The 101,560-nt window shown below is 70.6% G+C and carries 108 protein-coding genes; 43 read left to right on the forward strand and 65 right to left on the reverse strand.

Translation table 11 applies throughout. The annotated features are described in order from the left end of the window. Positions 1-170: 170 nt before the first annotated feature. The 3 genes from ALI22I_RS54615 to ALI22I_RS12015 are packed head-to-tail and all read right to left on the reverse strand — an operon-like array spanning position 171 to position 2,565. Positions 171-1,799 (reverse strand): WXG100 family type VII secretion target, encoded by a 1,629-nt coding sequence (locus tag ALI22I_RS54615; RefSeq protein WP_077005546.1) that lies wholly within the window; start codon positions 1,797-1,799, stop codon positions 171-173. Then, positions 1,796-2,110: a type VII secretion target gene (locus tag ALI22I_RS12010; protein WP_077005547.1), complete on the reverse strand. Its 315-nt coding sequence runs from the start codon at positions 2,108-2,110 to the stop codon at positions 1,796-1,798. Before ALI22I_RS12010 ends, ALI22I_RS54615 begins: the two co-directional genes overlap by 4 nt. An 11-nt stretch (positions 2,111-2,121) precedes the next feature. Beyond that, entirely contained in the window at positions 2,122-2,565 is a 444-nt protein-coding gene (locus ALI22I_RS12015; protein WP_077005644.1) for a YbaB/EbfC family nucleoid-associated protein, read from the reverse strand. 194 nt (positions 2,566-2,759) lie between these two features. Here ALI22I_RS12015 and ALI22I_RS12020 point away from each other — a divergent pair, with 194 nt between their 5' ends. Genes ALI22I_RS12020 through ALI22I_RS12030 form a run of 3 tightly spaced genes read left to right on the forward strand, consistent with a single transcriptional unit; the run spans position 2,760 to position 5,152 of the window. Further along, positions 2,760-3,023 (forward strand): helix-turn-helix transcriptional regulator, encoded by a 264-nt coding sequence (locus ALI22I_RS12020; protein WP_077005548.1) that lies wholly within the window; start codon positions 2,760-2,762, stop codon positions 3,021-3,023. Positions 3,024-3,056: 33 nt separating this feature from the next. Further along, the gene (locus tag ALI22I_RS12025; protein WP_077005549.1) at positions 3,057-3,968 is read left to right on the forward strand and encodes an ABC transporter ATP-binding protein; all 912 of its coding nucleotides are present in this window, start codon (positions 3,057-3,059) and stop codon (positions 3,966-3,968) included. Further along, positions 3,965-5,152, forward strand: a complete 1,188-nt coding sequence (locus ALI22I_RS12030; protein WP_077005550.1) for an ABC transporter permease — start codon at positions 3,965-3,967, stop codon at positions 5,150-5,152. Before ALI22I_RS12025 ends, ALI22I_RS12030 begins: the two co-directional genes overlap by 4 nt. 157 nt (positions 5,153-5,309) lie before the next feature. On the opposite strand, the gene ALI22I_RS12035 is transcribed toward ALI22I_RS12030, so the two are convergent. From ALI22I_RS12035 to ALI22I_RS12045, 3 genes are all read right to left on the reverse strand, one after another. Then, positions 5,310-6,623: a citrate synthase gene (locus tag ALI22I_RS12035; protein WP_077005551.1), complete on the reverse strand. Its 1,314-nt coding sequence runs from the start codon at positions 6,621-6,623 to the stop codon at positions 5,310-5,312. Positions 6,624-6,892: 269 nt separating this feature from the next. Further along, positions 6,893-7,831, reverse strand: a complete 939-nt coding sequence (locus ALI22I_RS12040) for a carbohydrate kinase family protein (RefSeq protein ID WP_077005552.1) — start codon at positions 7,829-7,831, stop codon at positions 6,893-6,895. Further along, entirely contained in the window at positions 7,828-8,424 is a 597-nt protein-coding gene (locus ALI22I_RS12045; protein WP_077005553.1) for a TetR/AcrR family transcriptional regulator, read from the reverse strand. The genes ALI22I_RS12040 and ALI22I_RS12045 overlap by 4 nt, the downstream gene beginning before the upstream one ends. Before the next feature lie 108 nt (positions 8,425-8,532). On the opposite strand from ALI22I_RS12045, the gene ALI22I_RS12050 reads away from it, so the two are divergent. After that, positions 8,533-9,675: an acyl-CoA dehydrogenase family protein gene (locus tag ALI22I_RS12050; protein WP_077005554.1), complete on the forward strand. Its 1,143-nt coding sequence runs from the start codon at positions 8,533-8,535 to the stop codon at positions 9,673-9,675. Between the two features lie 236 nt (positions 9,676-9,911). Here ALI22I_RS12050 and ALI22I_RS12055 read toward each other — a convergent pair whose 3' ends face one another. Continuing rightward, positions 9,912-11,105: an amidohydrolase gene (locus ALI22I_RS12055; protein WP_077005555.1), complete on the reverse strand. Its 1,194-nt coding sequence runs from the start codon at positions 11,103-11,105 to the stop codon at positions 9,912-9,914. Between the two features lie 20 nt (positions 11,106-11,125). Beyond that, positions 11,126-11,998: an aldose 1-epimerase family protein gene (locus ALI22I_RS12060; RefSeq protein WP_077005556.1), complete on the reverse strand. Its 873-nt coding sequence runs from the start codon at positions 11,996-11,998 to the stop codon at positions 11,126-11,128. A gap of 56 nt (positions 11,999-12,054) precedes the next feature. On the opposite strand from ALI22I_RS12060, the gene ALI22I_RS12065 reads away from it, so the two are divergent. From ALI22I_RS12065 to ALI22I_RS12075, 3 genes are all read left to right on the forward strand, one after another. Beyond that, positions 12,055-12,609 (forward strand): TetR/AcrR family transcriptional regulator, encoded by a 555-nt coding sequence (locus ALI22I_RS12065; protein WP_077005557.1) that lies wholly within the window; start codon positions 12,055-12,057, stop codon positions 12,607-12,609. Next, positions 12,606-13,442, forward strand: a complete 837-nt coding sequence (locus ALI22I_RS12070; RefSeq protein ID WP_077005558.1) for an MBL fold metallo-hydrolase — start codon at positions 12,606-12,608, stop codon at positions 13,440-13,442. The genes ALI22I_RS12065 and ALI22I_RS12070 overlap by 4 nt, the downstream gene beginning before the upstream one ends. Before the next feature lie 128 nt (positions 13,443-13,570). Continuing rightward, the gene (locus ALI22I_RS12075) at positions 13,571-14,617 is read left to right on the forward strand and encodes a trypsin-like serine peptidase (RefSeq protein ID WP_077005559.1); all 1,047 of its coding nucleotides are present in this window, start codon (positions 13,571-13,573) and stop codon (positions 14,615-14,617) included. A 111-nt stretch (positions 14,618-14,728) separates the two neighbouring features. On the opposite strand, the gene ALI22I_RS12080 is transcribed toward ALI22I_RS12075, so the two are convergent. The 3 genes from ALI22I_RS12080 to ALI22I_RS12090 all read right to left on the reverse strand — a co-directional run bounded on the left by ALI22I_RS12080 (position 14,729) and on the right by ALI22I_RS12090 (position 17,773). Next, positions 14,729-16,111: an APC family permease gene (locus tag ALI22I_RS12080; RefSeq protein ID WP_077005560.1), complete on the reverse strand. Its 1,383-nt coding sequence runs from the start codon at positions 16,109-16,111 to the stop codon at positions 14,729-14,731. Positions 16,112-16,182: 71 nt separating this feature from the next. Next, positions 16,183-16,413, reverse strand: coding sequence for a hypothetical protein (locus ALI22I_RS12085; RefSeq protein WP_077005561.1), 231 nt, complete (start codon positions 16,411-16,413; stop codon positions 16,183-16,185). 94 nt (positions 16,414-16,507) lie between these two features. After that, on the reverse strand, positions 16,508-17,773 hold the full coding sequence (locus ALI22I_RS12090) for an MFS transporter (RefSeq protein WP_077005562.1): 1,266 nt from the start codon (positions 17,771-17,773) through the stop codon (positions 16,508-16,510). A 69-nt stretch (positions 17,774-17,842) separates the two neighbouring features. On the opposite strand from ALI22I_RS12090, the gene ALI22I_RS12095 reads away from it, so the two are divergent. From ALI22I_RS12095 to ALI22I_RS12105, 3 genes are read left to right on the forward strand one after another with little or no spacing between them, the layout of a single operon-like run. Beyond that, the gene (locus tag ALI22I_RS12095; RefSeq protein ID WP_077005563.1) at positions 17,843-18,502 is read left to right on the forward strand and encodes a response regulator transcription factor; all 660 of its coding nucleotides are present in this window, start codon (positions 17,843-17,845) and stop codon (positions 18,500-18,502) included. Continuing rightward, a complete protein-coding gene (locus ALI22I_RS47660) occupies positions 18,495-19,724 on the forward strand; it encodes a sensor histidine kinase (RefSeq protein ID WP_077005564.1) in 1,230 nt (409 codons plus the stop codon). The genes ALI22I_RS12095 and ALI22I_RS47660 overlap by 8 nt, the downstream gene beginning before the upstream one ends. 56 nt (positions 19,725-19,780) lie before the next feature. After that, positions 19,781-21,052, forward strand: coding sequence for a DUF2079 domain-containing protein (locus ALI22I_RS12105; protein ID WP_179118205.1), 1,272 nt, complete (start codon positions 19,781-19,783; stop codon positions 21,050-21,052). Between the two features lie 78 nt (positions 21,053-21,130). Here ALI22I_RS12105 and pdxH read toward each other — a convergent pair whose 3' ends face one another. Both pdxH and ALI22I_RS12115 read right to left on the reverse strand, forming a co-directional pair. After that, positions 21,131-21,787 (reverse strand): pyridoxamine 5'-phosphate oxidase, encoded by a 657-nt coding sequence (gene pdxH, locus ALI22I_RS12110; protein ID WP_077005565.1) that lies wholly within the window; start codon positions 21,785-21,787, stop codon positions 21,131-21,133. Between the two features lie 48 nt (positions 21,788-21,835). After that, the gene (locus ALI22I_RS12115) at positions 21,836-22,720 is read right to left on the reverse strand and encodes an urease accessory protein UreD (RefSeq protein WP_083751665.1); all 885 of its coding nucleotides are present in this window, start codon (positions 22,718-22,720) and stop codon (positions 21,836-21,838) included. Positions 22,721-22,797: 77 nt separating this feature from the next. On the opposite strand from ALI22I_RS12115, the gene ALI22I_RS12120 reads away from it, so the two are divergent. Beyond that, positions 22,798-23,307, forward strand: coding sequence for a DUF4232 domain-containing protein (locus ALI22I_RS12120; protein WP_077005567.1), 510 nt, complete (start codon positions 22,798-22,800; stop codon positions 23,305-23,307). Here ALI22I_RS12120 and ureG read toward each other — a convergent pair. From ureG to ALI22I_RS12145, 5 genes are read right to left on the reverse strand one after another with little or no spacing between them, the layout of a single operon-like run. Beyond that, positions 23,277-23,957, reverse strand: a complete 681-nt coding sequence (gene ureG, locus ALI22I_RS12125) for an urease accessory protein UreG (RefSeq protein ID WP_077005568.1) — start codon at positions 23,955-23,957, stop codon at positions 23,277-23,279. The genes ALI22I_RS12120 and ureG overlap by 31 nt on opposite strands. A gap of 4 nt (positions 23,958-23,961) precedes the next feature. After that, positions 23,962-24,612: an urease accessory protein UreF gene (locus tag ALI22I_RS12130; protein ID WP_077005569.1), complete on the reverse strand. Its 651-nt coding sequence runs from the start codon at positions 24,610-24,612 to the stop codon at positions 23,962-23,964. Then, the gene (locus tag ALI22I_RS12135; protein ID WP_077005570.1) at positions 24,612-26,309 is read right to left on the reverse strand and encodes an urease subunit alpha; all 1,698 of its coding nucleotides are present in this window, start codon (positions 26,307-26,309) and stop codon (positions 24,612-24,614) included. Before ALI22I_RS12135 ends, ALI22I_RS12130 begins: the two co-directional genes overlap by 1 nt. Then, the gene (locus ALI22I_RS12140) at positions 26,306-26,617 is read right to left on the reverse strand and encodes an urease subunit beta (RefSeq protein WP_077005571.1); all 312 of its coding nucleotides are present in this window, start codon (positions 26,615-26,617) and stop codon (positions 26,306-26,308) included. Before ALI22I_RS12140 ends, ALI22I_RS12135 begins: the two co-directional genes overlap by 4 nt. 11 nt (positions 26,618-26,628) lie before the next feature. Next, positions 26,629-26,931 carry an urease subunit gamma gene (locus ALI22I_RS12145; RefSeq protein WP_077005572.1) on the reverse strand — a complete coding sequence of 101 codons (303 nt, stop codon included), beginning with the start codon at positions 26,929-26,931 and terminating at the stop codon, positions 26,629-26,631. Between the two features lie 184 nt (positions 26,932-27,115). On the opposite strand from ALI22I_RS12145, the gene ALI22I_RS12150 reads away from it, so the two are divergent. Continuing rightward, positions 27,116-28,228 (forward strand): citrate synthase 2, encoded by a 1,113-nt coding sequence (locus ALI22I_RS12150; protein ID WP_077005573.1) that lies wholly within the window; start codon positions 27,116-27,118, stop codon positions 28,226-28,228. Positions 28,229-28,367: 139 nt separating this feature from the next. Next, positions 28,368-29,501 (forward strand): phosphoserine transaminase, encoded by a 1,134-nt coding sequence (serC, locus tag ALI22I_RS12155; protein ID WP_077005574.1) that lies wholly within the window; start codon positions 28,368-28,370, stop codon positions 29,499-29,501. Positions 29,502-29,564: 63 nt separating this feature from the next. Here the strand turns inward: serC and ALI22I_RS12160 are convergent, their stop codons facing one another. The 4 genes from ALI22I_RS12160 to ALI22I_RS12175 all read right to left on the reverse strand — a co-directional run bounded on the left by ALI22I_RS12160 (position 29,565) and on the right by ALI22I_RS12175 (position 33,066). Then, positions 29,565-30,677 (reverse strand): ABC transporter permease, encoded by a 1,113-nt coding sequence (locus ALI22I_RS12160; RefSeq protein WP_083751667.1) that lies wholly within the window; start codon positions 30,675-30,677, stop codon positions 29,565-29,567. A gap of 181 nt (positions 30,678-30,858) precedes the next feature. Continuing rightward, positions 30,859-31,509, reverse strand: a complete 651-nt coding sequence (locus ALI22I_RS49115; protein WP_077005576.1) for an ABC transporter ATP-binding protein — start codon at positions 31,507-31,509, stop codon at positions 30,859-30,861. Further along, on the reverse strand, positions 31,506-32,555 hold the full coding sequence (locus ALI22I_RS12170; protein WP_077005577.1) for a peptidoglycan-binding domain-containing protein: 1,050 nt from the start codon (positions 32,553-32,555) through the stop codon (positions 31,506-31,508). Before ALI22I_RS12170 ends, ALI22I_RS49115 begins: the two co-directional genes overlap by 4 nt. After that, complete coding sequence (locus ALI22I_RS12175; RefSeq protein ID WP_077005646.1) at positions 32,548-33,066, reverse strand: hypothetical protein; 519 nt, start codon at positions 33,064-33,066, stop codon at positions 32,548-32,550. Before ALI22I_RS12175 ends, ALI22I_RS12170 begins: the two co-directional genes overlap by 8 nt. 88 nt (positions 33,067-33,154) lie before the next feature. Here ALI22I_RS12175 and ALI22I_RS12180 point away from each other — a divergent pair, with 88 nt between their 5' ends. The 5 genes from ALI22I_RS12180 to ALI22I_RS12200 all read left to right on the forward strand — a co-directional run bounded on the left by ALI22I_RS12180 (position 33,155) and on the right by ALI22I_RS12200 (position 36,999). Next, positions 33,155-33,811 (forward strand): response regulator transcription factor, encoded by a 657-nt coding sequence (locus tag ALI22I_RS12180; protein ID WP_077005578.1) that lies wholly within the window; start codon positions 33,155-33,157, stop codon positions 33,809-33,811. After that, on the forward strand, positions 33,808-34,956 hold the full coding sequence (locus ALI22I_RS12185) for a sensor histidine kinase (RefSeq protein WP_077005579.1): 1,149 nt from the start codon (positions 33,808-33,810) through the stop codon (positions 34,954-34,956). Before ALI22I_RS12180 ends, ALI22I_RS12185 begins: the two co-directional genes overlap by 4 nt. 92 nt (positions 34,957-35,048) lie before the next feature. Then, complete coding sequence (gene sepH / locus ALI22I_RS12190; RefSeq protein ID WP_077005647.1) at positions 35,049-35,966, forward strand: septation protein SepH; 918 nt, start codon at positions 35,049-35,051, stop codon at positions 35,964-35,966. Positions 35,967-36,200: 234 nt separating this feature from the next. After that, a complete protein-coding gene (locus tag ALI22I_RS12195) occupies positions 36,201-36,575 on the forward strand; it encodes a hypothetical protein (protein ID WP_077005580.1) in 375 nt (124 codons plus the stop codon). After that, positions 36,568-36,999, forward strand: coding sequence for a hypothetical protein (locus ALI22I_RS12200; protein ID WP_077005581.1), 432 nt, complete (start codon positions 36,568-36,570; stop codon positions 36,997-36,999). Before ALI22I_RS12195 ends, ALI22I_RS12200 begins: the two co-directional genes overlap by 8 nt. On the opposite strand, the gene ALI22I_RS12205 is transcribed toward ALI22I_RS12200, so the two are convergent. Beyond that, positions 37,000-37,227, reverse strand: a complete 228-nt coding sequence (locus tag ALI22I_RS12205; RefSeq protein ID WP_077005648.1) for a hypothetical protein — start codon at positions 37,225-37,227, stop codon at positions 37,000-37,002. A gap of 166 nt (positions 37,228-37,393) precedes the next feature. Here ALI22I_RS12205 and ALI22I_RS12210 point away from each other — a divergent pair, with 166 nt between their 5' ends. Together ALI22I_RS12210 and ALI22I_RS54620 are read left to right on the forward strand one after the other, a co-directional pair. Continuing rightward, a complete protein-coding gene (locus ALI22I_RS12210; protein ID WP_238598317.1) occupies positions 37,394-39,094 on the forward strand; it encodes an ABC transporter ATP-binding protein in 1,701 nt (566 codons plus the stop codon). Continuing rightward, positions 39,091-40,965 (forward strand): ABC transporter ATP-binding protein, encoded by a 1,875-nt coding sequence (locus ALI22I_RS54620; RefSeq protein ID WP_077005583.1) that lies wholly within the window; start codon positions 39,091-39,093, stop codon positions 40,963-40,965. The genes ALI22I_RS12210 and ALI22I_RS54620 overlap by 4 nt, the downstream gene beginning before the upstream one ends. Before the next feature lie 16 nt (positions 40,966-40,981). On the opposite strand, the gene ALI22I_RS12220 is transcribed toward ALI22I_RS54620, so the two are convergent. Both ALI22I_RS12220 and ALI22I_RS12225 read right to left on the reverse strand, forming a co-directional pair. After that, the gene (locus ALI22I_RS12220; protein ID WP_077005584.1) at positions 40,982-41,638 is read right to left on the reverse strand and encodes a DUF2537 domain-containing protein; all 657 of its coding nucleotides are present in this window, start codon (positions 41,636-41,638) and stop codon (positions 40,982-40,984) included. 36 nt (positions 41,639-41,674) lie between these two features. After that, positions 41,675-42,442, reverse strand: a complete 768-nt coding sequence (locus tag ALI22I_RS12225; protein ID WP_083751668.1) for a TrmH family RNA methyltransferase — start codon at positions 42,440-42,442, stop codon at positions 41,675-41,677. Between the two features lie 218 nt (positions 42,443-42,660). Between ALI22I_RS12225 and ALI22I_RS12230 the strand changes: the two genes are divergently transcribed. Next, positions 42,661-44,160, forward strand: coding sequence for a glutamate-cysteine ligase family protein (locus ALI22I_RS12230; RefSeq protein WP_077005586.1), 1,500 nt, complete (start codon positions 42,661-42,663; stop codon positions 44,158-44,160). A 156-nt stretch (positions 44,161-44,316) separates the two neighbouring features. Here ALI22I_RS12230 and ALI22I_RS12235 read toward each other — a convergent pair whose 3' ends face one another. Further along, on the reverse strand, positions 44,317-44,730 hold the full coding sequence (locus ALI22I_RS12235; RefSeq protein ID WP_077005649.1) for a nuclear transport factor 2 family protein: 414 nt from the start codon (positions 44,728-44,730) through the stop codon (positions 44,317-44,319). Between the two features lie 105 nt (positions 44,731-44,835). On the opposite strand from ALI22I_RS12235, the gene ALI22I_RS12240 reads away from it, so the two are divergent. Further along, positions 44,836-45,276, forward strand: a complete 441-nt coding sequence (locus ALI22I_RS12240) for a MarR family winged helix-turn-helix transcriptional regulator (protein ID WP_077005587.1) — start codon at positions 44,836-44,838, stop codon at positions 45,274-45,276. 317 nt (positions 45,277-45,593) lie between these two features. On the opposite strand, the gene ALI22I_RS12245 is transcribed toward ALI22I_RS12240, so the two are convergent. From ALI22I_RS12245 to ALI22I_RS12275, 6 genes are all read right to left on the reverse strand, one after another. After that, positions 45,594-46,004, reverse strand: a complete 411-nt coding sequence (locus ALI22I_RS12245) for a hypothetical protein (protein WP_077005588.1) — start codon at positions 46,002-46,004, stop codon at positions 45,594-45,596. A 4-nt stretch (positions 46,005-46,008) separates the two neighbouring features. After that, entirely contained in the window at positions 46,009-47,619 is a 1,611-nt protein-coding gene (locus ALI22I_RS12250; protein ID WP_077005589.1) for an ABC-F family ATP-binding cassette domain-containing protein, read from the reverse strand. 311 nt (positions 47,620-47,930) lie between these two features. After that, positions 47,931-48,695, reverse strand: coding sequence for an ABC transporter permease (locus tag ALI22I_RS12260; protein WP_083751659.1), 765 nt, complete (start codon positions 48,693-48,695; stop codon positions 47,931-47,933). A 24-nt stretch (positions 48,696-48,719) separates the two neighbouring features. Further along, positions 48,720-50,042, reverse strand: coding sequence for an MFS transporter (locus ALI22I_RS12265; protein ID WP_077005591.1), 1,323 nt, complete (start codon positions 50,040-50,042; stop codon positions 48,720-48,722). A gap of 4 nt (positions 50,043-50,046) precedes the next feature. Beyond that, a complete protein-coding gene (locus ALI22I_RS12270; protein WP_077005592.1) occupies positions 50,047-50,511 on the reverse strand; it encodes a MarR family winged helix-turn-helix transcriptional regulator in 465 nt (154 codons plus the stop codon). Positions 50,512-50,550: 39 nt separating this feature from the next. Next, positions 50,551-52,059 carry an NCS2 family permease gene (locus ALI22I_RS12275; RefSeq protein ID WP_238598318.1) on the reverse strand — a complete coding sequence of 503 codons (1,509 nt, stop codon included), beginning with the start codon at positions 52,057-52,059 and terminating at the stop codon, positions 50,551-50,553. 74 nt (positions 52,060-52,133) lie between these two features. On the opposite strand from ALI22I_RS12275, the gene ALI22I_RS12280 reads away from it, so the two are divergent. Next, positions 52,134-52,406, forward strand: coding sequence for a DUF2530 domain-containing protein (locus ALI22I_RS12280; RefSeq protein ID WP_077005593.1), 273 nt, complete (start codon positions 52,134-52,136; stop codon positions 52,404-52,406). Between the two features lie 290 nt (positions 52,407-52,696). Here ALI22I_RS12280 and ALI22I_RS12285 read toward each other — a convergent pair whose 3' ends face one another. Next, positions 52,697-55,561 (reverse strand): sacsin N-terminal ATP-binding-like domain-containing protein, encoded by a 2,865-nt coding sequence (locus ALI22I_RS12285; protein ID WP_238598319.1) that lies wholly within the window; start codon positions 55,559-55,561, stop codon positions 52,697-52,699. Next, positions 55,558-56,358 carry a DUF3027 domain-containing protein gene (locus tag ALI22I_RS12290; RefSeq protein ID WP_077005594.1) on the reverse strand — a complete coding sequence of 267 codons (801 nt, stop codon included), beginning with the start codon at positions 56,356-56,358 and terminating at the stop codon, positions 55,558-55,560. Before ALI22I_RS12290 ends, ALI22I_RS12285 begins: the two co-directional genes overlap by 4 nt. Before the next feature lie 125 nt (positions 56,359-56,483). On the opposite strand from ALI22I_RS12290, the gene ALI22I_RS12295 reads away from it, so the two are divergent. The 3 genes from ALI22I_RS12295 (at position 56,484) to ALI22I_RS12305 (ending at position 59,436) form a co-directional block, all read left to right on the forward strand. Next, positions 56,484-57,245 carry a glutaminyl-peptide cyclotransferase gene (locus ALI22I_RS12295; RefSeq protein WP_077005653.1) on the forward strand — a complete coding sequence of 254 codons (762 nt, stop codon included), beginning with the start codon at positions 56,484-56,486 and terminating at the stop codon, positions 57,243-57,245. A gap of 61 nt (positions 57,246-57,306) precedes the next feature. Beyond that, on the forward strand, positions 57,307-58,878 hold the full coding sequence (locus ALI22I_RS12300; RefSeq protein WP_077005595.1) for an MFS transporter: 1,572 nt from the start codon (positions 57,307-57,309) through the stop codon (positions 58,876-58,878). A gap of 84 nt (positions 58,879-58,962) precedes the next feature. Beyond that, positions 58,963-59,436: a DUF2771 family protein gene (locus tag ALI22I_RS12305; protein WP_077005596.1), complete on the forward strand. Its 474-nt coding sequence runs from the start codon at positions 58,963-58,965 to the stop codon at positions 59,434-59,436. A gap of 40 nt (positions 59,437-59,476) precedes the next feature. Here the strand turns inward: ALI22I_RS12305 and ALI22I_RS12310 are convergent, their stop codons facing one another. Further along, positions 59,477-59,863, reverse strand: a complete 387-nt coding sequence (locus ALI22I_RS12310; protein WP_077005654.1) for a cold-shock protein — start codon at positions 59,861-59,863, stop codon at positions 59,477-59,479. A gap of 126 nt (positions 59,864-59,989) precedes the next feature. Between ALI22I_RS12310 and ALI22I_RS12315 the strand changes: the two genes are divergently transcribed. Next, positions 59,990-60,181, forward strand: coding sequence for a hypothetical protein (locus tag ALI22I_RS12315; protein WP_077005597.1), 192 nt, complete (start codon positions 59,990-59,992; stop codon positions 60,179-60,181). Here the strand turns inward: ALI22I_RS12315 and ALI22I_RS12320 are convergent. Next, positions 60,147-60,791: an HAD family hydrolase gene (locus ALI22I_RS12320; protein WP_077005655.1), complete on the reverse strand. Its 645-nt coding sequence runs from the start codon at positions 60,789-60,791 to the stop codon at positions 60,147-60,149. The genes ALI22I_RS12315 and ALI22I_RS12320 overlap by 35 nt on opposite strands. 36 nt (positions 60,792-60,827) lie before the next feature. Between ALI22I_RS12320 and ALI22I_RS12325 the strand changes: the two genes are divergently transcribed. After that, complete coding sequence (locus ALI22I_RS12325) at positions 60,828-61,388, forward strand: TetR family transcriptional regulator (protein ID WP_077005598.1); 561 nt, start codon at positions 60,828-60,830, stop codon at positions 61,386-61,388. Between the two features lie 203 nt (positions 61,389-61,591). Here ALI22I_RS12325 and ALI22I_RS12330 read toward each other — a convergent pair whose 3' ends face one another. Further along, positions 61,592-62,563: a Gfo/Idh/MocA family protein gene (locus ALI22I_RS12330; RefSeq protein WP_077005599.1), complete on the reverse strand. Its 972-nt coding sequence runs from the start codon at positions 62,561-62,563 to the stop codon at positions 61,592-61,594. Positions 62,564-62,604: 41 nt separating this feature from the next. On the opposite strand from ALI22I_RS12330, the gene ALI22I_RS12335 reads away from it, so the two are divergent. Further along, a complete protein-coding gene (locus tag ALI22I_RS12335) occupies positions 62,605-62,979 on the forward strand; it encodes a YccF domain-containing protein (RefSeq protein WP_077005600.1) in 375 nt (124 codons plus the stop codon). Between the two features lie 8 nt (positions 62,980-62,987). On the opposite strand, the gene ALI22I_RS12340 is transcribed toward ALI22I_RS12335, so the two are convergent. The 4 genes from ALI22I_RS12340 to ALI22I_RS12355 form a co-directional block, all read right to left on the reverse strand. After that, a complete protein-coding gene (locus ALI22I_RS12340; RefSeq protein ID WP_077005601.1) occupies positions 62,988-63,368 on the reverse strand; it encodes a VOC family protein in 381 nt (126 codons plus the stop codon). Positions 63,369-63,402: 34 nt separating this feature from the next. After that, positions 63,403-64,206, reverse strand: a complete 804-nt coding sequence (locus tag ALI22I_RS12345) for a metallophosphoesterase (protein ID WP_077005602.1) — start codon at positions 64,204-64,206, stop codon at positions 63,403-63,405. Positions 64,207-64,523: 317 nt separating this feature from the next. After that, positions 64,524-65,312 (reverse strand): HAD-IIA family hydrolase, encoded by a 789-nt coding sequence (locus ALI22I_RS12350; RefSeq protein ID WP_077005656.1) that lies wholly within the window; start codon positions 65,310-65,312, stop codon positions 64,524-64,526. 18 nt (positions 65,313-65,330) lie between these two features. After that, positions 65,331-65,795: a MarR family winged helix-turn-helix transcriptional regulator gene (locus ALI22I_RS12355; RefSeq protein WP_077005657.1), complete on the reverse strand. Its 465-nt coding sequence runs from the start codon at positions 65,793-65,795 to the stop codon at positions 65,331-65,333. Between the two features lie 116 nt (positions 65,796-65,911). Here ALI22I_RS12355 and moaA point away from each other — a divergent pair, with 116 nt between their 5' ends. The 3 genes from moaA to ALI22I_RS12370 all read left to right on the forward strand — a co-directional run bounded on the left by moaA (position 65,912) and on the right by ALI22I_RS12370 (position 68,263). After that, positions 65,912-66,970, forward strand: coding sequence for a GTP 3',8-cyclase MoaA (moaA, locus tag ALI22I_RS12360; RefSeq protein WP_077005603.1), 1,059 nt, complete (start codon positions 65,912-65,914; stop codon positions 66,968-66,970). Between the two features lies 1 nt (position 66,971). Further along, positions 66,972-67,229 carry a MoaD/ThiS family protein gene (locus ALI22I_RS12365; protein WP_077005604.1) on the forward strand — a complete coding sequence of 86 codons (258 nt, stop codon included), beginning with the start codon at positions 66,972-66,974 and terminating at the stop codon, positions 67,227-67,229. Between the two features lie 383 nt (positions 67,230-67,612). After that, on the forward strand, positions 67,613-68,263 hold the full coding sequence (locus ALI22I_RS12370; protein ID WP_077005605.1) for a transglycosylase family protein: 651 nt from the start codon (positions 67,613-67,615) through the stop codon (positions 68,261-68,263). 82 nt (positions 68,264-68,345) lie between these two features. Here ALI22I_RS12370 and ALI22I_RS12375 read toward each other — a convergent pair whose 3' ends face one another. The 5 genes from ALI22I_RS12375 to ALI22I_RS12395 all read right to left on the reverse strand — a co-directional run bounded on the left by ALI22I_RS12375 (position 68,346) and on the right by ALI22I_RS12395 (position 71,448). Beyond that, positions 68,346-68,771 (reverse strand): molybdenum cofactor biosynthesis protein MoaE, encoded by a 426-nt coding sequence (locus ALI22I_RS12375; protein WP_077005606.1) that lies wholly within the window; start codon positions 68,769-68,771, stop codon positions 68,346-68,348. Continuing rightward, positions 68,768-69,241: a MogA/MoaB family molybdenum cofactor biosynthesis protein gene (locus ALI22I_RS12380; protein WP_238598321.1), complete on the reverse strand. Its 474-nt coding sequence runs from the start codon at positions 69,239-69,241 to the stop codon at positions 68,768-68,770. Before ALI22I_RS12380 ends, ALI22I_RS12375 begins: the two co-directional genes overlap by 4 nt. After that, positions 69,238-69,708: a cyclic pyranopterin monophosphate synthase MoaC gene (gene moaC, locus ALI22I_RS12385; RefSeq protein WP_077005608.1), complete on the reverse strand. Its 471-nt coding sequence runs from the start codon at positions 69,706-69,708 to the stop codon at positions 69,238-69,240. Before moaC ends, ALI22I_RS12380 begins: the two co-directional genes overlap by 4 nt. A 75-nt stretch (positions 69,709-69,783) precedes the next feature. Beyond that, positions 69,784-71,166 (reverse strand): NAD-dependent malic enzyme, encoded by a 1,383-nt coding sequence (locus ALI22I_RS12390; protein WP_077005609.1) that lies wholly within the window; start codon positions 71,164-71,166, stop codon positions 69,784-69,786. Between the two features lie 96 nt (positions 71,167-71,262). Continuing rightward, on the reverse strand, positions 71,263-71,448 hold the full coding sequence (locus ALI22I_RS12395; RefSeq protein WP_077005610.1) for a hypothetical protein: 186 nt from the start codon (positions 71,446-71,448) through the stop codon (positions 71,263-71,265). Positions 71,449-71,570: 122 nt separating this feature from the next. Between ALI22I_RS12395 and ALI22I_RS12400 the strand changes: the two genes are divergently transcribed. The 3 genes from ALI22I_RS12400 to ALI22I_RS12410 all read left to right on the forward strand — a co-directional run bounded on the left by ALI22I_RS12400 (position 71,571) and on the right by ALI22I_RS12410 (position 75,204). Then, complete coding sequence (locus ALI22I_RS12400) at positions 71,571-72,161, forward strand: 3'-5' exonuclease (RefSeq protein ID WP_179118206.1); 591 nt, start codon at positions 71,571-71,573, stop codon at positions 72,159-72,161. 352 nt (positions 72,162-72,513) lie between these two features. After that, positions 72,514-74,760, forward strand: coding sequence for a helicase-associated domain-containing protein (locus ALI22I_RS12405; RefSeq protein ID WP_077005611.1), 2,247 nt, complete (start codon positions 72,514-72,516; stop codon positions 74,758-74,760). A 102-nt stretch (positions 74,761-74,862) separates the two neighbouring features. Continuing rightward, complete coding sequence (locus ALI22I_RS12410; RefSeq protein ID WP_077005612.1) at positions 74,863-75,204, forward strand: hypothetical protein; 342 nt, start codon at positions 74,863-74,865, stop codon at positions 75,202-75,204. Between the two features lie 120 nt (positions 75,205-75,324). Here ALI22I_RS12410 and ALI22I_RS12415 read toward each other — a convergent pair whose 3' ends face one another. From ALI22I_RS12415 to ALI22I_RS12430, 4 genes are read right to left on the reverse strand one after another with little or no spacing between them, the layout of a single operon-like run. Beyond that, a complete protein-coding gene (locus ALI22I_RS12415; protein ID WP_077005613.1) occupies positions 75,325-75,933 on the reverse strand; it encodes a GTP-binding protein in 609 nt (202 codons plus the stop codon). Further along, positions 75,914-76,672: a DUF742 domain-containing protein gene (locus tag ALI22I_RS12420; protein WP_077005614.1), complete on the reverse strand. Its 759-nt coding sequence runs from the start codon at positions 76,670-76,672 to the stop codon at positions 75,914-75,916. The genes ALI22I_RS12415 and ALI22I_RS12420 overlap by 20 nt, the downstream gene beginning before the upstream one ends. A gap of 30 nt (positions 76,673-76,702) precedes the next feature. After that, entirely contained in the window at positions 76,703-77,122 is a 420-nt protein-coding gene (locus tag ALI22I_RS12425) for a roadblock/LC7 domain-containing protein (protein WP_033442969.1), read from the reverse strand. After that, entirely contained in the window at positions 77,119-80,424 is a 3,306-nt protein-coding gene (locus tag ALI22I_RS12430; RefSeq protein WP_238598322.1) for a sensor histidine kinase, read from the reverse strand. The genes ALI22I_RS12425 and ALI22I_RS12430 overlap by 4 nt, the downstream gene beginning before the upstream one ends. 441 nt (positions 80,425-80,865) lie before the next feature. Between ALI22I_RS12430 and ALI22I_RS12435 the strand changes: the two genes are divergently transcribed. Continuing rightward, entirely contained in the window at positions 80,866-81,843 is a 978-nt protein-coding gene (locus ALI22I_RS12435; RefSeq protein WP_077005616.1) for an ABC transporter substrate-binding protein, read from the forward strand. A gap of 159 nt (positions 81,844-82,002) precedes the next feature. On the opposite strand, the gene ALI22I_RS12440 is transcribed toward ALI22I_RS12435, so the two are convergent. The 3 genes from ALI22I_RS12440 to ALI22I_RS12450 form a co-directional block, all read right to left on the reverse strand. Beyond that, a complete protein-coding gene (locus ALI22I_RS12440; protein WP_077005617.1) occupies positions 82,003-82,881 on the reverse strand; it encodes an LppU/SCO3897 family protein in 879 nt (292 codons plus the stop codon). A 78-nt stretch (positions 82,882-82,959) separates the two neighbouring features. Then, a complete protein-coding gene (locus ALI22I_RS12445; RefSeq protein WP_077005618.1) occupies positions 82,960-83,424 on the reverse strand; it encodes an LppU/SCO3897 family protein in 465 nt (154 codons plus the stop codon). 75 nt (positions 83,425-83,499) lie between these two features. Next, the gene (locus ALI22I_RS12450) at positions 83,500-84,291 is read right to left on the reverse strand and encodes an LppU/SCO3897 family protein (protein ID WP_077005619.1); all 792 of its coding nucleotides are present in this window, start codon (positions 84,289-84,291) and stop codon (positions 83,500-83,502) included. A gap of 246 nt (positions 84,292-84,537) precedes the next feature. Between ALI22I_RS12450 and ALI22I_RS12455 the strand changes: the two genes are divergently transcribed. Next, positions 84,538-86,199, forward strand: a complete 1,662-nt coding sequence (locus tag ALI22I_RS12455; RefSeq protein ID WP_077005620.1) for a DNA repair helicase XPB — start codon at positions 84,538-84,540, stop codon at positions 86,197-86,199. On the opposite strand, the gene ALI22I_RS12460 is transcribed toward ALI22I_RS12455, so the two are convergent. Continuing rightward, positions 86,167-86,415, reverse strand: coding sequence for a hypothetical protein (locus ALI22I_RS12460; protein WP_077005621.1), 249 nt, complete (start codon positions 86,413-86,415; stop codon positions 86,167-86,169). The genes ALI22I_RS12455 and ALI22I_RS12460 overlap by 33 nt on opposite strands. A 128-nt stretch (positions 86,416-86,543) precedes the next feature. On the opposite strand from ALI22I_RS12460, the gene ALI22I_RS12465 reads away from it, so the two are divergent. The 4 genes from ALI22I_RS12465 to ALI22I_RS12480 all read left to right on the forward strand — a co-directional run bounded on the left by ALI22I_RS12465 (position 86,544) and on the right by ALI22I_RS12480 (position 89,237). Further along, positions 86,544-87,410, forward strand: coding sequence for a helix-turn-helix domain-containing protein (locus tag ALI22I_RS12465; RefSeq protein WP_238598323.1), 867 nt, complete (start codon positions 86,544-86,546; stop codon positions 87,408-87,410). A gap of 5 nt (positions 87,411-87,415) precedes the next feature. Further along, positions 87,416-87,583 (forward strand): DUF397 domain-containing protein, encoded by a 168-nt coding sequence (locus ALI22I_RS12470; protein ID WP_077005659.1) that lies wholly within the window; start codon positions 87,416-87,418, stop codon positions 87,581-87,583. 81 nt (positions 87,584-87,664) lie between these two features. Continuing rightward, positions 87,665-88,276 (forward strand): hypothetical protein, encoded by a 612-nt coding sequence (locus tag ALI22I_RS12475; protein ID WP_143532155.1) that lies wholly within the window; start codon positions 87,665-87,667, stop codon positions 88,274-88,276. 25 nt (positions 88,277-88,301) lie between these two features. Beyond that, positions 88,302-89,237 carry an o-succinylbenzoate synthase gene (locus tag ALI22I_RS12480; RefSeq protein WP_077005624.1) on the forward strand — a complete coding sequence of 312 codons (936 nt, stop codon included), beginning with the start codon at positions 88,302-88,304 and terminating at the stop codon, positions 89,235-89,237. A gap of 213 nt (positions 89,238-89,450) precedes the next feature. Here ALI22I_RS12480 and ALI22I_RS12485 read toward each other — a convergent pair whose 3' ends face one another. The 9 genes from ALI22I_RS12485 to ALI22I_RS12525 all read right to left on the reverse strand — a co-directional run bounded on the left by ALI22I_RS12485 (position 89,451) and on the right by ALI22I_RS12525 (position 98,896). Next, the gene (locus tag ALI22I_RS12485) at positions 89,451-90,476 is read right to left on the reverse strand and encodes a CapA family protein (protein ID WP_238598324.1); all 1,026 of its coding nucleotides are present in this window, start codon (positions 90,474-90,476) and stop codon (positions 89,451-89,453) included. Positions 90,477-90,550: 74 nt separating this feature from the next. Continuing rightward, positions 90,551-91,174 (reverse strand): SRPBCC family protein, encoded by a 624-nt coding sequence (locus ALI22I_RS12490; RefSeq protein ID WP_077005626.1) that lies wholly within the window; start codon positions 91,172-91,174, stop codon positions 90,551-90,553. After that, positions 91,171-92,025 (reverse strand): FAD binding domain-containing protein, encoded by an 855-nt coding sequence (locus ALI22I_RS12495; RefSeq protein WP_077005627.1) that lies wholly within the window; start codon positions 92,023-92,025, stop codon positions 91,171-91,173. The genes ALI22I_RS12490 and ALI22I_RS12495 overlap by 4 nt, the downstream gene beginning before the upstream one ends. Beyond that, entirely contained in the window at positions 92,022-94,472 is a 2,451-nt protein-coding gene (locus ALI22I_RS12500) for a xanthine dehydrogenase family protein molybdopterin-binding subunit (protein ID WP_077005628.1), read from the reverse strand. The genes ALI22I_RS12495 and ALI22I_RS12500 overlap by 4 nt, the downstream gene beginning before the upstream one ends. Continuing rightward, on the reverse strand, positions 94,469-95,011 hold the full coding sequence (locus ALI22I_RS12505; protein WP_077005629.1) for a (2Fe-2S)-binding protein: 543 nt from the start codon (positions 95,009-95,011) through the stop codon (positions 94,469-94,471). The genes ALI22I_RS12500 and ALI22I_RS12505 overlap by 4 nt, the downstream gene beginning before the upstream one ends. A gap of 70 nt (positions 95,012-95,081) precedes the next feature. After that, positions 95,082-96,188, reverse strand: a complete 1,107-nt coding sequence (locus ALI22I_RS12510; RefSeq protein ID WP_077005630.1) for an XdhC family protein — start codon at positions 96,186-96,188, stop codon at positions 95,082-95,084. Beyond that, complete coding sequence (locus ALI22I_RS12515) at positions 96,181-97,266, reverse strand: vWA domain-containing protein (RefSeq protein WP_077005631.1); 1,086 nt, start codon at positions 97,264-97,266, stop codon at positions 96,181-96,183. The genes ALI22I_RS12510 and ALI22I_RS12515 overlap by 8 nt, the downstream gene beginning before the upstream one ends. Then, complete coding sequence (locus ALI22I_RS12520) at positions 97,263-98,141, reverse strand: AAA family ATPase (RefSeq protein ID WP_077005632.1); 879 nt, start codon at positions 98,139-98,141, stop codon at positions 97,263-97,265. The genes ALI22I_RS12515 and ALI22I_RS12520 overlap by 4 nt, the downstream gene beginning before the upstream one ends. Beyond that, positions 98,138-98,896 carry an AraC family transcriptional regulator gene (locus ALI22I_RS12525; RefSeq protein ID WP_274522786.1) on the reverse strand — a complete coding sequence of 253 codons (759 nt, stop codon included), beginning with the start codon at positions 98,894-98,896 and terminating at the stop codon, positions 98,138-98,140. Before ALI22I_RS12525 ends, ALI22I_RS12520 begins: the two co-directional genes overlap by 4 nt. Here ALI22I_RS12525 and ALI22I_RS53530 point away from each other — a divergent pair. Together ALI22I_RS53530 and ALI22I_RS12535 are read left to right on the forward strand one after the other, a co-directional pair. Then, positions 98,832-99,059, forward strand: coding sequence for a zinc-binding dehydrogenase (locus ALI22I_RS53530; protein WP_083751669.1), 228 nt, complete (start codon positions 98,832-98,834; stop codon positions 99,057-99,059). The two genes, ALI22I_RS12525 and ALI22I_RS53530, sit on opposite strands and share 65 nt — an antisense overlap. A 71-nt stretch (positions 99,060-99,130) precedes the next feature. After that, positions 99,131-99,364, forward strand: coding sequence for a PspC domain-containing protein (locus ALI22I_RS12535; protein WP_077005634.1), 234 nt, complete (start codon positions 99,131-99,133; stop codon positions 99,362-99,364). Here ALI22I_RS12535 and ALI22I_RS12540 read toward each other — a convergent pair. Next, the gene (locus ALI22I_RS12540; protein ID WP_083751663.1) at positions 99,361-100,710 is read right to left on the reverse strand and encodes a beta-N-acetylhexosaminidase; all 1,350 of its coding nucleotides are present in this window, start codon (positions 100,708-100,710) and stop codon (positions 99,361-99,363) included. The two genes, ALI22I_RS12535 and ALI22I_RS12540, sit on opposite strands and share 4 nt — an antisense overlap. Next, a complete protein-coding gene (locus tag ALI22I_RS12545; RefSeq protein ID WP_077005635.1) occupies positions 100,707-101,552 on the reverse strand; it encodes a carbohydrate ABC transporter permease in 846 nt (281 codons plus the stop codon). Before ALI22I_RS12545 ends, ALI22I_RS12540 begins: the two co-directional genes overlap by 4 nt. Between the last annotated feature and the right edge of the window lie 8 nt (positions 101,553-101,560).

Genomic DNA, 101,560 nt, shown 5'->3' on the forward strand with positions numbered 1-101,560 from the left:
CGACGCGAACGTACGACTCACGCGACCTGAAGGTTCGACTCACGCGCGTGTCCAACGTTCAGAACGCGCGTGTCCAACGTTCAGAACGGGTGAGTTGAACGTTCGGGATGGGCGGGGTTGGGGTATGAGAAAGGGGGACCTCCGGGTGGAGGTCCCCCTTGGGGTTCAGGTCACTCGCCGATGATCGGCTTTGCGGCCTTCGGCGGCTCCTCGATCAGGGGTTCGCCTTCGAGTCGGACCTTGCGCTGGTGGTCCTTGCCGTCGCCGCCCTGGCCGGGGGCGCCCATCATCGGCGCGCCCATCATGCCCATGCCGCCACCGGCGCCACCGGGACGTCCACCGGCGGCACCTGGCGCGGCGCCGGGTGCACCAGCGGTCGGGCCGCCCGCGGTACCGAGCACGCCGGACGAGCCACCGGCCTGGAGGGTCGAGCCGCCGCCACCGGCACCGCCGGAGCCACCGCCGCCCGCGAAGCCGCCACCGCCACCACCGGCGAAGCCGCCACCACCGCCGCCCGAACCACCGCCGGTCGGCATGGTGGGCAGGTCGGCCGACACCGGACGCACCGGCGGCACCGTGGGCACGCCCGGCGTGCCGGACCCGCCCGTCGCGTGAGTCGTGCCGCCCGTGGTGCCGCCCAACGTCGGCGGCGTGGGCACCCGGCCACCGGTCGAGCTGCCGCCCGGCACCCAGCGACCCGGCTCCCAGTGGCCACCGGCGGCACCACCGGAACCGCTACCGCCACCGGTGCCGACCGTCGGCGGACGGCTGACCACCGGCCCGCTCGGACCACCGGCGTAGAAGCGCCCGTCGGAGTCCGTGCCCGGCCCGTAGCCCACGCCCACCGTCGGCGGACGGCTCACCACGGGACCACCCGTGCCGCCACCGCCCGAGCCGGACGGGTTGGTCGTGCCGCCCGGCGGGGCCGTGAAGCGCTGGCCCGTGTCGCGGTCCATGTCGGCCAGCTGCCGGTCGTTCAGCCCGACACCGCCCTGCGTCAACCGCGGCCCCGAGCCGCCACCGCCGCTGCCGCCCTTGTTGGACGACGTCATCGCGGTGATCGCCTGGAGGATCTGCTTGGCGGTCTGGGCGATCTGCGCGACCGACTTGATCAGGTCGATCAGCTTCTTGAGCGAGTTGCCGAGCTTCTGCAGGAAGTCGGCGAGCTTCTTGGCGTAGTTGCACGCCATCTGCACGATGTCCGCGATCGCCGCGCCGATGGCCGCCCCGAAGGTCAGGAACGACGCCGCGAGCCACTGGATGATCTTCATGACCATGTCCGACACGGCCTGGCTGATCAGGTCCATGATGGTCTTGCGCACGGTGGCGACGAGCTCGCCCGCGCCCTTGGCCGCGCCGGAGATGCCCTTGGTGGCCTTGGCCAGCGTCTCCAGCCCGGCGGCGTGCTTCTTGCTCGCCGCGCGGTAGCCGTCGGCGGAACGACCGCGCCAGCCCTGGGTCTCCTGCTCGGAGGTGCGCCGGTAGTCGGCGACGATGCCCTCGATCTGCTTGGCCGCGGACGACCAGCTGTCGGACATCTTCTGGATCGCCTGCGGGTTGCCCAGCAGCGCGTCGAACGGCTCGCGCAGGAAGTCGACGTGCTGCATGGCCCAGCTGAACCCGGCGGACAGGAAGCCGGACAGCGGGTTGCTCGCCATGCCGACGATGCCCATGGCGGTGTTCGCCATGCCGAGACCGGCCTGCACCCAGTCGCCGCGCTCGACCGCCGCGACGGTGCCCTGCACGTCGCTGATCAGGTGCGAGGGGTCGCGGCCCTGGGTAGTGGCTTGCGCGTTCATCCCCGTGCCCTTCCGGTGAAGCCGAACGCGTTGTCGAGGTCGACGTTCTCGTAGAGGTCGGCGACCTCCTTGAGGCCCTGGCACATGTCGGCGATGGTCTCCGTGGCCTGGCCGAGGATGTCCTGGGAGGAACCCGCCGTCTTGAGCAGGAACCCGGCCAGGAACTCGCCGAACACACCGAAGGCGTCGGTCGACAGCGACGGGTCAGCGGTCTTCGTGGCCGAGAGCATCCGCTGCGTCAACTGGTCGACCGTGCCAGCGTGCGCCCGGATCTGGTCCGGGTCGACGATGAACGAGTCGAACATGGTCATCTACCCCCTGCTCAGGCCATGACATCGGGTGGGTTGGTGAAGTAGTCGTCATCGGGCCTGACGTCTCGACGCTGGATCTCGGGTGCCGGTTCCACGGCATCCGTGCCGTCACCCGAATAGCCGTTCGGCATCTTCGCCTTCACGAACTCCAGCGCCGGGCTGTCACCGACGAACTCGGTCATGATCTCGACGACCTTGCCCGCGGCGGCACGTTGCGCCTGCGCGACGGCGGTCATGATCGCGCCGGAGATCCGCTCCGGGTCCTCACCCCGCAGTTGCGGGCGCAGGATCAGGCCCGTCAACGCGCCCGAAGCGTTGACACTGACCGTGATCAGGCCGTCCGGCGACGTCGCGCTGCCGCCGACACCCCCGAGCTGCGTCTCGACCTGGGCGGCGTTCCGCTTGGCCTGGTCGATCTTCTCTCCGTACTGCGCGAGCCACTGGTCCGGCTCCATGTTCACCCCTCACGGCAACGGGGCTTGCGGCCCTACTTGCGCATTCGACCCGTCGACAGTCCATTCGGTTCCCGGCGACGTATCGTTTCACTGAAACGTGATTTACGGGCGCGTGACCTGCCGATACCACCGTTCGGCCTATTCTGTGAATTGTTTACTTGCCGATCTGTTGGGTTTTCGCAACACTTTGTAGCATGAGTCCGGTGCGTCGAGGCCCCGGGCAACCCATCCACAACCGGATCGGGGTGCTCAGGGTCGAACGGGGTTTGACGAGGGTGGAGCTGGCCAAGGCGGTGGAGGTCAACCCGCAGACGATCGGCGCGTTGGAGCGGGGCGACCACTACCCCAGCCTCGACCTGGCGATGAGGATCTGCGACGTGTTCGGTCTGCCCGTGGAGGCCGTGTTCAGCCGCAGTCCGTTCGAACCGCTGTCCAGCCAGGTCTACGGCTCGGCCTAGGTCTACGGCCAGTCACAACAGGAGGGGAGCACCGTGGCAGAGGGGGTGCTGGAGATCGACCGGGTCTCCAAGCGCTACGGGGAGGTCGTCGCGCTCGACGGGATGACCTTCGACGTGCGGGCGGGCGAGCTGTTCGGGTTCGTCGGCAGCAACGGGGCCGGCAAGACCACCACGATGCGCATCGCGCTGGGCGTGCTCGCCGCCGACTCGGGCCAGGTGCGGTGGAACGGCGAGCCGATCACCTTCCAGACCCGCCGCCGGATCGGCTACATGCCCGAGGAGCGCGGCCTCTACCCGAAGATGAAGGTGCACGACCAGCTCGTGTACCTGGCCGAGCTGCACGGCATGTCCACCAACGCCGCCCACCGGTCCGCGGACAACTGGATCGCCCGCCTCGGCCTGCGCGACCGCAGGCACGACGAGGTGCAGAAGCTCAGCCTCGGCAACCAGCAACGCGTGCAGCTGGCGGCGGCGCTGGTGCACGAGCCGGACGTGCTGGTGCTGGACGAGCCGTTCTCCGGCCTGGACCCGGTCGCGGTGGACGTGATGAGCCAGGTGCTGCGCGAGAAGGCCGCCGCCGGCGTGCCCGTGGTGTTCTCCAGCCACCAGCTGGACCTGGTGGAGCGGTTGTGCGACCGGGTCGGCATCGTGCGCAGCGGCACGCTCGTCGCGTGCGGCCCGGTGGACGAACTGCGCGCAGGCGGCGAGTCGCGGCTGGTCGTGGACGCCCCGCAGGCACCAGCAGGCTGGGCCGACCACCTGCCCGGCGTGCGGTCGGCGCACACGTCGGCCGGTCGCACGGTGGTGGAGCTGGCCCCGGACGGCGACGATCAGGTGGTGTTGCGCGCCGCCCTGGACACGGGCCCCGTGCACGAGTTCTCCCGGCAGCGCCCGTCGCTGACCGAGTTGTTCCGCAGCGTGGTGACCGAGGAGTCCGCGGCATGAACAGCCTCACCCCCGGCCGGGCGGTGTTCCTGGTCGCGCGCCGGGAGTTCCTGGGCAAGGTGCGCACGAAGTCGTTCCTGTGGGGCACCTTGGTGATCGTCGCCCTGATGGCGGGGTACGTGCTGCTGCAGGCCGTGCTGTTCGACGACGCGGGCCGCGACCGGGTCGCGTTGAGCGGTCAGGCGACGGTGCTGGCGGAGCCGTTGAAGCAGACCGCCGCGTCGTTCGGCCGCGAGGTGGAGACGGTCGACGTCACCGATCCGGTGGCGGCCGAGGAACAGGTCCGGTCGGGTGAGGTGGACGCACTGGTCACCGGCGCGGCGGACGACCTGCGCGTGGTGGTGAAGGAGTCGTTGAGCGACGAGCTGCGCAACTCGATCGACCTGATCGTCAAGCAACAGGTCCTCAACGCGCAGCTGGCCGAGGCGGGGCTGAACCCGGACGTGGTGGCGCGGAACGTGGAGCGCGCGGGCGTCGACGTGGTGACGCTGGAGCCGGAGGACACCCAGAAGGGCCAACGGCTGGCGATCGGCCTGGTGATCGCGGCGCTGCTGTACTACTCGCTGCTGGTCTACGGGACGATGGTCGCGCAGGGCGTGGTGGAGGAGAAGTCCAGCCGGGTGGTGGAGATCCTGCTGGCAACGCTGCGGCCGTGGCAGCTGCTGTCGGGCAAGGTCGTCGGACTGGGCGCGGTGGGGTTGCTGCAACTGGCGCTGATCGGCGGCATCGGGCTGGTGCTGTCGTCGGTGTCCGGGGTGATCGACGTCGCGGACGTGGCCGGCGCGGCGTTGGCCACCGGTCTGCTGTGGTACGTGCTCGGGTTCTTCTTGTACGCCACCATTTTCGCGGCGGCGGCGTCCCTGGTGTCGCGGCAGGAGGAGTTGCAGTCGGTGCTGACGCCGATCAGCATGGCGATCGTGGTGGCGTTCGTGGTCGGCATCAACCTGATGATCAGCGACCCGACCGGGTCCGCGGTGGTGGTGCTGTCGCTGCTGCCGCCGTTCGCGCCGATCCTGATGCCGGGCCGGATGGCGATGGGTGTCGCGCCGACGTGGCAGGTGCTGGTGGCGATCGCGCTCGCGCTCGTCGCGGTCGCGGCGATCACCTGGCTGGGCGGCAAGGTCTACTCGAACGCCGTCCTGCGCACGGGTGCCCGCGTCCGTTTGCGGGATGTGTTGAGGTAATCCCCTTGGCGGGCAGGCTCATACCCCCTTAGTTGCCCACAGGCCCGGACCGCACGAAGGACAGGACCTTCCTTCCACACCGACGAAAAGGCCCGCACCGGACGAACGGTGCGGGCCTTCGGTGTACCGGTTGTCAGCGTTGAAACGCTAAACGGAGTCAGCGCTGGTCGAGCGGCACGAAGTTGCGCTCCGGGGAGCCGACGTAGACCTGCCGCGGGCGGCCGATCTTGGTGGCCGGGTCCTGGATCATCTCGCGCCAGTGGGCGATCCAGCCGGGCAGCCGGCCCAGCGCGAACAGCACGGTGAAGAACTTCGTCGGGAAGCCCATGGCCCGGTAGATCAGGCCGGTGTAGAAGTCGACGTTCGGGTACAGCTTGCGCTCGACGAAGTAGTCGTCGGCGAGCGCCGTCTCTTCGAGCTTCTTCGCGATGTCGAGCAGCTCGTCGGAAGCGCCGAGCTTGCCCAGGATCTCGTCGGCGGTCTTCTTGATGATCGCGGCACGCGGGTCGTAGTTCTTGTAGACCCGGTGGCCGAAGCCCATCAGGCGGACGCCGTCCTCCTTGTTCTTGACCTTGTTCACGAACGCGGAGACGTCACCGCCCTCGCGCCGGATCTTCTCCAGCATCTCCAGCACCGCGGAGTTCGCGCCGCCGTGCAGCGGGCCGAACAGCGCGTTGATGCCGGCCGAGATGGACGCGAACAGGTTCGCCTCCGACGACCCGACCAGCCGCACCGTCGAGGTGGAGCAGTTCTGCTCGTGGTCGGCGTGCAGCACGAACAGCAAGTCGAGCGCCCGCACCAGATCGGGGTCGACGTCGTACGGCTCGGCCGGGAAGCCGAACGTCATGCGCAGGAAGTTGTCCACCAGACCCAGGGAGTTGTCCGGGTACAGGAACGGCTGGCCCACGGACTTCTTGTAGGCGTAGGCCGCGATGGTGGGAACCTTGGCCAGCAGGCGGATCGTGGAGATCTCCACCTGGTTGGCGTCGAACGGGCTGAGGCTGTCCTGGTAGAACGTCGACAGCGCGGACACCGCCGAGGACAGCACGGGCATGGGGTGGGCGTCACGCGGGAAGCCGTCGAAGAACCGTTTCAGGTCTTCGTGCAGCAGCGTGTGCCGGCTGATCTTGGAGGAGAACTCCTCCTGCTGGGCCTGGGTCGGCAGCTCGCCGTAGATCAGCAGGTAGCTGACCTCCAAGAAGTTGGACTTCTCGGCGAGCTGCTCGATCGGGTAGCCGCGGTAGCGCAGGATGCCCGCGTCACCGTCGATGTAGGTGATCTCGGAGGAGCAGGACGCGGTGTTGACGAACCCGCTGTCCAGGGTGACCAAGCCGGTGGTGGCCAACAGCTTGCCGAGATCGATACCGGGCGCACCTTCGGTGGCCGGTACTACCTTCATCTCGTGCTCTCCGCCCGGATGGCGCAGCGCGACGGTACGGGTATCAGTCGGCGCAGTCGTCGCGTCGGGCATGCAGAGTCCCTCTCACGCTAGGGCGGGGTGGCTCATGCGGGTCTCGCACGCCTGCGCGCGGGCGTGGGATCGCCCCGCACCGCAGCACCACCCCGTTGGGGTCCTGTCAGTTCTCCCACGCTAGTCAGCGGACGACCCACCACACAGGCGCGGTATGAACCGATTCTGCGAGATGGGACCGGCATCACATCCGGATGCATGGGTGGCTAGCGTGCGTTCAACCACCGTAGCCCTTTCGGGCTGTTCCTCCACCTCACACGGGGTGAGAGCTAGGTCATCTCCAGCTCGCGTTTGAAGGGTGGCTCCGCGCCCGCCCGGGAGCACGTGATGGCCGCCGCGGCGCCCGCGTAGGCCAGCGCCTCGGCCCACTTCCCGGCGTCCAGACCTCGGACTGCCTCTACGGACAGCGCGTCGTGGTCGTGCAGCCAGGCGAGCAGAGCGCCCTGCACGGTGTCGCCCGCGCCGATGGTGTCGACGACGTCCACGGGGGTCGGTGGGACGCGAATCACGTCACCGGCGGACGTCAGCACGGCCAGCCCGTCGCCGCCGCGCGTCAGCACGACCGCGGCCGGCCCGGCGCCCTGCCAGTCGCGCGCGACCTCCAGCACCTCGTCCTCGGGCGCGTCGGCGGGGAGCTCGGCCAGCCACCGCGCGTCTTCCACGGAAACCTTCAGCAGGCCCACGTGCGGCAGCCACGAGTCGTAACGGTCCCGATACGCCATGGGGTCGTGGATCAGGCCCACCCGGATGTTCGGGTCCAGCACGGTGAGCGCGCCGCGTTCGGCCTCGCGCCACAGCACCCGCTCGTAGGTGCTCGCGCCCGGCTCCAGGACCATCGACAGCGTCCCGAAGGACACCGCCTTGGTCCCGGCGGGCAGCGGCCCCGGATCGGTCACCTGGCGGTCCGCGGTGCCCTCGACGTAGAACGAGTAGCGCGCGGACCCGTCGTCGGCCAGACCGACCACGGCCAACGTCGTGGGCTGGTCGCTGCGCTGCACGAGGTCGGTCCGCACGCCGGACGCGTGCAGCCGCTCGATCAGCCGGTCGCCGAACAGGTCGGACGACACCCGGGACAGGAAGCTCACCGGCGCTTCGAGCCGCCCGGCGGCCACGGCCACGTTGTACGGCCCGCCGCCCAGCCTCGGCGCCAGGTTCCCCTCGGGCGTGGGCACCAGGTCGACCAGCGCCTCACCAGCAACGACGATCACGACTGGCTCCGTTCTCTCCGCAACCCGTCCAGCAGTAGTTCACCCAGCGCGGTGAACGCCTCGGCGTCCGACACACCCGCGCGCCGGGGCAGCACACCGGTCTGGATGCCCTCGATGAGCAGACCGGCCATTTCCGCGATCAGGGTCGCATGCACGTCCCGGAACACCCCGTCGCTGACACCCTCCTGGATGAACTCGCGAATCCGCTCGGCCGCCGCACGCGCGTTGCGCTCGTAGGTGGTGCGCGTGGGGGCGAACGCGGACACGTCGTTGATGAACTGCGCCGACGCCCGCCGCAGCTCCTCCGCCGCGCCCGCGAGGTACGTGCCGACGCGGGCGCGCACGTCCTTGACGTCGGCGATGCGCTGCTCGATCCGCTCGGCCGCGCCCTTGAAGTACCGGCCGACGACGCGCACGGCCAGCTGTTCCTTGCTCGCGGCCAGCGCGTAGAGCGTGGACTTGGAGCAGTGCAGGCGTGCGGCGAGGTCGTCCAACGTGAAGTGCGCGAACCCCTCGGCGAGCACGAGCGCCTCAAGCCGGCCCAGCAGCTCCACCTGCCTGGGCGTCGGCGGTCTGCGCACGATCGAGGTCATAGGCGGCAACTCTGTCACAGTGACTGGCAACAGTACTGGAGTACGTCCTACAGTACTGTGAACAGTACTCTACGAACAGACGGCCACAAGCCGTACCGGAGGTCGACGATGCCCGCCGAGCGCCTGCTGCCCACCACCGAGGCCGAGGACCTGCTCGCGCTGGTCCGCGAGATCGCCCGCGACGAACTCGCGCCGCACGCGGCCGAGGCCGAGGAGCACGAGCGGTTCCCGCGCGACAAGTTCCGGCTGCTGGGCAAGATCGGCCTGCTGGGCCTGCCGTACCCGGAGCGGTTCGGCGGCGGCGAGCAGCCGTACGAGGTGTACTTGCAGGCGTTGGAGGAAGTCGCGTCGGCGTGGATGTCGGTCGGCGTCGGGCTCTCGGTGCACATCATGTCGAGCTACGCGCTGGCGACGTTCGGCAGCGAGGCGCAGCAGGAACGCTGGCTGCCGGACGTCGTCGGGGGCGACTACCTGGGCGGGTACGCGCTGTCCGAGACGCACGCCGGTTCGGACGCGGGCGCGCTGTCCACCCGTGCCGTGCGGTCGGACGACGACTACTCCGTCACCGGCACCAAGGCGTGGATCACACATGCCGGCGTGGCCGACTTCTACACGTTGATGGCCCGCACGTCCGACGACGGCGGCAAGGGCATCAGCTGCTTCTTCGCCCCCGGCCAGGCCGACGGCCTCACCGCGGCGAAGCCCGAGCGCAAGATGGGCCTCACCGGTTCGATCACCGCGCAACTGCTGTTCGACAACGTCCGCCTCTCCCCCGACCGCTTGATCGGCGAGGAGGGCGACGGCCTGAAGATCGCACTGTCCGCTTTGGACTCCGGCCGTCTCGGCATCGCCGCGTGCGGCGTCGGTCTGGCGCAGGCGGCGATGGACGAAGCCGTCGCGTACGCCAAGCAGCGCACCCAGTTCGGCCGTCCGATCATCGACTTCCAGGGCCTGGAATTCCTGCTCGCCGACATGGCCGCCGCCGTCGAATCCGCCCGCGCCACCTACCTGGAAGCCGCCCGCCGCCGCGACCGCGGCCTCCCGTTCCGCCGCCAGGCCGCGATCGCGAAACTGATCTGCACCGACACCGCGATGAAGGTCACCACCGACGCCGTCCAAGTCCTGGGTGGCGCCGGCTACACCCGCGACTTCCCCGTGGAGCGCTACATGCGCGAGGCCAAGGTCCTCCAGATCTTCGAAGGCACCAACCAAATCCAACGCCTCGTCATCGGCCGCGACCTCCGCCACTGACCCCGGGAGTCGAACCCCCAAGTCGCGCGTGTCCAACATTCAGAACGCGCGTGTCCTACGTTCAGAACACGCGTGTCCTACGTCCAGAACGCGCGTGTCCTACGTTCAGAACACCCGAATTCAACGCTCAGAACGTCGGCGACTGTCCTGAGTGTTCAACTCGGGGTACCTGGACGTTGGACACGCGCGTTCCGAACGTTGGACACGCGCGGTCTGGGGGTTTGGCTCTTGGGTGGTCAGGGCTCGGAGTAGAAGGGGTTGGCGACGATCTCCTCGCCGTTCTCGAAGCGGTAGACCTCGCGGCCTTCTACGAAGACCTTCAGTGCTCGGCTCATCACGTCGAGGGGGTCGCCGGACCAGATGACCACGTCGCCGTCGAGGCCGGGCTGGAGGGAGCCGACGCGGTCGTCCAGGCTCATGATGCGGGCCGGGTTGGTGGTGATGGATTCCAGGCCGGTCTTCGGGTCCAGGCCTTCCTTCACGGCCAGGGTCACCTGGTGCACCAGGAAGTGGATCGGGACCACCGGGTGGTCGGTGGTGATCGCGATCTGCACGCCCGCGCGCGCCAGGATGCCGGGGTTGCGCAACGACCGCTGCCGCACCTCGACCTTCGACCGGCTGGTGAACAGCGGGCCGATGATCACCGGGATCTCACGCTCCGCCAACAGGTCCGCGATCAGGTGACCCTCGGTGCCGTGGTTGACGATGAGCTTGTAGCCGAACTCGTCGGCCAGCCGCAGCGCGGTCGCGATGTCGTCCGCACGGTGGCAGTGCTGGCACCACGGCAGCTCGCCGGAGAGCACGCGGGCCAGCACCTCGGACGTGGGGTTGCGCTCGAACGCCCCCTCCGCCTCGTCCCGCTTGGCCACGTAGTCCTGGGCCTTGGTGAACGCGTCCCGGATCACCGCGGCCACACCCTGACGGGTGGACGGCAGCTTCTTCTGGTCCCCGTACACCCGCTTCGGGTTCTCGCCCAACGCGCTCTTCACGCTGACGGGGTTGCGCACGAGCATCTCGTCGGCCGTACGGCCCCAGCACTTCACCGCGACGGTCTGGCCGCCGATCACGTTGCCCGACCCCGGCTTGATCACCGCGGTCGTGACGCCGCCGGACAGGGCGTCGGCGAAGCCCTGGTCGGCGGCGTTGATCGCGTCCAACGCACGCAGGCGGGCGCCGTTGGGGTCGGTCATCTCGTTGGTGTCCTGCCCGGCCCAGCCCTCGCCCTCCTCGTGCACGCCGAGGTGGCCGTGGGCCTCCACGAATCCGGGCAGCACCCAGCCGCCCGCCGCGTCCACGACCGGGACGCCGTCCGGCACCTCGACGTCCACGCCGACCGCGACGATCTTCCCGTCCTGGATCAGGACCGTGCCGCCCTCGATCGGCTCCCCGGCCACCGGAACGACGTACCCACCCGTGATTGCGACGTTCATAGTTAGCGACGCTAACGGGCTTACGACAGCGGGCGCAAACCCCACCGCCCGGCCCACGACTCGCCCGGCTCCAGCCACAGCAGGTCGATCCCGCTGTTCAACGCGTCCGGCGGGCACGTCATGGGCTCGATCGCCACCGCGCGACCCCGTCCGGGGAAGTTGTCCGGCGTGTAGACCTGCACCCACTTGAAGTCCGGGTCCGCCCACAGCTCGACGCCGCCGCCCGGACCGCGCAGCACGTGCCGCACCAGCCCGTCCACCGGCTCACAGCCGCCGAACGCGGTGTCCAGCTTCACGCCCGCCAGCAGGCGTGCCACGCGGAAGTCGTAGTCGCCGGACACCGGTTCGGCCGGACCGTTCGGGATCATGGTCTCGGGGTCGACCGGCAGCACGGTGGCGGCGGCCAGGGACAGGGACGTCTCGTCGGTCAGCGACGCGCCGGCCCGCGGGTACGGGTGGGTGCCGACGCCGAACGGCGTGTGGGTGTCACCGACGTTCGTGACGCCGTGCGAGACGCTCAGCCCGTTCTCGTCCAGGGCGTAGGTGATGGTCGTGCGCAGCGGCACGGGCCAGCCGAAGCCCGCCACCGCCGCCTCCAGCGACAGCTGGCTGCCGGTGTGCTCGACGACGTCCCACACCACCCGGCGCACCAGGCCGTGGATGGCGTTGCCGCGGGCCGGCTCGCTGATTTCGAGCTGTTGCTCCACGCCGTCGAGCGTCCACTTGCCGCCCGCCGTGCGGTTGGGCCACGGCACCAGCACCGCGCCACTGCCCATGGGCGGTTCGTCGTCGTACGTCTCCACGTACGGCACGCCGCCGACCTCGTAGGACTTCAGTCCCGCACCCTCGGGTGCGATGACGGCGCGCGCCGCGCCGTGGGCGATCTCCAGCATGGATGAAGAGGGTATCTGCTTGACCAAGTAACTAGACCGGTCTCTATAGTAAAACCATGCCAAAACGGACAGACACCCGACAACGCATGGTGCGCACCGCCGCCGAGCTGTTCCGGACGCAGGGCTACCACGCGACGGGCCTGAACCAGGTGCTCACCGAGGGCGGAGCACCCAAGGGGTCGCTCTACTTCCACTTCCCGGGCGGAAAGGAGCAGCTGGCGGTGGAGGCGGTGGCGTTGGCGGGCAGCGACCTGCGCGACGCGCTGACCGCTGCGCTCGCCGCCGAACCCGACCCGGCGAAAGCGCTGCCCCAAGCCCTGGAAGTGCTCGGCCAACAGCTGCTCGCTTCGGACTTCCGCAGCGGGTGCCCGATCGCCACGGTGGCGCTGGACGCGGCGGCGGACAGTGAGCCGATCCGGGTGGCGTGCGAGGAGGTCTACACGTCGTGGCAGGCGGTCATCGCCGCGCACGTCGGTGACGAAGACCTGGCGACGGTCGCGCTGGCCGCCATCGAGGGCGCGCTCCTGCTCGCCCGCACCAGCCGTTCGCTGGAACCCCTGCACGCCGTCGGCGCCCGCCTGGGTGCCCTACTGGGAAGGCCCACGACATGAAGGTGCACCACCTGAACTGCGGCACCATGCGCCCGTTCGGCGGGAAGCTGGTGTCCGGCAAGGGTTCGTACTTCGGCACGGCCGAGCTGGTCTGCCACGTGCTGCTGTTGGAGACCGACGACGGCTTGGTGCTCGTCGACACCGGCATGGGCCTGGACGACGTGCGCACGCCCGACGAGACGTTGGCGCGGACGTGGCGGGTGATGTCCCGTCCCGTGTTGGAAGAGGCGGAAACGGCGCTGCGACAGGTGGAGGCGCTCGGGTTCGCGGCGTCGGACGTGCGGGACGTCGTGCTGACCCACCTGGACCTCGACCACGGCGGCGGTCTGCGCGACTTCCCGCAGGCGCGCGTGCACCTGTCGGCGGAGGAGTTGGCGGCGGCGACGCGGCCGGGCAAGTCCGGCAACGACCGGGTGCGGTACCCGGACAACCAGTGGCGGCACGGGCCGGACTGGGTCGCGCACGAGACGACCGGTGAGACGTGGTTCGGCTTCTCCGGGGTGCGCGAGGTGCGGCCGGACGTGCTGCTGGTGCCGTTGTTCGGCCACACCCACGGGCACACGGGCGTGGCGGTGCGGGACGGCGACCGGTGGCTGCTGCACGCGGGCGATTCGTACTTCTTCCACGGCGAGATGGCCTCGGACCCGTTTTGCCCGCCGGCGTTGACCTTCATGCAGAAGCGGATGGCGGTCCTGTCCGAACTGCGCCTGGCCAATCAAGATCGGTTGCGGGAACTGGTGCGCGATCACGGTGATTCCGTGGACGTCTTCAGCGCCCACGACGCCACGGACCTGAACCGGATGAGGCAGCCCGCCACGCCTGGGCGGAAATAATTTTCGACTCCGTTGAGTAATCAAATCCGCTCCGCTCGGCAATTCACCCGATCAGGGGGCCTACCAGGGCTAACCACGCCCTGAGTCGCGGCGATCCTTGTGGTTATCGAGGAGTAGGAGGCTCAGCGATGACCGCGATCAAATACACCCAGGCCGAGACGTGGTCTCTCGATCGACTTTACGAGACCCCCGACGAGCCGGCGAGGGAAACCATCCCACCCCGGGACGACGAACACAGCTATGTGCTCGAAGGTTCCGTCGGCAAGGTGCCGGAGGCACGGTCCGACAACGGCCACGTCGTGGTCCGCACGGTCGGTGACCTGGTGCTTCGCGAACCGCCCGCGGCCGGTGGTCAGCGGTTGACGCTGGAGGAGTTGACGGAGGTCGGCGAGCGGGTCGATCAGCGCGACTCGTACCGGCCGCCCTGGTTGGAAATCCAGTTCCAGCCACGCGTCCGGCCGCACCTCCTGGACGCCTACGCGCTGGCCGACGGCCACCTCTCACGCCCGACCATTTCGGAGTCCATCGGCACCGCTTGGCCGTGGACGACGTGCGGGAAATTGTTCATCACCCGCCCCGGCGGCGGGACGGTGGTCGGCAGCGGTGTTCTCATCGGCCCGCGACTGCTGCTCACCGCCAGCCACGCCATGCCGTGGGGCACCACGAACTCGTCGATCCGTTTTGTCCCCGCGTACCGGAATGGCAGCGACCCGCGTTTCGGGCACGCGTTCGTGCAGGAATGGCGCGGGGTGCGCAACATCAACGACGTGACCGGACTGGACTACGTCATCTGCAAGCTGGACTGGCGCATCGGCGACCGCACCGGGTGGCTCGGCTCCTGGTGGAGCAGCGCCGAGAGCTTCTACTACGGGGGCAGCTGGCTGAGCGTAGGCTACCCGACCTCGTTCCTGGGCGGTGAACGCCCGGCCCTCGAAATGCCGCTGCCCGTCCGGGACATCGACAACGACGGCGACGGGCTGGAGATCGAAACGCACAAGTTCGCCCTGGGCGGGTGGTCCGGGGGCCCGATGTGGGGCTGGGTGCAGAACCAGCCCCGGGTCGTCGGCATCGAAAGCGGCTACGAAACGAACTTCCTCGACCCCACCCGGACCGTGTTCGCCGGCGGTCAGCACATGGTCAACCTGGTCAACTACGGGTGGGCGAACTGGGGTTAGCCCCCCGGCGGTCGTCACCGCCGCGCCGGCCAAGAGGTCTGCGGCAGTGCGGGTTTCCGGGCGTCAACCCGAGGAAACCCGCAATACCGCAGACCTCGCCTGGCGCAGGGGTTACTTGGACAGCTTCTCCGCGTCGAACACGACCTTGCCGTGCACGATCCGGTTGATCAGCCACAGCACCACGCCGGCGCCCAGCAGGTAGAGCGCGATCTCGTAGTCCGCCGACGCCCGGCCCGACAACGGGCTGGCCAGGTACGCGCACGCGAGCGCGCCCAGCACCGGCACCCACGTCGGCGCGCGGAAGTGCTTGTGGTCCGCCTTCTCCTTGCGCAGCACCAACACCGCGACGTTGACGATGGTGAAGACGATCAGCAGCAGGAGCGCGGTCGTGCCGCCGAGCTTCGCGATGTCCGTGGTGGACACCAGGATGATCGCGACGCCCGAGGTGAACACGATCGAGATCCACGGCGTGCGGCGGAACGGGTGCACGGTGCCGAAGACCTTCGGGATGATCCGCTCGTTCGACATGCCGTAGATCAGCCGGCTGGCCATCAGCATGTTGATCAGCGCCGAGTTGATGACCGCGAACAGGCCGATCAGCGAGAAGATCCACAGCGGGAAGCCCGGCGCGCCCACCTGCACGACCCTCAGCAGTGCCCCCGGCCCGGCCTTGGCCAGCTCGTCGGCCGGGATGAGCAGCGATGACGTGATCGCGACCAACACGTAGATCACTCCCGCGACGACCATGCCCCACAGCATGGCGCGCGGGAAGATGCGGACCGGCTCCCGGCACTCCTCGGCCATGTTCACCGAGTCCTCGAACCCGACCATCGCGAAGAACGCCAACGCGGTCGCGGCGGTGACGGCCACGAGCGGGCTCTGGTCGGGTGCCGGGTCGATCTGCGTGAGGCGGCTCGGATCGCCGTCGCCGGCCAGCACCGCGTAGACGCCGATCGCGATGATGATCAGCAGGCCGGACAGCTCGATGCAGGTCAGGACGACGTTCGCCTTGACCGACTCGGACACGCCCCGGAAGTTGATCAGGGCGATGCCGATGATGAACAGGATCGCGACCAGGGTCGCGGTCACGGTGAACGTGTCGGAGAAGAACTCCCTGATGAGGGACTGGAGGTAGCCACGCCCGAACGTGAGCGCGGCGGACGACGCCGAGGTGATGCCCGAGCTCATCACCGCGAACGCCACCATGAAGGTGAGGAACTGGATCTTGAAGGCGCGGTTGGTGTAGAGCGCGGCGCCCGCTGCTCTGGGGTACTTGCCGACGAGTTCGAGGTAGCTGAACGCGGTCATGAAGGCCACCGCGAACGCGATCAGGAAGGGCAACCACAGCGCGCCGCCGATCAGACCCGCGACGTTGCCCGAAAGACCGTAGATGCCGACACCGAGGATGTCACCGATCACGAAGAACAGCAGCAGCTTCGGGCCGATGGCCCGCTTCAGTTCCGGTTGCGCCGGTGCGCTCGTCGCTTCCGCCATACCCAGTGAGTGTGCCGGATCACAAAGGGGTCGGATAGTAGATTCCGCGCACCTTGGGCAAGTCTTGATATTCAGGTAACAGCCCGCACCCGGCGATCAGTCCGGAGATCGGCTTCGGCCTGCGCGATGGCCTCGTCCAGCGCCTCCCGGAACGCCGCGATCTGCGACCGTTCGAGGAGGACGCTCTCCGCGCCGGAGGGCATGAACAGCGCCCTGTGGTGGCTGGGCACGCTCTCGAAGTCCAGCGTGAGGCCGAACAGCTCCTGCAACCCGTTCAGCACCCGCTGCCGGTGCTCGCGCAAGACGGCGTTGTAGGCATTGCTGTTTCGTAGCCCTGCTTGGCTTTGGGGTGTACGTCGAGGTACGCCTGGGCCAACGCCCGACGGTCGTAGGTGATCACCCGGCTAGTTCAGCAGGCTTCGCCTTGAAGCGGTAACGCTTAATCGCGGGGATCGCGAGTACGGCCAGCCCAGTGGCCACCACCACCAGGACACCGCCCAACGCGGTCGCGAGGCCGGGTCCGATCAGGGCGCCTGTGGTGCCGTGCAACAGATCCGCCAACCGGGGGCCGCCGGCCACGACGACGATGAACACGCCCTGCATCCGGCCGCGCATCTCGTCCGTCGCCGCCGCCTGGAGGATCGCGCCGCGGAACACCATGCTGATCATGTCCGCCGCACCGCCGATGGCCAGGAACACCACGGCCAGCCACAAGGCGTGCGACAGACCGAACCCGATCATCGCCACACCCCACGCCACAACCGCGCAGACCACACCCACGCCATGACGGCGCACCCGTGACGTCCAGCCCGACATCAGGCCGCACAGCATCGCGCCCAACGGAACGGCGGCGAACAGGAGTCCCAGCGCCAGCCCACCACCGGGCGGGTCGCCAAAGGTGTTCTCGGCCATCTCCGGGAACAGCGCCCGCGGCATCCCGAACACCATCGCGATGATGTCCAGCAGGAAGCTCGCCAACAGGATTCGTTGCAGGGCCAGGTACTTGAAGCCGTCGACGACGTCCCGCAGACCGGCGCGCCGCGACGTGCCGCTCAACGGCGGCAGCGGCGGGAGTTTCCAGACCGCCCAGATGGTGAGGGTCAACGCGATGGCGTCGGCCAGGTACAACGTCGACAGGCCGACCACCGGCATCAGCGCACCGGCCAGCATGGGGCCGAAGACGCCGCCGAACATCATCACCGTGGAACCGAGGGCGGCGGCGGCCGGGATCTGCTCGGTGGGCACCAGCCGCGCGATCGACGCCGTCCGGGCCGGGGCGTTCGCGGCGAAGAAGACCTGTTGCAGACCGAGCAGGGCGATCACCAGCCACACCGAGTCCGCGTGCAGCGCGGCCTGCAACCACAGCAGCACCGACGTGACCGCGATACCGCTGTTGGTGACGAGGAGCAGTTTGCGCCGGTCCACGACGTCCGCGATCGCGCCGCCGTACAACCCGAAGACCAGCAGCGGCACCAACGCCACACCCGCCGACACGCCCACCCAGCCCGACGACCCGGTCAGGTCGTACACCTGCTTGGGCACCGCCACCGCGGTCAACTGGCTGCCGATGGCCGTGACGAGCGTCGACAGCCACAGCCTCCGGAACGCGACGACCTTCAGCGGTCGGGTGTCGATGGCGATCTTCCCCAGCACTCTCCGCACGGTCGTTAGCGTACGGCAACTAACAAAACCTTTACCGAGACGTGGGACACCGTCCGTAAGGTGCACGGTGTGCGGCTGCTCGTGGTCGAGGACGAAGTGCGGTTGGCGGAATCCCTGAAAGCGGGGCTGGAAGCCGAGGGTTACGCGGTGGACCTGGCGTTCACCGGGCCGGACGGGCTGTGGATGGCCTCGGAACACTCCTACGCGGCGATCGTGCTGGACATCCTGTTACCCGGCCTGAACGGCTTCCGGGTCTGCCGGCGATTACGGGTGGCGGGGAACTCCACGCCGATCCTGATGCTCACCGCCAAGGACGGCGAGCTGGACGAGGCCGAGGCGTTGGACACCGGCGCCGACGACTTCCTGTCCAAGCCGTTCTCCTACGTCGTCTTCCTGGCCCGATTACGGGCCTTGATCCGGCGCGGTGGCTCGACCCGGCCGGGCGTGTTGCGGGTCGGCAAAGTCGAACTGGACCTGGCCACGCGGCAGTGCCGGTCCGACGGCGCGCTGGTCGGGTTGTCGGTCAAGGAGTTCAGCGTGCTGTCCTTCCTGCTGTCCCGGCCGGGTGAGGTGGTCAGCAAGGCCGATGTCCTGGCCGGGCTGTGGGACTTCGCCGCCACACCCGATCCGAACCTGGTCGAGGTCTACGTCAGCTCGCTGCGGCGCAAGCTGGGCCGTGACGTCATCCGCACGGTGCGCGGCGCGGGGTACGTGGTGGCCCGTGGATAGGGTCCGGATCGCCTTCGCCGCCGTCGTGGTCTTCGGCGCGTTGCTGGCGGCGGGCGCGTCGTGGCTGGTCGAGCAGATGGAACTCCAGGTGGAGCGGCAGATCGTCGCCAACGCCGACGCGCGCGCCGCCGACGGCGCACGCCGGCTCGCCCGGCTGATCGACACCACCGGGGACCCGGCGGCGTTGCGGTCGGTCGGCGTTCTGATCGGGCCGTTCGAAGTGGTCGAGGCGGTCGATGCGTACAAGGTTGTCGCGAGCTGTCCCGCGATGGAATACCCCGGCAAGCTCAGCAACCCGACAACCAGCTTGTCGCAGGTACTGGCCAAGGCCGGCGAAACCGTGTCCGTGCTCTACCTGTTCGACGACGAAAGTGCCGCGGAGTGCGTGCCGCCCGACCCGTCGCGCAACAACGACCTGCTGGAGGTCCGCGTCGGGAGAGCCGACACGAGCGACGGGCGGCACATCGTCTACGTGGCCGCGCCGATCGACGCCGGCGACAAGACCGCCGTGGACGGCGTGCGGGAGGTGCTCCAGACGGTGGTTCCGGCCGCCGCGCTGCTGATCGGCGTGCTGGCGTGGCTCGCGGTGACCACGAGCGACACGCTTGTCCGGCTGGGCGCGACCCTTGATCGGCAACGGCGGTTCACGTCGGACGCCTCGCACGAGCTGCGCACGCCACTCGCCTCGGCACGCACCCAACTGGAAGTGCTGCTCGCCCACCCCGACCGGGTCGACTGGCGGCGGACCGCCGAGAACACCGTGCTGGACCTGGACCGGATGCAGGCCGTCGTCACCGACCTGCTGTTCCTCGCCCGGCTGGAAGGTCCGGCGGCCACCGAGCGGGTCGATCTGGCCGCCCTGGTCGGCGTGCCCGGACCGGTCGAGGTGATGGGCGACCGTTCCCACCTGGAACGGGTGGTGCGCAACCTGCTCGACAACGCCGAGCGGCACGCGTCGTCGCACGTCGAGGTGACCGTGGTGGTCGAGGGCGGCACGGCGGTGCTCCGGGTCGCGGACGACGGGCCGGGCATCCCGGAGGCGGACCGGGAACGGGTCTTCGAGCGGTTCGTCCGGCTCGACGAGGGCCGGGCCAGGGACGAGGGCGGCGCCGGGCTCGGGTTGGCGATCGTGCGCGAGGGCGTGCTGGCGCACGGCGGCACGGTCGGCATCGAGGACAGCGACCGGGGCACGGTGGTGGCGGTCCGGCTGCCTCTTGCCTGAAGGGTTCTTCAGGCGGTTTCAGGTGTGGTTCAGCGTGGTCCACCGAGGCTGCGGTCGTGCTCACGCAGACCCGGATCACGGTTCGTTCGGCGTACGTCGTCGCGCTCGGCTTGTCCGCGCTCTACACCTCGTACGCGCTGTGGCGGCACCACTCGTTCCAGAGCACCGGGTTCGACCTGGGGATCTTCGAGCAGGCCGTCCGCTCCTACGCGGCCGGGCGGTGGCCGACGGCCGATCTGAAAGGCCCCGGTTTCCCGCTGCTGGGCGACCACTTCCACCCGGTGCTCGCCCTGCTCGCGCCGCTGTACCTGGTGGTGCCGCGCGCGGAGACGTTGTTGGTGGCGCAGGCCTTGCTGCTCGCCGCGTCGGCCATCCCGGTGACCAGGTTCGCGGTGGACCGGCTCGGGGCGCGCGGTGTGGTGGTCGGGGTGGCGTACGGGTTCTCGTGGGGTTTGCACAACGCCGTCGCGTTCGACTTCCACGAGGTGGCGTTCGCGGTGCCCCTGCTGGCGTTCTCGCTGGAGGCCCTGGCGCGGGAGCAGTGGGGCCGGGCGGTGGCGTGGGCGTTGCCGCTCGTCCTGGTGAAGGAGGACCTGGGGCTGACCGTTGCGGTGATCGGCCTGTACCTGGTGTGGCGCGGGGTCGGGCGCGGTTGGGCGGTGGCGGTGTTCGGGGTGACGGCGTTCGCCGTGGTCGTGTTCGCGGTGTTGCCGGCGGTCAACCCGGCCGGCGGCTACTCGTACTGGGGTGAACTGTCCGCGACGAACGGGTTGGGGTGGCTTCGCGCGCTCACCGTGTTCGCCTTGCTCGCGCCCACCGGGTTCCTGGCCGCACGGTCGCCGTTGATCGTCATCGCGATGCCCACGCTGGCCTGGCGGTTCGCCTCCGGCAACCCGGCGCACTGGGGCATCGAGCACCATTACAGCGCGGTGCTCATGCCGGTGGTGTTCATCGCGTTCATCGCGGTGGGGCCGCGCAAGGTGTGGCTGAGCGCGGCGGTCACGGCGGTGTTCACCCTGGTCCTACTGCTGCGGCCCGCACCTCAGCCGGTGTGGGACGCGGCGCAGCAGAAAGCCACGGCGAGGGTGTTGGCGATGATCCCGGACGACGCCGACGTGGCCGCGTCGAACCGGCTCGCGCCGCACCTCACCGGACGGTGCCGGGTGTCGCTGTTCCCCCGCCTGCTCGACGCCGAGTGGCTGGTCGTGGCGCGGCCGTCGCCGGGCTGGCCGGTGCCGGCCGACGAAGAAGCGCGACTGGTGGAAACTGCCTCCGCCACGCATCGAGTGGTGGCCGAGGCCGGTCACGTCGTGCTGCTGCGCATCTGAGGCTTGAAGTCCAAGACACGAAACGGCCTCCGCCCCACCGTGAGTGGTGGGGCGGAGGCCGATCGGGTCGTGCGGCGCCTAGGGCGCGATCCGCTGGACTTCCCAGCCGTCGCGGCCGAGGCGGAAGCGGAGGCGGTCGTGCATGCGGTCGCGGCGGCCCTGCCAGAACTCGACCTCTTCGGGCCGGATGCGCCAGCCGCCCCAGTGCGGGGGTACCGGTACTCGGTCGGCATCGGCGAACTGCCGCTCGACCTTGTTGAGCGCGCTCTCCAAAGTGGTGCGTCCGCTGACCACGCGGGACTGCGGCGACGCCCAGGCGCCCAGCTGCGAACCACGCGGCCGGCTCTCCCAGTACCGCGCGGTCTCGGCCGGGCCGACCTTCTCGACCGTGCCGCGCACGTGGGCCTGCCGCTGCATGGCGAACCACGGGAACGTGGCGGAGGCGTACCGCGTGGCCATCAGGTCGTGGCTCTTGGCGGAGGTGTAGTTGGTGAAGAACACCAGACCCCGCTCGTCGAGCCCCTTGGCGAGCACGGTGCGGGACGACGGGCGGCCCTCGGGATCGGCCGTCGCGAGGACCATCGCGTTCGGCTCGGGCAGACCCGCGCCGGCGGCCTGGTCCAGCCACAGCTGCAACTGTTCGTGCCAGCTGGCGGCCAGGTCGCTCTCTGTGAGCGAGCCCTGCTCGTAGGACACGCGCATAGACGGCAACGCAATGTTCGTCGTCTCCGACATCCCGACCTCCCGGAGCGTAATTCGGCCTGGCCAAGGCACTCGTGGCGCCTAGCGATCCAGCGACGGTACGGGTTTACCGCCCGACGCGAAACCGCCCGCACGGTGATGACCGCCACCCGATCCGTGACTTTCGGTGTGATCCGGGGCTCGGAATCGAGTACGGGATCGAGTCAGAAGCGCGGCCGACCCGGGATGTTTACTGCGCGCAACATTCAGAGCGCGCTCCACCGTCACCGCGTCGTCGGCCACGGCGGTCGTCAAGCTGCCGCCGCGCGCCAGCGGAACCAGGGACCACCAGTCCTCTGAAACCGCTCCCGGAAGGTCTTCGCCCCAACACAGCAGTTCGGTGCCGAGCACTCTGCGCCCGACCAGACCGGCCGGGCTTCGGTCCACTTCGGGCGTTCCCAGATGAGATGTCTGCTTGATTACCGGGCCGTTTCTCCGCACGTCGAGCGTCGTGCTGAGCAACCCGGCCCGCTCGTTCAAACGCCCCAACACGAGAATTTCCCGCGTACGCAGTCGCGCGTCTTCCGCTATCCGCGCGCGGAACACCGCTTCGTGGCACGCTCGGGACGTGATGACGGTGGGCTCCGGCAGGTATTCCAACGACGCGCCCTCGGCCAATTCCACTTCGACGAGCGCACGGCTGCCGCCGGGGTGTTGGCCGGGCAACGCCAGCGTCGCGGCCACTCCGCGCAGCTCCAGCGCCGCGCCGGGCCCGACCCGGATGTGCAACTCCAGGTCGTCACCGCCCAGCGGAGCGGTGATCGAGCTCACCAGGTGCACGAGCGCGGCTTCGTCAGGTCCGCCGGCCGACTGCCGGCTCCGGCCGCGGTGAGGCACGAGGCGAAGCGGCGCCATCGAACGCATCTCGCGCACCACGGTTCGCCCATTCGGGTCGCATTCCACGGTGAGATGAGCCCGCGCCCTCACGAACGCAACCCCTGTGACCCCCGACACGTCCCCCCAAAGGGCGGGATTTCCGCCCACGAATCTCGGGAGAGATCGTGATGAGGAGATTTGTCGCCACCGCCGTGGCGGTGGCAGCCGTACTCGCGGGGACCGGTGGCGTCGCCGTGGCGCAGCCGGGCGAGGTCACCACGTGCCAGTCGGTGGACCTCGACATCAGGTTCGGCCGTGTCGAGGGCGCGGCGGGCACGGTGTACCGGGAGGTCGTGCTCACCAACCGGGGACTGCGCACGTGCGTGCTGCGCGGCTACCCCGGTGTGTCCTATGTGGACGCCGACGGCAACCAGGTGGGCGCCGCCGCCGTACGTGCCGGCGAACGGGGAACGCTGCTCACCCTGCCGCACGGCGCCGCGGCCGTCTCGGACGTCGGGTTCGCCCAGATCGACAACTTCGACCCGGACGTGTGCGACAAGACGCCCGTGTGGGGTGTCCGCGTGTTCCCGCCGGACGCGACCGAGCCGCTGTACCTGGCCATGGCGGACCAGTACGGCTGCGCCGGCGACGTCAGCCCGTTCGGCGATCAACTGACCGCCGCGAGCGTGCGGAGCTGAGCGCGCACCCAGTCGGCCACCGCGGGTGCGTCCGGTGTGTCCACAAGGGACTGGCTGATCACCGGTAGCTCACCGCGCATCCGGTGGGCGTCGGCCGTCATGACACCGAGGTCGGCGCCCACCATCGGCGCGAGGTCGGTCTTGTTGATCACCAGCAGGTCAGCCGTGGTCACGCCGGGGCCGCCCTTGCGCGGCACCTTGTCGCCGCCGGCCACGTCCACCACGAAGATCTGCCGGTCCACCAGGCCGCGGCTGAACACCGCGGTCAGGTTGTCGCCGCCGCTCTCGATGATCACCAGCTCCAGACCGGGGAACCGGTGTTCCAGCAGCTCCACCGCGTCCAGGTTGGCGGTGATGTCGTCGCGGATCGCGGTGTGCGGGCAGGCGCCGGTCTGCACCGCCTCGATCCGGTCGACGTCGAGCACGCCCGCGGCACGCAGGAAGTCGGCGTCCTCGGTCGTGTAGATGTCGTTGGTGACGACGGCGAGGTTCACGCTGCCGCCCAACGCCCGGCACAGCGCGGCGGTCAACGCGGTCTTGCCGCTGCCCACCGGGCCGCCGATGCCGAGGCGGACCGCGCGGTGCTCGTGGTCGCTGTGGTCGTGGGGGTCGTGCCCGGGATCGGCGGGGTCGAAGTTCACCGGGTGCACGTGGTCAGCTGACAAAGAGACGCACCTCTTCGGAGTGGTGTCGGTCGTGCGCCTCGGCCAGCAGGTCCAGGCCGGGCGCGCTGGGCGCGGGGAGGTCTTCGGGCGCGGTGTCGGCGTGGTCGGCCGCCGTCGCGGCCACCGCGTCGATCTCCGGCGCGAGGTGGGCCAGGATCGCGTTCACCCCGAACGGGTCCAGGCCGAGCAGCCGGATCGCGCCGGTCGCCGGTCCGGTCACCGCGTGGTAGGCCACGGTCTGCGCGGCCTCGAACGGATCACCCACGAGTGCGCCGACGATCACCGGGTGGTGTGGCCGTGGCGTGACGCGGAGCAACTCGGTCAACACGGGCGACGGCCAGGCGCGCTTGGCCGCCCGCGCGATCCCGCGCCCCTGCACCCGTGAGGCGTTGCGCTGTGCGGGCGACGGCGTCCGGGCGTCGAACTCGGCGTCCAGTTCCGCGTACCGGCCGCGGGTGGCGGCGGACGCGAACACCGCGCTCAACGCCCCCGCCGTGCGCAGCCTGCCGACCAGGAACGACCGCAACGACCGTTCGTCGGTGACGAGCTTGCGGGCGACGGCCTCCTCCAGCCCGCCCGAGTGGACGTGACCACCGCCGGGGAAGCGGGAGTCCGCGATCATCAACGCCGCGAGGTTCATCAGAACAGGAAGTATCGCTGGGCCATCGGCAGCTCCGACACCGGCTGCGGCTCGACCAGCTCACCGTCGATGCGCACGGCGAAGCTGTCCGGGTCCACCTTGACCTGCGGCATCGCGTCGTTGAGCACCATGTCGGACTTGCTCACACCACGCGTGTCGCCGACCGGCATGAGCGGCCGGGCCAGCCGGAGCATGTCCGCCAGGTCCGCGTCGATGGCCTGCTGCGACACGAAGTGCACGCTGCTGCGGGCGGCCGAGTAGGCGCCGAACATCGGCCGGGCGAAGATCGGCTGCGGGGTCGGGATGGACGCGTTCGCGTCACCCATCGCGGCGTGCGCGATGAACCCGCCCTTGAGCACGAGCGCCGGCCGCACGCCGAAGAACTTCGGCTCCCACAGCACCAGGTCGGCCAGCTTGCCGACCTCCACCGAGCCGACCTCGTGGTCGATGCCGTGCGCGATGGCCGGGTTGATCGTGTACTTGGCCACGTAACGGCGGGCGCGCAGGTTGTCCGGCATGTCGCCGCGCCGCTTCTGCATCACGTGCGCGGTCTGCCACGTCCGGATGATGACCTCGCCGACCCGGCCCATGGCCTGCGCGTCCGAGCTGATCATGGAGATCGCGCCCATGTCGTGCAGGATGTCCTCGGCCGCGATCGTGGTCGGCCGGATGCGGCTCTCCGCGAACGCCAGGTCCTCGGCGATCGACGGGTTGAGGTGGTGGCACACCATCAGCATGTCGAGGTGCTCTTCGAGCGTGTTGATCGTGTGCGGGCGGGTCGGGTTGGTCGACGACGGCAGGATGTTCGGCTCGGACACCACCTGGATGATGTCCGGCGCGTGCCCGCCGCCCGCGCCCTCGGAGTGGTAGGCGTTGATCGACCGGCCGCCGATGGCGTCCAGGGTCGATTCGAGGAACCCGGCCTCGTTCAGCGTGTCGGTGTGGATGGCCACCTGCACGCCCGACTCGTCGGCGATCCGCAGGCACGCGTCGATCGCGGCGGGCGTGGTGCCCCAGTCCTCGTGCAGCTTGAACCCGCCCGCGCCGCCGACGAGCTGTTCGCGCAGCCCGTCCTCGCTGGTGGTGTTGCCCTTGCCGAGCAGCATCACGTTCACCGGCATGTGGTCCATCGAGGCCAGCATCCGGCCCAGGTTCCACGCGCCGGGCGTGACCGTGGTGGCCTTCGTGCCGTCGGTCGGTCCGGTGCCCCCGCCGATCAGCGTGGTCAGGCCGGACGCGATCGCGGTGTCCACGATCTGCGGGCAGATGAAGTGCACGTGGCAGTCGATGCCGCCGGCGGTGAGGATCTTGCCGTTGCCGCTCACGACGTCGGTGGACGGGCCGATGACCAGCGCCGGGTCCACGCCGTCCATGGTGTCCGGGTTGCCGGCCTTGCCGATGCCGACGATCCGGCCGTCCCGCACGCCGATGTCGGCCTTCACCACGCCCCAGTGGTCGAGCACGACCGCACCCGTGATGACCAGGTCCGGCGCGCCCTCGGCGCGGGTGGCGACACCCTGGCCCATCGATTCGCGGATCACCTTGCCGCCGCCGAAGATCACCTCGTCGCCGGAGCCCGCGCCGCGGCTGCGGTCCTCGGTCACCTCGATGAGGATGTCGGTGTCGGCGAGCCGGATCTTGTCGCCGGCCGTCGGGCCGAGCAACTCCGCGTAGCGGCGGCGACTGATGTCGGTCACTTGTCCAGCTCTCCCGCCCACTCGGGCCGCAGACCGGGCACGCGCCGCGCGCCGGCCAGCGGGACCAGGGTCACCTCGCGTTCGACGCCCGGCTCGAACCGCACCGCCGTGCCCGCCGGGATGTCCAGCCGCTTGCCCCACGCGGCCTCCCGGTCGAACTCCAGCCCGGGGTTGACCGCGGCGAAGTGGTAGTGCGAACCGACCTGCACCGGGCGGTCCGCGGCGTTGACCACGACGAGCGTGGTGCGCGGCCGTCCGGGGTTCAACTCGACCGGCTCGTCGCCGGTGATGATCTCGCCAGGTCGCATGCGGCCCCTCCTCACACGATCGGGTCGTGCACGGTCACCAGCTTGGTCCCGTCCGGGAAGGTCGCCTCCACCTGCACGGACTCGATCATCTCCGGCACGCCGTCGAGGACCTGGGCGCGGGTGAGGACGTGCCGCCCGCTGTCCATCAGCTCGCTGACCGAGCGACCGTCCCGGGCGCCTTCGAGCACGTGGTCGGTGATGAGGGCGACCGCCTCCGGGTAGTTCAGGACCACGCCGCGCTCCAGCCGCCTGCGTGCGACGTCGGCCGCGACGTGGACCAGCAGCTTGTCCCGCTCGTGCGGCGTCAGGTGCATGACGGTGGTCTATCACGTGAAACGCCACCACCGCCGCACGGAAACAAGGGCTTAACGATCATCTTTCGTCTGAATCGTTTCCTTGATCGTGACCGACGACACGCGCACCCCCGATTGCCAGCGGGTCTTCCGGGGAGCAAGGTTTCTCCAACTCTTTGCTTTTCGCCGAGAAGGAGCGCACAGCGTGGTGCAGACCGAGGACGACGGTTTCCGGCCAGGTCTGGAGGGCGTGGTCGCCTTCCACACCGAGATCGCCGAACCGGATCGCGACGGTGGCGCCCTGCGCTACCGCGGCGTGGACATCGAGGACCTGGCCGGCCAGGTGAGTTTCGGCAACGTGTGGGCGCTGCTGGTGGACGGCCGGTTCGGGCCGGGTCTGCCGCCCGCCGAGCCGTTCCCCATCCCGGTGCACACCGGTGACGTGCGGGTGGACGTGCAGGCCGCGTTGGCCATGGTGGCACCGATCTGGGGCTACCAGCCGCTGCTGGACATCACCGACGAGCAGGCGCGCGAGCAGCTGGCGCGGGCGTCGGTCATGGCGCTGTCGTACGCGGCGCAGTCCGCGCGGGGCATCGGGCGGCCCGCCGTGCCGCAGCAGCGGATCGACGAGTGCACCACCGTCACCGAGCGGTTCCTCACCCGGTGGCGTGGCGAGCCGGACCCGGCGCACGTGAAGGCGCTGGACTCCTACTGGGTGTCGGCCGCCGAGCACGGGCTGAACGCCTCCACGTTCACCGCGCGGGTGATCGCCTCCACCGGTGCGGACGTCGCGGCGGCCATGTCGGGCGCGATCGGCGCCATGTCCGGCCCGCTGCACGGCGGCGCGCCGGCCCGGGTGCTGCCGATGATCGAGGAGGTCGAGCGGACCGGTGACGCGCGGTCGTTCGTGAAGGGCATCCTCGACCGGGGCGAGCGGCTGATGGGCTTCGGCCACCGGGTGTACCGGGCCGAGGACCCGCGGGCGCGGGTGCTGCGGCGGACGTGCCGGGAGCTGGGCGCGACCCGGTACGAGGCGGCGGACGCGCTGGAGCAGGCGGCGCTGGCCGAGCTGCGCGAGCGGCGGCCGGACCGGGCGATCGAGACCAACGTCGAGTTCTGGGCCGCGGTGATCCTGGACTTCGCCCAGGTGCCGCCGCACATGATGCCCGCGATGTTCACCTGCGCCCGGACCGCCGGGTGGTCGGCGCACATCCTGGAGCAGAAGCGCACCGGCCGGCTGGTGCGGCCGTCGGCGAAGTACGTCGGGCCGGGTCCGCGCAAGCCGTCCGAGGTGGAGGGCTGGGCCGAGATCGCATGACCGTGCGTAGTCGAGGCGTTCGGCCGTTCGTGACGGGAGACACCCGGTTGTCATCGTTCGGCCACTCGGCTGCAACACTGGAGCCCCCGGCAACGGCGCCGGTCGTGCCGACCCCCTCCCCGTAACCGGAGGCTTCGCGATGACCCAGACCGCCGACCCGACCACGTTGGTCCTGCCCTCCGACCTGCTGCCGTCCGACGGCCGGTTCGGCTGCGGGCCCTCCAAGGTCCGTCCCGAGGCGCTGGCGGCCCTCGCGGCCGAGGGCGCCGCGCTCATGGGCACCTCCCACCGGCAGAAGCCGGTGAAGTCACTGGTCGGCTCGGTGCGCGCCGGTCTGCGGGAGCTGTTCTCGCTGCCCGAGGGCTACGAGGTCGTCCTGGGCAACGGCGGCACCACCGCGTTCTGGGACGCCGCCGCGTTCGGCCTGGTGCGCGAGCGCGCCCAGCACTTCACCTACGGCGAGTTCTCGTCGAAGTTCGCCAAGGTGACGTCCGACGCGCCGTTCCTGGGTGACTCGATCGTGGTCAAGGCCGACCCGGGCAGCGCGCCGGAGATCGCCTACGCCGAGGGCGCCGACCTGGTCGGCTGGGCGCACAACGAGACGTCCACCGGTGTCGCGGTGCCCGTGACACGGCCCGCCGGCTCCGACGGCGCGCTGGTCGCCATCGACGCCACCTCGGCCGCGGGCGGCCTGCCGGTCGAGGCGTCGGACTACGACGTCTACTACTTCGCGCCGCAGAAGAACTTCGCCTCCGACGGCGGGCTGTGGATCGCGCTGATGTCGCCGGCCGCGCTGGAGCGCGTCGCGGAGATCGGCGCGTCGGGCCGCTGGGTGCCGGAGTTCCTGTCGCTGACCACGGCGCTGGACAACTCCACCAAGGACCAGACGTACAACACGCCGTCGCTGGCCACGTTGTTCCTGCTGAACAACCAGATCGAGTGGATCCTGGGCAACGGTGGCCTGTCGTGGGCCGTCGAGCGCACCGCCGACTCGTCGTCGCGGCTGTACTCGTGGGCGGAGTCCACGTCGTACACGACGCCGTACGTGGCCGACCCGGCGTACCGCTCGCAGGTCGTCGGCACCGTCGACTTCGACGACTCGGTGGACGCGGCCGCGGTGGCGAAGGTGCTGCGCGCCAACGGCATCGTGGACGTCGAGCCGTACCGCAAGCTGGGCCGCAACCAGCTGCGGGTGGCCATGTTCCCGGCGGTCGAGCCGACCGACGTGAGCACGCTGACCAAGGCCGTCGACTGGGTCGTCTCCCAGCTCTGACTCCGCTTTCGTCCACCGGTGTGGGGGGTCGTCCCGTTTGTCGGGGCGGCCCCCACACCGGTTTCACGCGAGCGCTTCCGTCGGTGACAGCCGCGCCGCCCGCATGGCGGGGTAGGCGCCGGCGACGGCCCCGACGACCATCGCCACCCCCACCCCGCCGAGCAGCGCGGGCAGCGGGACCACGGCAGGCCAGGACTGGCTCGCCGCGTACCCGGCCGTGACCGCGACCCCCACCAGCACGCCGACCAGGCCCCCCGAGCCCGACAGCAGCACCGATTCCGCGAGGAACTGCCCGCGCACCTGCCGACGGGTCGCCCCGAGCGCCCGTCGGAGTCCGATCTCCCGGCGCCGTTCCAGCACCGAGATGACCATCGTGTTGGCCACGCCCACGCCGCCGACCAGCAGCGCGACCCCGCCCAGGCCGAGGAACAGCGCGCTGAACGAGTTCTCCGCCAGGCGTTTCGCGGCCAGCGCGTCGGACGGGCGGTCCACCTTGACCTCGTTCGGCTGCCGGGGGTTGAGGGTGCTGCCGAGCACCTGCCGCACCTCTACGACCGACGCGTCCTCGGCGCGGACGTAGATCGTGCCCGGATGGCCGTCGAAGCCGAGTCGGCGTTCCGCCGTGGTCCAGCCGACCAGCACGGATCGTTCGATCTCCGTGCTGAGCGGCATCGGCCGGAGGATGCCGACGACGGTGAACCACTGGCCGTCGATCCACACCTGGAGGCCGGGGCGGTCGATGCCGAGGCGGGTCGCCGCTACCGAGCCGAGCACCACGCCCGGTGTGTCCGCGTCGAGGAACCGGCCCTGCTCCAGCTCCCCTTGGAGGACGTCGAGCAGGTCTGGTTCGGCGGCGAGCACGGCGAGGCCGGACGTCTCCTCCTCCGGCACGCGGTCGTTGCGGCGAACCGTGTGCCCGGTCTTGCCGGTGCCGCCGGCCGCCAGGACCGGGCCGATGCGCTTGGCCATCGGCACGGCCGTCTTCGGCAGCTTCGCCTCCGCGCCGAGGAACGTCTGGCCGGGTTCGGCGTGCAGGAGGTTCGTGCCGAGCCGGTTCAGCTCGTCCTGGAGGGCCCGCTGGCCGGACGCGGGGATGCCGACGACCGCGACGACGGCCGCGATGCCGATGGCGATGCCCAACGCGGACAACACGGCTCTCAGCGGGCGGGTGCGCATGCCGTGGAAACCGAGCGCGGCGATGTCCCTGGCCCCGAGCCGGGTGGGCGCGGGCGTCGGCTCCGGCGCGACCGCGAGCGGGGGCGCGGAGGTGGTCACGCGATCACCCCATCCCGAACCCCGAACCGGAGCCGCGCAGACCCCGACCCCGACACAACACCGACCAACAGCGCGGAAGCGCTCACACGATCACCCCGTCGCGGACTTCGACCTGGCGCGGGGCGCGGGCCGCGATCTCCCGGTCGTGGGTGATGATCACGACGGTGGTGCCGGCCGCGTTCAGCTCGCCGAGCACGTCGAGCACTCCTTGGCCGTTGCGGCTGTCGAGGTTGCCGGTCGGCTCGTCGGCTAGCAGGACCGCGGGCCGGTTCACCACGGCGCGGGCGATCGCGACCCGCTGACGCTCACCGCCGGACAGCTCGTTCGGCCGGTGCGTGGCCCGGTGGGCGAGTCCGACCCGTTCGAGGGCCACCGCGGCGAGTTCCCGTCTCCTGCCGCGCGGCACGCCCGCGTAGAGCAGGCCGGAGGCGACGTTGTCGACCGCCGGCAGCCCGTCGGACAGGTAGAACTGCTGGAAGACGAACCCGATCCACCGCGAGCGCAACGCGGACAGCCGCCGGTCCGGCAGCCGGGCCACGTCGTGCCCGCGGATCTCCACCCGGCCGGTGGTGGGCCGGTCGAGCGTGCCCATGAGCTGGAGCAGGGTGGACTTGCCGGAGCCCGAGGGCCCGACGATCGCCACCAACTCCCCCGCCGCCACGGTGAGCGAGACGTTCCGCAGCGCCTCCACCCCGCCCGGGTAGGTCCGGCCGACCTGGTCCACGACGATCACGACGTCGTCACCACCCGGGTGCCCTCGGTCAGGCCGGCGCCGGTGACCTCGACCCTGCCCTTGGCGAACAGGCCCGTCTCCACCGGGATCAGGGTGTGGTCGTCCGCCTTCTCCACCGCGTACCCGCCCTCGGCCAGGGCCAGCAGCGCGCCCACCGGGACGATCAGCACTCCCTCCCGCTTGCCGACGGTGAACAGGACGGTGGTGGACACGGCGTCCTGGTTGCCGGCGGCTGCCTGGTCGTCCAGGGCAATGGTCACGGTGATCTTCGCCTTCTCGCCCGGGTTGGTCGGCTCCGGGCCCGGCGTCACCGCGGTGACGGTGCCGGTGGTGGCCCCGCCGTCGGTGATGTTCAACTCGACCTTCTCGCCGACCTTGGCGAACCGCTGCTTCGCCTTCTCGATCTCCGCCGAGACGACCCGGTCGGTGCCGGTGACCTTCATCAGGTCGCCGGCGCCGGGAGCGCCCAGCGGCGCCGTCACCGAGGCCACCCGGATGGCCGACGGTTCGATCACCACGTCGCCCGGCGCGATCCGACCGGTCTGCTCCAGGCCGTTCGCCTTCTGCCACTGCTTGACCGCCGTCGCGGTCACGTTCGTGTACTTCTCGTCCGGCGTGCCGAAACCGGTGTGCCCGAGTGCGGCCAGGTTCTCCTCGATCAGCTTCACGTCCGGGCCGTTGGCCACGCCCGCCGACAGGTCGCGGTAGAGCGGAAGCCCGCCGTAGAACAGCGGCACCGGCTTGGCGTCCACCCAGTACACCGGCTTGCCCCGGTCCAGGACCGTGCCTGCGGCGGGCAGCGCGGTGACGGTTCCGGGTCTGCGGCCGGTCAGCGCGCGTTCCGCGCCGTACGCCAACGACCCCGTCACCGACTGCTGGTCGGCTATGTCGCCCTTGACCACCTCGGTGGTCTCGGGTGGCTCCGCCTTCGCCACCCCACCGCCCTTCTCCCCGGCGTTGACCCTGGTCATGGCCACCGCGGCGGCGGTGCCCAGCAGGGCGACCGCGACCACGCCGACGACCAGCCACCTGCTCCGCTCAGCCACCGGCCACCGCCCCGGTGCCGAAGCCGCACTCCTCCATCGCCTTGCGGGACTCCTCCGAATCGTCGAACGGCAGCCCGATGGCGGCGCCGTTGTCGAAGTCCGGCTCCTCGACCTCGAAACCCTTGTCCCGCAGGCACTTGATCTGCTCCCGCATCTTGTCCATCTCCTCCGGCGACGGCTCCCGCATCTCACCGCCGCTGGGCATGAACTCCTTGCACGCCTCCTCCGCCTTCTTCATCGCCTCCTGGTCGATGGCGCCGCCGGCCCTGGCGGCCACACCGCCCTTGCCGTCGAACTCCGGGTCGGGCATGTCGACGCCGTTCTCGCGCATGCACTTGGCGAACGCGCGCATCTTGTCCTCGTCCAGCTCGCCGTCGCCCGCGACGGGCACGGGCGAGCTGGTCGACGCGCCGCCCGAGACCGAGGCGACCTTGTCGCCTTCCGGCGGAGTGCCGCACGCGGTCAGCGCCAGCAGCGCGGCGGCCAGGACGATCCATGTCGGTTTTCGCATGGCCACAGGTCTACGGACCGGGTGATTCGGAGCCGATAAGCGAATCCGCTTATCCGCCGCTTATGCCCCTTCCCGCCACACTGTCGCCATGCGGGTCCTGGTGGTCGAAGACGAACGGCTCATGGCGGACTCGATCGCCGAGGGCCTGCGCAGGCTCGCGATGGCGGTCGACGTCTGCTACGACGGCGGCGCGGCGTTGGAACGGGTGGGTGTGCACGACTACGACGTGGTCGTGCTCGACCGCGACCTGCCGGTCGCGCACGGCGACGACGTGTGCGCGGCGGTGCTGGAGGCGGGCGGCGAGACGCGGGTGCTGATGCTGACCGCCGCCGCCGAGGTGGAGGACCGGGTTATGGGCCTGGGCCTCGGCGCGGACGACTACCTGACCAAGCCGTTCGCGTTCGCCGAGCTGGTCGCGCGGGTGCAGGCGCTGGCCAGGCGGGCTCGGCCGGCGTTGCCGCCGGTGCTGCGCCGGGCGGGCGTGGTGCTCGACCTGCCGCGCCACCAGGTCGCCCGCGACGGGCGGTTCGTGCAGCTGTCCCGCAAGGAGTTCGCCGTGCTGGAGGTGCTGATGAAAGCGGAGGGGACGGTGGTGACCGCCGAAGACCTGCTGGAGAAGGCGTGGGACGAGCACGCGGACCCGTTCACGAACGCGGTCCGGGTGGCCGTGATGACGCTGCGGCGCAAGCTGGGCGAGCCGGGGCTGATCGAGACCGTGCCCGGCGCCGGGTACCGGTTCGCGTGAACGGGCTGCGGCTGTCGGTCCGGGCCAGGCTCACCGCCTGGTACGGCGGGTTCTTCCTGCTCGCCGGCGTGGTCCTGGTGACGCTGAACTACCTGCTGGTCAGCTCTCAGTTGCCGGACGTCGCCACGTACGCGGTCGCGCAGCACGTCGACGGGACGGTGATGCCGGGCGTGGCGTCGGAAGCGGCGGTGGCCGCGACGCTGCAGGACTACAAGTCCTCGGCGCTCAGCACGCTGCTCGTGCAGTCCGGTGTCGGCCTGCTGCTCGCCACGGCGTTCGCCGGGATCGTCGGGTGGCTGATGGCCAGCCGGGTGCTCCAGCCGCTGCACGAGATCACCGCGACCGCGCTCCGGCTGGAGGCCGGGGACCTGGACCGGCGGATCAACCTGGACGGGCCGGACGACGAGCTCAAGGAGCTGGCCGACACCTTCGACGGCATGCTCGACCGGCTGGCCACCTCGTTCGACAGCCAGAAGCGGTTCGTCGCGAACGCCTCGCACGAGCTGCGCACCCCGCTGGCCGTCCAGCGGACCCTGGTGGAGGTCGCGCTCGACGACCCGTACGCGTCCGCGGACGTGAAACGGCTCGGCGAGCACCTGCTCGCCACCAACGCGCGCTCCGAACGGCTGATCGACGGCCTGCTGCTGCTCGCCCGCAGCGACCGCGGCCTGGACCGGCGCGACTCGGTGCGCTTCGACCTGCTGGTCGACCAGGTGCTTCGGGAAGCCGCACGCGGCGAGGGCCTGTACTTCGGCAGCGACCTGGAGCCGCTGGAGGTGCCCGGCGACCACGTGCTGCTCATGCACATGGTGGTCAACCTGGTGCGCAACGCGGTCCTGCACAACCACCCCGGTGGCAACGTGTCGGTGCAAGTCAAGGCTCACGGACGGCCCGCGCTCGTGGTCGCCAACACCGGGCGGGTGCTGCCCGACGACGTGGTGCCCGGCCTGTTCGAGCCGTTCCGGCGGATGCCCGGCGCCACCACGCCCGGCGCGGGACTGGGCCTGTCCATCGTCCGCTCGATCGCGCATGCTCATCAGGGCACGGTCACCGCGGAGGCCATCCCGGACGGCGGGCTGGTCGTCGAGGTGAACCTTCCGGTAACGGACGTGCGGACACCGCCGACATACGGCAAGATCACATGAAGATATCGGTGAACACGGCGAGTCTCCAACGTCAAGGCGGCACGCCGCATTAACGTCAGTACCTGGCGAGGTGAGTCATTCGGGAGGCCATGATGCGAGCGTTGCGAGTCATCGGGCTCGAAGACGACGGCAAGTCCGTCATCCTAGAGGACCCGGATCGCGGCGAGCGCTTTGTGCTCCCCGCTGACGAACGGCTGCGCGCGGCGGCGCGAGGCGACCTCACCCGACTCGGCCAGATCGAGATCGAGGTGGAGAGCCAGATGCGGCCCCGGGAGATCCAGGCGCGCATCCGCGCCGGTGAATCCGTGGCCCAGGTCGCGGCGGCGGCGGGCCTGCCGACCCACCGGGTCGAGCGGTACGCCTACCCCGTGCTGCTGGAGCGGTCCCGCACGGCTGACCTGGCCCAACGCGCCCACCCCGTCCGCGAGGACGGGCCGGACGTGCAGACGCTCGGCGAGGTCGTGGCGCACTCCTTCGGCCTGCGCGGCCAGGAGTACGCGGACGTGAGCTGGGACTCCTGGCGCGGCGAGGACGGCCGATGGGTCGTCCAACTGCACTGGACCGCGGGCAGATCGGACAACCTCGCGCACTGGGCGTTCCACCCCGGCGCGCAGGGCGGCACGGTGACCGCGTTGGACGACGGCGCCATGGAACTCATGGACCCCAACCCCAACCGGACACTGCGCACCGTCCGGCCGGTGACCCAACTGGCCCGCCAGGCACTGGAGCTGGAGAAGCAGCAGGAACCGGAAATCCTCGCTCGCGAGGAGCCGACCCCACCGCCGCCTCCCCCGCCCCCGGTGCAGGAACCGCTACCCGTAGCGGAGCCCGCGCCGGTAGCCGAAGAGCCACCCGCACCCACCCCGGCAGCGACCCCGCAACAGCCCGCCGCCGGCGCAAAGCCGCAACCGGCCCGCAAGGACCCGCCACCCAAGCGCGGCAAGAAGAACCACCCGATCGTGCCGTCGTGGGAAGACGTCCTCCTGGGCGTCCGCTCCACCCGCGGCTAGCACCCGGGTCGAACCACCGGAAGGGCCTCCGCCAAAGCGGAGGCCCTTTTCGCGTACTGGCCCGCAAGCCCAAGCGCCCCCACCAGCCCACAACGGACCCGCAGGTGGCCGACGAGGCTCGATTTGACATGGGTTCGGGTGCCTTAGGCTGGTCGTAAGGGCCCCATGTCAAATCGAGCCGGACCCAACCCCGAACCGGTTTACCACGAGTGATCAAGCGGGTAACCGGGCGCCATGCTGGGACGACTGGTCGTCGGGGCCGCGCTGGGCGCCGGGTTGGGTGCGGCCTGGTGGGGGCTGCGCGAGTTGATCGCGTCCGGGGCCGTCTGCTCGACCGACGACTGGGACTGCCTGGCGTTGGGCCTGATCGCGATGCCGATCAGCCTGGTGGTGGGCGTGCTGCTGGCGTGGATCGTGCTGAAGGCCGCCCGCCAGGATCGCCCGCTCGGGTTCGCGGCGGTCGGCGTGACGTTCACCGCCGCCCTCACCCTGCTGACCGTGTGGGTGTCGGTCCCGGCAGGGTCACTCGCGGCCGGGGTGATCGGATTCGTGCTGGCCGCACCGGTGACAGCACGGCACCCGGTCAGCCACACTGCTGCCCGTGACTGACACCCCACGCCCCACGGCGGGCGGCTTCGCGTTCAAGGTGCTCCTGCGCGTCGTGGTGTCGGCCGTCGTCGGTGCCGCGCTGCTCATCGCGTGGATCTGGGCCTACCGCGCCGGGACCCTCGAACGGGTGGTCAACCAGACCGACCTGGGCCAGTTCATCCTGTTGGTCGTGATCGGCCTGCCGATCGCGCTGCTGGTCAGCGCGTTGCTGGCCGGGCCGTTGCTGTGGCTGCTGCGGGTCCGGCCGGTGTGGCCGATCGTGTTGACCGGGCCGATCCTGCTGGGCCTGGCGCACTACTTCAAACTGCCCGAGCAGTTCGCCACCCTCGGCGACAAGTGGACCGTTCTCACCCTGCTGGCCGGCGCCAGCTACGGCCTCGCCGGCCTGCTCACCGCGCCCACCATCCTGCGCAAAAAGAAGTAATTACTCCGGCACGGGCACAGCGTCGAGCACCGCGTCGTCGAACCCCTCGAACCGGCACCAGTCGGCGGCTTCACCACGGCTGATCGGCCTGGCACCCTCGGGACGGGGACCGCTCACCACGTCCCAGCCGTCCGGTGCGAGCACGTGCAACCGCCCGCCCCGCACCGCCAGCAACCTCCCGCGGGGGAACGCCATGGTCGGCTCCGCGCGCATGAACCGCACGTCCATCTTGACCTCCACCTAGCTCGAACTTGCAGGGTCGAACGAGGGAAAACCGGATGCCGATTGTCGGTGCACCTTCGTACCGTCAGGGTGGACCGGAGGGGGACTCGTGTCGGAAGAACGTACTTCCACAGCCGCCGCAGTGCGCAGGTTGTGGCCGTACCTGAAGCCAGTGCGCACACCAGTGGCACTGGCGATGACGGCCACCATGCTGGCGATGATGTGCGGTCTGGGCATCCCGCTGATCACCCAACAAATCGTGGACGGCCCGATCGCCGGCCGCGACTTGGGCGCGTTGCCGCTGCTCATCGGCCTCATCGTGCTGCTCGGCTGCGCGGAGGCCGCGTTGTTCTACGCCCGGCGCAAGCTGATCGCCGGACCGGCGTCGGACGTCGAGGCGCGGATGCGGGCCGAGCTGTACCACCACCTACAAGACCTGCAGGTGGCCTTCCACGACCGGTGGCAGTCGGGGCAATTGCTGTCCCGCGCCACCACCGACCTGACCCAGGTGCGGCGGTTCGTCGGCTTCGCCGTCATCTTCCTGGTGGTCAACAGCCTGATCGTGCTGACCGGGCTGGGCGTGCTGTTCTGGCTCTCGCCGGTGCTCGGCCTGATCGTGCTGGTGACCACGCTGCCGCTGGTGGCGCTGTCGTACTTGTTCGAGACGAAGTTCAAGGTCGTCGCGCGGCGGGCGCAGGACCAGTCCGGCGACCTGACCACCGTGGTCGAGGAGTCGGTGCTGGGCATCCGGGTGCTCAAGGCGTTCGGCCGCGGACCGCACCTGACCAGGCGGTTCATGCGGCAGGCCCGGGAGCTGCGGGACACGGAAGTGGCGAAGGTGCGGATCTTCGCCATGCTGTGGGCCGTGCTGATCGTGCTGCCCGAACTGGGTATCGCCGGTCAGCTGGCGTTCGGCTCGATCGGCATCGCGAACGGCACGATGACCATCGGCACACTCGTCGCGGCCGTCACGGTAAGCGCCTACCTGCGCTGGCCGGTCGACTCGATCGGGTGGTTGTTGGCGGAGACGAACTCGACCGCGTCGGCGCTGGAGCGGTACTTCGAGGTGATCGACGCACGGGTGACGGTGACCAGCCCGGCAGACCCGAAACCGGCCGCCACGCCGGTGCGCGGGCACGTCCGGTTCGAGGGCGTGCGCTACCGGCACCCCGGCGCGGAGCACGAGGTGCTGCGCGGGATCGACCTGGACATCCGGCCGGGTGAGACGGTGGCGCTGGTCGGCGCGACCGGCTCGGGCAAGACGACGGTCACCGCGCTGGTGCCGCGGCTGGCGGACGTCACGGACGGCCGGGTCACGCTCGACGGCGTCGACGTGCGCGAACTGGACCTGGCGGAGCTGCGCCGGGTCGTCGGCACGGCGTTCGAGGAGCCGATCCTGTTCTCCGCGAGCGTCACCGAGAACGTGGCGCTGGGCGCGAAGGACGTGAGCGAGGAACGGGTCCGCGAGGCGTTGAAGGTGGCGCGGGCCGAGGAGTTCGTGGACGCGCTGCCGTGGGGCCTGGACACCCGGATCGGCGAGCAGGGCCTGTCCCTGTCCGGTGGCCAGCGGCAGCGGCTGGCGTTGGCGCGGGCGGTCGTCGGACACCCGGCGGTGCTGGTGCTGGACGACCCGCTGTCCGCGTTGGACGTCCACACCGAGGCCGAGGTGGAGGCCGCGCTGCGCCGCGTGCTCAAGGGCGTGACGGCGCTGGTCGTCGCGCACCGGCCGAGCACGGTGCAGCTGGCCGACCGGGTGGCGATGCTGGTTGACGGCCGGATCGCGGCCACCGGCACGCACACGGAACTGTTGGCGGACAACGAGGAGTACCGGAACCTCTTGTCCACTATGGAGGACGAGGAGGTGGCGGCGTGACCCCCGCTGAGCAGGACACCACCGAGCAGGACACCACTGAGCAGGAACCGGCACAGGGCGAGGAGGCGTGGCGCGGCGTCGCCGCCGAGGACGTCGAGGAGGTCGACTACGCGACCGGGGTGAAGTTGCAGGCCCGGTCACGGCGGCTGCTCGGCGAACTGCTGCGCCCGCACACCAGGGCGGCGATCCTCGCGCTGGTCATCGTGGTGGCGGAGAACGTGGTCAACCTGGCCGGTCCGCTGCTGATCGCGGCGGCCATCGACGCCGGGGTGCCCGCCGCGCTGGACGGCCGGCCGGACGTCCTGGCGTGGTGCGTCGGCGGGTACGTGGTGGCGGCGATCTCCGCGACGCTGCTGCGCTGGTCGTTCGTCCGGCTCACCGGCCGGATCGGCCAGGACGTGCTGCTGGTGCTGCGGGAACGCATCTTCCGGCACGCGCAGCGGCTGTCCATCTCGTTCCACGAGAAGTACACCTCGGGCAAGGTCATCTCGCGTCTGACCAGCGACGTCGACTCGTTGCAGGACCTCGTGGAGGAGGGCTTGGACGGGTTCTTCACCTCGATGCTGTCGCTGCTGGGCATCTCGGTGGTGCTGCTGTACCTGGACGTGCCGCTGGCGTTGGTGGTGCTGTCCGGGTTCCTGCCGCTGATCCTGCTCACCCGCTGGTTCCGCCGCCGTTCCGGCCGCGCGTACCGGCACACGCGCGGTGCCATCGCGAAGATCATCGTGCAGTTCGTGGAAACCATGAACGGCATCCGCGCGGTGCAGGCGTTCCGCCGCGAGTCGCGCAACGAGAAGATCATGGGCGAGCTGAACGGCCGGTTCCGCGACGCCAACACCGAGGCGATGGGCGTGATGGCGGCGTTCACCTCGTCGGTGCGGATGATCGGCAACCTGTCGCTGGCGGTGATCCTCGCGTGGGGCGCGCTGCGGGTGGCGAACGGGCAGCTGGAGCTGGGTGTGCTGGCCGCGTTCACGCTGTACGTGCGGCGGTTCTACGACCCGTTCGACCAGCTGGCGATGTTCGCCAACGCCTACGCGTCGGCGACGGCGGCGCTGGAGAAGATCTCCGGCCTGCTGGAGGAGCGGCCGCAGGTGCGGGAGCCGGAGGAGCCGACGCCGCTGGGTGACGTGCGGGGCGCGGTGCGGTTCGACCGGGTCGAGTTCCGGTACTCGGACACGACACCGGTGGTGCTGCCGCCGTTCGACCTGACCGTCCCCGCCGGGCAGACCGTGGCGCTGGTCGGCGCGACCGGCGCGGGCAAGTCCACGCTGGCCAAGCTGGTGGCCCGGTTCTACGACCCGAGCGCGGGCTCGGTGCGGCTGGACGGGGTGGACCTGCGGTCGGTGGCCGACGCCGAGCTGCGGCGCGCGGTCGTGATGGTGACGCAGGAGAACTTCCTGTTCGACGGGTCGGTGCTGGACAACATCGCGCTGGGCCGCCCGTCGGCGACGCGGGACGAGGTCGAGGCGGCGGCACGCGCGGTCGGCGCGGACACGTTCATCCAGGCGCTGCCCGAGGGCTACGACACCGACGTGCGCAAGCGCGGCGGGCGACTCTCGGCCGGGCAGCGGCAGATGGTGGCGTTCGCGCGGGCGTTCCTGGCCGCGCCCGCGGTGCTGGTGCTCGACGAGGCCACGTCCAGCCTGGACGTGCCGACCGAGCGGCTGGTGCAGGGCGCGCTGGAGACCGTGCTGGCGGACCGGACGGCGTTCATCATCGCCCACCGGTTGTCCACCGTGCTGATCGCCGACCGGGTGCTGGTGCTCGACGGCGGCCGGGTGGTGGAGGACGGCACGCCGGAGGAGCTGATCGGCGAGAGCGGCCGGTTCGCCGCGCTGCACACCGCGTGGCGCGACTCCCTGGCCTAGGGCCTGGCCTAGGGGGTCAGAGCAGGGTCAGCAGAAGGGAGAGCCAGGCGGCGAGGACGCCCGCGACCACGCCGTAGGCGACCCAACGCCACACCGGCGTGTTCCGGGCCAACCACACCGACGGGGCGATGCCGCCGACCACCAGGACGTTCGCCAGCAGCGCGAGCCACTCGCTGGTCTCGCCCAGGCCCACCGACAGGGTGAACACGGTGAACGTGACCACGGCGGCGGTGATCAGGCTGACCGTCAGGCCGGTGCCCCAGGGGGTTTCCTCCTGGGGCACCTGCTGTTCGACCGCCGGCTCGTCGGTCAAGTCGTCGGTCAAGTCGTCGGTCAAGTCGTCGGTCGGCTCGGCGGTCTCGGCTTCGGTGGGCGCGCTGGGGACGTCCACGACGACCAGTTCACCGGTCACCGGGTCGGCGTAGGCGACGGGCGTGCCCATGTCGGCTGCCAGGCGGCCGGCCAACTGGTGTCCGCGCCTGGTCACCAGGGCGATCGCCGCGCCGTCCGAGGGCGTGTCGGTGCGCAGCACCGCGTCGGCCACCTTCGCCCACTCGTGCAGCGCGTCGGCGAGCCCGGCGCCGAGCGGGAGGGTGTGGGGGTCGACTTCCCGCTCGCCCGCGTCGTCGCGGCCGGCGAGCACGGCCCGGCCGTCCTGCACCCGCAGTTCCACCTGCGTCCTCCTCTGCTCGATGTGAACGTAGCGTGTTCAGGCGATCGCGTAGAAGGCGATCGCGGCGGCGGTGGCCACGTTCAGCGAGTCGACGCCGTCCGCCATGGGGATGCGCACGGCGAGGTCGGCCGCCGCGATGGCCTCGTCGGTGAGGCCCGGCCCTTCGGATCCAAGCAGGACAGCGACCTTGCGGCCACGCAGACCGGCGTCGGCCAGGTTCTTCGAGTCGGCACGGGGCGTGAGCGCGGCGACGGTGAAACCGTTGTGCCGCAGGGTCTCGAAGCCTTCGGTGAGGTTCGGCATCGAGGCGAACGGCACGCGCAGCACGTGCCCCATCGAGACGCGGACGCTGCGCCGGTACAACGGGTCGCTGCACCCCGGGCCGAGCAGCACGCCGTCGATGCCGAGCGCGGCGGCGTTGCGGAACAGCGAGCCGAGGTTCTCGTGGTCGCCGACGCCTTCGAGCACGGCGAGGCGGCGTGACGACGCGATGAGGTCGGCCGGATCGGGTTGCGGTGCGCGGTCGGCGGCGGCGAGCACGCCCCGGTTGAGGTGGAAGCCGACCACCTCCGCCATGACGTCGGCGGACGTGACGTACGCGGGCGCCGGGAGTTCACCCAGCGCCTCCACGCGGCGGCGCACGCCGAGCAGCGCACGGACCGGGTAGGGCGACTGGAGGAGGCGTTCGACGACCACCACGCCCTCGGCGATCACCAGGCCACGGCCGCCGGGGCGGTCCGGGCGGCGGTCGGCCGTCGACAGGTCCCGGAAGTCGTCCAGCCGGGGGTCCGCCGGGTCGTCGATCTCGATCACGGCAGCAGTGTCCCACCTTCGTTTATGTGAACAACGCTCGCAGACGTCGGCTGCGCAAACACGGGCCCACAACCAGCAAGTTCTTGCTTATTGTTACTGGCATGTGACAGAGAGCACCGATTTGGGCGTTGGCGGGCAGGTGGTTGCTGTGTCACGGTTGGCCTCCGCTGAAGCCCCGCCGGAGCAGCCCTACCGACTTGGGAGGCGGCATGGGTACGGATGTGTCCAGTCGGACGTTCACCAGAGAGGACCGCCAGCGCTACCGCGAGCGCATGCAGCGGTGCATGGACGCGCTGGGGACCATGCTGGTGGAGGAGAGCTTTTCCTTCCCGCGCCAGCAGATGGGGCTGGAGATCGAGCTGAACCTGGTCGACGGGGCGTGCCGGCCCGCGATGGCCAACTCCGAGGTGCTGGAGAAGATCGACGACCCGTCGTTCACGCTGGAACTGGGGCAGCACAACCTGGAGGTCAACGTCCCGCCGCGCGAGCTGGCCGGGAACGAGACGCTGGAGCTGGAGCGGGAGCTGGTCTCCACGCTGGCGTCGGCCGACTGCAAGGCGCACGACGCCGGGACGTCGATCGTGATGATCGGGGTGCTGCCGACGTTGCGGCACGAGCACTTCGACCGGCGGTGGCTGTCGACCCAGGCGCGGTACACGACGTTGAACGACCAGATCCTGGCGGCCCGCGGCGAGGAGGTCGTGCTGTCGATGGAGGGCTCGCCGCTGCCGGGGCAGGCGGGCGAGAAGCTGTCCAGCTATGCCGAGTCGATCATGCCGGAGGCGGCTTGCACGTCGGTGCAACTGCACTTGCAGGTCGCGCCGGACGATTTCGCGGCGCACTGGAACGCGGCGCAGGCGTTGGCCGGGGTGCAGGTGGCGATCGCGGCGAACTCGCCGTTCCTGCTCGGGCGGGCGCTGTGGCACGAGACCCGGATACCGCTGTTCCTGCAGGCCACGGACACGCGCACGCAGGAACTGAAGAACCAGGGCGTGCGGCCGCGGGTGTGGTTCGGCGAGCGGTGGATCACGTCGATCTTCGACTTGTTCGAGGAGAACGTGCGGTATTTCCCGGCGTTGCTGCCGGAGACGGGTGACGAGGACCCGTTGGACGTGCTGGGTTCGGGCGGCACGCCGTCGTTGACCGAGCTGCGCTTGCACAACGGCACCGTCTGGCGCTGGAACCGCCCGGTCTACGACGTGGTGGACGGCGTGCCGCACCTCCGCGTCGAAAACCGGGTCCTACCGGCCGGCCCCACGGTGTTGGACACGATGGCCAACGCGGCGTTCTTCTACGGCGCCCAACGCGCCCTGACCACCCTCGAACGTCCTTTGTGGACCCAGATGTCATTCCACGCGGCCGAGGAGAACCTCTACGCCGGGTCCCGACACGGCATGGGCGCGCAGCTGTACTGGCCAGGCATCGGCTGGGTCCCACCGGACGAACTGGTCCTCCGCCGCCTGCTACCCCTCGCCCACGACGGCCTGCGCGCGTGCGGCGTGTCCGACGAGGCCCGCGAACGCTACCTCGGCGTGATCGAGGCACGGTGCCTGGCGCGACGCACGGGGTCGCAGTGGCAGCGCGAGACGGTGTCACTGCTGGAGGAGCGAGGCGCCGACCGGGACACCGCGCTCAGCGCCATGCTCAAGCGCTACGTCGAACTGTCACACGCGGGCGAGCCCGTGCACACCTGGCCCGTAGCCCTGTAGACACGCCCGCACCGGCCCTGCCGCAGGGCTGCGGCAAACCGGCCCGGCCGCGCCGTGCGTGTCGGCCGACGCCTTCCGGCAGGTCCGCCGTCAGGCGAGGGGAGTCGCGTCAGCCTGCCGCCCGGTCGGGCTGAGGTCCGGGCCTGACCGACCGCGTCACTTCTCGTGCATCCAGACGAGCGTGATGTGCATTTCGCTGAATCGCCAGCCCTCGGGAGTCCGCACGGCGGTACAGGCCACTCGCAGACCGCTTGTCCGGTGAGGTGCTTCGCCGACGCGGTAGAAGTACGTGAGCTGGTTCGCCGTGGCCTTCGCACGATCGCCGTCACCATGCACCAGCACGTCACCGTGCACGTGCTGGGTGTGCTCCCCCTCAACCTGGCTCCGCTTCAGGTAGGCGGTCACCTCGTCGAGACCGTGCAGCTCACCGCCGCGCGGCGAACGCACCACGACGTCGGCGTGGTAGACGCTGTGGGCGTCGTCGTGGCGGCCTTCGTCCAGCATGTTGGCCAGGCGGGCGAACAGTTCGGCGATCTCGACGCGGTCGGCAGTCTGGGTGGCAGTGGACACGACGCCCCCTTCGATGGTCACTCCAACATTGGCGATTCCAACATTGGTGAGACCAACACTACCGGCAGAGTGTTGGTCTGGCCAACACCGATAGAGTGGCCGAGCATGGACGAGATCCCCGAGCGCCTGACGGTGAAGCCGAGCTGGCTGATCACCCAGCTCGCCGTGCACGCCCGCCGGCTGGTGTCCGACGGTTTCACCGCCGCGGGGGCGCGCGGGTACCACTACCGCATCCTGGCCGCACTGCACGAGTTCGGGCCCGCGAGCCAGGCCCAGCTCAGCCGCCGGTGCCGCATCGACCGCAGCGACGTCGTGGCGGCCGTCAACGAACTGGTCGACCAGGGCTTCGTCGACCGGACGCCGGACCCGGACCACGGACGGCGCAACAAGGTGACCCTCACCAGGAGCGGTGTCCAGCAGCTACGGCGCATGGACGGACTGCTCGACCAGGTGCAGGACGATCTACTCAAACCGCTGTCCGCCGAGGACCGGCAGACCCTGACCCGCCTGCTCCGCCAAGTTCTCGCCCAGCACGAACCGGGATGACCGCCAGCCTCGCTCGACCTGGGTCCGGTGCCTGGGTCCCGTCCGGGTCTGCGGGTCCCGTCCGGGTCCTGTGCGGGTTCGGTGCCTGGTCCCGTCCGGGTGCGGTGGGGCCTTGGTGCGGTGGTGCGATGGGGCCTGGGTGCGGTGGGCCTTGGTGTTACCGCCTCGGGTGTTGGCGCCTCGGGTGCTACCGGGGGCGGGGCGCCGCGCCTCCTTCTCTACCGGCAACGTCAATGGTGTGCTGAAAGTTGCCCATTGACGCTTTGTTCGCTCGTCCGGGTGATCTTGGCGCAGCGATTCACGCCCTTACGCCCAGGTCAGCGGCGGCGGCCGGATTTCAGGGGGGCTACGTCCGCGCCGTCGTGGGAGCTGCGGCACTCGTCGGGGGTCACTGCTTCCACCGCGAGGGTCAGCATGCCCTTCACGCCTGTGTAGATGCTCTCGCCCGCCGACGCCAGTGACGTGTGCACACGGTTGGAATCGGAGAAGTCGCGTTCGTCCTTCGTGCGCTTCTTCCCCGCCTCCTCCGGCTTCGTCGCACTCCGCAGGTTGACCTCCAGCCACGCGGCGACCTCGGTCGGCGTGGTCAGGACCTCTTCCGGCGTGCGCTCCAAGCGCTCCTGGCGCGGGGAGGCGTGGTCGAGTGACGTGTGCTCCACGTAGGCGTGCCAGTGCGTGTTGCGCAGTGACCACGTCTGCTCGACCGGCCAGTCCTCCTCAGTGCCCATGCACCTATCTTGCCAGGCTCCGGACGTCCAAGGTGCGGTCAACCCCCACCGCCGACGCGAGCCTCCGGTCGTGGGTCACCAGCAGTAGCGTTCCCTCATAACTCTCCAACGCCTGTTCGAGTTGTTCGATCGCCGCCACGTCGAGGTGGTTGGTCGGCTCGTCCAACACCAGGCACGTGGTCCCCCTGGCCTGCAGCACCGCCAGCCCGGCCCTGGTCCGCTCCCCCGGCGACAGCGAACGGGCCGGCCGCAGCACCGCGTCCGCACCCACCCGGAACTTCGCCAGGAGGGTCCGGGCTTCCACGTCCGGCAGCCCGGTCGAGGCCGTGACCACCTCCAGCACGGGCGAAGACGTGGCGAAGGACGCACGCACCTGGTCGACCTCGCCCACCACCACGGCCGGCCCCTGACTGCGCTCGCCCGAGTCGAGCGGCAGCCGGCCCAGCAACGCGCCCAGCAGCGTCGACTTGCCCGACCCGTTGGGCCCGGTGATCCGCCACCGCTCCCCCGCGCCGATGGTCAGGTCGATCGGACCGAGCGTCACGTCACCGCGACTGACGGTGGCACCACGAAGCGTGAACGCGACTCGGCTCCCCGGACCCGCGCTCGGCAACGTCAACCGCAGCTCCCACGGCGAGCGCGGCTCCTCGACCTCCTCCAGCCGTTCCAGCGCACGATCCACAGTGGACGCCCGAGCGCCCAGGTTCTCCGCGCCTTCCTTGCGGAAGAACTTGATGAACTTGTCGCTCTCGTCGGACTTGGCATTGCGCCGAACGCCCGCACGAGACCACTCCCGGGTCTGCCGGGCACGCTGCGTCAACGCGTCGCGCCGAGACGCGTACGCCTCGTACTCCTCCCGCGCCCGCCGCTGGGCGTGAGCCTGCTCCTGCACGTACGCGTCCCACCCGCCGCCGAACACGGTGACGCCGTGGCTGAACTCGTCCAGTTCGGCGATCGCGGTCGTGGTGCGGGCCAGGAACTCGCGGTCGTGGCTGACCAGGACCATGCCGGCCGGGCTGCGCAGCACGTGCGTTTCCAGCAGTTCCAGGCCGGCCAGGTCGAGGTCGTTGGTCGGCTCGTCCAACAGCAACACGTCGGCCGTGGTCAGCAGCACGGCGGCCAGTCGCAGCCGAGCCGCCTGCCCGCCGGACAGCTCCGACGAGCCCCGCTCGTCGAGCAGTGTCGCGGTCAGCCCGAGCCGTTCGCACACCTCGTCGGCGCGTTCGGCGAAGTCGGCGGCACCGGACGCGGTCCACACGTCGAACGCCCGCGCGTACGAGTCCTCGGCCCCCGGCGCGCCCGAAGCCAACGCCTCCGTGGCGGCCTCGAACTCCCGCACCGCCGACGCCACGCCGGTGCGGCGGGCCAGGTGGTCCCGCAGCGACTCGCCGGGCCGGATGTCGGTCTCCTGGGTCAGGTGCGCGACCACCCCGCGAACGGTGACGGTGCCCGATTCCGGCGCCAGCTCACCGGCCAGCACGCGCAGCAGGGTGGACTTGCCGACCCCGTTCGGCGCGATCAGGCCTACCCGTTCACCTGCGGGAACATCGAGATCCACCTCCGAGAGCACGATCCGCGGACCGAACGACAGCGTGACGTTCCTGGCTGTCAACACCCCCCGATCGTGACAGGAACGCCCGCTGCGGGCACCTCAGTTTTCGGGCCACCCCGTTCCACCGAGCACCTATTGCAAGTACTACGTCTCCGCGCTGTGGGACGTGGTGAACTGGGATGACGTGAACGCCCGTTTCGAGGCGGCGCGCGCCGGCCGCAACGGCCTTCAACTGCCCTGGCAAGAGCTCGGCGGGTGCTCCGACAAGCGCCACCGCCGATACGACGAGGCCCCGCCACCCGGCGGTACGACCGGGAGGCGGGGCCTCGTCTGTTCCCGAACTGACTGCCGCTCCCACCACGAAGCAACGAGGGTTAGGTTAGCCTAACTTCGCCCACCGCACCAGCCCGTCTCACGAGTCCGCGCGCGACGAGTTCGACCACCACCGCGATCGCCGTGGCCTCGACCGCCAACAGCCCCAGCAGCACGACGAGCTGCAACGCGCCCGCCTGCCACACCGGCGCGCCGCCGAGGAGCATCCCGACGAACGCGCCGGGCAACGTGACCAGGCCGACCGTCCGGGTCTGGTCCAGCGCCGGGATCAGGGCTTCGGCGGCGGGCCGGCGCACCAGCTCCCGCACGGCGACCGGCTCGGTGAACCCGAGCGCCAGCGCGGCCTCGTACTCGCCGTGCCGGTCCCGCAGCGTGTCGAGGGCACGTCGGACGGACAACGTCGTCGCCGTCATCGCACCGCCGATGAGGATGCCGCCGACCGGCACCAGCGCGATGCCCCGCAACGGCACCAGACCGCTGATCACCAGCCCCGCGATGGCCGGCACCGTCCCGGCGAGAATGGCAGCGGCGACCCAGGTCCCCCGCATGCCGGTCTTCGTGCGCGCGGCGGACGTACCGGTGGCCACGCCCGCCATCAACACCAGGAACGCCGCCGTCAGCGGTAGTGACGCCAGCACCCCCGTGATGACCGCCGACACCGCCGCCAACTGCGCGCCGGCCCGCAAGGCCGCCCGGACCACCGGTCGGGGTGACGCCAACCCGGCCCACCAGACCACCGCGCCCGCGACGGCGGTGAAGATCAGACAGACGACGAGCAGCCGGACCCAGTCCGTTGCGATGACCACTCGGTCATTGTGGGACGCGGGCGATCATCGTGTGACGCGAGCGCGGCGGCGCAGGCGGTAGCCGGTCAGCGTGATCCCGCCGCGCCGGGCCAGCACCAGCCCGCCGACCACGGCCGCCACGATCGACACCACACCACCGACGACCATCGGCGCGCGTGCGGTGAAGTGCTCCGCGAGCCAGCCCATCACGGGCCCGCCCAGCGGGTTGCCGCCCAGGAAGACCAGCATGTACAGGCCCATCACCCGGCCGCGCATGGCGGGCGACACGGCCAGCTGCACGGTCGCGTTGGCGGTCGTCGTGAACGTCATCATCGCGATGCCGACGGGGATCAGCGCCAGCCCCGACAGCCACATCGTGGGCATCAGACCGGCCACGATCTCCAGCGCGCCGAACGCCAGCGCACCCACGATCAGCAGCTTCAGCCGGGGCTTGCCGCGGGCGCTGCGCCGGGCGGCCAACGTCGCGCCGGCCAGCGTGCCGACCGCCAGCAACGTGGACAGCAGGCCGTAGGCGGAGGCGTCGCCGCCGAACGTGTTGCGCGCCAGCACGGCCAGCGTGACGTAGAAGTTCAGCCCGAACGTGCTGATGAAGAACACCAGGGACAGCAGGATCACCAGGTCCGGGCGCTTGCGCACGTACCGCAGCCCTTCCCGCAGCTGCCCCTTCTCCCGCGGCACGGGATCGCCGCGGTGCAGTTCACCGGCCCGCATCAGCAGCAGGCCCGTGATCACGCCGATGAAGCTGACCGCGTTGAGCAGGAACACCCAGCCGGTGCCGACGAAGATGATCAGGCCACCGGCGACGGCCGGGCCGACCATCCGGGCCAGGTTGAACGTCATCGAGTTCAACGCGACCGCGTTGGTGAGCTGGTCGCGGCCGACCATCTCGACCACGAAGCTCTGCCGCACCGGCGTCTCCACCGCCGACACCGCGCCGAGCAGCAGGCACAGCAGGTAGACGTGCCACAGCTGCACCACGCCGGTGACGTCGAGCAGGCCGAGGGTCAGCGCGCAGAGCCCGAGCCCGGTCTCCAGCACGAGCAGCAGCTTGCGCTTGTCCATCCGGTCGGCGAGCACACCGGCCCAGAGCGACAGGAACAACGTCGGCGCGAACTGCAACGCGGCGGCGATGCCGAGGGCGATCGGCGAGCCGTTCGACAGCTCCAGGACCAGCCAGTCCTGGGCGACGCGCTGCATCCACAGCCCGACCAGGGAAACGACCTGGCCGGAGGCGTAGAGGCGGTAGTTGCGGACCCGGAGTGAACCGAACATGCGCCGGCGGGGCGGGGGTGCGGCTGTGTTGCGATCGAGTTGATCGGTCTCTGCCCCACCCGCGTACGCCGGCACGTCGTTACTGCCCCGCCATCCTGTCGATTATCTCGGCGGCGCGCGACAGCGCGCCCCGTTCCTCCGGTGTCAGCTCGGCCAACCGCTTGTCCAGCCAGGCTTCCCGGGCGGACACCTCTTCGTTGATGTAGCTCAGCCCCGCCTCGCTCAGCTCCACGATGGCCTGCCGGCCGTCGGTGGGGTGAGGGCGGCGCGTGGCGAACCCGTACTCCTCCAGGGCGGCGATCACCCTGGTCATGGACGGTGGCTGGACGCCTTCCTTGGCGGCCAGCTCGCCCGGCGTCAGGGGCCCGCACTTGTGCAACGTCGACAGTGCGGACACCTGGGTGAGCGAGATCGCGGAGTTCACCCGCTGCGCGCGGAGCCGACGGTTCAGCCGGACCACGGCCAGCCGCAACCGGCTCGCCAGTCCCGCTTCCGACTCGGTCTCCGCCACGTAGTTAGCATACCTCACGATCTCTGCGCCCATCGTGTGAACTTGGTCAACCAGTCCGTGAGAACAGCCCGCTCAGCCCGTGAGAGCGGCCTGGATGGGGCCCATCGCGAAGTAGACGACGAACGCCGCCGCCACGATCCACATGAGCGGGTGCACGCTGCGCGCCCGCCCGGTGAGCGCGCGCAGGATGACGTAGCTGACGAAACCCGCGCCGATGCCGTTCGCGATGGAGTAGGTGAACGGCATGACCACGATGGTGAGGAACGCGGGCAGGCCGATGGAGAAGTCGGTGAAGTCGATCTCCTTGATCTGCATGATCATCAGCGCGCCGACGATGACCAGCGCGGGCGCCGCCGCCTCGATCGGCACCACCGCGTACAGCGGGGTGAGGAACATGGCGCCGATGAACAGCAGGCCGGTGACGATGTTCGCCAACCCGGTCCGCGCGCCCTCCGCGATACCGGACGCCGATTCGATGTAGACGGTGTTGGACGACGAGGACGCCGCCCCGCCCGCGACCGCGCCGACACCGTCCACGAACAGCGCCTTCGACACGCCCGGCAGCTGGCCGTCCTTGCCGATGAGCCCGGCTTCCTTGCCCAGGCCGGTCATCGTGCCGACGGTGTCGAAGAAGTCCGTGAGCACCAGTGTGAACACCAGCAGCGCGGCGGTCAGCGCGGGCACCCTGGTCCACGCGCCGAACGAGACGTCACCGAGCAGGGAGAGGTCGGGCAGCCCGAACACCTGCTCCGGCAGCGCGGGGTAGCCGAGGTTCCAGCCCTTCGGGTCGACGCCCCGGGACGGACCGGCCTTGACGATCGCCTCGATCACGATGGACAGCACGGTGGCCGAGAGCACGCCGATCAGGATCGCGCCCTTGACCTTGCGGGCGACCAGGATGCCGGTGACGACCAGGCCGACCACGAACACCAGCGTCGGCCACGACGCGATCGACCCGTTGATGCCCAGTCCGACCGGCACGGTCGTGCCCGCCGCGTCCGGCAGCCGCCGCACGAACCCGGCGTCGACCAGCCCGATGAAGCAGATGAACAGGCCGATGCCGACCGCGATGGCCGCCTTCAGCTCCGCCGGCACCGCGTTGAACACGGCCGTGCGGACGCCCGTGACGACCAGCAGCAGCACCACCAGCCCGTTGACCACGACCAGGCCCATCGCCTCGGGCCACGACATCTGCGGCACGATCGTGACCGCCACGAACGAGTTGATGCCCAGGCCGGTGGCCAGCGCGAACGGGTAGTTGGCCACGAGTCCGAACAGGATCGTCATGACCCCCGCGACCAACGCCGTCACCGCCGCCACCTGCGGGATGGTGAGGATGTTGCCGAGCACGTCGACCTTCGCGCCGGGGTCGTCGGCCGCGAAGCTGCCCAGGATCAACGGGTTCAGCACCACGATGTAGGCCATGGTCACGAACGTGACCAGGCCACCGCGCAACTCGCGGCCGACCGAGGAGCCGCGTTCGGAGATCTTGAAGAAGCCGTCCAACTTGGAACGGGCAGGACCCGCGGGCGATGTCTCGGCGGGGGATGCCCCGGCGGCGGGTGTCTCGGCGGCGGCCATCTCATCTCCTTGATCGGTGTGGCGAGCAGGCAGAGCGTGCCCCACCCGTGTTTCGGGCAGGTAGCCTGCCCGACGTGGCCGAACAGGACGGAACGACCCTCCCCGCCCCGCCCCCAGCCCCGCCGCCCCTACCGCCGAAGCTGGCCGACCCCGTGCCCGCGATCGTGGTGGGCACGGGCCTGTGGTTCGTGGCGTTCGTCGTCGTACTGCTGTTCGGTCTCGACACGATCCTGGTGTGGACGTGCCTGTCCGGCAGCCTGCTGGGGATCATCGGCTACGGCGTCTTCAAGTGGCAACGCTCCGCCGCACGCCGAGGCAGCCGCACCGCCCAACGCGGGCTGGACTGACCCCCACCGCGCGAGCTGAACCGACCACCCACCGCAGCAGGCTGGCACCCCAGCGCAGGCTGGCACCCCAGCGCAGGCTGGATTGCGTGACCGCCCACTACCGTCCACCGCCGCCCAACGCGGGCTGTGTGACCGCCCAACACGGGCCGACCCTCGGCTGAGGGTGAGGGCCGGGGCGCCGCGCCTTCATTTTTCCGGCAACAAATCCGGGGTTTCCATTCATCCCCGGATTTGGCCGGTTCGCGCGTTCGGGTGATCTTGGCGGCGCGGGTTCGGCGTGATCCAGCAGGTCAGCCCAATAGTACCGAAGGAGTCGGGTCGGCGATCAAGGCGGCGAACGTGTGCCGGTCGGCCCAGCGTCCCGTTGTCCAGGCCAGAGCGCGCGCCAGCCCTTCGGGGGTGTCGGCGGCGTGCATGACCGACCCCTCCACCCACCACGACACCGAGTGCTCGGCGTCCTCGGCCGCTACGACCAGGTCGTCGTGCACGATCAGCGAACCGTCCGGCAGGTCCACGCCGAGCAGGTCGCACGCCAGCCGCACCGCGCCCAGCTCCGACCACACCACCTCGTCGCCCTCGCCGACCACCGTGCCGGACACCTCCTCGGAGGCGAGCGGCAGGGCGAGGAGTTCGGCCAGGTCGGACGCGTTGCCCGACGCGGCCAGCACCTGGGCGGGCGGCAGCACGCCGAGCAGCCAGGGCAGGTCCAGCACCAGGACGTCGTCCGCCGACTCGGCGGCACCGGTCAGCACCCGGACGCGGTCCGGTGGTTCGACGCTCACCGAGTCCGCCACCTCGGCCAGCAACGCGTGCACGCGCAGCACCAGGGCGTCGGACAGCTTGCGCGCCGGGTCACCCAAGCGGGCCAGCAGGTCGGTGACGTCGTCCTCGTCCACCACGCTCAACGACGTGCGCACACCGGCAGCGGCCAGCACGTGCGGCGGCAGGTCGATCGGCGGCACCACGTCGTACAGGCCTTCCAGCCCGTCGGCGTCGGGCAGCCGCCACGACCCGAGCGGCACGCCGTCGATGGTCGCGTACCGGGCCAGCCACCAGCCCGTGTAGCCGTCCGGCTCGGCCACCGCGCGCCACACCACGGGGTCGGCTGCCATCATCGCCAGCGCCTGCGGCCACTTGTCCCGCGCCACCAGGTCCAGGTCACGGATGCCGAGCACCCGCGTCGGCGGCACGTCGAACGCGTCCCACCAGTAGCCCTCGTCGGCCAGGTCGTGGTCGGGCTCGGTCGGCGAGTCGTCCTCGACCACGGTGAACCCGTCGATCACGCCGACGTCGGTCAGCACCGAACGCGGCCACTCCTCGGCCACCGACGCGTCCAGCACCCCGAACGGCGCGTCCGACTCCAGCACCGACAGCAGCGCCGAGTCCGGCAGCACGAGTTCGTCCGCGCGCCGCCACTCGCCGTCCGCCGACGGCAACGCCAGCTCCGCCAGCCAGGGCCGACCACCGGCCCGCGACACCAGCCGCAGCACGGTCCGCACCAGCTCCGGCCCGTCCAGCGCGGGGTCGTCCAGGCTGCGGTGCACGGCCTCGCGCACCGCGTCGGAGTCCAGCAGTTCGGCCGGACCGGCTTCGGTCGCGCCGAGGCGCAGCAGCAGCGGGTGCGCCGCCTCCGGGTGCGCGATCCGCAGACCGGACACCGAGAACAGCTCCGAGTCGGTGCCCACGAGCACCCCGCGCGGGCTGCTCACCAGCCGCCCGTCCACCAGCGGCACGGGCAGGCTGCCCATCTCCTCGCGCGCGGTCGAGTCGACGTCCGCGACGGGCGACAGGGCGTCGTACACCTGGTGCCACCACGACGGGTCGCCGCCGACACCGGCCAGCGCCGCGACTACTTCGGACACGCCCAGCCGGGGCACTTCCAGTGCCGCCAGCGCCTTCGCGTGCGGCGGCAGCGTCAGCTCGTAGTCGAGCAGGCCGGGGATCACGTCCTCCAGCAGCTCGACCAGCTCGAACGACGCGAGGTCCAACACCTTCGCGGCGGACGGCGCGGCCCACTCGCCGTCGGCCAGCGGCAGCCACGGGGCCGTCCGCAGCGCCTGGAGAACCCCGGTCCGCAGCCGGTCGTCCACTTCGGACAAGGGGAACCCGGGCAGCGGCACCAGCGAGGTCCGCTCGATCGCGGGCAGCGACGCGACCAGCGCCGGGTACGCCAGCGCGGCCTGCTCCAGCACGAACGACGCCGCCGCGCCCGCCAGCACCCGCCGCCGGGACGGCTCCACCGGCAGGGTCGCGATCAACCGCGCGGGCAGGGACAGCTTCTCGTCGGTCGGCGTCGGCGCGTGCAGGACGTCACCGGACAGCGGCTCGTCCATCGGCCACGCCCAGCACACCGACCACTGCGGGCGCGACTCCACGCCCGTGACCAGCGACGACGGCAGTTCGCCGCCGACCCGGCGCACCAGCCACCGCTGCGCGCCGGACGGCCCGGTCAGCACCACGACACCGTCGGCCTCGGACCGCTCCCACGCGTCCGACCCGACCTCGACGCGCCGCAACCCGGGCAGCGCCAGCAGTAGGTCCGGCACCTGGAGGGCGAACTCGGCCAGCAACCCGGCCTCGTCCACCTTCAACGGCAGCCGCACCTCGGTGTCGAACCCGTCCGGCAGGTCCGTCTCGTCCGACGGCCACACCAGCCGCAGCACCGGCACGTCACCGCCGCGGACGGACGCCAGCGACGGCACCGCCTCCCGCGTGCGGGCGGCGGAGAACGCCACCGAGCCGGACCGGGACACCACCCGCGGCTCGTCGCTCACCGCCAGCACGGCCGCGAAACCGACACCGAACTGCCCGACCGTGTCCGCGGCCTTCGACGACGCCCGCAGCGAGGCCAGCGCCGCCACACCGGCCGCGTCCAACGGCGTGCCGGTGTTCGCCGCCCGCAGCTCGCCGTCCACGAGGGACAGTCGCAGCACGCCGGGCGTGTCGCCGGCCGCGTCGGACGCGTTCTGCGCCAGCTCCACCAGCAGCCGGTCGCGGTAGCCGCCGAGCCTGAGGTCCTCTTCGGCGTTGGCGTCCTCGCGGAACCGCGTGGGCGATCCGCGCCACGCCGCCAGCACCGACTCGCGCAGCGCCTCGGTGCCGAACGGGTCCGACGCGTCCGACGCGCTGGAAGGGTCCACCGGGTCCGCGCTCACTTCCCGCTCTCGTCAGCCGACAGGGCCGACGCGTCACCCGACGGGTTCGCCTCCACGTCCAGCACCGCGTCGTCGTAGACGACCTCGGCGACCGGCACCAGCGGCCCGCCCTCGACCTCGACCTCGGAGTGCGCGCCGCACCCGTACTCCACGTGCACCACGCGGCCGTCCGCCGGCGTGTACTCGTTCGCGCACACCCCGAAGGCGGCGCCGAGCGAACCGGCGATGCGCTGGTAGAACCCGCACGTTCCGCAGGTGGCGGGCGCGCTGCGGGCCATCTCGCTGCGCGGCCCGAAGTCACCGCCGTGCCAGCGCTGGGCGGCGTCGAGCACGCCCTCGCGGGACAGCACCCGCACCCGGCCCAGGCCGACCTCCAGGGCGACCTCTTCGACCGCCGGGTCGTCCGAGGCCACGTACCCGGGCGCCAGGCGCGGGTCGTCCTCGGGGGTGGGCAGCAGGTCGCCGACACCGAGGTCCCCGGCGCGGACCCGCTCGTGCCACGGCACCCAGTCGGGCGCGACCAGCGCGTCCTCGCCGGGCAGGAGCACGACCTCGCTCACCGACAGCGGCGTGCCCTCGCCCGCGAAGGCGACGGTGACGGCCCAGTTCCAGCCGCGGTAGCCCGCGTGCTCGGCCTCGAACAGGTGGGTGGCCGACACCTGGTCCTCGGCCACCGTGCCCACGTGGTCGCCGACGCGGTCCGCGCCCGCCTCCTCTTGTGCGGCGGCCCGGGCGAGCCGGACTGCCGCGGGATCGGCGAGCGCTGGATTGGGCTGCTGGGTCGGCGTGGCGGTCACAGGTGAATTGTGCCGCACGGCTTCGCGGCGCCGCGCACACGTGCCACCCTTTCGGATGGATTGTGCCGCACGGCTTCGCGGCGCCGCGCACACGTGCCACCCTTTCGGACGTGCGATGGCTCCTGATGGCAGTGCTCTTCGTCCTGTCGGCGGCTTGCGCGACCCCGCCCGACCCACCGGCGGCGGCGGCGTCGCCGGCCGGCCCGACGCGGGTCGAAGTGCTCGGCACGGTGCCCCACGATCCCGAGGCGTTCACCCAGGGGTTGGAGCTGGTGGACGGCGTGCTGTACGAGGGCACGGGCCTGGAGGGGCAGTCGTCACTGCGCCGGGTGAACCCGCGGACGGGCGAGGTGGAGCGACGCGTCGACCTGCCGGACTCGCTGTTCGGCGAGGGCATCACGGTGGTCGGCGACCGGATCTGGCAGATCACCTGGCGGAACGGCGTGGCCATGGAGCGGGACCGGACCACGCTCGAAGAAGTGAGGCGCGTCACCTATGAGGGTGAAGGCTGGGGGCTGTGCCATGACGGCGACCGGCTGGTGATGAGCGACGGGTCGGACCGGCTGACGTTCCGCGACCCGGAGTCGTTCGCCGAGACCGGCACGGTGGCCGTGCGCCGCGGCGGGCAGCCGGTCACCCGCCTGAACGAGCTGGAGTGCGTCGGCGGCCAGGTGTGGGCGAACGTCTGGCAGACCGACAAGGTGGTGCGCATCGACCCCACCAACGGCAAGGTCACCGACACCGTCGACCTGAGCGGGGTCCGGCCGGCCGACGTGCCGAAGAGCGACGTGCTCAACGGCATCGCCGCCGTGCCGGGCACCGACGAGTTCCTGGTCACCGGCAAGAACTGGCCGACGATGTTCCGGGTCAGGTTCACCGGGGGGTGAGCCTCCGGGTGGCAGCGGCAATCTGTGGGACAGCCCGCACCTGGTGAGGCAGGATTGGGGCGTGACACCCCCTCGGCCGGAAGACCAGTCGCGGCGGTACCCGTGGGAGGACGACGAGTACAAGCCGCGCACCCGGCCGTACCCGACACCGGGACCACCGCCGCCCCCTCCGCCGCACGGTGAGCCGCCACCACCGCCACCGCCCCGGACCCCCTGGAACCAGTCGCGTGACGACCGCGAGTCCGCGCGCTTCACGCCACGGCCGGGCGAGGACAAGCCGACCGTGCCGACGCTGCCGAAGAAGCTCACCGTCACCCGGGTCATGTGGTTCCGGGCCAAGCAGCTCAGCAGCCAGGCGCTGGCCACGTTCCGCAAGGCCGCGCACGCCGACGGCGCCAAGCAGTCCGGCCTGTCGTCGCTGACCTACGCGGTGATGCTGAACTACGCGGCCGACGCGGCGATGGCGGTCGCGCTGGCCAACACCCTGTTCTTCTCCGCCGCCGCGGGCGAGAGCCGCGGCAAGGTCGCGCTCTACCTGCTGATCACGGTGGCGCCGTTCGCGCTGGTCGCGCCGGTCATCGGCCCGGCGCTGGACCGCATCCAGCACGGCAGGCGGGTGGCGTTGGCCGCGTCCTGCGTGCTGCGGATCTTCCTGTCCATCGTGATGGCGCTGAACTTCGACAACTGGGGCCTGTACCCGGCGGCCCTGGGCAGCATGGTGCTGTCCAAGTCGTTCATGGTGCTCAAGGCCGCGATCACACCGCGCGTGCTGCCGCGGGACATCACGCTGTCCAAGACCAACGCCCGGATGACGGTGTTCGGCCTGGTCGCGGGCGGTGTGTTCGGCGCGGTCGCGGCCGGGTTCGCGAACCTGTTCGGCTCGCCCGGCGCGCTGTGGTGCACGGCCGTGCTGTGCCTGGCCAACGCGTACTACTGCCTGCGCATCCCGTCGTGGGTGGAGGTCACCGAGGGCGAGGTGCCCGCGTCGCTGCGGGCGACGCCGAAGCCGAAGCGGCAGCCGTTGGGGCGCACGGTCGTGGTGGCGCTGTGGGGCAACGGTTCGATCCGGATGCTGACCGGGTTCCTGATGCTGTTCGCCGCGTTCGTGGTGCGCGCCCAGACCGAGGGTGACGCGTTCATGCAGTTGCTGCTGCTGGGCGTGATCGCGGCGGCGGCCGGCATCGGCAGCTTCCTCGGCAACGCGGTGGGCGCGCGGCTGCACTTCGGCGCGCCCGACCAGGTGGTCATCGGCTGCCTGATCGCGACGCTGGCGTCGACGGTGCTGGCGGCCGTGCTGTCGGGGCTGGTGACGGCGGCGGTGGTCGGCCTGGTCGGCGCGACCGCGAGTTCGCTGGCCAAGGTGTCGCTGGACGCAGTCATCCAGGACGACGTGCCGGACGAGTCGCGGGCGTCCGCGTTCGGGCGGTCGGAGACGATCCTCCAGCTCGGCTGGGTGTTCGGCGGGACGCTGGGCGTGCTGCTGCCGACCGAGTACTGGGTCGGGTTCACCGTGCTGTCGGTGCTGCTCGCGGTGGGGTTGGCGCAGACGATCCAGACCCGGCGCGGGGCGACGCTGATCCCGGGGCTGGGCGGCGACCGGCCGTTGCGGGCCGCTCCCGTCTTCCCCCGGTAGTGAATCCCTGGCAGGGAATTCCCCGGTAGTGAATTCCGTCGGCGGTGAACTCCCCCGGGAAGGCACCACGTAGGCTCGGCTGCCGTGCGCCGAGTCCTGCTCCCCCTGTTGCTGCTGGTCCTGGTCGGTTGTGCGGCCCCCGTGGACCCCGAGGTGACGTTCTACGCCGACGGGAAGGCGATCAACGTCAAGCCGTCCCAGTACTGCGACCTCCAGTCGGAGAACTGCGAGGTGGACGCCGCCGCCGTCGGCGTGCTGCGGGTGCGTCCGGGCAGGCCGGTGCAGATCTCCGTGCCGGGCGAGCTGGCCGAGACCGCGTGGTCGGTGAAGTTCACCTACCGCAACGGGCGCGGCGAGCCGCAGGAGCCGTTGCGCAGCAAGCTGTTCACCTCACGCGACCCCAAGTACGCGTACACGCTCGTGCTGCCGAACCCCGACGACCAGTTGGAGAGCGTCGAGGTCCAGCAGTACGGCGCGCGCATCGAGACCAGCACCACGGGCGCGTTCGACTTCGTCGCCCGTGGCACCTGGGTGTTGTCCGTGGACGATCGCGGCTGAAATCGCAGCTGACGACGATCGCGGCTGATCTGCGGCTGGTTTACGGGTCGAGCTCCCGCGCCACCGCGCGGACCACGTCGGCGATCAGCTTGGTGTTCTTCCGCTCCGGGTAGCGGCCTCGGCGCAGCTCGGGCTGCACCTTCATCTCCAGCAGCTTGATCATGTCCTCGATCAGGCCGTGCAGCTCCTCCGCCGGCCGGCGGCGGGCCTCCGCGACCGAGGGCGCCGGGTCGATCAGGCGCACCGAGAGCGCCTGTGGACCGCGCCTGCCCTCGGCCATGCCGAACTCGATCCGCTGACCGGCTTTGAGGCCCTCGACACCCGGAGGCAGCGCGGATTTCCGCACGTATACGTCTTCGCCACCGTCCTGTGTGACGAAGCCGAAGCCCTTCTCCGAGTCGTACCACTTGACCTTGCCGGTCGGCACCGCGCTCACCAATCCTTAAGCAATCACACGACGAACGCGCCTTGGGCGTGCCCAAGGCGCGTCCTTCCAGAGTATCCAGAACACCGCCACCGGGGCACCTCCGATCGCGCGACTACGATCAGCCGCATGTCGACCTCGAAGCTGATGCCGCCGGCGGTGGCGTTGTTCGCGCTCGGCGTGGTGGCCATTGTCGCGCTGTTCGTCGCGGGCGAACGCGGCCTCCCCGCCTGGGTGTTCGCCATGGGTTGGCTGCTCGCGCCCGCAGGTCTGGCGCTCGGCGTGTTCAGCGTGGTGAAGGGGTCCCGGCCCCGGCGGTGAGCCGGTCCGCGTTCGCCCGCAGCCAGTCCGGGAACGCGATCAGGTCCGGCAGCACCACGTCCGCGCCCTCTTCGGCCAGCTCTTCCGCGCTGCACGGCCCGCTGACCACAGCGACGGACACCGCCCCGGCGGCCTTCGCGCCCCGCACGTCACCCACGTGGTCGCCCACGTACACCGCCGCGTCGTGCGCCTTCAACGCCTCCGCCTTGCCGGTGGACCACAGCTCGCCGAACAGGTGGTCGACCTCCCAGTCGAACGCGGCCAGGTGCAGCGCCGCGTTGGCCCGGTACTTGCCGGTGACCACGATCGTCGTCCCGCCCAGCTCACGCACCACCGCAAGCGCTTGCGCCGCGCCCGGCAGGGCGACGGTGGCCGGGATGACGACCTCCGGGTACAGCGCGCGGAACCGGGTGATCAGGTCCGGGATGTCGGCCTCGGCCACGCCGAAATCGCGGTAGATCATGTCCAGCGGCGGGCCCAGGTTCGCCGCGAAGTGCGCCCCGTCGAGCGGGTAGCCGCTCTCCGCCGCCACCGCGTCCATCACCGCCGCCATGCCGGGCCGGGGGTCGATCAGGGTCATGTCGAGGTCGAATCCCACGGTCAGCGGCACGAATCGCACTTTAGGGGCTGTGCCAAGCTTTGCGCCGTGACGGAACTCACCCGGGCCCTGCTCGACGCGGCCGCGGAGTTGCTGGCGGCGCACGGCTCCCGCGGCCTGCGGATGGCCGAGGTCGCCGCCAAGGTGGGCGTGAGCAGGCAGACCGTCTACAACGAGTTCGGCAACAAGGAACGGCTCGTGCAGGCCGTGGCGCTGCACAAGACGGCCGAGTTCGTGGACGGCATCCGCGCGCGACTGCTCGACACGCCCGACCCGCTGGAGGGGTTGCGGTTGGGCATCGGGTTCGCGTTCGACCTGGCTGAGGTGGACGTGCTGGTCAAGTCCATCCTCGGCGGGACGAACGCCGAGGACCTGCTGCCGCTGCTGACCACCAGGGGACGGCCGGTGCTGACGCTGGCCACCTCGGTGTTCGTCCAGCACATCCGCCGGCACTGGCCCGCGGTGCCCGACGCCAGGGTGCACCTGATCGCGGAGACGATCGTGCGGGTGGCGTTGAGCCACCTGCTGACGCCGAGCAGCCGGCGGGTCGAGGCGGTGGTGGGTGTGACGGAGGCGCTGTTACGGGGGCCTGACGGTGTCGCGGGGTGACGGCTTCAGACGGGTCTGGTCACGGGTGGTAGCGGCCCGCGACCTCTACGATTTCGCCGTCGTTTGTTGAAGTAGAGCTTCGGCGCGTACGGCGGGGTGATGTCCGCCGAGGACGGCGAGAACACCACCCACCCGTCACACCGAGCAGCACGACGACCACCGCGGCGATCGCGAACTTTCACTTCCCGAGCCGTCTCATCCCGCTAGACCGCCACGTCGGCGTAGGTGAGGCCGACTTGTTCGGCGGCCCTGGTGAGGGTGCGCAGGATCGCCAGCGACTCGGCGTGCGGCATCGACGGGCTCTCCACATCGCCCGCCAGCACCCGGTTCACCACCTCGCGCAGCTGCGGCACGTACCCGGCGCCCTCCTGCTCGTGCCGGTGCTCCACCCCGTTCACGATGATCCGGCTCGGGTTGAAGACGGCTTCCGGCAGCTCGACCAGGCCCTTCGTGCCGTACACGACCGCCCCGGACTTCAGCGGGCTGACCAGCGACGACCCGAGCAGCGCGTGCGCGCCGTCCGGGTAGCCGAGCAGCATGCCGATCTCGGCGTCCACGCCGTCGACCATGGAGCCGTGCGCGGCGACGGTCGCCGGCTCGCCGAGCAGCAGGTGGGCGAACGACACCGGGTAGATGCCCAGGTCGAACAGGGAACCGCCGCCGAGGGTCTTGGCCCACAGCCGGTGCGCCGGGTCGTGTTCGAGGGTGAAGCCGAAGTCGGCGTGGATGGACCGGACGTCGCCGATCTCACCGGCCGCGACCAGCTCGCCCAGCCGCACGATGAGCGGGTTGAAGCGGGTCCAGATGGCCTCCATGAAGAACAGGCCGCTCTCGCGCGCCAGGTCGACCACGTCGTGGAGGTCCGGCAACGTGAGCGTCGCGGGCTTCTCGCACAGCACGTGCTTGCCCGCCTCCAGCGCCGCACGGGTCACCGCGTGGTGCTGGGCGTGCGGCGTCGCGACGTAGACGACGTCCACGTCCGGGTCCGCGAGGAGGTCGGTGTAGTCGCCGTAGGCACGCGGGATCTCGTGCTTGGCCGCGAACGACTCGGCCTTGGGCAGTGCGCGCGAGGACACCGCGAGCACCTCTACGTCGGGCAGCAGGCGGAGGTCACCGGTGACGACGTCGGCGATGCCGCCGGTCGCCACGACACCCCAGCGGAGTTTGTTCGGCACGGGACGGCAGCATAATGGGGGTGATCGGGCAAGATGGGCCTGTGAGGATCATCTTGAACCTGATCTGGCTGGTATTGAGCGGCTTCTGGCTGGCCGTCGGGTACGTGATCGCCGGTGTGGTGTGCTGCGTGCTGATCATCACCATCCCGTGGGGGCTGGCGTCGTTCCGGATCGCGAACTACGCGCTGTGGCCGTTCGGGCGGACGGTCGTGGACCGGCCCGGCGCGGGCGCGCCTTCCTTGCTCGGCAACATCGTGTGGATCGTGGTCGCGGGCATCTGGCTGGCCATCGGGCACGTCGTCACCGGTGTCCTGCTGTGCGTGACGATCATCGGCATTCCGCTGGGCGTGGCCAACTTCAAGTTGGTGCCGGTGTCGTTGATGCCGTTGGGCAAGGAGATCGTCGAGCTGCCCTGAGGTGCGGGTCAGTCGGCCTGGTGCAGGCAGAGGATGTTGCCCTCGCTGTCGTGGAACCAGGCGGCCTTCTCCGAGCCCATGACGGCGATGTGGTTGACCGTCTTCAGGTCGGGCAGGTCGTAGTCGTCGAACCGGACGCCGCGCTGTTCGAGGTCGCGGATCTCGGCGGACACGTCTTCGACCTCGAAGCTGAGCACGGTGTGCTCGGTCTGCGAGCCTTCCTCGGCGGGCATCAGGCCGAGCGCGTCGCCCTTGCCGAGTTCGAACATGAGGGTGCCGTCCTCGGTGCTGCCGAGCGGGGTGAGGCCGAGCTGGTCGGTGTAGAAACGGCGGGCCCGCTCCGGGTCGGACACGGGCAGGATCGTCGTGGTTCTGGTGGCAGTGAGCATGGCTTCCCTCCTTGTGGGTCAAGCCATGCTGCGCCTACTCCAGGTCGTCCGCCAGTCGAACTACCAGGCACGGGCCGCCGCTGTAGAGGCCCGCGTCGATGGCCAGCACCTTGCCGTCGGCGTACCGGAGCGGGCCGTCGATCTCCTCCGGCGGCACGCCGAGTTGGTCGGCGATGACGCTGTGGCCGTGCACCACCTCGCGGCCGCCGAGCACGTCGAGCAGTTCGGCCGCCACGTCCGCGCCGTCGGGACCGCGGAAGGCGTAGCGGGTGGTCATCTTCCGCCAGCACTCCCACCAGTGGTCCAGGTCGTCGCCCTTGAGCACGGTCCGGACGGCCTCGTTGACCTCGTCGATCGTGGCGCCCCACTCCAGGTAGGCCAGGGTGTCGGAGTGCATCAGCAGGTGGCCGTCGACCTCGGTGAGCACCGGGCGGGTGGTCAGCCACTCGATGTGGGCGTCGGTGAGGCGGTCCTGGTCGCTGCGCCGACCGCCGTTGAGCAGCCAGCTGCGGGCGAAGCTGCGCGGGGTGGGCGCACCCGGAACGTTCCGGTCGCCGAATCGGTGCATGCCCAGCAGCAGGACCTCGTGGTTGCCGATGAGGGCGTCCACCCGGCCGCCACCCTGGTCGGCCAGGCTCTGCTCGGCCAGGCGCATCACGAACTCGATCACGCCGATGCCGTCCGGGCCGCGGTCTACGAAGTCGCCGAGGAACCACAGCTCCGCGTCACCGCCGCACCAGTTGCCGTCGGCGTCGACCAGGCCCGAGGTGTGCAGGGCGCGGGTCAGTTCGGCGAGGTGCCCGTGCACGTCGCCAACCACGAAGAGCGGTCGTTCCACAGTTGCGACGATAAGCGACGTAGGGGCGTGGTGCGCAAAAGTCGATCAGAGCGGTGTTCGGCGCCTTGGGCCGCCTGGACGAGGGACTCCCCCGGTGGGGTGAGTGGCTGGTTGGGTTCAGGGCCGGTGGTCTCGTCCGGCTCGATTTGACATGGGGCCCTTACGGGCACCGAAGGGCCCCATGTCAAATCGAGCCTCGTCGGCCCACCCACGGGCCCGTCGGGGGTTGGTGGGGTTGGTGGCCACCCCCGCCGCGAGGTCGACTGCCCAGGCGACCGAGCCGCCGTCTCCGAAGGAGCGGCAATTAAACACGGCAATTAAACAGGGAACGGGTTGGCGGAGTTGCCTACGAGGTCCGCGATGGACTTGACGACGCGCGTCGGGCGGTACGGGTACAGCTCGGCGGTGGAGTCTGCGGAGATGCCGGTGAGGACGAGGATCGTGCGCAGGCCGGCTTCCAGGCCGGAGCGCACGTCGGTGTCCATTCGGTCGCCGATCATCAGGGTGGTCTCCGAGTGGGCGCCCAGGGCGCGCAGCGCCGACCTCATCATCAACGGGTTCGGTTTGCCCACGTAATAAGGGGCGCGGCCGGTGGCGCGTTCGATCAGGGCGGCGATCGAGCCGGTGGCGGGGAGGGAGCCCTCGCGGGAGGGGCCGGTGGCGTCGGGGTTGGTCGCGATGAACTTCGCGCCCTCTTCCACCAGGCGGATCGCCTTGGTGATGGCGGTGAAGCTGTAGGTGCGGGTTTCGCCGAGGACCACGTAGTCCGGGTCGCGGTCGGTCAGTACGTAGCCGATCTCGTGCAGGGCCGTGGTCAGGCCGGCCTCGCCGATGACGAATGCCGAGCCGCCGGGGCGCTGGGAGTCCAGGAACTTCGCGGTGGCGAGCGCGGAGGTCCAGATGGCGGCCTCCGGCACGTCCAGGCCTGTGCGGACGAGGCGGGCGCGCAGGTCGCGCTGGGTGTAGATGGAGTTGTTCGTGAGCACCATGAACGGGATGGCGTTCGCGGTCAGCTCGGCGACGAACTCGCTCGCCCCCGGGATGGGGTGCTCCTCGTGCACGAGCACGCCGTCCATGTCCATCAGGTAGTTCCACTGAGCGGCCATGGCCGACATGCTGCCGGCTCAGGCCTCGATCACGCGCCGGCGGAACGTTTCGATGAGGGTCTGGTTGTAGCGTTCCAGCACGTCACGCTCCTCGGGGGTGAAGCGCGACAGCACCTCGCGCAGCGTCTCCTCGGCGCCGACGAACAGGTGCGCGAACTTGCCCTCGTCCTCGATGGTGACCTCGACCAACACCTTCCGCCGGTCGTGCGGGTCGCGCACCCGCCGCACGTAGCCGGCCCGCTCCAGCCGGTCGATCACGCCGGTCACCGCGCCCGTGGACAGGCCGGACAGTTCGGCGATCCGACCGGCGGTGATCGGGCCGTCCGCGCGCACCGCCAGGTCCAGGCACTTCTCGTCGGTCGGCGACAGGCCCATCTGCTCGGCCACCCGGCTGTGGAACAGGACGGTGAGCGCGCTGGTCTCCCGGGCGTAGAGGCTGAACCGCTCCAGCACGTCGGTGGGCACCTCGTGCTCACTGGTCATGTCCAGCAATTTAGCGTTCGAGGGATCGGGGTTGGCATCCTCGTCCACTTGGGCGGTGGCCGCCGTCCGTGTTTTGCGTGAGCACCCACAAGTGTGAGCCGATTACCCTGGTAGGGGTGACAGCTGTCGAGTTGGGCCTACCCGTCGTGCGCGGCAACCCCGACGTCTCCGAACGTCCGGACTCACCGCTGCTGGTGGACCGGTTCGGCCGGATCGCCACCGATCTGCGCGTGTCGTTGACCGATCGATGCAACCTGCGCTGTACCTATTGCATGCCGGCGGAGGGCCTGGACTGGCTGCCGAAGCCGGACCTGCTCAGTGACGACGAGCTGACCAGGCTCATCGGCATCGCGGTGACCAGGCTGGGGGTGACGGACATCCGGTTCACGGGGGGCGAGCCGCTGTTGCGGCCCGGGCTGGACGACGTGATCGCGGCGACGGCGGCGTTGGAGCCGCGACCGCGCATCTCGATGACCACGAACGGGTTGACTTTGGCGAAGCGGGCGGCCGGGTTGGTGGCCGCGGGCCTCGACCGGGTGAACGTCTCGTTGGACACCCTGGATCCGAAGCGGTTCTACGAGCTGACTCGGCGGAACCGGCTGTCGGACGTGTTCGCGGGCCTGGCGGCGGCGCGTGAGGCCGGGTTGACGCCGGTCAAGGTGAACACGGTGCTGATGCGCGGGGTGAACGAGGACGAGGCGGTGGCGCTGCTGCGGCACTGCCTGGAGCACGGCTACCAGCTGCGGTTCATCGAGCAGATGCCGCTGGACCCGCAGCACGGCTGGAACCGGGACGACATGGTGACCGCCGAGGAGATCCTGGCCTCCCTGCGCACCGAGTTCACGCTGACGCCCGAGCCGGGCGAGCGGGGCGGGGCGCCCGCCGAGCGGTGGCTGGTGGACGGCGGTCCGGCCGTGGTGGGCGTGATCGCGTCGGTGACGCGGCCGTTCTGCGCGGCGTGCGACCGGACCCGGCTCACCGCGGACGGCCAGGTGCGGAACTGCCTGTTCAGCCAGTCGGAGACGGATTTGAGGGCCTTGCTGCGCGGTGGGGCGTCGGACGAGGAGATCGCCGAGCGGTGGCGTGGCAACTCGTGGGCCAAGGCGGCCGGGCACGGCATCAACTCGGCCGGGTTCAGCCAGCCGGACCGGCCCATGAGCGCGATCGGAGGGTGAGTTGCGGCTGACGGTGCGGTACTTCGCGGGCGCGCGTGCGGCGGCGGGGGTGACCGACGAGAGCTTCGAGCTGTCGGGTGACGCGGCCACGGTGGCGTCCGCGATCGAGGCGGTCCGGGCGCGGCACGGGGACCGGTTGGCGCGGGTGCTGCCGGCGTGCAGCTTCCTGCTCGACGGGGTGGCGGTCAGGAACCACGACACGACGCTGGTGTCCGCCGGGGCGCAACTGGACGTGTTGCCGCCTTTCGCCGGGGGATGAAGTTGCTCTACACGTAAGGCTCAGCACGTGAGGTAGACCTCACCGACGGTGACTGATATCGGTGGATCTCAGAACGGAAACAGACCGATAACGGTGCCCTGACCTGGCTAAACGCGAGGGTCGAAGTGTCACCCGCCCGCGTTACAGTGATGTGCGTCACATGCGAGATCGTTTGGCGGGAAGCGCTCGGTTACGTACCGTCGCTCTTCGGTTGGCCCCGACCGACCAAGAGCACCACCCGGGACGTCTCGCACCGAACCTGTCCACCGGCGTCCCGGTAACACCCCCCGAGCGAAAGACAACCGCCGGACAGGGACGAAGCTGGGTGACGTACCGGGCCCGAACCCGAGTCACCTGGGCAGGTGCGGGTGGCAGAGAGGGAAATGGCTTCTTACCGAGGCAAGCACCGTCCGACCACCAGTGCCACCGCCAGGCGCATCGCGAAGGTCGCCGTAGCAGGCGTCATCGTCGGCGTGCCGATGGCCATGGCCGCCGGCACCGCCGGCGCGCAGGGCTCCGGCGTCAACTGGGACGCGGTCGCCGCGTGCGAGAGTGGTGGCAACTGGGCCATCAACACCGGCAACGGCTACTACGGCGGCTTGCAGTTCCTGCCGTCCACATGGCGCGCCAACGGTGGTTCCGGAATGCCCCACCAGGCTTCCCGCGAGGAGCAGATCCGCGTGGCCGAGAACGTGCTGCGCTCCCAGGGCATCGGCGCCTGGCCGTCCTGTGGCCCCCGTGGCCTCAACGGCGCGCCCGCCCCGGCGAGGACTGCTCCGGCGCCCGCCCAGCCGCGCCAGGCCGCCCCGGCCCCGAAGGCCGCGCCGGTCCAGCAGGCGCCCGCTCCGGTGATCCTGGCGCTGCCGTCGACCAACCCGAACGGCGACTACGAGATCAAGGCGGGCGACAGCCTGTCCAAGATCGCGGAGGAGCTGAAGGTCGAAGGCGGTTGGGCCAAGCTGCACGAGCTCAACAAGGAGTTCATCCCGAACCCCGACCTCATCCTGCCGGGTCAGAAGATCGCCACCAAGTGACCCGCCGCCGGCGTGAGCCGGCGTGCGACGGGACAGGGACCTCGGACCGCCCCCCTCGGCGGTCCGGGGTCCCCGATCCGTTTCAGGGCATGTTGACCCACTCGTCGGTGCCGTCGGTGAAGACCTGCCGCTTCCACACCGGCAGCCGCCGCTTCACCTCGTCGACGAGTTCCGAGCACACCGCGAACGCCTCGCCCCGGTGCTCGGCGGACACCGCGCAGGCCAGCGCCACGTCACCGATCGCCAGCGGCCCGACCCGGTGCGACACGGCGACGGCGCGCACGCCGTCGAACCGGCCCACCACGTCCGCCACCACCTCGGCCACCACCGCGCCGGCCGTCGGGTGCCCGACGTACTCCAGTTCGCGCACCGAACGCCCGTGGTCGTGGTCGCGGACCACCCCGGCGAACGTCACCACCGCGCCCGCCGCCGCGTGCTCCACGAGTTTGGCGTGCTCCTCCACCGACAGCGGTTGATCGCTGACGGTCGCGCGCAGGACCTCGGTCATGCGTGGTCACCTCCGGACACCTGGTCGACGGCGTGCTCCAGCAAGGTCGCGAGCACGTCCAGCCCGTCGCGCACCCCGCCGGTCGAGCCGGGCAGGTTCACCACGAGCGTGCGGCCCGCGACACCCGCCACCCCGCGCGACAGCACGGCGGTGGGCACGCGTGGCCAGCCTGACATGCGGATGGCGTCGGCCACACCCGGCACCTCGAAGTCGAGCACCGAACGCGTCGCCTCCGGGGTGCGGTCGGTCGGGCTGATGCCGGTGCCCCCGGTCGTGATGACCACGGCGACACCGTCCGCGACAGCGGCCCGCAGCGCCTCGGCCACCGGCTCACCGTCCGGCACCACCACCGGGTCCGGCACGTCGTAGGACCGCTCCCGCAGCCATTGCGCCACGATCGGCCCGCCGCGGTCGGCGTACACGCCCGCGGACGCCCGGTTCGACGCGGTGATCACCCGAGCGGTCCTCACGGGCGCACCCACAGGCCGGTCTTGCCGCCCTCCTTGCGCTCGACCCGCACCGCGTCCAGGGACGCCGCCGGGTCGATCGCCTTCACCATGTCGTGCAGCGTCAGCCCGGCCACCGACACGGCCGTCAACGCCTCCATCTCCACACCCGTGCGGTCGGTGGTGCGGACGGTCGCGGTGATGCGCACTTCACGTTCGCCCAGCTCAAGGCCCACCTTCACGCCCGACAGCGAGATCGGGTGGCACAGCGGCACCAGTTCCCAGGTCCGCTTGGCCGCCATGATCCCGGCGATCCGGGCCGTGGCCAGCGCGTCGCCCTTCGGCAGCCCGTCGCGGGCCAGCAACGCCACCACCTCGTCCGTCGTGCGCAGCACACCGGAGGCGATCGCGGTCCGCGTGGTCGGCTCCTTGTCGGACACGTCGACCATGCGGGCCGCGCCGCCGGAGTCCAGGTGGGTGAACTGAGTCATAGAGCGATGCTAAGCCCGGCCCACTCGCGAGGTCGCGTCGGTCGTTCGAGCCGCCGTCTGCGGAGCAGCGGCAATTTACACAGTGGCGGCCTTGCGGACGGCTTCGGCGACCGCCGGCGCGACCGAGGAGTCGAAGACGCTGGGGACGATGAACGACGCGTTGAGGCGGTCGCCGTCGACCACGTCGGCGATCGCCATGGCGGCGGCGATCAGCATCGAGTCGGTGATGGTGCGGGCGTGCGCGTCGAGCAGGCCGCGGAACACGCCGGGGAACGCCAGCACGTTGTTGATCTGGTTCGGGAAGTCGCTGCGCCCGGTGGCCACGACGGCGGCGTGCTTCTGCGCCTCCATCGGGTCGATCTCGGGGTCCGGGTTGGCCAGCGCGAACACGATGGCGTCGCTGTTCATCGTGGCGACCTGGTCGGCGCCGAACAGGTTGGGCGCGGACACGCCGATGAAGACGTCCGCGCCGACCAGCGCGTCGTGCAGTCGGCCGCTGACGTTGTCCTTGTTGGTGGACGCCGCGATGGACTTAAGGTTGTCGTCCAACCCGGGCCGGTCGCGGTGCACGATGCCGTCGACGTCGACCGCGACGATGTCGCCCGGGTCCTGCTTGAGCAGCAGTCGGATGATCGCCGAACCGGCCGCGCCGACACCGCAGACCACGAGCTTCGAGTCGGAGATCTTCTTGCCGACCACGCGCAACGCGTTGCGCAGCGCGGCCACCACCACGATCGCGGTGCCGTGCTGGTCGTCGTGGAAGACGGGGATGTCCAGCTTCTCCCGCAGCCGCGCCTCGATCTCGAAGCAGCGGGGCGCGGCGATGTCCTCCAGGTTGATGCCGCCGTAGACCGGGGCGATCAGCTCGACCGCGCGGATGATCTCCTCGGTGTCCTGGGTGTCCAGGCACACCGGCCAGGCGTCGACGCCGGCGAACTTCTTGAACAGCGCGGCCTTGCCCTCCATCACCGGCAGCGCGGCGGCGGGGCCGATGTTGCCCAGGCCGAGCACCGCCGAGCCGTCGGTGACCACGGCGACGGTGTTGCGCTTGATGGTGAGCCGGCGCGCGTCGTCCGGGTTCTCCGCGATGGCCATGCAGACGCGGGCGACGCCGGGCGTGTAGGCGCGGGAGAGGTCGTCGCGGTTGCGCAGCGGCACCTTGGACGAGATCTCGATCTTGCCGCCGAGGTGGACCAGGAACGTCCGGTCGGACACCTTGCGGACCACGATCCCGGGCAGCAGCTCCAGGGTGTCGGTGATGTCCTTGGCGTGGTTGGCCGACAGCGCGTTGCAGGTGAGGTCGATGATCACGCGATCGGTGTGCGACTCGACGACGTCGAACGCGGTGATCACGCCACCGGCCCGCCCGACCGCGGAGGTCAGGTCGCCGGCGGCCGACGCCGATGGCGGGGCCTCCAGCCGGACGGTGATCGAGTAACCAGGGCCGGGGACCGGCATCGAACCTCCCAGAACGGCACAGCTCAAGCAGGAGTCGAGACTAGACCGCGCGGGAATACGGAACGCGCGCGGCTCGACGGCCGCGCGCGTCCTGGACTAGCGGTTGATCTCGGTCACGGGGTGGTGGTAGCCCAGCTCCTCGACGGGGAGCGGGAAGGTGACCTTGCCGAACGGGGACAGAGCGCCCTGCACGTCGCTGGCCAGCTCGGACACCGCGTACTTACCGTCGGCCGGCGGCTCCGGCCAGTGCGGGTCGATGCGCTCGGGGCGGGCCTTGGCCACGGTTCCTCCTCGTTGGTTCCTGCGTCGGGACAAGTGTGCCTCATCTGCACCGGTGGCGATCGGGGGTGCTCGGCGCGGAAACGGAGAGCCACGTCACCGACGTGATCCTTATCGTTGTGGCGGTGAGCACTCAGGCGGCGCTGATCAACGTGGTGGACATCGAGGCAACGTGCTGGGAGGGCGATCCGCCGCCCGGTCAGGTGAGCGAGATCGTCGAGATCGGCCTGACGACGGTAGACCTGGCGGCGGGCGAGCGGACCGGCCGCCACCGCATCCTCGTCCGGCCGCAGCGGTCCACGGTCAGCCCGTTCTGCACGCAACTGACCGGCCTGACGCAGGCGGAAGTCGACACGGGCGTGGACTTCGCCGAGGCGTGCAGATTGTTGGCGGTCGAGCACGAGGCCGGCGTGCGCCCGTGGGCGAGCTGGGGCGACTACGACCGCAAGCAGTTCACGCGCCAGTGCCAGGCGACCGGGGTGCGGTACCCGTTCGGCCAGCGGCACTGGAACGCCAAGCTGGTGTTCACCCAGGCGCACGGGCTCCGCAAACGGCCGGGAATGGCGCAGGCCCTGGAGATCGCCGCCCTGCCGTTGGAAGGCAGGCACCACCGCGGCGAGGACGACGCCTGGAACATCGCCGCCCTGATCCTCCACCTGACCGCCCGCAACGCCTGGCCGACCGACCCCACCACCCCGCCCGACGCCTACGCGTGAGGCCCTGAGCGCCCGATCGCCCTGGCTGCGCAAGGGTCCCCGCCCAGGGGAACCCCTGATCTTGATCCTGCCAGAGGGGACCGACAGTTTCCGGTGGTCAGGCCGCGCCTGTGGACAACTCTCCCGCCGCGGAACGCCGGTCAGGAAGCGGCAGGTCCCCGGAACGAGCGGCGGTAGGCATCAGGGGGCCGTGACCGGGTTCGACGCGCAGCCGTCGGCGGAGGTTCGTGGGGATGCACAGGCCCGAACGCTCGGCAAGGGCTCACGGCAGGGCTTGCAGCCGGCGTTCGCAGGGGCAGGTTTCAGGGGCTGGTCAGCTCCGACCCGGTGGTCGACATATACCGTGGTGGGGATGTCCGGCACCACCCTCGCCGAGTGGCTGCGGGCGCAGGACGACACCGCGCTCGTGGCTCTGCTGCGCGCTCGGCCGGATCTTGCGACGCCCCCACCGGCGGACACGACGGTGCTCGCCACCCGTATCGGGTCGCGGGCGTCTGTGGCGCGGGCGTGTGAAGACCTCGACACGTTGACGCTGACGGCTCTCGAAGCGCTGCTCGTGCTGGACGCCGACCTGACCCCGGTCACCAAGGCGGCCGTGCAGGAGCTGTTCGGCAAGACCGACATCGGGCCGGTCCTCGACACGCTTCGCTCGCGCGCGCTGCTGTGGGGCGACGACGACGCGATCTCCACCCCGCCCGCCAGTCGGGACGCGGTCAACCCGTTCCCCTGCGGCCTGGGCCGCTCGGTGCCGCGCCTTGCCGACGCCGATCTGACCGCACTGGAGCCGGACGAACTGCGCGTCCTGCAGACCCTCGCCGCCGGACCGCCGGTCGGGCAGACCAAGGACGCCGCGCACGTCGTCTCCTTCGCCAACGCCAAGACGCCGATCCAGAAGCTGCTCGCCCGTGGCCTGCTGGTCCGCCGTGACGCGCTGACCGTCGAACTGCCCCGCGAGATCGGCCTCAAAGTCCGGGGTGATCGGCCCCTCGGTTCCATCCAGACCACCGAACCGCCGCTCACCACGTTCCGCCGCGACCTGTCGGACGTCGACCACACCGGTGGCGGTGAGGCGTTGGAGCTGTCCCGGCACGTGGAGACGCTGCTCAAGAGCTGGTCGGAGGATCCGCCGGCGGTGCTGCGGTCGGGTGGCGTCGGTGTCCGGGAGCTGCGCAAGCTCGCCAAGGACCTCGACGTGGACGAACGCCGGGCCGCGCTGCTGGTCGAGCTGGTGGTGAACGCGGGCCTGGTCGCCGACACCGAGGGCGTCGAGCCCGAGTGGGTGCCGACCACGCAGACCGACACCTGGATGGTGGCCGCGCCCGAACACCGGTGGGCGACGCTGGCCCAGGCGTGGCTCGACCTGCCCCGCCTGCCCGGCCTGATCGGGCAACGCGACGACCGCGACCGCCTGCTCAACCCCCTCGCCCCGGAGCTGAACCGGCCGGGCGCGCCCAGGGACCGCAAGCGCATCCTCGAAGCCCTGGCCGCGCTGGCGCCGGGCACCGCCGTGACCGACCCGGACGAGCTGGCCGCCGTGCTGGCCTGGCGGGCGCCCAGGCGCGGCGGACGGCTGCGCGACGAGCTGGTGCGCTGGACCGTGGACGAGGGCACGCAGGTCGGTGTCCTGGCGCACAACGCGATCACCGCCCAGGGCCGCACGCTGCTCACCGAGGGCCCGGCCGCCGCCGCGAAACGGCTCGGCGACGCGCTGCCGGCCCCGGTCGACCACGTGCTGGTGCAGGCCGACCTGACGGTCGTCGCGCCCGGCCGGCTGGATCCGGAGCTGGCCGACGAGATCGCGCTGGTGGCGGACGTGGAGTCGGCGGGCAGCGCCACCGTCTACCGGGTGCGCGAGGGCTCGGTGCGGCGCGCGTTCGACGCCGGCAAGAGCGCCGCCGACCTGCACGAGCTGTTCCGGGCCCGGTCGCGCACGCCGGTGCCGCAGTCGCTGACGTACCTGATCGACGACGCGGCCCGCAAGCACGGCCGGCTGCGGGGTGGCGCCGCCGGGTCGTTCCTGCGCTGTGACGACCCGGTGCTGATCACCGAGGTGCTGTCGCACGCGGCGGCGGAGCGGCTGGCGTTGCGCAAGATCGCGCCGACCGTGGTGGTGAGCCCGTTGCCGCTGGCCGAGGTGCTGGACGGGTTGCGCGCGGCCGGGTTCGCGCCTGCCGCCGAGGGCCCGGACGGGCATGTGCTGGACCTGCGGGCCAGTGGCCGCCGGATCGCCGGGAAGGGCCGCCGCCGGCCGGTCCAGCCGACCACGCCGTCCGACGAGCAGTTGGGCGAGCTGGTGCGCCTGGTGCGGGCGGGCGACCGGGCGGCGACGACCACGGGCGGTGCGCGGGTCTCGGTTCCGGGTCACCTGGGCGCGGGCCCGTCGGCCACGCTCGCCCTGCTGCAACGGGCGGCCAGGGACGGCCGCAGTGTCCTGGTCGACTTCGTGGACAGCCACGGCACCGCCGCCCGCCGCGTCATCACTCCGCACGTCGTGGGCGGTGGCGTGCTGGAAGGCGTGGACGTCAGCTACGGCGAGGTGCGCCGCTTCCCGCTGCACCGCATCACCTCCGCGGCCCTCGTCGAGGACGACCGCGCGTAATCCCCCGTCGGGGATCGCCGTCCACCCGTTGGTGACGACCTGGCGTCTTAGCGTCGATCGGTGGCGTCATTCCGACGCCTCCCACGACGAAGGAGGACCCACATGACGATCATCCGCAAGGAAGCACTGATCGGTGTCGGCGCGGTGATGGCGGCGATGCTGGGTATGGGCAGCGCGCAGGCCGCCCCGGCCTCAGTCGATGACACCAACGCGACCGTTGCGCAGCAGCAGAAGCGCGGTGGCTGGGATGACGACAACCACTGGGGCCACCACTGGGACTGGGGCCACCACTGGGACTGGGGCCACCACTGGAACTGCCACCACCATTGGGGCCACGACTGGGATCGCCGTGGCGGCTGGGACGACGATCACCACCACCACTGTGACCACCACCACGGCGACAACTGGCGGATCTGGAATTCCGCCGTCGTCATCGTGGACTGACCGCTGAACGGCCGGGTGAACCCCACCGGGTCCGGGCACGCCGAAGGGCGGCCTCCCCACCGGGAGACCGCCCTTCGGCCCGTAAAAGTCAGCTCACGCGCTGATCGACCCGCGAGCCGATCAGCCCGCGCGGACCGACATCCATTGGCGCATGGCGTGCTCGACCAGCGTGATCAACGTCTGCTTGGTCGACTGCCGGTTGCGCGCGTCGCAAGTCACTATCGGGACCGACTGGTCGATCGTGAGCGCTTCGCGGACGTCCTCGATGCGGTGGTGCAGCAGGCCGTCGAAGCAGTTGACACCCACGACGTACGGCAGCTGCCGGTCGTCGAAGAAGTCGATCGACGCGAACGCGTCGGCCAATCGGCGGGTGTCCACCAGCACGATCGCGCCGATGGCGCCCCGTACCAAGTCGTCCCACATGAACCAGAACCTGTGCTGACCCGGTGTACCGAACAGGTACAGGATCAGGTCCTGGTCCAGCGACACCCGGCCGAAGTCCATGGCCACCGTGGTCGTGACCTTGTTCGGCGTGGCCGAGAGGTCGTCGACCCCGGCACTGGCCTCGGTCATCACCGCTTCGGTGGTCAGCGGAACGATCTCCGACACGGAACCGACGAACGTAGTCTTGCCCACGCCGAAGCCACCGGCCACCACGATCTTCGCGGAGGTCGTCGGCTTCTTGGCGCCTTCGGCGGCCGCGTTGGGGCTAGAGCCTGCGAAGCCCACTGAGCACCCTCTCAAGGAATTCAATGGACGGCCGGTCCCCCACGACCAAGCCACCCTGGTGAATCAAAACCAAACCCATACTCGCCATATCGCCGATCAACACCCGCACCACACCCAGCGGGAGCCGGAGGTGAGCGGCGACTTCGGCCACCGACCTGGTGTCGGTGCACAACCCGCAGATCGAACGGTGCTCCGGGAGCACCGCCGCGTCGCGTTCGAGACCGCGTTCGCTGGTGGACACCAGCGCCTCGATCGCGAGGTCGTAATCGGGCCGGGTGCGGCCACCGGTCCGGGTGTACGGGCGGACCAGCGAACCGGATTCCGCCGCCGGGTTCTCCTCGCGCCGCACGACCGGCTGCGGACCGGTCGTGTAGGGCACCTGTTCCGGCACGCTTTCGGGCAGGTTGTGGGCACCGAACAGATCGGCCCCGGGTCCACCGAACAGCCCGCTGCCGTACCCGTCGATGTCGAACCGGTTGGGAACGTCGTCGTAGTCGTACGACGAGTCGTCAACCTCACGCTGAGACATATCGTCTTGCCCCTGCCCTGTGCCTTCGACTCGTGGTGCCGGCGACCGCTCCGCCCGGCGGCCCGACCACGAGTTGGGTGCGTCCTCGGCTTCCTCGTCCTGCGCGGGGTCGGCATCCGGCTCATCGAATTGGAAGCCACCGACCGCCCACTCCTGGTAGTTGAAGTTTCTACCGAAGCGTCGGCCGCCGGCGCCAGATCGTTCAGCCATTTACCTTCACCCCCACGATCTCATGAGGATCTACCGCCGAACCACGCCCTGGAGCTGCGCGCGCAGCTCCGGGGTGAGCTGCTGGCCCACACGCTCGACCAGGAGCGTCATCTCGTACGCGACCAGGCCGATATCGCAGTTCGGGGCCGCGAGCACGGCGAGGCACGACCCGTCGCTGATCGACATCAGGAACAGGTAGCCCCGCTCCATCTCGACCACGGTCTGGTTGACCGTGCCCGCCTCGAAGCACCGTGCCGCGCCCGCCGTGAGGCTGACGAGCCCGGATGCCACGGCGGACAGCTGTTCGGCGCGGTCGCGGGGCAGGCCCTGTGAGCCGGCGAGCAGTAGCCCGTCCGCCGACACGACCACGGAATGTGCCACACCGGGAACCCGGCGCACGAAGTCGGTGATAAGCCAACCAAAGCTGCCTGGCTGAGCTGCGGTCGTCACTCCTGCTCCTCGTCTTGCCGGCTCGACATGTCACCAGCGTAAGCGTCGATCATCGCGTGCCGCCCTCGATGGACGCCCTGCTGAAGACTCGACATGCGTCCACGGATCGCGTCAGCCGATCGTGGTGGCAGCGGGGGCCGCTGCGGTTGCCGCTCCGAGGCCTGCGGCTTCGGTGCGGCGGATCCCGGCACAAGCTGAGCCTTGGGCGTCCGTTTGGGCAACCCTGCCTGTGTCGTGGTCTCGGGTGCCTTGCTGAGCAAGGCCTGTGCTGCCTGCCACCCCTGGTCGGCGGGAGACTCCCACACCGACTCGGCGGACGGCACGGCCGGCTCGGGTTCGGCGACCGGTTCGGGCTCGGTCACGCGGGGCACCTCCGCGGCGCGCTTGGGCAGGTTGCTGGGGAAACCGGGCTGCCGCTTGGGCAGCCCGCCCTCGGTCAGACTAGGCGGGACCTCGGCCCGCTGGGGCAGGCCACCCTCCGTCTCACGCTTGGGCAGGGCGTTCTCGCCCGCGTCGAGCGTGCCGCGCTGCGGCAACGCGTCGTCGGACGTGGTGGGCGCGACCGGCGGCACGGGCCGCGGCCTGCGGGTCGGCAGGATCGGCTCCTCCCGCACGACCGGCTCCGGTTCGGGCACCGGCGGCACCGCCTGGGCCGTCGCCGCCGACGTCTCGCTGCCCACGGCCTGGAACCACTGCGACAGGACCGCCTCGTAGATCGGCAGCCGCTCGGTCGGCGCGTCCAGCTCGTGGTCGGGCGGCCTGGCCGAGACGGGCGGGGTCGAGCCGTTGCGGCGCGCGGGCTCGGGTTCGGGCTCCGGGTCGATCAGGAAGCCGTTGTCCAGCGCCGGGGCGAACTGGGTCGTCTCGAAGCCGTGCCCGTAGTCCTCGTCCGGCTCGGCGCGGTCCTCGTAGGCGGTGAACAGGGTCGGCTCGCCGAACGAGCCCTTGGGCTCGCGTTCGACGTCACGCTCGTCGCCCGCCGTCATCCACGACTGCGACATCTCGCCCGACGTCTCCGCGGGCGTCTCGCCGAACGTCGACGTCTCGCCGAAGGACGGCACGCGCGCCGGGTCGTGGTCGCCCTGGCCCTGCACGAAGCTCACCGGGAACACCGGCTCGTCCTCGCCGCGGGGCATGCTCGGGAAGCCCGACTCGTCGTCCAGGCGGGACAGGGTGCCGGTGCCGAACGCGCCGGCGATACCGGACGCGCGCTGCGCCGTGTTGCCGAACGCCGAGTCGCCGAAGCCCTGGTCGCCGAAGCCTTGATCACCGAACGCCGGGAGCTGCTCGCCGCCCATCGGGGAACCGGTCGCGCCGGGCGACGCGACCAGCGTCTCGGGCACGACCACGAGCGCGGTGGTGCCGCCCTCGATGTCCTCGTTGGCGCGCAGCCGGACCTTGATGTCGTGCCGCTTGGCCAGCCGCGCGACCACGTACAGGCCCATCCGGCGGGACACCGCGACGTCCACGTCCGGCGGGTCGGCCAGCCGCTGGTTGGCGTCGTTGATCTCCGGCTCGCCCATGCCGACGCCGCGGTCCTGGATCTCGATCGCCAGCTCGCCCTTGCGGGTGCGGGCGGTGCGCACGGTGACCTTCGTCACCGGGTCGGAGAACGCGGTGGCGTTGTCCAGCAGCTCCGCGATCAGGTGCACGAGGTCGTTGACCGCGCGGCCCTGGACGGTGAGCTCCGGGGTCTGGCCGACCTGCACGCGGGCGTACTGCTCGACCTCGGACACCGCGGCGCCCAGCACCTCGGCCGCCGGGACCGGGCGGGTCAGCCGCCTGGACAGGTCCGTGCCGGACAGCACCAGCAGGTTCTCGCTGTTGCGCCGCATGCGGGTGGCGAGGTGGTCCAGCTCGAACAGGCTGGCCAGCTGGTCGGGGTCCTGCTCGTCCTGCTCCAGCCGGTCGATCAGGTTCAGCTGGCGCTCGACCAGGGCCTGCGAGCGGCGGGACAGGTTGACGAACATCGAGTTGACGTTGTCGCGCAGCAGGGCCTGCTCGGCCGCCAGCCGCACCGCCTCGCCGTGCACCGCGTCGAACGCCCGCGCCACCTGGCCGACCTCTTCGCGGGTGGTGATCGGCACCGGCGCGATGGCCGTCTTCGCCGCCTCGTGCGGGTTCGGGTCCGCCAGGATCCGGCCGACCGCCTCCGGCAGGCCGCGGTCGGCCACCTCCAGCGCGGTGCGGCGCAGGACGCGCAGCGGGTTGAGGATCGAGCGCGACACGAACAGCGCCATGACGATGGCCAGCAGCAACGCGCCCAGCACGATGCCACCGTCGCGGAACGCCGCGGCCCGCGCCGCACCGGTCAGCTCGTCGGTCCGGGTCTGCAACTGCTCCAGCAGCAGGTTCTCCACGTCCCGGGTGAGGTTCACCGTCAGCGTGGCGGCGATGTCCCACCTCTCCGCGCGCAACGACGTGAGGGGCTGCCCGGCCGCGGCCAGGTTCAGCGCCGTCTCCTGCATGTCGTTCGCGGTGTCGACGATCAGACCCGTGACGGTGTCGTCGTAGATCTTGGCCTGGTCGGCGGTCGCGTTCTTGCGGAAGTCGTTGATGGCCGCGTTCAGCTCGGCGTTCGCGGCCAGCAGCTGCCGTTCCTGGCCGGAGCCGAAGGAGCCGGTCTGGAAGACGTCGAGCATGATGCCGCGCTTGCGCGACTCCTGCTCCTTGATGCGGGCGATCGCGTTGGTGGCCAGGTGCAGCCGCACCAGCTCGGGCTGGTTGATGCCCGCGATGGCCTGGTCACCGAGGTCCAGGAGGCCTTCCACGGACTCGGAGTAGGTGCGCATCACGGCGTCGGACGGGTACTGCGTGTCGCGGACGGCGGTGCGCAGGCTGTTGAGCCGGTCGAGCTGGTCGCGGGCCCGGCTGAACCGGGTCACCACCTCGTCGTCCAGGTCGCCGCTGAGCTCGGTGATCTTGTTGGTGAGCGCCTGCACGGTGTCCTGCACGCGGCGCAGCTGGCGGTCCAGGACCACGCGGTCGAGCTGCTTGCCGGACGCGACGTGGCTCGTGCTCAGGTCCCGTTCGCGCTGCAACTGCTGCACCAGGTCGGCGACCGCGGACTCCAGCTGGACCTGGTTGGCCAGCCGGTTCAGGTCGGCCGCGTCGGCGAGGTCGGTGTTGACCCGCAGGCCGCCGAGGGCGACCGCGGCGACGGTGGGGATCAGCAGGACGGCCGTCAGCTTGGTGGGCAGCCGCCAGTTGCGCAGCCGCCAGCCGGCCGTGGGGGACTTGCTCTCCCGCACGGTCGCGTTCGATCCGGCCGTGGTCGGCCCGTTACCCGTTGACTCGGTCACAGTTCCATCACTCAGCGCAGCCAATCCGTCACCCGTTCCGGGCCTTTCGGAGCGTGGTGGAATCCCCACGCCTGATTGGCTGGGGCCTCTCTCTCGACGGGCCACCCTGGGCTTCCTCTTCCGGCAGCAGTGTTCCCCGGCCTCCCCCCGTGGACCGAAGCATGGACTCGAAATCGGGCCGAATTGCAGCACAGGAGCGGTGGTGCCGGCTAGGCACCCCACCCCGCGCAGGGACACGACGGTCTGCGACGACCTGTGCACCAAGCGGGGAGCGTAGTGCGCGACCGTGGCCCTGGGGAAGACTCCGGAAGCACTCACCGTATCGGAGCAGGGCTGTCGTTTCATACCTCTGGGTGGTTACCATCCCCCGAGTCGACAAGTGCGTCGAACAATTCGTTGATCAATAGACCCCGCTCTCAGGTCATCCCGGCGAGAGGTGCCATGCCTACCCCAGCACGTGTTCTGCGACGTGCGGCCGCGTTGTTCGCCTGTGCCGCCACCCTGACGGCGTGCGGACTGCTGCCCGGCACCGACGGGAACAGCCGCCCCGACGTGGAACGCAGCACACTGCGCATCGGTGTGCTGCCAGTGGTGGACGTCGCACCGCTGCGCCTCGCCTACAACAACAAGTTGTTCGAGAAGGCCGGCCTCCAGGTGCAGCTCGTCCCGCTGAACAGCGAGGACGAGGGCATCAAGGCGCTCGACACCACGCTCGACCTGACCTGGTCGACCCACGTCACCCTGTTCCGCACCTACGCCGAGGGCACCAAGCTGCAACTGCAGGGTGAGGCGTACCAGGCGGGCGCGAACACGATGGCGCTGGTCACGTTGGACGACGCCTACGACAGCCCCGCCAAGCGGCCCGACCCGCGCATCGCCGTGCCGTCGTTCGCCGACGTCGGCGCGCTGACCACGAAGGCCGTGCTCAAGACGGCGGGTGTGGAGAAGGGGCGGATCAAGTCGGTCGAGCTGCCGTTCGAGCAGATGGTCGACGCGCTGCGGGCCGGGCAGGTCGACGCGGCGTGGATGACCGAGCCGTTCATCACCCAGGCGCAGCGCAACGCCGGCGCCCGCATCCTCACCGACACCGCGGTCGGCCCGACCAAGGACTTCCCCATGTCCGGGTACGCGTCGAGCAGGAAGTTCGCCGACGACAACCCGCGCACGATGTCCCTGTTCCGGCAGGTCCTGCGGGACGCGCAGGAGGCGGCGTCGAACGACAAGCTGTCCGTGCAGAACGCGCTGACCGGCTACATGGACGTCGACCAGCAGACCGCGGCGCTGGTGTCGGTGGGCACGTTCCCGCTGTCGCTCAACCCGGTCCGGTTGCAGCGGGTCGCGGACATGATGGACACCGAAGAGGTGCTCCCGGAGCGGTTGGACGTCGGCGGATTGTTGCCGCCTGGAACCACGAACTGACTCACGGTCAGCATATGACTAAGAGCGACAGGGGCCTTCCCATTCCGGGAAGGCCCCTTTTTTCGGCTTTTCCGCGTCGGTTGGAACTCGATCAGGACTCGGTTTCGACTCGCGTTACAGCCGGCGTTACAGCCGCTACACCGAGCGTTACGGCTCGCGTTACGCCTCGGTCAGACAGATCGTGGTCGCCGGCTGTGAGTAAACGAACACGGTGTCGCCGCTCTCGCACTCGTTCTCGTCCGCACGGCCTTCGATGACCTTGCCGACCTTGTACGTGGCACTGGAATCGCAGGTCACCTTGGTGGTTTTGGCCGCGACAATCGTGCCCTCCTGCTTGAAGCAGTCGCCTTCGGCGGCGTTGAGCGTGAGGCACAGCTTGAAGCCGTTGCTGCGCCGGCCGCCGCTGTCGGAGTACTCCGCGTAGTCGCCGTCCGGGCAGGATTCGGTGCTGCTGTCGAGGTTGGCCGCGACCTTGAAAGCGGCTTCCTGCGAGGAGCAGTCGATCTTCTCCACGTCGGCGTCGGTGACGGTGGCCGAGACGACCTTGATGCACTCACCGGCCTCGGCGCCCGACGGGCCGGTGACGTTGGCGATGATGCCGGCGATCACGACGCCCACGATGCCCAGCGCCACCACGGCGACCAGCGCCTTCGCACCGCGTGACGTGCCCTTGGCGGGCGGGGGCGGGAACTGCTGCGGGTAGCCGGGCTGTCCGGGCTGCCCCGGCTGACCGGGCTGCGGGTACTGGGGCGGCGGGTACTGCGGCGGCTGGCCCTGGTAGCCGGGCATCGGCTGGTAGCCGGGCTGCTGCCCGTACTGCTGCCCGTACTGCTGCCCGTACTGCTGGTCGTACTGCGGTTGACCTGGCTGTTGCCCGAACTGCTGCTGCTGGTCGTACTGCGGTTGACCTGGCTGTTGGCCGGGCTGCTGCGCGGGGAACCCCTGCGGCGACGACGGCGGTCCCCAGCCCGGCTGCTGGGGTGGCGGGAAACCCTGCGGCGGGCCATAGGGCGGCGGCTGGTTGGGGGGCGTGGTCACCTGGCGTTCCTCTCGAATCGGGCGAGCGGAACGTACCGCCGTGCGGTGTCCTGGCGCAGGGGTTTCCGGACGGTGGGCTCAGCGCACGCCGGGGCGCGTCAGGCAGAACGTCACAGCGGGCTCCGGGTACCGCACCGTGCGGTCGTCACCGCAGGTCACAGTGCCCGTGGCGGCCTTGACCACGCGGACCACGTCGGCGGTCGTGCACTCCACCTTGCGCAGCCCGGCGAGCTGGTCCTGCTGGTAGCAGGCGCCCTCGACGAGGTTCGGGATCAGGCAGAGCGTGGCCGAGCCGGTGTAGGTCGAGTAGGGCGCGCCACCGGTCGGGCACTTCGAGGCGTCGTCCACGACCTTCGCGATCTTGACGTTGGCCTGGTCGGAGCCGCAATCCATGGCCCGGTACTTCGGCGCGTCGGCTTCGCCCTCGATCCTCGCGCAGGCGCCTGGCTCCGGGGTGCGCGGACCGCCGGTGAGCACCGTGAACGCGAACGCGCCCGCCACCAGCACCGCGACCGCGCCGACACCCCATCCGATCTTCCGCATGGAACAGGGCATCGGCACGGCCGCGCGCCGGGTTGAGCCGGTTCACCCGCGCGGGTCGACCTCCGGGCCGGGGGTTTACAGCTCCGCGGGCGCCAGGCAGTACGTGACGGGCGGTTCCGGGTAGGACATGCCGGCGGCGTCCGGGCAGGCGTTCGTGTCGGTGGAGCCCTGGATGACCTTGGTGACCTTGATGGTCTCGGGGCCGGTGCAGTCGGTCTTGACGAAGCCGGTGCCCTCGTCGGGCTTGTAGCAGGCGCCCTCGGCCATGTTCGGCAGCAGGCACAGCTTGAAGCCGTCGCCGACGCTGCCGGCCGGGGCGATCTCGGTGTAGAGGCCTTCTTCCGGGCAGGTGTCCTCGGTCGCTTCGAGGACCTTGCCGACCTTGTACGAGGCCTTGTCCTCGTCACAGTCGAGGGTTTCGACCTCGGCCCGGTTGTCGGCCTCGGCGGTGAGGCTGACGCAGTCGCCGGCCTCGGCGTTGGTGGAGCCGCTGAAGAGGTAGAACACGCCGACGACGCCGATGCCGATCAGCAGGAGCACCAGGACGCCGATGACGATCTTCGTGACGTTCACGCCACTGCCCCGCGTGGTCTCGGACCCTTGATGCGCCTCGGGGACCTGAGGGAAGGCCGCAGTCGCACCGGCAGTCGCACCGGCAGCCGAGCCACCGGCCGCGGCACCGGGGGCGGCGATGCGCTCGGCGTCAGCGGGCGGCACGTCCGGGTCGGCGGCCGGGTCGGCAGCGGCGGAGCCGGAAGCGGGCGGGGTGGCCGGCGAGGGCGAGGCAGGTTCGGCCGGCGATGCGCCGGACGGCGTCGGGGTGGCCTTGGGCGCGTCCTCGGCGGGGCGGTTCGGCTCGTTGCTCATGATCATCCTCGCTGGACGGGTGCGCGTGACAGTCCCAGAAGGTAGCGGCACGCGCACCCACGAGGTGGATCAGGCGTTCTCGCCCGGCGCGAAGCAGAACGCGGTCTTCGGCTCCGACCGGGTTCGCCACCAGGCACAGCTTCGACTTCGGATCGTGAGCGCTGGTGTGCGATCCGGCACGCTCGGCTACGGACTTGCGTGCGGTAGGCACACTGGACAGACACCAAGCGACAGGAGCGCGTACCAGTGACTGACGGCCCTTTGATCGTCCAGTCGGACAAGACCCTGCTGCTGGAGGTCGAGCACCCGCTGTCGGACGACGCGCGCACCGCCATCGCGCCGTTCGCCGAACTCGAACGCGCCCCCGAGCACATCCACACCTACCGGGTCACGCCGCTGGCGCTGTGGAACGCGCGTGCCGCCGGCCACGACGCCGAGCAGGTGGTCGACGCGCTGGTCCGGTTCTCCCGCTACCCCGTGCCGCAGCCGTTGCTGGTGGACGTGGTCGACACGATGGGCCGGTTCGGCCGGCTCCAGCTGGCCAACCACCCGGTGCACGGCCTGGTGCTGAACTCGCTGGACCGCGCGGTGCTGGAAGAGGTGCTCCGGCACAAGAAGATCAAGCCGATGATGGGCGCGCGGATCGACGACGACACCGTCGTCGTGCACCCGAGCGAACGCGGCCGGCTCAAGCAGATGCTGCTCAAGATCGGGTGGCCGGCGGAGGACCTGGCCGGGTACGTCGACGGCGAGGCGCACCCGATCGACCTGGTCGAGGACGGGTGGCAGCTGCGCGACTACCAGCGGATGGCCGCGCAGGCGTTCTGGGCGGGCGGTTCGGGCGTGGTGGTGCTGCCGTGCGGTGCGGGGAAGACGCTGGTCGGCGCGGCGGCGATGGCCGAGGCGGGCGCGACCACGTTGATCCTGGTGACGAACACCGTCGCGGGCCGGCAGTGGAAGCGCGAGCTGGTGGCGCGCACGTCGTTGACCGAGGACGAGATCGGCGAGTACTCCGGTGAGCGCAAGGAGATCCGGCCGGTCACGATCGCGACGTACCAGGTGATCACCCGCAGGTCGAAGGGCGAGTACAAGCACCTGGAGCTGTTCGACTCGCGGGACTGGGGCCTGATCGTCTACGACGAGGTGCACCTGCTGCCCGCGCCGGTGTTCCGGATGACCGCCGACCTGCAGTCGCGGCGTCGGTTGGGGCTCACGGCGACGTTGGTGCGCGAGGACGGTCAGGAAGGCGACGTGTTCTCGCTGATCGGGCCGAAGCGGTACGACGTCCCGTGGCGGGACATCGAGGCGCAGGGCTGGATCGCGCCGGCCGAGTGCACCGAGGTGCGGGTGACGTTGACCGACAACGAACGGCTGGAGTACGCGACCGCCGAGCCGGAGGAGCGGTACAAGCTGTGCTCCACGGCACGGACGAAGCTGCCGGTGGTGAAGGCGATCCTGGAGCAGCACCCGGACGAGCCGACGTTGGTGATCGGGGCTTACCTGGACCAACTGGAGTCGCTGGGCGAGGCTCTGGACGCCCCGATCATCCAGGGTTCGACGAAGAACAAGGAGCGCGAAGCGCTGTTCGACCAGTTCCGGCGCGGTGAGCTGCGGACGTTGGTGGTGTCGAAGGTGGCGAACTTCTCCATCGACCTGCCCGAGGCGTCGGTGGCGGTGCAGGTGTCGGGCACGTTCGGGTCGCGCCAGGAGGAGGCGCAGCGTTTGGGCCGGTTGCTGCGGCCCAAGGGTGACGGGCGACAGGCGCACTTCTACTCGGTGGTGTCGCGCGACACGCTGGACACCGACTACGCCGCCCACCGCCAACGTTTCCTCGCCGAACAGGGCTACGCGTACAAGATCGTGGACGCGGACGACCTACTCGGTCCCAAGCTCCCCGACATCGGCTGAATCGGACTCGGCTGACCGGAGTTGGTCGAGCGCTCGCTGGAAGTGCTCGACCACCTTCTCCAGCCCGGCCTCGGTGACGACCATGCTCAACTCGCCACCGCGCCGGCCGCTGAAGGTGAACTGGGCCTCGTCGCCCACCACGTCGGACTCGACCGAGCACCCCTCCTCGATCCGAACCCACGAGTCGACCGCGATTCCACCATTCGTGTACACCACAGGACCTCCTTCCTCAGTCGTATCAGCTATAGCCTGATGGCCATCGGTCCGCTCAACCTAGCTGGTATCACGCTACTTTTGAGTGTCCTACCTCTGAAATAGCTCATTCGAGTGAGGAGATGCCTGTGGTGACCTCGTCCAGCAGCCCGACCGTGCTCAAGCGCTGGATCGCCTTCGAGCTGCGCAAACTGCGTGAGGATTGCCGCATCAGCCGGGAGGAAGCGGCGGCGGTGATCAAGGGCTCTGTGCCCGCGATCGGCCACATGGAGACCGGCCGGTCGCTGCCCAAGCCGTTGGAGTTGGAGCGGCTGCTGGAGCTGTACGGCGTGGCAGAGCGGTCCGAGTTCTTCCTCGACCTGCGGCTGCGTGCGAAGAAGGGCCGCGACTGGTGGATCGGCTTCGACGACACTGCGGTGCCGGAGTACTTCAAGCTGTTCCTGGGTTTGGAGTCGTCGGCGGTGAAGATCGAGAGCTGGGACGCGATCGTCGTTCCCGGCCTGTTCCAGACACCCGACTACGCCCGCGCCATCATCCGGGGTGGCCGTCCCGAGTTCCCCGCGACCGAGGTGGAGAAGCGGGTCGAGCTGCGCATGGCCCGCCAGGGCGAAGTGCTCGACCAGGAAGACGCGCCGCAGGTGTGGGCGGTGATCTCGGAGGCGGCGCTGCGCCTCCAGGTCGGCAGCCCCGCCATCCTCCGGGCCCAGTTGGAACGCCTGGTGGAGCTGCGCGAGTACCCGAACATCGAGATGCAGGTCCTGCCCGCGTCCGCAGGCGCGCACACTGGCGTGGACGGCGGGTTCATCGTGTTGACCTTCCCGAACGAGTTGGAACACGACCCGGGTTGCGTCTACATCGAGAGCCGCGTCAAAGGCGTCTACTACGAGGAGCCGGACCAGGTCATGGCCTACCGGGACGCGCTGACCCGGTTGCGGGTCCGGGCCGACAAGCCGGAAGACTTCCCGGCCTGGGCCAAGAAGGCTATGAAGGAGTTGTGATCGAAATGAAGTTCCAGTGGCGGAAGTCGTCCTACAGCGAGTCGGCGAACGGCTGCGTGGAGATCGGCTCCACCCCCAGGGTGGTCGGCGTCCGGGACTCGAAGCTCGGCGACGCCAGCCCCGTGCTCACCTTCACCCGGACGGCGTTCGGCGCGTTTCTCGCGGCGCGCTGAGGTCGCCGCTAGCTTGGACGCGTTCTTCGGTCCGACGATCGGGTGGGCATGAACCGGGTGGTGCCTTTATCGCGTTGGTGGATGTGGCGGCCGGAGGTCGATGTCGGGCCTGTGCGGCGGGCTGCCGTGCGGCGGGTCAGGCGGGAGCGGCTGCGGCCGTTGGCGGCGGTGGCTGTCGTGCTGGGAGGGGCGTCGGGGGTGCTCGCGCCGACGTTGTGGTGGGCGGTCGGGCTGGCCTGCGTGCCGTTGCTGGTGGTGGCGTTGGTCGCGGTGTTGCCGGTGCGGTTGGTCGAGTGGGACGTGGTGTTGGCGGCCGGCGCTCGGGACGTCGTGCACTGCGAGCAGTTCACCGACCAGGTGCAACGGCGGCGGGCGGGACGGTTGTGCGTGCACTTCGATGCCGTCCGCAGGGCCGTTCGCGGGCTTGAGGCACGGCGGGTGGCGCAGGTGGAGCGGCTGTTGTGGCGGGCGTTGGTGGCGTTGCGGGACAGCCTGGCGGTGCGGGACGCGTTGCGGTCCGCCGAGAACCGGCCCGGACTGGCCGCTGCGATCGCCGAGCCGACCCGGGAGTTGGCCGAGCTGGACCGTCGCCTGGACCAGTTCGAGGCCGCGTTGCGGATCGTGGTGGAGGAGTTGGACCCGGAGCTGGCGGCCAGCGCGCTGCGCCGGGTCGCCGCGCTGGACCCGCTCTAGGCGGCGCCGACTCTAGGCTGGCCCGGTGCTGGTCTACTCGATCCCGATGCGCAACCGGTTCCGCGGCATCACGGTGCGCGAAGGCGTGCTGGTGGAAGGGCCCGCCGGGTGGGGTGAGTTCTGCGCGTTCCTGGACTACTCCGACGCGGAGTGCGCGCCCTGGCTGGCGTGCGCGCTGGAGTCCGCTCACGACGGCTGGCCCGCGCCCGTCCGCTCGAAGATCCCGGTCAACTGCACGGTTCCGGTGGTGTCGCCGGAGCGCGCGTACGAGATCGTCGCCAAGTCCGGCTGCTCCACGGCGAAGGTGAAGGTCGCCGATCCGGGTGCCCCGCTGGGTGACGACTTGGAGCGGGTCGCGGCGGTGCGTGACGCGTTGGGCCCGTCCGGCGCCATTCGGGTGGACGCGAACATGGCGTGGGACGTGGACACGGCCGTGCGGGCGATCCGCGAGTTGGAACGGGCGGCGGGCGGTCTGGAGTACGTCGAGCAGCCGTGCCCGTCGATCGAGGAACTGGCGGCCGTGCGGCGGCGCGTGGACGTGCGGATCGCGGCCGACGAGTCGATCCGCCGCGCCGAGGACCCGTTGAAGGTCGCGGTCGCCGGCGCGGCGGACGTCGCCGTGATCAAGGTCGCGCCCCTGGGCGGCGTGCGCCGCGCGTTGGCCGTGGCGGAGGCGTGCGGTTTGCCGTGCGTGGTGTCGTCGGCGGTGGAGACGTCGGTCGGGATGGCCGCCGGCCTGGCACTGGCCGGCGCGTTGCCGGAACTCGACTTCGCCTGCGGCCTGGGCACGTTGTCCCTGATGGAAGGCGACGTGACCACCGACTCCCTGCGCCCCGTGGACGGCTGGCTACCCGTGCCCGTTCACGCCCCGGAGCCCGACCGGTTCGCCGACTTCGCCGCCGACGACGAGACCACGGCCCGCTGGCTCGACCGACTCGACCGGGTCCGGGGTGTCCTCTAGTCACTCCAGTGGTTACTCCAACCGTAGATCGTGATGTTCACAGTTGGGGTGTGGGGCAAGCGGAAGGTGACCCAGTTCGACAGCCCCGAGGACGGCTCCAACAGCGCCAAGATCTTGGCCCGGTTGGAGCCGACGGGCAGGCAAGGGGCCTGACGGCGTCCTTTGCGGGATAAGTCCGCAGGATAAGTCTGCGGGAGCTGCGGGAGGAATCGGTCAGGGGTGGGCGATGGCGGCGCCGAGGCTGCGGACGACGCCGTCCGTTCGGTTCAGGGCTTCGGTGCGGCGGGGGTTGGCGGGGACTCGGGTCAGGTCGACTACGCGGATCGGTGGGCCCAGTTCGACCAGGGTCGGGATGTAGGAGGCCTCCTGCACCGCCCAGCCGGACGGGCCCTTCACGAACTTGAAGCGGGTGACGATGCCTTCCTCGGTGATGCCGCGGGGCTCGGAGTGGCGGGCTACCTCGTTGCCCATGCCGTAGACGACCCACTTGCCGTTGATCTGCTCGATCGGCTGCACGGCGTGCACGTGTGTGCCGATGATCAGGTCCACCGCCGGGTCGGCGAGGACGGCCTGGGCCATCTCGCGCTGCTGCGGCGTCGCCTCGTGCTGGTACTCGTTGCCCCAGTGCAGGCTCGCGACCACGACCTCCGCGCCGGCGGCTTTAGCCGCACGTGCGGCTGTCAGCACACCCTCGGTCGACAGCTGGTTCGCCATCCACGGCTGCGGCAGGGGGATGCCGTTGAAGCCGTAGGTGAACGCGATGTGCCCGACCTTCACCCCACCCACGTCCAGCAGCAACGGGGTCGCGGACTCCTCGGGCGAGCGGAACGAGCCGGTGTGCTTCAAGCCGGCCGCGTCCATCACGTCCAGGGTGGTCTTGATCGCCGGTGAGCCCCGGTCGAGGGTGTGGTTGGACGACGTGGAGCAGCTGTCGTAGCCGATCTCCTTCAACGCGGACGCGACCTCGGGTGGTGCGCTGAACGCCGGGTAGCCGAACGTCGGCGCGCCGGGCGCGGACAGCGGCGTCTCCAGGTGGCAGATCGACACGTCGGCGGCGATCGCCTCGCGGAGGCCTTCCAGCAGCGGCACGAAGTTGCGCGCGCCGTCCTGGTCGGCCTGCTCGGTCAACGCCGGGTGGATCAGGATGTCCCCACCGGCGGCCAGGGTGAACGACGGCGGCTCGGGGGCCGACGACGTGGTTGTGGTGGTGGTCGGCGCACGGGACGGGGTGATCACCACCGGCGATCCCGTGCACGCCACGAGCAGGCTGAGGCCGGCGACCAGCCCGAGGACCGGCCGCCCGCCGCGCGCGTTCAGCGGTGCCGCCCGCGGAGCCTGCGCACCAACAGGACCAGGACCAGCAGCCCGGCCACGACCGGCAGCACGCGCTTGAGCACGGGCACCCCGGCGGTGTCGAGGAGGTCGATCGGCTCGTCCGGCACGGCGTGCAGCCGGGGCCGGGTCGTCTCCGGAGATGTCACCTCCTCAGCTTCCGCCGGCGTGAGCCGCGTCGCCAGGCATTCGGCGAACTCGTTGATGATCCGACCGCTGACCTCGCTGATCAGACCGCGGCCGAGTTGGGCCGGGCGGCCGGTGATGTTCATGTCGGTGACCACGTACACCTCGGTGCCGTCCGAACCGGAAGTCAACGCCACGGACACGGTCGCGGACGCGGTGCCGTTGCCCCTGGTGTCCTTGCCGGAGGCCTTCAGCACGGCCGCGTGCACCCGTTCGTCGACGGACGTGAACTCGCCGGTCCCCTTGTAGAGCAGCGTGACGGGGCCGAGTTTGACCTTGACCGTGCCGGTGAACCGCTGCCCCTCGACCTCGGTGAGGGTGGCGCCGGGCATGCAGGGCGCCACCCTCTCCGGGTCGAGCAGCGCCGTCCACACGTCCGGCACGGGCGCGGGAACGGTGAACCGGTGTTCGAGCTTCATGCGCTCACCGCGGCGGTCACGGCCCGTTCGGTGAGCACGCGGGCCAGGTGCGACCGGTACTCGGCGTCGGCGTTGCCGTCACTGGCCGGGTCGGTGCCCTCGGCGGCATGGCTCGCCGCGGTGGTGATCACCTCGGCCGAAGCCGGCTGCCCCACCAGCGCCTCCTCCACGCCACGCGCCCGCACCGGCGTCCCGGCCATGTTCGTCAGGCCGACCCTGGCGTCGGCGATCCGACCTCCGGAGACCCGCAACGCGGCCGCCACCGCCACGATCGACCAGGCCTGGGCGACCCGGTTGAACTTCTCGTAGTGCGCGCCCCAGCCGGTCAGCTTGGGCACCCGCACGTGGGTGAGCAGTTCGTCGGGCGCCAACGCGGTGGTGAAGTAGTCGAGGAAGAACGATGCCGCCGGCACCTCCCGCGTCCCGGACGGCCCGACGCACACCATCACCGCGTCCAACGCCAACGCGGGCGCGAGGAGGTCACCGGCCGGGTCGGCGTGGGCCAGCGACCCGCCGAACGTGCCCCGGTGCCGGACCTGCGGGTCGGCGACGGTGTCCGTGGCCAGGCACAGCAACCGGGCGTGCTCACGCACCAACGGGTCGCGCTGCACCTCGTAGTGCGTGGTCATCGCGCCGATGCGGAGCGAGTCGCCGTTGTCGTGCACGCCGGTCAGCTCGGTCAGCCCGGACAGGTCGACCACCAGGGTCGGCGCGGCCAGCCGCATCCGCAGCACCGGGATGAGGCTCTGCCCGCCGGCCATCACCTTGGCGTCCTCGCCACCGGCGGCCAGGGCGCGCACCGCCTCGTCCACCGTGGTGGGCGCGACGTAGTCGAACGCGGCCGGGATCATTCCGCACCTCCCCGCGGGTACGCCTGATCGTCGACGTTGACGGAACCGAGCCCGCCACCGGCGCCGGGGGTGGTCGGCACCCCGTCACCGCGGTGGTGGATGGCCTTCCACACCCGCATCGGGGTGCACGGCATCTGCACGTCGGAGACGCCCATGTGCCGCACGGCGTCCACGATCGCGTTGACCACGGCGGGGGTGGACGCGATCGTGCCCGCCTCGCCGACGCCCTTCACGCCGAGCGGGTTGGTCAGCGCGGGTGTCTCGGTGCGGTCGGTGGTGAAGTGCGGCAGGTCGACCGCGGACGGCAGCAGGTAGTCGGCGAAGGTGGCGGTGGTGAGGGTGCCGCTCTCGTCGTGCACGGCCTCCTCGTACAGGGCCTGCGCGATGCCCTGCGCCAGGCCGCCGTGCACTTGGCCCTCCACGATCACCGGGTTGACCACCTTGCCGACGTCGTCCACGCACACGTAGGAGCGGATCTTCACTTCACCGGTCTGGGTGTCCACCTCGGTCGCGCACAGGTGCGTGCCGTGCGGGAAGGACAGGCTGCTCGGGTCGAACGTGGCGTCTGCGTCCAGGCCGGGTTCCATGCCGTCGGGCAGGTTGTGGGCGGCGTTCGCGGCGGTCACGACGTCGCCGAGGGTCATGGTGGTGGACGTGCCGCGCACGGAGAACGTGCCGGCGGTGAACTCGACGTCGTCCTCGCCGACCTCCATCAGGTGCGCGGCGACCGTGTGGGCCTTGGCCAGCACCTTGTCCGCGGCCAGCGCGACGGCCACGCCGCCGACGGCCACCGACCGGGAGCCGTAGCTGTCCAGGCCGCGGTGCGAGATCCGGGTGTCGCCGTGCAGCACTTCGACGTCCTCGAACGGCACGCCGAGCCGGTCGGCGACGATCTGGCTCCACGCCGTCTCGTGGCCCTGGCCGTGCGGGGAGGTGCCGGTGACCAGCTCGACCTTGCCGGTGGGCAGCATCCGGATCGCCGCGGTCTCCCAGCCGCCCGCCGCGTACCGCAGGGCGCCCAGCACGCGTGACGGGGCCCAGCCGCACATCTCCGTGTACGTGGAGATGCCGATGCCGAGCTGGACCGTGTCGCCGTTCGCCCGCCGTTCGGCCTGTTCCCGGCGCAACGCGTCGTACCCGAACAGCTCGGTCGCGCGGTCGGTGGCGGCTTCGTAGTCGCCGGAGTCGTAGGTGAGGCCCGTGACGGTGTCGAACGGGAACTCCTCGTGCCGGATCCAGTTGCGCCGGCGCAGGTCGAGCGGGTCGACGCCGAGTTCGGCGGCCAGCTCGTCCATCATCCGCTCGATCCCGAACGTGGCCTCGGGCCGTCCCGCGCCCCGGTACGCGTCGGTCGGCGTCTTGTCGGTGAACACGTTCGTGCAGGTGAAGCGGTAGGCCGGGAACTTGTAGATGCCGTTGAACACGAACGCGCCCAGGATCGGCACACCCGGCGCGATCAGCCGCAGGTAGGCGCCCATGTCGGCGAGCAGGTCCACCTTCAGGCCGGTGACGGTGCCGTCGCGGCGGGCCGCGATTGTGAGGCGTTGGACCTGGTCGCGGCCGTGGTGGCCGGACAGCATCGACTCGGTGCGCGTCTCGGTCCACTTCACCGGCTTGCCGATCCGGCGCGCGACCAGCATCGTCAGCACCTCTTCGGGCGTGACCTGGAGTTTGCCGCCGAACCCGCCGCCGACGTCCGGCGCGATGACCCGGATCCGCTGCTCGGGGATGCCGAGCGTGGCGGACAGCATCCAGCGCAGGATGTGCGGCACCTGGGTGGACGACCACATGGTCACCGAATCGGGTGACGGGTCGACCACGACCGAGCGCGGCTCCATGAACGCCGGGATCAGGCGTTGCTGGCGGAACGTGCGCTCGACCAGCACCTCCGCGTCGGCGATGGCGGCGTCCACATCGGACCCGGTGCCCGCCTCGGCGGAGTCGAACACCCAGGTCGCGCTCTTGTTCGAGCCCAGGTCGGGGTGCACGAGGTCGGCGCCGTCCTCGATCGCGCGCTCCATGTCGAGCACGACCGGCAGGTCCTCGTAGTCGACGTCGATCGCGGACAGCGCGTCGTGCGCCTCGGCCGCGCTCCGGGCGACGACGAGCGCGACCGCCTCACCGGCGAAGTTCACCCGGTCGACGGCCAGCGACGGCGCGGGCGGGGCCAGCATGTCCTCGGTGATCGGCCACACGCACGGCAGGCTGCCCTGCTCGGCGGCCACGTCCTGGCCGGTGAGGGCCATGAGCACGCCGGGCATCTTCACGGCCTCGGTGACGTCGATCGAGGTGATCCGGGCGTGCGCCACGGGGCTGCGCAGCAGCGCCATGTGCAGCATCCCGGTGAGCTGCATGTTGTCGGTCCACCGGGTCGCGCCGGTGATCAGCCGGGCATCTTCTTTACGGTGCCGTGCTCGCCCTACCTCGGGTTCGGCGGTGGCGGTCATTCCCCACCTCCGGCGTGCATCGGGGTGCGTCCGACCAGCTTGGTCTCGTCCACCCGCTCGGCGTCGGGGCCGGCGCCGGGGCTCATCCGGTGCGCCGCGTCACGGACCGCGTTGACGATGTTCTGGTAGCCGGTGCAGCGGCAGAGGTTGCCCTCCAGGCCGTGCCGCACCTGGTCCTCGTCGGGGTCGGGGTTGTCCGCGAGCAGGTCGATGGCCTGCATGATCATGCCGGGGGTGCAGAACCCGCACTGGAGCGCGTGGTTCTGGTGGAACGCCTCCTGCACGGGGTGCAGCTGACCGTCGCGGGCCAGTCCCTCGATCGTGGTGACCTCGCGGCCGTTGGCCTGCACCGCGAGCACGGCGCACGACTTCACGCTGTGGCCGTCGAGGTGGACCGTGCACGCGCCGCAGTTGCTGGTGTCGCAGCCCACTACCGTGCCGGTCTTGCCGAGTCGTTCGCGCAGGTAGTGGACCAGCAGTGTCCGGGGTTCGACCTCGTCGCCGTAGTCCATCCCGTCGACGGTGACGGTGATCCTCATTGACGCTCCCGCTGTGGTGGTGATGGGGGTCACATGCGAGCCTGCTCCCGATCGCCCCGGCCGACAACCGCTACTTGTGGATGGAGCCGGCCGTCCGGGCCAGACGTTCACCTCCTCCGCCCCACCGCAGCGCGATGATCTCCGCCGCGATCGACACCGCCGTCTCCTCGGGCGTGCGGGCGCCGAGGTCCAGGCCGATCGGGGACGCCAGCTTGGCCAGCTCGCTCTCGGTCATCCCGGCTTCGCGGAGCCGCCGCATCCGGTCGTCGTGGGTGCGGCGGGAGCCCATCGCGCCGACGTAGCCGAGCTTGAGCCGCAGCGCGACCTCCAGCAGCGGCACGTCGAACTTCGGGTCGTGGGTGAGCACGGCGACCACCGTGCGCTCGTCCACCTTGCCCGCGTCGGCCTGCCCGGCCAGGTAGCGGTGCGGCCAGTCCACGACCACCTCGTCGGCCTCGGGGAACCGGCTCTTCGTGGCGAACACCGGGCGCGCGTCGCACACCGTGACGCGGTAGCCGAGGAACGCGCCGAGCTTGGCCATCGCGGCGGCGAAGTCGATCGCGCCGAACACCAGCAGCCGGGGCGGCGGCTCGAACGAGTTCACGAACACCGTCATGCCCTCGCCGCGCCGCTGGCCGTCCGGCCCGTAGTGCAGGGTGCCGCTGCGACCGGTGGCGAGCAGGCCGCGCGCGTCGTCGGTGATCGCGTCCTTCGCCCGGTCCGAGGGGATGTCGCCGGTGGCGCGGTCCGGCCAGACGATCAGCCGCCGGCCGACCCACTCGGGGTGTTCCACGATCGTGGCGATGGCGACCGGTACTTCCGCCCGGACCGCTTCCAGCACTTCGGGCAGCTCGGGGAAGGCGTTCTGGTTGATCGACTCCACGTAGATGTCGATGATCCCGCCGCAGGTCAGACCGACCGCGAACGCGTCGTCGTCGCTCACCCCGTACCGCTGGAGGACCGGCTGGTCGGTGCGGACGACATCCTGGGCCAACTCGTAGACCGCGCCCTCGACGCAGCCGCCGGAGACGCTGCCGACGACGGCGTCGTCCGCGCCGACCAGCATCGCCGCGCCCGGCGCGCGGGGCGCGGAGCTGAACGTGGCGACGACCGTGCCGACGCCGACCGTCTCTCCACGTTCGACGCGGCGGGCCAGTTCGTCCAGGACATCACGCAAGTCGGACCTCCTCAAGCAGGGCGTGCAGGGTGTCGAGGCTGTGACCGGCCAGCAGCCGGTCCAGGTGCGGTAGGGCGGCGACGATGCCGGACTGCACCGGCAGGTACCCGTCGTGGCCCGCGTGCGGGTTGACCCAGATGACCTTGTGCGCGAGGCGTCCGAGTCGTTGCGCCTGTTCGGCGAGGAGGGCGGTGTCGCCGCGTTCCCAGCCGTCCGAGCAGACGACGACGACGGCTCGGCGGGCGGCGCCGCGTTGTCCCCAACGGTCCAGGAAGACTTTGATCGTCTCGCCGAGCCGGGTGCCGCCCTCGTAGTCGGGCACGGCGCGGGCGGCGGCGGCCATGGCCTGCTCGGGGTCGCGGTGGCGGAGTTGGCGGGTGACGCGGGTCAGCCGGGTGCCGAGCGTGCAGACCTCGACGGGCATGCGCCGGGCGACGACGTGCGCGAACCGGAGCAGGGCGTCGGCGTAGGGCTTCATCGAGCCGGACACGTCGATGAGCAGCACGACCTTGCGCGGTCGGGTGGTTCGGCGGCGGTGGCGGGGCCGGGTCAACTCGCCGGTGGCCAGCATGCTCTTGAGGGTCCGGCGCGGGTCGATCGTGCCTCGGCGGGCGGGGGTTCGGCGCAGTGCTCGACGTGTCGGCGGTGTGGGTTCGAGGGCGGCCAGGAGTTCCCGCAGGTGCCGTTTCTCGGCGGGACTGAGTGTGGCGATGTCCTTGCGGCGCAACACTTCCACGTCACTGGCGGCGACTTTGAGCGTCGGCGCCTGCCCGTTGCGCTTCGCTTCGCCGTTGGTCAACGCGGCCAGGTGGCTGGTCTGCCTGGTTCGTCTGCCCGGCTTCTGCGGTGTCACCCCACCGAACCAGGCCGCGAACGCCGCGTCGTACCGGGGCAGGTCGTCCGGTTCGGAGCACAACGTCAACCGGCCCGCCCAGTAGACGTGATCGCGTCGACCGAGATCGAGGTGATCGACGGCGGCGACGAACGCCTGCACCCGTTCCGGCCCGCACGCCACACCGCCGTGCCGGAGCGCGCGGGCGAACCCCACGAGCCCGGTCGACGCGCCGGCTCCGGTCATCCCCCGATTGTGCTCCCGGCCATGCCGGTCAGCACACCGGCTGACAGGGCGCGCTGGGCGTCCTCCCGGTACTTGAGGACGGCGCCGAGCGTGGTGGCCGCGGTTTCCGCGTCCAGTTCCGTGCGGCCGAGGGTGAGCAGGGCTTCCGCCCAGTCGAGGGACTCGGCCACGCCCGGTGGTTTGAGCAGGTCCAGCGCGCGCAGGCGTCGGACGGCACTCGCGACCTGGTGTGCCAGGCGTTCGCTGACGCCGGGCAGCCTGCGGCGCAGGATGGCGACCTCGCGGGCCAGGTCGGGGTGTTCCAGCCAGTGGTAGAGGCAGCGGCGCTTGAGCGCGTCGTGCACTTCGCGGGTGCGGTTGGAGGTGAGCACGACCAGCGGCGGGGTGGGGGCGGTGATGCGGCCGAGTTCGGGGATGGTCACGGAGTTCTCGCTCAGCACCTCCAACAGGAACGCCTCGAACTCGTCGTCCGCCCGGTCCACCTCGTCGACCAGCAGCACGCACGGCGCGTCTTCGAGGGCTTGGAGGAGGGGGCGGGCAAGGAGGAAACGGCGGGTGTAGAGGGAGGCCTCGGCTTCGTCCACGTCCACCGGTCCGGCCGCTTCGAGGGCCCTGAGGTGCAGTAGTTGGCGGGGGAAGTCCCAGTCGTAGAGGGCCTGGGTGGCGTCGATGCCTTCGTGGCACTGGAGCCGGATCAGCGGCAGGTCCAACGCTCGGGCCAACGCCACCGCAAGGGACGTCTTGCCGGTGCCCGGTTCGCCCTCGCAGAACAGCGGCCGGTGCATGTTCAGCGCCAGGTAGGCCGCAGTCGCGATACCCGCGTCCGGCAGGTAGCCGACGCGGTCCAGCGCTTCGGCAAGCTCCTCTGGCGTCACGCCTCCGAGCGTAAGCGCCGGTAGCGGCCCGGCGCCGTCCCGTAAGCCCGCTTGAACGCTGCCGCGAACGCGAACTCCGAGGTGTAGCCGACCTCTTTGGCGATGGTGGCCAGCGGTGCGTCGGTGTGCTTCAGGAGGCGGGCGGCGGTGGTCATGCGCCACCAGGTCAGGTAGGTCAGCGGGGGTTGGCCGACGAGAGTGGTGAAGCGTTTGGCGAACGGTGCGCGGGACAGGCCGGCGGTGGCGGCGAGTTTCGCCACCGTCCACGGGTGCGCGGGGTCGCGGTGGATGTGGTGCAGGGCAGTTGCGGTGACCGGGTCGTTCAGTGCCGCCGCCCAGCCGCTGGTGGTGTGGGTCGGTCCGGTGAACCAGGTGCGCAGCAGGTAGAGCAGGAGCGTGTCGAGCAGGGACGGCACCAGGGCGTCGGAACCGAGACGCGGGTGTTCGAGTTCGCCGGCCAGGAGGGTGACGGCGGCGTGCAGCTCGGGGCCGGAGACCAGCACGGTGTCCGGTAGGTCGCGCAGCAGCGGGTGGACGTGCTCCAGCTCGTACGCCCCGCACAACGTGACCGTGGTCGGGTTGGCGGGCGTGGGGTGGTCGGCGGCGAAGTCCGGGGCGTTCGGGTCGCACGCTTCGCTGGTCAACGGGGTGGTCGGACTGTCCGCGAGGGCGTGACCCCCGAACGCCGAGGTGGCACACCTGGGCGGCGTCACAGTCTCAGCGGTCCTGAGCGACGCACCCGACGCACACTTCATCACCCGCTTCGACGCCACCCGGCTCACCGCGTTGGTGCGGCTGGTCGATGAGGGTGCGGTCGTGCTCGACATCTCCGAGCGCCACGGCCTGGCCGACCTACCCGAGATCCACCGCCGCGCCGAAGCGGGAGACCTCAGGGGCAAAGTCCTAGTGAAACCCTGAGAACAGCGCTCCGGGGGAAGTCAGGGTGCGTCCCCGATGTCCCGAACGGCCTGGCGGAGCACTCTTGGGATATGACGAACGACGTGCTCAACCAGGCCACCGACAAGGTCAAGAAGCTCCGCCGCAGCCGCAACGACAAGATGGTCGCGGGCGTGTGCGGCGGCCTCGCCAAGCTCCTCGGCGTGGACGCGGCGTTGCTGCGCATCCTGCTGGTCGCCGCGACCCTCTTCGGGTTCGGCGCCGGCGCCATCCTCTACCTCGCGGCGTGGATCCTCATGCCCGAAGAGACCGCAGAGACCATCTAACGGGGGAAGCCGGGCACTCCAGGGAGCGCCTGCCACGGCCGGGGGCCGTCAAGGGGGCGGTACTCGACGCCGAGCGCGTCGAGCCGCGGCAGGTGGTGCTCGGCCAGCCGGGTCAGGAATTCCGCCTCGTCACGGGCGACGGGGCTCCACACGACCTCGGCGAACGCGCTCAACCGGGGGAAGGCGGCGTAGTCCAGCCGCCTCGGCGAGTCGAGGTGTTCGGTCCACAGGTTCGCCTGCGCGCCGAGCACCCGGTCCGCCGCCGCGGGCTCGTACCGGTACACGTCCTCCAGGGTGGTGACCGTGCCGACGGGGATCGGCTCGGCGGGGTGGTCGGACTGCCGGTAGTCCAGGTAGACGTGCTTCTCCGGGCACATCACCACGTCGTGGCCGCGTTCCAACGCGGTCAGGCCGGCGTCCTCGCCCCGCCACGACGCGATGACGGTCCGGCTCGGCAAAGGCCCGACGCCCAACACCTCGTCCCACCCGAACGGCCGCCGCCCGCGTTGCCGCAGGTACTGGGCGATCCGACGGACGAACCGACCGTCACCGGCCTCCGCCTCGTCACCGCCCAACCCGACGACCTCGCCGGGGAAGACGTCCAGCACCTCGTCGAACACCTGCCGGTAGAAGTCCACAGTGGACTCGTCGGCCTTGAGCACGTTGGGGTTGATGCCCCAGTCCGTCCACACCTCCCCGCCCGACACGCCCAGCTCCGGGTACGCCGCGATGGCCGCCTGGCTGTGCCCCGGCACGTCGATCTCCGGCACCACCGTGATGTGCCGCAGCGCCGCGTACGCGACGACTTCACGCAGGTCGTCCTGGGTGTAGTAGCCGCCGTGCGGACGCCCGGCCATGCCGCCGGACCGCCGGTCGCCGAACCGCGAGTCGGGCCGCCAGCCGCCGATCTCGTGCAGCCGGGGGAACTTCAGCGACTCGAACCGCCAGCCCTGGTCGTCGGTCAGGTGCAGGTGCAGCACGTTGAGCTTGTGCACGGCCAGCAGGTCGACGTACCGCAGCAGGTCGTGCTTGGGCAGGAAGTGCCGCGCCACGTCCAGCATCACGCCGCGCCACGCGAACCGCGGGTGGTCCTCCACCTCGCACACCGGCAACGCCACCCGCACGGGCGCGACGGAACGGAACGCCGCCGGCCCGCTCAGCTGCCGCACCGTCTGCCGCGCGTAGAACTCCCCCGCGTCGTCGGAAGCCCACACCCGCACGCCGTCGGGCGTCACCGACAGCCGGTAGCCCTCCGCAGGCCCTGTCACCCGCTCGACGTGGACCGTGCCGTCGAACGAGATCTCGCCGTCACCCCTGGTGAACGACACCGGACGGGGCAGGATCACGACTTCACCGCCCCGGCCAGCCCCGCGACCAGGCGCCGCTGCACCAGGATGAAGAACACCAGCACCGGAATGGTCATCAACGTCGAACCGGCCATGATCGCCCCCCAGTCGTTCTGATCGGGTTTCACGAACACCTGCAACGCCAGCGGCAGCGTCTGGTTCTCCGCCGCCGAGATGATGAACGTCTTCGCGAACAGGAAGTCGTTCCACGCGTGGATGAACGACAACACGCTCGTCGCCACCAACCCCGGCGCCACCAGCGGGAACAGCACCGACCACAGGAACCTGGACCGGGACGCGCCGTCCAGCGTGGCCGCCTCCTCCAACTCCACCGGCACCGCCGCGACGAACCCGCGCAGCATCCAGATCGCGAACGGCAGGCTGAACGCCAGGTGCACCAGCACCAGCGAACCGAGGTGGTTGAGCCCGAACACCGGCGCCACGTCCCGCACCGACTGCATGAGGAAGAACAGCGGGATGGTCAACGCCTCGACCGGCACCATCTGCACCACCAGCAGCATGATCAGCAACGTGGTGCGGCTGCGGAACCGGAACCTGGTCAGCGCGGTGGCCGCGAGGAACGAGATCAGCAGGCTCAGCAGCACCACCGCGACCGCCACCACGATGCTGTTGAGCAGGTAGCGGCCGAAGCTCTGCACGGTCAGCGCCCGCACGAAGCTGTCCAGCGTCGGCGCGAGGGTCCACGGCCGCGGATCGGTCGAGATCACCTCCGCGTCCGGTTTCAACGCCGTCAGCACCATCCAGTACAGCGGGAACGCCACGACGGCCGCGATGACGACCGTGACGCCTTCCGCGATACCCCGCGACACACGCCGGTTCACAGCGCCTC

Source organism: Saccharothrix sp. ALI-22-I, from assembly GCF_001984175.1.
Classification (GTDB): domain Bacteria; phylum Actinomycetota; class Actinomycetes; order Mycobacteriales; family Pseudonocardiaceae; genus Actinosynnema.

Coding starts and splice junctions, on each gene's coding strand:
- ALI22I_RS54615 (WP_077005546.1), bottom strand. CDS start 1,799: ATGAACGCGCAAGCCACTACCCAGGGCCGCGACCCCTCGCACCTGATC.
- ALI22I_RS12010 (WP_077005547.1), bottom strand. CDS start 2,110: ATGACCATGTTCGACTCGTTCATCGTCGACCCGGACCAGATCCGGGCG.
- ALI22I_RS12015 (WP_077005644.1), bottom strand. CDS start 2,565: ATGGAGCCGGACCAGTGGCTCGCGCAGTACGGAGAGAAGATCGACCAG.
- ALI22I_RS12020 (WP_077005548.1), top strand. CDS start 2,760: ATGAGTCCGGTGCGTCGAGGCCCCGGGCAACCCATCCACAACCGGATC.
- ALI22I_RS12030 (WP_077005550.1), top strand. CDS start 3,965: ATGAACAGCCTCACCCCCGGCCGGGCGGTGTTCCTGGTCGCGCGCCGG.
- ALI22I_RS12035 (WP_077005551.1), bottom strand. CDS start 6,623: ATGCCCGACGCGACGACTGCGCCGACTGATACCCGTACCGTCGCGCTG.
- ALI22I_RS12045 (WP_077005553.1), bottom strand. CDS start 8,424: ATGACCTCGATCGTGCGCAGACCGCCGACGCCCAGGCAGGTGGAGCTG.
- ALI22I_RS12050 (WP_077005554.1), top strand. CDS start 8,533: ATGCCCGCCGAGCGCCTGCTGCCCACCACCGAGGCCGAGGACCTGCTC.
- ALI22I_RS12055 (WP_077005555.1), bottom strand. CDS start 11,105: ATGAACGTCGCAATCACGGGTGGGTACGTCGTTCCGGTGGCCGGGGAG.
- ALI22I_RS12060 (WP_077005556.1), bottom strand. CDS start 11,998: ATGCTGGAGATCGCCCACGGCGCGGCGCGCGCCGTCATCGCACCCGAG.
- ALI22I_RS12065 (WP_077005557.1), top strand. CDS start 12,055: ATGCCAAAACGGACAGACACCCGACAACGCATGGTGCGCACCGCCGCC.
- ALI22I_RS12070 (WP_077005558.1), top strand. CDS start 12,606: ATGAAGGTGCACCACCTGAACTGCGGCACCATGCGCCCGTTCGGCGGG.
- ALI22I_RS12075 (WP_077005559.1), top strand. CDS start 13,571: ATGACCGCGATCAAATACACCCAGGCCGAGACGTGGTCTCTCGATCGA.
- ALI22I_RS12080 (WP_077005560.1), bottom strand. CDS start 16,111: ATGGCGGAAGCGACGAGCGCACCGGCGCAACCGGAACTGAAGCGGGCC.
- pdxH (WP_077005565.1), bottom strand. CDS start 21,787: ATGTCGGAGACGACGAACATTGCGTTGCCGTCTATGCGCGTGTCCTAC.
- ALI22I_RS12120 (WP_077005567.1), top strand. CDS start 22,798: ATGAGGAGATTTGTCGCCACCGCCGTGGCGGTGGCAGCCGTACTCGCG.
- ALI22I_RS12130 (WP_077005569.1), bottom strand. CDS start 24,612: ATGAACCTCGCGGCGTTGATGATCGCGGACTCCCGCTTCCCCGGCGGT.
- ALI22I_RS12140 (WP_077005571.1), bottom strand. CDS start 26,617: ATGCGACCTGGCGAGATCATCACCGGCGACGAGCCGGTCGAGTTGAAC.
- ALI22I_RS12145 (WP_077005572.1), bottom strand. CDS start 26,931: ATGCACCTGACGCCGCACGAGCGGGACAAGCTGCTGGTCCACGTCGCG.
- serC (WP_077005574.1), top strand. CDS start 28,368: ATGACCCAGACCGCCGACCCGACCACGTTGGTCCTGCCCTCCGACCTG.
- ALI22I_RS12160 (WP_083751667.1), bottom strand. CDS start 30,677: ATGCGCACCCGCCCGCTGAGAGCCGTGTTGTCCGCGTTGGGCATCGCC.
- ALI22I_RS12175 (WP_077005646.1), bottom strand. CDS start 33,066: ATGCGAAAACCGACATGGATCGTCCTGGCCGCCGCGCTGCTGGCGCTG.
- ALI22I_RS12180 (WP_077005578.1), top strand. CDS start 33,155: ATGCGGGTCCTGGTGGTCGAAGACGAACGGCTCATGGCGGACTCGATC.
- sepH (WP_077005647.1), top strand. CDS start 35,049: ATGCGAGCGTTGCGAGTCATCGGGCTCGAAGACGACGGCAAGTCCGTC.
- ALI22I_RS12195 (WP_077005580.1), top strand. CDS start 36,201: ATGCTGGGACGACTGGTCGTCGGGGCCGCGCTGGGCGCCGGGTTGGGT.
- ALI22I_RS12205 (WP_077005648.1), bottom strand. CDS start 37,227: ATGGACGTGCGGTTCATGCGCGCGGAGCCGACCATGGCGTTCCCCCGC.
- ALI22I_RS12230 (WP_077005586.1), top strand. CDS start 42,661: ATGGGTACGGATGTGTCCAGTCGGACGTTCACCAGAGAGGACCGCCAG.
- ALI22I_RS12240 (WP_077005587.1), top strand. CDS start 44,836: ATGGACGAGATCCCCGAGCGCCTGACGGTGAAGCCGAGCTGGCTGATC.
- ALI22I_RS12245 (WP_077005588.1), bottom strand. CDS start 46,004: ATGGGCACTGAGGAGGACTGGCCGGTCGAGCAGACGTGGTCACTGCGC.
- ALI22I_RS12270 (WP_077005592.1), bottom strand. CDS start 50,511: ATGGGCGCAGAGATCGTGAGGTATGCTAACTACGTGGCGGAGACCGAG.
- ALI22I_RS12275 (WP_238598318.1), bottom strand. CDS start 52,059: ATGGCCGCCGCCGAGACACCCGCCGCCGGGGCATCCCCCGCCGAGACA.
- ALI22I_RS12295 (WP_077005653.1), top strand. CDS start 56,484: ATGGCAGTGCTCTTCGTCCTGTCGGCGGCTTGCGCGACCCCGCCCGAC.
- ALI22I_RS12315 (WP_077005597.1), top strand. CDS start 59,990: ATGTCGACCTCGAAGCTGATGCCGCCGGCGGTGGCGTTGTTCGCGCTC.
- ALI22I_RS12340 (WP_077005601.1), bottom strand. CDS start 63,368: ATGCTCACTGCCACCAGAACCACGACGATCCTGCCCGTGTCCGACCCG.
- ALI22I_RS12350 (WP_077005656.1), bottom strand. CDS start 65,312: ATGGCCGCTCAGTGGAACTACCTGATGGACATGGACGGCGTGCTCGTG.
- ALI22I_RS12355 (WP_077005657.1), bottom strand. CDS start 65,795: ATGACCAGTGAGCACGAGGTGCCCACCGACGTGCTGGAGCGGTTCAGC.
- ALI22I_RS12370 (WP_077005605.1), top strand. CDS start 67,613: ATGGCTTCTTACCGAGGCAAGCACCGTCCGACCACCAGTGCCACCGCC.
- ALI22I_RS12375 (WP_077005606.1), bottom strand. CDS start 68,771: ATGACCGAGGTCCTGCGCGCGACCGTCAGCGATCAACCGCTGTCGGTG.
- moaC (WP_077005608.1), bottom strand. CDS start 69,708: ATGACTCAGTTCACCCACCTGGACTCCGGCGGCGCGGCCCGCATGGTC.
- ALI22I_RS12390 (WP_077005609.1), bottom strand. CDS start 71,166: ATGCCGGTCCCCGGCCCTGGTTACTCGATCACCGTCCGGCTGGAGGCC.
- ALI22I_RS12405 (WP_077005611.1), top strand. CDS start 72,514: ATGTCCGGCACCACCCTCGCCGAGTGGCTGCGGGCGCAGGACGACACC.
- ALI22I_RS12410 (WP_077005612.1), top strand. CDS start 74,863: ATGACGATCATCCGCAAGGAAGCACTGATCGGTGTCGGCGCGGTGATG.
- ALI22I_RS12420 (WP_077005614.1), bottom strand. CDS start 76,672: ATGGCTGAACGATCTGGCGCCGGCGGCCGACGCTTCGGTAGAAACTTC.
- ALI22I_RS12435 (WP_077005616.1), top strand. CDS start 80,866: ATGCCTACCCCAGCACGTGTTCTGCGACGTGCGGCCGCGTTGTTCGCC.
- ALI22I_RS12445 (WP_077005618.1), bottom strand. CDS start 83,424: ATGCGGAAGATCGGATGGGGTGTCGGCGCGGTCGCGGTGCTGGTGGCG.
- ALI22I_RS12450 (WP_077005619.1), bottom strand. CDS start 84,291: ATGAGCAACGAGCCGAACCGCCCCGCCGAGGACGCGCCCAAGGCCACC.
- ALI22I_RS12470 (WP_077005659.1), top strand. CDS start 87,416: ATGAAGTTCCAGTGGCGGAAGTCGTCCTACAGCGAGTCGGCGAACGGC.
- ALI22I_RS12475 (WP_143532155.1), top strand. CDS start 87,665: ATGTGGCGGCCGGAGGTCGATGTCGGGCCTGTGCGGCGGGCTGCCGTG.
- ALI22I_RS12490 (WP_077005626.1), bottom strand. CDS start 91,174: ATGAAGCTCGAACACCGGTTCACCGTTCCCGCGCCCGTGCCGGACGTG.
- ALI22I_RS12495 (WP_077005627.1), bottom strand. CDS start 92,025: ATGATCCCGGCCGCGTTCGACTACGTCGCGCCCACCACGGTGGACGAG.
- ALI22I_RS12500 (WP_077005628.1), bottom strand. CDS start 94,472: ATGACCGCCACCGCCGAACCCGAGGTAGGGCGAGCACGGCACCGTAAA.
- ALI22I_RS12505 (WP_077005629.1), bottom strand. CDS start 95,011: ATGAGGATCACCGTCACCGTCGACGGGATGGACTACGGCGACGAGGTC.
- ALI22I_RS12515 (WP_077005631.1), bottom strand. CDS start 97,266: ATGACCGGAGCCGGCGCGTCGACCGGGCTCGTGGGGTTCGCCCGCGCG.
- ALI22I_RS12525 (WP_274522786.1), bottom strand. CDS start 98,896: ATGAAGTGTGCGTCGGGTGCGTCGCTCAGGACCGCTGAGACTGTGACG.
- ALI22I_RS12535 (WP_077005634.1), top strand. CDS start 99,131: ATGACGAACGACGTGCTCAACCAGGCCACCGACAAGGTCAAGAAGCTC.